The 112,902-nt window shown below is 62.9% G+C and carries 104 protein-coding genes and 4 tRNA genes (1 of these 108 only partly in view); 53 read left to right on the forward strand and 55 right to left on the reverse strand.

The features are described from left to right. The coding region (locus tag AC1DXU_RS21665; protein ID WP_477366070.1) for a B12-binding domain-containing protein at window positions 1-321 on the reverse strand (321 nt) is incomplete at its 3' end. 266 nt (window positions 322-587) lie between these two features. Here AC1DXU_RS21665 and AC1DXU_RS21670 point away from each other — a divergent pair. From AC1DXU_RS21670 to AC1DXU_RS21700, 7 genes are all read left to right on the forward strand, one after another. Continuing rightward, on the forward strand, window positions 588-2,162 hold the full coding sequence (locus tag AC1DXU_RS21670) for a trimethylamine methyltransferase family protein (protein ID WP_477247778.1): 1,575 nt from the start codon (window positions 588-590) through the stop codon (window positions 2,160-2,162). 96 nt (window positions 2,163-2,258) lie between these two features. Beyond that, window positions 2,259-2,930, forward strand: coding sequence for a hypothetical protein (locus AC1DXU_RS21675; protein ID WP_477372274.1), 672 nt, complete (start codon window positions 2,259-2,261; stop codon window positions 2,928-2,930). Between the two features lie 106 nt (window positions 2,931-3,036). Next, entirely contained in the window at window positions 3,037-3,774 is a 738-nt protein-coding gene (locus AC1DXU_RS21680) for a dienelactone hydrolase family protein (RefSeq protein WP_477372276.1), read from the forward strand. Window positions 3,775-3,870: 96 nt separating this feature from the next. Then, window positions 3,871-5,049 (forward strand): BaiN/RdsA family NAD(P)/FAD-dependent oxidoreductase, encoded by a 1,179-nt coding sequence (locus AC1DXU_RS21685; RefSeq protein ID WP_477372278.1) that lies wholly within the window; start codon window positions 3,871-3,873, stop codon window positions 5,047-5,049. Window positions 5,050-5,264: 215 nt separating this feature from the next. Continuing rightward, window positions 5,265-5,825 (forward strand): RNA polymerase sigma factor, encoded by a 561-nt coding sequence (locus tag AC1DXU_RS21690; protein ID WP_477372279.1) that lies wholly within the window; start codon window positions 5,265-5,267, stop codon window positions 5,823-5,825. 2 nt (window positions 5,826-5,827) lie between these two features. Next, window positions 5,828-7,972 carry a vWA domain-containing protein gene (locus AC1DXU_RS21695; RefSeq protein WP_477372281.1) on the forward strand — a complete coding sequence of 715 codons (2,145 nt, stop codon included), beginning with the start codon at window positions 5,828-5,830 and terminating at the stop codon, window positions 7,970-7,972. Between the two features lie 257 nt (window positions 7,973-8,229). Beyond that, window positions 8,230-8,508 carry a hypothetical protein gene (locus AC1DXU_RS21700; RefSeq protein WP_477372283.1) on the forward strand — a complete coding sequence of 93 codons (279 nt, stop codon included), beginning with the start codon at window positions 8,230-8,232 and terminating at the stop codon, window positions 8,506-8,508. 8 nt (window positions 8,509-8,516) lie between these two features. Here AC1DXU_RS21700 and bmt read toward each other — a convergent pair whose 3' ends face one another. Then, window positions 8,517-9,533, reverse strand: coding sequence for a betaine--homocysteine S-methyltransferase (bmt, locus tag AC1DXU_RS21705; RefSeq protein ID WP_477372285.1), 1,017 nt, complete (start codon window positions 9,531-9,533; stop codon window positions 8,517-8,519). Window positions 9,534-9,622: 89 nt separating this feature from the next. Next, window positions 9,623-10,465 carry a helix-turn-helix domain-containing protein gene (locus AC1DXU_RS21710; RefSeq protein WP_477247795.1) on the reverse strand — a complete coding sequence of 281 codons (843 nt, stop codon included), beginning with the start codon at window positions 10,463-10,465 and terminating at the stop codon, window positions 9,623-9,625. Window positions 10,466-10,694: 229 nt separating this feature from the next. On the opposite strand from AC1DXU_RS21710, the gene AC1DXU_RS21715 reads away from it, so the two are divergent. Further along, entirely contained in the window at window positions 10,695-11,705 is a 1,011-nt protein-coding gene (locus AC1DXU_RS21715) for a fatty acid desaturase (protein ID WP_477372287.1), read from the forward strand. 81 nt (window positions 11,706-11,786) lie between these two features. Beyond that, window positions 11,787-12,614, forward strand: a complete 828-nt coding sequence (locus AC1DXU_RS21720) for a phosphate/phosphite/phosphonate ABC transporter substrate-binding protein (RefSeq protein ID WP_477372289.1) — start codon at window positions 11,787-11,789, stop codon at window positions 12,612-12,614. Here AC1DXU_RS21720 and AC1DXU_RS21725 read toward each other — a convergent pair. The 4 genes from AC1DXU_RS21725 to AC1DXU_RS21740 form a co-directional block, all read right to left on the reverse strand. Next, window positions 12,579-13,934 carry a M24 family metallopeptidase gene (locus tag AC1DXU_RS21725; RefSeq protein WP_477372896.1) on the reverse strand — a complete coding sequence of 452 codons (1,356 nt, stop codon included), beginning with the start codon at window positions 13,932-13,934 and terminating at the stop codon, window positions 12,579-12,581. The genes AC1DXU_RS21720 and AC1DXU_RS21725 overlap by 36 nt on opposite strands. A gap of 5 nt (window positions 13,935-13,939) precedes the next feature. Further along, the gene (locus tag AC1DXU_RS21730; RefSeq protein WP_477372291.1) at window positions 13,940-16,510 is read right to left on the reverse strand and encodes a GcvT family protein; all 2,571 of its coding nucleotides are present in this window, start codon (window positions 16,508-16,510) and stop codon (window positions 13,940-13,942) included. An 88-nt stretch (window positions 16,511-16,598) separates the two neighbouring features. Beyond that, window positions 16,599-18,176, reverse strand: coding sequence for a trimethylamine methyltransferase family protein (locus AC1DXU_RS21735; protein WP_477372293.1), 1,578 nt, complete (start codon window positions 18,174-18,176; stop codon window positions 16,599-16,601). Between the two features lie 197 nt (window positions 18,177-18,373). Next, window positions 18,374-19,426 (reverse strand): hypothetical protein, encoded by a 1,053-nt coding sequence (locus AC1DXU_RS21740; protein WP_477372295.1) that lies wholly within the window; start codon window positions 19,424-19,426, stop codon window positions 18,374-18,376. A gap of 172 nt (window positions 19,427-19,598) precedes the next feature. On the opposite strand from AC1DXU_RS21740, the gene AC1DXU_RS21745 reads away from it, so the two are divergent. The 7 genes from AC1DXU_RS21745 (at window position 19,599) to AC1DXU_RS21775 (ending at window position 27,140) form a co-directional block, all read left to right on the forward strand. Next, the gene (locus tag AC1DXU_RS21745; RefSeq protein WP_477372297.1) at window positions 19,599-20,288 is read left to right on the forward strand and encodes a helix-turn-helix domain-containing protein; all 690 of its coding nucleotides are present in this window, start codon (window positions 19,599-19,601) and stop codon (window positions 20,286-20,288) included. 155 nt (window positions 20,289-20,443) lie between these two features. Next, entirely contained in the window at window positions 20,444-21,619 is a 1,176-nt protein-coding gene (locus AC1DXU_RS21750; RefSeq protein WP_477372299.1) for an MFS transporter, read from the forward strand. Window positions 21,620-21,714: 95 nt separating this feature from the next. Further along, entirely contained in the window at window positions 21,715-22,875 is a 1,161-nt protein-coding gene (locus AC1DXU_RS21755; protein WP_477372301.1) for an MFS transporter, read from the forward strand. A 97-nt stretch (window positions 22,876-22,972) separates the two neighbouring features. Next, entirely contained in the window at window positions 22,973-25,042 is a 2,070-nt protein-coding gene (locus tag AC1DXU_RS21760) for a prolyl oligopeptidase family serine peptidase (protein ID WP_477372303.1), read from the forward strand. A gap of 32 nt (window positions 25,043-25,074) precedes the next feature. Next, the gene (locus AC1DXU_RS21765; protein WP_477313758.1) at window positions 25,075-25,200 is read left to right on the forward strand and encodes a capsid protein; all 126 of its coding nucleotides are present in this window, start codon (window positions 25,075-25,077) and stop codon (window positions 25,198-25,200) included. A 51-nt stretch (window positions 25,201-25,251) separates the two neighbouring features. Continuing rightward, complete coding sequence (locus tag AC1DXU_RS21770; protein WP_477372305.1) at window positions 25,252-26,631, forward strand: aspartate aminotransferase family protein; 1,380 nt, start codon at window positions 25,252-25,254, stop codon at window positions 26,629-26,631. Between the two features lie 143 nt (window positions 26,632-26,774). After that, the gene (locus AC1DXU_RS21775; protein ID WP_477372307.1) at window positions 26,775-27,140 is read left to right on the forward strand and encodes a hypothetical protein; all 366 of its coding nucleotides are present in this window, start codon (window positions 26,775-26,777) and stop codon (window positions 27,138-27,140) included. 284 nt (window positions 27,141-27,424) lie between these two features. On the opposite strand, the gene mmsB is transcribed toward AC1DXU_RS21775, so the two are convergent. Beyond that, complete coding sequence (gene mmsB, locus AC1DXU_RS21780) at window positions 27,425-28,309, reverse strand: 3-hydroxyisobutyrate dehydrogenase (RefSeq protein ID WP_477372309.1); 885 nt, start codon at window positions 28,307-28,309, stop codon at window positions 27,425-27,427. Between the two features lie 24 nt (window positions 28,310-28,333). Continuing rightward, a complete protein-coding gene (locus tag AC1DXU_RS21785) occupies window positions 28,334-29,500 on the reverse strand; it encodes an isobutyryl-CoA dehydrogenase (RefSeq protein ID WP_477372311.1) in 1,167 nt (388 codons plus the stop codon). Window positions 29,501-29,651: 151 nt separating this feature from the next. Between AC1DXU_RS21785 and AC1DXU_RS21790 the strand changes: the two genes are divergently transcribed. Both AC1DXU_RS21790 and AC1DXU_RS21795 read left to right on the forward strand, forming a co-directional pair. After that, window positions 29,652-30,266: a dimethylsulfonioproprionate lyase family protein gene (locus AC1DXU_RS21790; protein ID WP_477372313.1), complete on the forward strand. Its 615-nt coding sequence runs from the start codon at window positions 29,652-29,654 to the stop codon at window positions 30,264-30,266. Next, complete coding sequence (locus AC1DXU_RS21795; protein WP_477372315.1) at window positions 30,266-31,741, forward strand: cobyric acid synthase; 1,476 nt, start codon at window positions 30,266-30,268, stop codon at window positions 31,739-31,741. The genes AC1DXU_RS21790 and AC1DXU_RS21795 overlap by 1 nt, the downstream gene beginning before the upstream one ends. On the opposite strand, the gene AC1DXU_RS21800 is transcribed toward AC1DXU_RS21795, so the two are convergent. From AC1DXU_RS21800 to AC1DXU_RS21815, 4 genes are all read right to left on the reverse strand, one after another. Further along, window positions 31,738-32,160 (reverse strand): VOC family protein, encoded by a 423-nt coding sequence (locus AC1DXU_RS21800; protein ID WP_477372317.1) that lies wholly within the window; start codon window positions 32,158-32,160, stop codon window positions 31,738-31,740. The genes AC1DXU_RS21795 and AC1DXU_RS21800 overlap by 4 nt on opposite strands. 92 nt (window positions 32,161-32,252) lie before the next feature. Further along, window positions 32,253-33,086 carry a helix-turn-helix domain-containing protein gene (locus AC1DXU_RS21805; RefSeq protein ID WP_477372318.1) on the reverse strand — a complete coding sequence of 278 codons (834 nt, stop codon included), beginning with the start codon at window positions 33,084-33,086 and terminating at the stop codon, window positions 32,253-32,255. Window positions 33,087-33,177: 91 nt separating this feature from the next. After that, window positions 33,178-33,348 carry a hypothetical protein gene (locus AC1DXU_RS21810; protein ID WP_477313776.1) on the reverse strand — a complete coding sequence of 57 codons (171 nt, stop codon included), beginning with the start codon at window positions 33,346-33,348 and terminating at the stop codon, window positions 33,178-33,180. Window positions 33,349-33,401: 53 nt separating this feature from the next. Beyond that, window positions 33,402-34,187: a TSUP family transporter gene (locus AC1DXU_RS21815; RefSeq protein ID WP_477372320.1), complete on the reverse strand. Its 786-nt coding sequence runs from the start codon at window positions 34,185-34,187 to the stop codon at window positions 33,402-33,404. A gap of 111 nt (window positions 34,188-34,298) precedes the next feature. Between AC1DXU_RS21815 and AC1DXU_RS21820 the strand changes: the two genes are divergently transcribed. Further along, window positions 34,299-34,730, forward strand: a complete 432-nt coding sequence (locus AC1DXU_RS21820) for a TerB family tellurite resistance protein (RefSeq protein WP_477247833.1) — start codon at window positions 34,299-34,301, stop codon at window positions 34,728-34,730. Between the two features lie 115 nt (window positions 34,731-34,845). On the opposite strand, the gene AC1DXU_RS21825 is transcribed toward AC1DXU_RS21820, so the two are convergent. The 5 genes from AC1DXU_RS21825 to AC1DXU_RS21845 form a co-directional block, all read right to left on the reverse strand. Then, window positions 34,846-36,468, reverse strand: coding sequence for an ABC transporter ATP-binding protein (locus AC1DXU_RS21825; RefSeq protein WP_477372322.1), 1,623 nt, complete (start codon window positions 36,466-36,468; stop codon window positions 34,846-34,848). Continuing rightward, a complete protein-coding gene (locus AC1DXU_RS21830; RefSeq protein WP_477372324.1) occupies window positions 36,465-37,334 on the reverse strand; it encodes an ABC transporter permease in 870 nt (289 codons plus the stop codon). The genes AC1DXU_RS21825 and AC1DXU_RS21830 overlap by 4 nt, the downstream gene beginning before the upstream one ends. Continuing rightward, entirely contained in the window at window positions 37,331-38,278 is a 948-nt protein-coding gene (locus AC1DXU_RS21835; protein WP_477372326.1) for an ABC transporter permease, read from the reverse strand. Before AC1DXU_RS21835 ends, AC1DXU_RS21830 begins: the two co-directional genes overlap by 4 nt. A gap of 79 nt (window positions 38,279-38,357) precedes the next feature. Beyond that, entirely contained in the window at window positions 38,358-39,836 is a 1,479-nt protein-coding gene (locus AC1DXU_RS21840) for an ABC transporter substrate-binding protein (RefSeq protein ID WP_477372328.1), read from the reverse strand. 126 nt (window positions 39,837-39,962) lie between these two features. Further along, window positions 39,963-41,252: an acetylornithine deacetylase/succinyl-diaminopimelate desuccinylase family protein gene (locus AC1DXU_RS21845; protein ID WP_477372330.1), complete on the reverse strand. Its 1,290-nt coding sequence runs from the start codon at window positions 41,250-41,252 to the stop codon at window positions 39,963-39,965. Between the two features lie 219 nt (window positions 41,253-41,471). Here AC1DXU_RS21845 and AC1DXU_RS21850 point away from each other — a divergent pair, with 219 nt between their 5' ends. Further along, window positions 41,472-41,903 (forward strand): L,D-transpeptidase, encoded by a 432-nt coding sequence (locus tag AC1DXU_RS21850; RefSeq protein ID WP_477372332.1) that lies wholly within the window; start codon window positions 41,472-41,474, stop codon window positions 41,901-41,903. A gap of 230 nt (window positions 41,904-42,133) precedes the next feature. Continuing rightward, the gene (locus tag AC1DXU_RS21855; RefSeq protein WP_477372334.1) at window positions 42,134-42,982 is read left to right on the forward strand and encodes a hypothetical protein; all 849 of its coding nucleotides are present in this window, start codon (window positions 42,134-42,136) and stop codon (window positions 42,980-42,982) included. 112 nt (window positions 42,983-43,094) lie between these two features. Here the strand turns inward: AC1DXU_RS21855 and AC1DXU_RS21860 are convergent, their stop codons facing one another. The 10 genes from AC1DXU_RS21860 to AC1DXU_RS21905 all read right to left on the reverse strand — a co-directional run bounded on the left by AC1DXU_RS21860 (window position 43,095) and on the right by AC1DXU_RS21905 (window position 53,672). Beyond that, window positions 43,095-44,087 carry a lipid A biosynthesis lauroyl acyltransferase gene (locus AC1DXU_RS21860; protein ID WP_477372336.1) on the reverse strand — a complete coding sequence of 331 codons (993 nt, stop codon included), beginning with the start codon at window positions 44,085-44,087 and terminating at the stop codon, window positions 43,095-43,097. Window positions 44,088-44,089: 2 nt separating this feature from the next. Then, window positions 44,090-45,118 (reverse strand): zinc-binding dehydrogenase, encoded by a 1,029-nt coding sequence (locus AC1DXU_RS21865; RefSeq protein WP_477372338.1) that lies wholly within the window; start codon window positions 45,116-45,118, stop codon window positions 44,090-44,092. Window positions 45,119-45,154: 36 nt separating this feature from the next. Further along, entirely contained in the window at window positions 45,155-46,426 is a 1,272-nt protein-coding gene (locus AC1DXU_RS21870) for a beta-ketoacyl-ACP synthase (RefSeq protein WP_477372340.1), read from the reverse strand. Between the two features lie 14 nt (window positions 46,427-46,440). Beyond that, window positions 46,441-47,631, reverse strand: coding sequence for a beta-ketoacyl-ACP synthase (locus tag AC1DXU_RS21875; RefSeq protein WP_477372342.1), 1,191 nt, complete (start codon window positions 47,629-47,631; stop codon window positions 46,441-46,443). 58 nt (window positions 47,632-47,689) lie between these two features. Beyond that, entirely contained in the window at window positions 47,690-47,971 is a 282-nt protein-coding gene (locus AC1DXU_RS21880; RefSeq protein WP_006335407.1) for an acyl carrier protein, read from the reverse strand. 177 nt (window positions 47,972-48,148) lie between these two features. Then, window positions 48,149-49,288, reverse strand: a complete 1,140-nt coding sequence (locus AC1DXU_RS21885) for a slipin family protein (RefSeq protein ID WP_477372344.1) — start codon at window positions 49,286-49,288, stop codon at window positions 48,149-48,151. Window positions 49,289-49,648: 360 nt separating this feature from the next. Continuing rightward, window positions 49,649-49,717: transfer RNA gene (locus AC1DXU_RS21890), tRNA-Asn, on the reverse strand. 2 nt (window positions 49,718-49,719) lie between these two features. Continuing rightward, a tRNA-OTHER gene (locus tag AC1DXU_RS21895) sits at window positions 49,720-49,795 on the reverse strand. A gap of 218 nt (window positions 49,796-50,013) precedes the next feature. Continuing rightward, complete coding sequence (locus AC1DXU_RS21900) at window positions 50,014-50,562, reverse strand: histidine phosphatase family protein (protein WP_477372346.1); 549 nt, start codon at window positions 50,560-50,562, stop codon at window positions 50,014-50,016. A 95-nt stretch (window positions 50,563-50,657) separates the two neighbouring features. Next, window positions 50,658-53,672, reverse strand: coding sequence for a caspase family protein (locus AC1DXU_RS21905; RefSeq protein WP_477372348.1), 3,015 nt, complete (start codon window positions 53,670-53,672; stop codon window positions 50,658-50,660). Between the two features lie 145 nt (window positions 53,673-53,817). Between AC1DXU_RS21905 and AC1DXU_RS21910 the strand changes: the two genes are divergently transcribed. From AC1DXU_RS21910 to AC1DXU_RS21920, 3 genes are all read left to right on the forward strand, one after another. Then, entirely contained in the window at window positions 53,818-54,768 is a 951-nt protein-coding gene (locus tag AC1DXU_RS21910) for an AEC family transporter (protein ID WP_477372350.1), read from the forward strand. Between the two features lie 152 nt (window positions 54,769-54,920). Next, complete coding sequence (locus tag AC1DXU_RS21915; RefSeq protein WP_477313811.1) at window positions 54,921-56,378, forward strand: NAD-dependent succinate-semialdehyde dehydrogenase; 1,458 nt, start codon at window positions 54,921-54,923, stop codon at window positions 56,376-56,378. Window positions 56,379-56,471: 93 nt separating this feature from the next. Then, on the forward strand, window positions 56,472-57,497 hold the full coding sequence (locus tag AC1DXU_RS21920; RefSeq protein ID WP_477372898.1) for an aldose epimerase family protein: 1,026 nt from the start codon (window positions 56,472-56,474) through the stop codon (window positions 57,495-57,497). A 140-nt stretch (window positions 57,498-57,637) separates the two neighbouring features. On the opposite strand, the gene AC1DXU_RS21925 is transcribed toward AC1DXU_RS21920, so the two are convergent. Then, window positions 57,638-58,558: a sugar kinase gene (locus AC1DXU_RS21925; protein ID WP_477372352.1), complete on the reverse strand. Its 921-nt coding sequence runs from the start codon at window positions 58,556-58,558 to the stop codon at window positions 57,638-57,640. A gap of 154 nt (window positions 58,559-58,712) precedes the next feature. Here AC1DXU_RS21925 and AC1DXU_RS21930 point away from each other — a divergent pair, with 154 nt between their 5' ends. Then, window positions 58,713-59,162: a FixH family protein gene (locus tag AC1DXU_RS21930; RefSeq protein ID WP_477276797.1), complete on the forward strand. Its 450-nt coding sequence runs from the start codon at window positions 58,713-58,715 to the stop codon at window positions 59,160-59,162. Between the two features lie 7 nt (window positions 59,163-59,169). Then, window positions 59,170-60,369 (forward strand): cytochrome-c peroxidase, encoded by a 1,200-nt coding sequence (locus tag AC1DXU_RS21935; protein WP_477372354.1) that lies wholly within the window; start codon window positions 59,170-59,172, stop codon window positions 60,367-60,369. Between the two features lies 1 nt (window position 60,370). Here the strand turns inward: AC1DXU_RS21935 and AC1DXU_RS21940 are convergent, their stop codons facing one another. Continuing rightward, window positions 60,371-60,823, reverse strand: coding sequence for an Lrp/AsnC family transcriptional regulator (locus tag AC1DXU_RS21940; protein ID WP_107650411.1), 453 nt, complete (start codon window positions 60,821-60,823; stop codon window positions 60,371-60,373). A 162-nt stretch (window positions 60,824-60,985) separates the two neighbouring features. On the opposite strand from AC1DXU_RS21940, the gene putA reads away from it, so the two are divergent. Then, window positions 60,986-64,597 carry a bifunctional proline dehydrogenase/L-glutamate gamma-semialdehyde dehydrogenase PutA gene (gene putA / locus AC1DXU_RS21945; protein ID WP_477372356.1) on the forward strand — a complete coding sequence of 1,204 codons (3,612 nt, stop codon included), beginning with the start codon at window positions 60,986-60,988 and terminating at the stop codon, window positions 64,595-64,597. A gap of 62 nt (window positions 64,598-64,659) precedes the next feature. Here the strand turns inward: putA and AC1DXU_RS21950 are convergent, their stop codons facing one another. The 6 genes from AC1DXU_RS21950 to AC1DXU_RS21975 all read right to left on the reverse strand — a co-directional run bounded on the left by AC1DXU_RS21950 (window position 64,660) and on the right by AC1DXU_RS21975 (window position 70,417). After that, window positions 64,660-65,031 (reverse strand): bleomycin resistance protein, encoded by a 372-nt coding sequence (locus AC1DXU_RS21950; protein ID WP_477372358.1) that lies wholly within the window; start codon window positions 65,029-65,031, stop codon window positions 64,660-64,662. A 1-nt stretch (window position 65,032) separates the two neighbouring features. Next, window positions 65,033-65,347, reverse strand: coding sequence for a heme-degrading protein HmuQ (gene hmuQ, locus AC1DXU_RS21955; RefSeq protein ID WP_477372360.1), 315 nt, complete (start codon window positions 65,345-65,347; stop codon window positions 65,033-65,035). 68 nt (window positions 65,348-65,415) lie between these two features. Beyond that, on the reverse strand, window positions 65,416-66,558 hold the full coding sequence (locus AC1DXU_RS21960) for an energy transducer TonB family protein (RefSeq protein ID WP_477372362.1): 1,143 nt from the start codon (window positions 66,556-66,558) through the stop codon (window positions 65,416-65,418). Beyond that, complete coding sequence (tolA, locus tag AC1DXU_RS21965) at window positions 66,522-67,862, reverse strand: cell envelope integrity protein TolA (RefSeq protein ID WP_477313827.1); 1,341 nt, start codon at window positions 67,860-67,862, stop codon at window positions 66,522-66,524. The genes AC1DXU_RS21960 and tolA overlap by 37 nt, the downstream gene beginning before the upstream one ends. 12 nt (window positions 67,863-67,874) lie before the next feature. After that, window positions 67,875-68,306: a hypothetical protein gene (locus tag AC1DXU_RS21970; protein ID WP_477372364.1), complete on the reverse strand. Its 432-nt coding sequence runs from the start codon at window positions 68,304-68,306 to the stop codon at window positions 67,875-67,877. Between the two features lie 5 nt (window positions 68,307-68,311). Beyond that, complete coding sequence (locus AC1DXU_RS21975; RefSeq protein ID WP_477372366.1) at window positions 68,312-70,417, reverse strand: TonB-dependent receptor domain-containing protein; 2,106 nt, start codon at window positions 70,415-70,417, stop codon at window positions 68,312-68,314. A gap of 221 nt (window positions 70,418-70,638) precedes the next feature. Between AC1DXU_RS21975 and hemP the strand changes: the two genes are divergently transcribed. From hemP to AC1DXU_RS22000, 5 genes are read left to right on the forward strand one after another with little or no spacing between them, the layout of a single operon-like run. Then, complete coding sequence (gene hemP, locus AC1DXU_RS21980) at window positions 70,639-70,845, forward strand: hemin uptake protein HemP (RefSeq protein WP_477372368.1); 207 nt, start codon at window positions 70,639-70,641, stop codon at window positions 70,843-70,845. 29 nt (window positions 70,846-70,874) lie between these two features. Continuing rightward, window positions 70,875-71,936 (forward strand): hemin-degrading factor, encoded by a 1,062-nt coding sequence (locus AC1DXU_RS21985; protein ID WP_477372370.1) that lies wholly within the window; start codon window positions 70,875-70,877, stop codon window positions 71,934-71,936. A gap of 11 nt (window positions 71,937-71,947) precedes the next feature. Further along, window positions 71,948-72,835, forward strand: a complete 888-nt coding sequence (locus tag AC1DXU_RS21990) for a heme/hemin ABC transporter substrate-binding protein (RefSeq protein ID WP_477372372.1) — start codon at window positions 71,948-71,950, stop codon at window positions 72,833-72,835. Window positions 72,836-72,845: 10 nt separating this feature from the next. After that, window positions 72,846-73,946: a FecCD family ABC transporter permease gene (locus AC1DXU_RS21995; RefSeq protein ID WP_477372374.1), complete on the forward strand. Its 1,101-nt coding sequence runs from the start codon at window positions 72,846-72,848 to the stop codon at window positions 73,944-73,946. Window positions 73,947-73,971: 25 nt separating this feature from the next. After that, window positions 73,972-74,760: a heme ABC transporter ATP-binding protein gene (locus AC1DXU_RS22000; RefSeq protein WP_477372376.1), complete on the forward strand. Its 789-nt coding sequence runs from the start codon at window positions 73,972-73,974 to the stop codon at window positions 74,758-74,760. A 9-nt stretch (window positions 74,761-74,769) separates the two neighbouring features. Here the strand turns inward: AC1DXU_RS22000 and rirA are convergent, their stop codons facing one another. Next, window positions 74,770-75,231 carry an iron-responsive transcriptional regulator RirA gene (gene rirA, locus AC1DXU_RS22005; protein WP_477372378.1) on the reverse strand — a complete coding sequence of 154 codons (462 nt, stop codon included), beginning with the start codon at window positions 75,229-75,231 and terminating at the stop codon, window positions 74,770-74,772. A gap of 203 nt (window positions 75,232-75,434) precedes the next feature. Between rirA and AC1DXU_RS22010 the strand changes: the two genes are divergently transcribed. The 3 genes from AC1DXU_RS22010 (at window position 75,435) to AC1DXU_RS22020 (ending at window position 77,948) form a co-directional block, all read left to right on the forward strand. Then, window positions 75,435-76,730, forward strand: coding sequence for a DUF445 domain-containing protein (locus AC1DXU_RS22010; protein ID WP_477372380.1), 1,296 nt, complete (start codon window positions 75,435-75,437; stop codon window positions 76,728-76,730). A 127-nt stretch (window positions 76,731-76,857) separates the two neighbouring features. Next, window positions 76,858-77,286, forward strand: a complete 429-nt coding sequence (locus AC1DXU_RS22015; RefSeq protein WP_477372382.1) for a phasin family protein — start codon at window positions 76,858-76,860, stop codon at window positions 77,284-77,286. Between the two features lie 170 nt (window positions 77,287-77,456). After that, window positions 77,457-77,948: a MaoC family dehydratase gene (locus AC1DXU_RS22020; protein WP_477372384.1), complete on the forward strand. Its 492-nt coding sequence runs from the start codon at window positions 77,457-77,459 to the stop codon at window positions 77,946-77,948. A 5-nt stretch (window positions 77,949-77,953) separates the two neighbouring features. Here the strand turns inward: AC1DXU_RS22020 and AC1DXU_RS22025 are convergent, their stop codons facing one another. After that, a complete protein-coding gene (locus tag AC1DXU_RS22025) occupies window positions 77,954-79,411 on the reverse strand; it encodes an MFS transporter (protein ID WP_477372386.1) in 1,458 nt (485 codons plus the stop codon). A 138-nt stretch (window positions 79,412-79,549) separates the two neighbouring features. On the opposite strand from AC1DXU_RS22025, the gene AC1DXU_RS22030 reads away from it, so the two are divergent. Then, window positions 79,550-80,443, forward strand: coding sequence for a LysR family transcriptional regulator (locus tag AC1DXU_RS22030; protein WP_477372388.1), 894 nt, complete (start codon window positions 79,550-79,552; stop codon window positions 80,441-80,443). Window positions 80,444-80,452: 9 nt separating this feature from the next. Here AC1DXU_RS22030 and AC1DXU_RS22035 read toward each other — a convergent pair whose 3' ends face one another. The 3 genes from AC1DXU_RS22035 to AC1DXU_RS22045 are packed head-to-tail and all read right to left on the reverse strand — an operon-like array spanning window position 80,453 to window position 82,877. Then, window positions 80,453-81,493 (reverse strand): zinc-dependent alcohol dehydrogenase family protein, encoded by a 1,041-nt coding sequence (locus tag AC1DXU_RS22035; protein WP_477372390.1) that lies wholly within the window; start codon window positions 81,491-81,493, stop codon window positions 80,453-80,455. Between the two features lie 31 nt (window positions 81,494-81,524). Beyond that, window positions 81,525-82,175, reverse strand: a complete 651-nt coding sequence (gene maiA, locus AC1DXU_RS22040; protein WP_477372392.1) for a maleylacetoacetate isomerase — start codon at window positions 82,173-82,175, stop codon at window positions 81,525-81,527. Window positions 82,176-82,178: 3 nt separating this feature from the next. Continuing rightward, window positions 82,179-82,877, reverse strand: a complete 699-nt coding sequence (locus tag AC1DXU_RS22045; RefSeq protein WP_477372394.1) for a fumarylacetoacetate hydrolase family protein — start codon at window positions 82,875-82,877, stop codon at window positions 82,179-82,181. 182 nt (window positions 82,878-83,059) lie between these two features. Here AC1DXU_RS22045 and AC1DXU_RS22050 point away from each other — a divergent pair, with 182 nt between their 5' ends. Then, a complete protein-coding gene (locus tag AC1DXU_RS22050) occupies window positions 83,060-83,743 on the forward strand; it encodes a response regulator (protein WP_477313861.1) in 684 nt (227 codons plus the stop codon). 186 nt (window positions 83,744-83,929) lie between these two features. Here AC1DXU_RS22050 and AC1DXU_RS22055 read toward each other — a convergent pair whose 3' ends face one another. Together AC1DXU_RS22055 and AC1DXU_RS22060 are read right to left on the reverse strand one after the other, a co-directional pair. After that, window positions 83,930-85,270 carry an ATP-binding response regulator gene (locus AC1DXU_RS22055; RefSeq protein ID WP_477372396.1) on the reverse strand — a complete coding sequence of 447 codons (1,341 nt, stop codon included), beginning with the start codon at window positions 85,268-85,270 and terminating at the stop codon, window positions 83,930-83,932. Window positions 85,271-85,274: 4 nt separating this feature from the next. Next, window positions 85,275-86,411 carry an FIST N-terminal domain-containing protein gene (locus AC1DXU_RS22060; protein WP_477372900.1) on the reverse strand — a complete coding sequence of 379 codons (1,137 nt, stop codon included), beginning with the start codon at window positions 86,409-86,411 and terminating at the stop codon, window positions 85,275-85,277. A gap of 311 nt (window positions 86,412-86,722) precedes the next feature. Between AC1DXU_RS22060 and AC1DXU_RS22065 the strand changes: the two genes are divergently transcribed. The 3 genes from AC1DXU_RS22065 (at window position 86,723) to AC1DXU_RS22075 (ending at window position 90,506) form a co-directional block, all read left to right on the forward strand. Beyond that, a complete protein-coding gene (locus tag AC1DXU_RS22065; protein WP_477372398.1) occupies window positions 86,723-87,223 on the forward strand; it encodes a (2Fe-2S)-binding protein in 501 nt (166 codons plus the stop codon). Between the two features lie 121 nt (window positions 87,224-87,344). Beyond that, the gene (locus AC1DXU_RS22070; protein ID WP_477372400.1) at window positions 87,345-89,696 is read left to right on the forward strand and encodes a xanthine dehydrogenase family protein molybdopterin-binding subunit; all 2,352 of its coding nucleotides are present in this window, start codon (window positions 87,345-87,347) and stop codon (window positions 89,694-89,696) included. Window positions 89,697-89,708: 12 nt separating this feature from the next. Next, entirely contained in the window at window positions 89,709-90,506 is a 798-nt protein-coding gene (locus AC1DXU_RS22075) for an FAD binding domain-containing protein (RefSeq protein WP_477372402.1), read from the forward strand. A gap of 68 nt (window positions 90,507-90,574) precedes the next feature. On the opposite strand, the gene AC1DXU_RS22080 is transcribed toward AC1DXU_RS22075, so the two are convergent. The 3 genes from AC1DXU_RS22080 to AC1DXU_RS22090 all read right to left on the reverse strand — a co-directional run bounded on the left by AC1DXU_RS22080 (window position 90,575) and on the right by AC1DXU_RS22090 (window position 92,398). Continuing rightward, complete coding sequence (locus tag AC1DXU_RS22080) at window positions 90,575-91,060, reverse strand: SRPBCC family protein (RefSeq protein WP_477372404.1); 486 nt, start codon at window positions 91,058-91,060, stop codon at window positions 90,575-90,577. 76 nt (window positions 91,061-91,136) lie between these two features. Then, window positions 91,137-91,637 carry a GNAT family N-acetyltransferase gene (locus AC1DXU_RS22085; protein WP_477372406.1) on the reverse strand — a complete coding sequence of 167 codons (501 nt, stop codon included), beginning with the start codon at window positions 91,635-91,637 and terminating at the stop codon, window positions 91,137-91,139. Further along, a complete protein-coding gene (locus tag AC1DXU_RS22090; RefSeq protein ID WP_477372408.1) occupies window positions 91,634-92,398 on the reverse strand; it encodes a copper homeostasis protein CutC in 765 nt (254 codons plus the stop codon). Before AC1DXU_RS22090 ends, AC1DXU_RS22085 begins: the two co-directional genes overlap by 4 nt. 268 nt (window positions 92,399-92,666) lie before the next feature. On the opposite strand from AC1DXU_RS22090, the gene AC1DXU_RS22095 reads away from it, so the two are divergent. Then, entirely contained in the window at window positions 92,667-93,350 is a 684-nt protein-coding gene (locus tag AC1DXU_RS22095; protein WP_477372410.1) for a YjbE family putative metal transport protein, read from the forward strand. 8 nt (window positions 93,351-93,358) lie between these two features. On the opposite strand, the gene AC1DXU_RS22100 is transcribed toward AC1DXU_RS22095, so the two are convergent. The 6 genes from AC1DXU_RS22100 to AC1DXU_RS22125 all read right to left on the reverse strand — a co-directional run bounded on the left by AC1DXU_RS22100 (window position 93,359) and on the right by AC1DXU_RS22125 (window position 98,663). Continuing rightward, complete coding sequence (locus tag AC1DXU_RS22100) at window positions 93,359-94,150, reverse strand: alkaline phosphatase family protein (protein ID WP_477372412.1); 792 nt, start codon at window positions 94,148-94,150, stop codon at window positions 93,359-93,361. Between the two features lie 82 nt (window positions 94,151-94,232). Then, window positions 94,233-94,664 (reverse strand): cupin domain-containing protein, encoded by a 432-nt coding sequence (locus AC1DXU_RS22105; RefSeq protein WP_477372902.1) that lies wholly within the window; start codon window positions 94,662-94,664, stop codon window positions 94,233-94,235. 65 nt (window positions 94,665-94,729) lie between these two features. Beyond that, window positions 94,730-95,104 carry a hypothetical protein gene (locus tag AC1DXU_RS22110; protein WP_477372414.1) on the reverse strand — a complete coding sequence of 125 codons (375 nt, stop codon included), beginning with the start codon at window positions 95,102-95,104 and terminating at the stop codon, window positions 94,730-94,732. A 916-nt stretch (window positions 95,105-96,020) separates the two neighbouring features. After that, window positions 96,021-96,767 carry a hypothetical protein gene (locus tag AC1DXU_RS22115; RefSeq protein ID WP_477372416.1) on the reverse strand — a complete coding sequence of 249 codons (747 nt, stop codon included), beginning with the start codon at window positions 96,765-96,767 and terminating at the stop codon, window positions 96,021-96,023. Continuing rightward, on the reverse strand, window positions 96,767-98,080 hold the full coding sequence (locus AC1DXU_RS22120; RefSeq protein WP_477372418.1) for a polysaccharide biosynthesis/export family protein: 1,314 nt from the start codon (window positions 98,078-98,080) through the stop codon (window positions 96,767-96,769). The genes AC1DXU_RS22115 and AC1DXU_RS22120 overlap by 1 nt, the downstream gene beginning before the upstream one ends. Window positions 98,081-98,519: 439 nt before the next feature. Continuing rightward, entirely contained in the window at window positions 98,520-98,663 is a 144-nt protein-coding gene (locus AC1DXU_RS22125; RefSeq protein WP_477313891.1) for a hypothetical protein, read from the reverse strand. Between the two features lie 711 nt (window positions 98,664-99,374). Here AC1DXU_RS22125 and AC1DXU_RS22130 point away from each other — a divergent pair. Further along, entirely contained in the window at window positions 99,375-99,845 is a 471-nt protein-coding gene (locus tag AC1DXU_RS22130) for an ATP-dependent DNA ligase (RefSeq protein ID WP_477372420.1), read from the forward strand. A gap of 1,298 nt (window positions 99,846-101,143) precedes the next feature. On the opposite strand, the gene AC1DXU_RS22135 is transcribed toward AC1DXU_RS22130, so the two are convergent. Beyond that, complete coding sequence (locus tag AC1DXU_RS22135; protein ID WP_477372422.1) at window positions 101,144-101,335, reverse strand: hypothetical protein; 192 nt, start codon at window positions 101,333-101,335, stop codon at window positions 101,144-101,146. A 113-nt stretch (window positions 101,336-101,448) separates the two neighbouring features. On the opposite strand from AC1DXU_RS22135, the gene AC1DXU_RS22140 reads away from it, so the two are divergent. Together AC1DXU_RS22140 and AC1DXU_RS22145 are read left to right on the forward strand one after the other, a co-directional pair. After that, window positions 101,449-101,979: a hypothetical protein gene (locus tag AC1DXU_RS22140; protein WP_477372423.1), complete on the forward strand. Its 531-nt coding sequence runs from the start codon at window positions 101,449-101,451 to the stop codon at window positions 101,977-101,979. Window positions 101,980-102,130: 151 nt separating this feature from the next. After that, a complete protein-coding gene (locus AC1DXU_RS22145) occupies window positions 102,131-102,397 on the forward strand; it encodes a hypothetical protein (protein WP_477372425.1) in 267 nt (88 codons plus the stop codon). A 170-nt stretch (window positions 102,398-102,567) separates the two neighbouring features. Here the strand turns inward: AC1DXU_RS22145 and AC1DXU_RS22150 are convergent. Next, window positions 102,568-102,642 (reverse strand) — tRNA-Asn (locus AC1DXU_RS22150). Window positions 102,643-102,862: 220 nt separating this feature from the next. Between AC1DXU_RS22150 and AC1DXU_RS22155 the strand changes: the two genes are divergently transcribed. Beyond that, window positions 102,863-103,123 (forward strand): hypothetical protein, encoded by a 261-nt coding sequence (locus tag AC1DXU_RS22155; protein WP_477372427.1) that lies wholly within the window; start codon window positions 102,863-102,865, stop codon window positions 103,121-103,123. 4 nt (window positions 103,124-103,127) lie between these two features. Here AC1DXU_RS22155 and AC1DXU_RS22160 read toward each other — a convergent pair whose 3' ends face one another. Continuing rightward, entirely contained in the window at window positions 103,128-103,334 is a 207-nt protein-coding gene (locus tag AC1DXU_RS22160; RefSeq protein WP_477372429.1) for a hypothetical protein, read from the reverse strand. 225 nt (window positions 103,335-103,559) lie between these two features. Between AC1DXU_RS22160 and AC1DXU_RS22165 the strand changes: the two genes are divergently transcribed. From AC1DXU_RS22165 to AC1DXU_RS22200, 8 genes are all read left to right on the forward strand, one after another. After that, a tRNA-Cys gene (locus tag AC1DXU_RS22165) sits at window positions 103,560-103,633 on the forward strand. Between the two features lie 108 nt (window positions 103,634-103,741). Beyond that, on the forward strand, window positions 103,742-104,416 hold the full coding sequence (locus tag AC1DXU_RS22170) for a protein-L-isoaspartate O-methyltransferase family protein (protein WP_477372430.1): 675 nt from the start codon (window positions 103,742-103,744) through the stop codon (window positions 104,414-104,416). Window positions 104,417-104,605: 189 nt separating this feature from the next. Then, window positions 104,606-105,991, forward strand: a complete 1,386-nt coding sequence (locus AC1DXU_RS22175) for a TolC family outer membrane protein (RefSeq protein ID WP_477372432.1) — start codon at window positions 104,606-104,608, stop codon at window positions 105,989-105,991. Between the two features lie 210 nt (window positions 105,992-106,201). Further along, window positions 106,202-107,137 (forward strand): PopZ family protein, encoded by a 936-nt coding sequence (locus tag AC1DXU_RS22180; protein WP_477372434.1) that lies wholly within the window; start codon window positions 106,202-106,204, stop codon window positions 107,135-107,137. A gap of 215 nt (window positions 107,138-107,352) precedes the next feature. Beyond that, window positions 107,353-107,649, forward strand: coding sequence for a hypothetical protein (locus AC1DXU_RS22185; RefSeq protein ID WP_477372436.1), 297 nt, complete (start codon window positions 107,353-107,355; stop codon window positions 107,647-107,649). Between the two features lie 115 nt (window positions 107,650-107,764). Further along, window positions 107,765-110,548 (forward strand): valine--tRNA ligase, encoded by a 2,784-nt coding sequence (locus tag AC1DXU_RS22190; RefSeq protein WP_477372438.1) that lies wholly within the window; start codon window positions 107,765-107,767, stop codon window positions 110,546-110,548. Window positions 110,549-110,906: 358 nt separating this feature from the next. After that, window positions 110,907-112,160: an OmpP1/FadL family transporter gene (locus AC1DXU_RS22195; protein ID WP_477372440.1), complete on the forward strand. Its 1,254-nt coding sequence runs from the start codon at window positions 110,907-110,909 to the stop codon at window positions 112,158-112,160. A 381-nt stretch (window positions 112,161-112,541) separates the two neighbouring features. Next, window positions 112,542-112,902 carry the beginning of an outer membrane protein transport protein gene (locus tag AC1DXU_RS22200; RefSeq protein ID WP_477372442.1) on the forward strand. The gene runs 881 nt beyond the window's last position, so 361 of the gene's 1,242 nt are visible here — the first part of the coding sequence; its start codon is at window positions 112,542-112,544; the stop codon falls past the right edge of the window.

Raw genomic sequence — 112,902 nt, forward strand, 5'->3', positions numbered from 1 at the left:
GCCGATCACCATCTTGCCCTGCTTGGGTGCGCCGGTGGCGGCGAGCAGCGGCCGCAGGATGAACATGCCGGCCTTCATCGCGTTGGCGGACAAAAGCACTTCGGGAACGAACAGGATGCCGTCTCGAAAATCCTCGCCGACGATGCGCATGCCTTCGACCAGCGCCTCGGTCAGCACCTTGTAAGGCACCCAGCCGCGCTCGAGCAGGATGTTGGTGCCTTCCTCGATCTCTTCCTTCAACCCGTCATACAGGTCGTCGTGCATCTGCTGCACCAACTCGTCGTCGGAAAGCTCGGAAAGGATGATCTCGTCGTCGGCCATTTTTTTGATTCAGCTCCCTGCCACGCGGATGCAATGCGAGGCCTCAAATATCATTTCAATACCTAACCCGCTACGGGCATCGATCCATAGCTGATTTGCGACTTCCCGCAAAAGGAAAGCGACTGGAAATCTATTGGTTTTCTTGTCGATTTTGCGACAGGCGTTGGCGCTGGCGGGCCGTTTCGAATAGGGTGCATGGCTACGATCCGGCCAGATGCCGCAAGACGCGGCCGCAACGGTTTTCAAGGTTTCAGGGAAGAACGATCATGAGTGAGAACGCGCCAGTCGATCAGGAAGCGTCAAACGCACGGCGCGGACGCGCTGCCAGCGGCGGCGCTGCTGCAAGGCGCGCGGCGCGTTCGGGCGGCGGCCCCGGCACCCAGCTCACCTACATCAAGCGCAAGATCAACGTCTATGAGGTGCTGAACGAGGAAGGCCTGGCGCTGATCGAGAAGAACACCGACACGGTGCTCGAAGAGATCGGCATCATCTTTCGCGACGACGCCGAGGCGCTGCAGCTGTGGAAAGAGGCCGGCGCCGACGTCAAGGGCGAGCGCGTGCACTTTCCCAAGGGCCTTTGCCGTTCGCTGCTGAAGACCGCGCCGCCCATCTACACCCAGCATGCGCGCAACGCCGAGCGCTCGGTGCAGATCGGCGGCAACGCCACGGTCTTCGCGCCGGTCTACGGCCCGCCCTTCGTGCGCGACCTCGACGGCGTCAGGCGTTACGCAACGATCGAGGATTTCCGCAATTTCGTGAAGCTCGCCTATATGGCACCGTCGATCCACCATTCGGGCGGCACGGTGTGCGAGCCGGTCGACGTGCCGGTCAACAAACGCCACCTCGACATGATCTACAGCCACATCAAATATTCGGACAAGCCGTTCATGGGCTCGGTGACCGCGCCGGAGCGCGCCGAAGACACCGTCGCCATGGCCAAGATCGTGTTCGGCGATGATTTTGTCGAAAACAACACCGTGCTGACCAGCCTGATCAACGCCAACTCGCCGATGGTGTTCGACGAAACCATGCTCGGCGCGCTGAAAGTCTATTCGCGCCACAACCAGGCCTGCATCGTCACCCCGTTCATCCTTGCCGGCGCGATGAGCCCGGTGACGGTCGCCGGCACGCTGACGCAGGTTCTGGCCGAAGTGCTGGCCGGTGCATCGTTCACGCAATTGATCCGGCCGGGCGCTCCGGTGCTGTTCGGCACGTTTGCCTCGTCGATCTCGATGCAGTCGGGCGCGCCGACCTTCGGCACCCCGGAACCGTCGCTGGTCTCCTATGGCGCGGCGCAGCTTGCGCGGCGGCTCGGCCTGCCGTTCCGCACCGGCGGCTCGCTCTGCGCCTCGAAGATCCCGGATGCGCAGGCGGCCTATGAAAGCGCCAACACGCTGAACTCGACCATCCTTGCGGGCACCAACTTCGTCCTGCATTCGGCCGGCTGGCTCGAAGGCGGGCTCGCCTCCTGCTACGAAAAGTTCATGATGGACATCGACCAGCTCGGCATGACGCAAAAGTTTTCCGAAGGCGTCGACCTGTCGGAAAACGGCCAGGCGATGGATGCCATCCGCCAGGTCGGTCCGGGCAGCCACTATCTCGGCTGCGACCACACCCAGGCCAATTTCCAGACCGCCTTCTACCGCTCCAACATCGCCGACAACAATTCCTATGAGCAGTGGCTGGCCGAGGGCGAGAAGACCGCGCCGCAGCGCGCCAATGAACTCGCCCGCCGCTGGCTGGAGACCTACGAGGCGCCTTATCTCGATCCGGGCATCGATGACGGGCTGAAGGACTACATCGCGACCAAGAAGGCGTCGATGGCTGACGCCTTCACTTGAAAGGAGCCCGAGTCAGGCGGGGCTAAAGTCGCCAACATCATCCACAAGGAAGTCTGGCGGAGCGCCTTCTCCGACCCGGACAAGAAGGGATGATCGTTGCGCGCCGTTGAGGAAATAGCGACGGCGCTTTCCGCCCACGGCCTTATCCTTCGCGGTGGCTTCAATTTCGCTGCGGGCGAAACGCCGCCAACCGGCCTCTCCGGCGCTCCGAGCAAATCCGTGCTGCTGGTGGGGCAGGCGGGTGCCGAGCCGTGGCCGCATTTCCTGCGCTGGCGGGAGAACCAACCACAGGCCAATCCGCTCGACACGTGGTCACGCGAAGTGATCGGGGCGGTAGCGCAGGATTTTGGCGCACGCACGGTCTCGCCGTCCGACAGGCCGTATCTGCCGTTCCAGCAATGGGCGATGCGGGCGGAGGGGCTGAAGCCGTCGCCGCTCGGCATTCTCATGCATCCGCAATACGGGCTCTGGCATGCCTATCGCGGCGCCCTGCTATTCGAGGACGAGATAGCACTTCCAGAACCTCGCGAGGTGATTCACCTTTGCGACGCATGTGTCGAAAAACCTTGCCTGAAATCCTGTCCGGTCGACGCCTATTCCGCGAATGGTTTTGCCTATGAGCCCTGCCGGGCGCATGTGCGGGGAGCGAATGGCGAACCGTGCCGCAGCGGTGGCTGCCTCGACCGCAATGCTTGTCCGTATGGCACGGCCTATCGCTATCCCCCTGGGGTCCAGGCCTTTCATATGGCGAGCTTTGCCGGCCTGTAGCTCGCCACCTCAACGCCGCACGAAATCTTGAACGCAAGGCTCAGGGAATGGCTTGCCCTGAGAACGCCCGCGGATATGTATCGCGCGACAGTCAACGGAGCGGGCAATGGCGAAGCAGGACATTGAGATCAAGACCAGCGACGGCGTAGCCAAAGCCGGGCTCTTCCGCTCGGGCGCCGCTTCCTCATCCAAGGCCGGCATCATTCTCTACATGGATGCCTTCGGTCCGCGACCGGCACTCGACCGGATGGCGGAGAGGCTTGCAGGCGAGGGCTATGCGGTGCTGGTGCCGGACCTCTTCTACCGCAATGCGCCCTATGGGCCGTTCGAGGCCAGGACCGCTTTTGTGGTGGAAGAGACCAAGGCCGCGCTGATGGCGTTGGTCCACGGCACGACGCAGGACATGACCATCCGTGACAGCGCGTCCTTCCTCGATGCGCTCAGTGCGCAAGGCGTCACCGGGCCGGTCGGCACTGTCGGCTATTGCATGGGCGGCGCCCGGGCATTGAATGCGGCTGCAACCTATCCCGACAGGATAAAGGCCGCCGCCAGCTTCCACGGCGGCAATCTGGCCGGCGACAATGCCGACAGCCCGCACCGCAAGGCGGCCTCGATCAAGGCGCGGGTCTATGTCGGCGTTGCCGGCGTCGACCGCAGCTTTCCGCCGGAGCAGTCGGCGCGACTGGCCGAGGCGCTGCGCGTGGCGGAAGTCGACCACGCCATCGAGAACTATGCCGGCATGGCGCATGGCTGGTGCGTGTCGGACCACAGCGTCTTCAACGCGACCGGCGCCGAGCGCCACTGGAAGCGATTGACGACGCTGTTTGCCGAGACGCTTGGCTGACTGTTGGTCTTGCCCGTTGGTTGCCTGACGCGGTAGAGGCAGAACCATTGGCGCGGCCGCCAGAATAGCGCCGGTCGAGCGGGAACGATTGGCCTGATGCAATCCTATGATGTGGTGGTGATCGGCGCGGGTGCCGCCGGAATGATATGCGCCATCGAGGCCGGCAAGCGCGGCCGTTCGGTTTTGGTGCTCGATCACGCGGCAAAGCCAGGCGAAAAAATCCGCATCTCGGGCGGTGGCCGGTGCAATTTCACCAACATCCACACGAGCCCGAAGAACTTCCTCTCGGGCAATCCGCATTTCTGCATCTCGGCGCTGAGCCGCTACACACAGCGCGACTTCATCGCGCTCGTCGAACGCCACGGCATCGCCTATCACGAGAAGACGCTGGGACAGCTGTTCTGCGATGGCTCAGCACGCCTGATCATCGATATGCTGGTCGAGGAAATGCAGGACCGCGGTGTCGAACTGGTGCTGTCGACCGAGGTCCGGGGTGTCGACAAAACCGGTGAGGGTTTTGTCCTGGCGCTCTCCACCGGCACGGTTGCCTGCCGGTCGCTGGTCGTGGCTTGCGGCGGCAAGTCGATCCCCAAAATGGGTGCGTCGGGCTTTGGCTACGAGCTGGCCACGCGGTTCGGCGTGGCCGTGGTCGAAACCCGCCCGGCTTTGGTGCCGCTTACCTTCGACGCGAGGACGCTCGAGCGGCTCGCGCCCTTGGCCGGCAATGCCGTCGATGCCGAAGTCGCTTGCGGCAAGACGCGGTTTTCGGAGGCGATGCTGTTCACGCATCGTGGCCTGAGTGGACCTTCCATCCTGCAGATATCGTCCTACTGGCGCGAGGGCGACGAGATCCGCATCGCCATGCTGCCCGGTGCGGATGTGGCCGAACTGCTTCGCGCGGCACGGCGCGTCAACGGCAGACAAGCGGTGCAGACGGCGCTGGCAAACCATCTGCCGAAGCGTCTTGCACAAGCGGTCGCCGAGCGCACCGGGATCGACGGCAATCTCGCCGATTTGACGGACCTGCAGATGAAAACCGTCGACGCCGCCGTCAACGACTGGCGCATCAAGCCCGCCGGCTCCGAGGGCTATCGCACCGCCGAAGTGACGCTTGGCGGGGTTGATACGAACGCGCTTGATCAGAAGACGATGCAGACGAAATCGGTGCCCGGCCTGTTTTTCATCGGCGAAGTGGTCGATGTCACCGGCTGGCTGGGCGGCTATAATTTCCAGTGGGCGTGGTCGTCGGGCTGGGTCGCGGGCCAGGTGTGTTGAGATTCAGGTGAGGCCGGCCTGCAAACGCCGGCTTTCTGCGCTTCCGGTGCTCACGTACTGAAGTACGCTCCGCTCCGGTTCTCGGAGCCCATAGCTCTCGGCTCGGCCTGACCTGAATCTCGACACACCTGGTGTGCGCTGAATTCGTGGCTTCCGAAAAAAATCTTTCCATAACCCCAAGGATTGGCCATTAGCCTTCGTCCAACAGGCAAATGATGGCGATGATGCTGGATGAAAGCGAAGCCTCCGACGCCGATCTGATCGGGCGGGCGAAGGGCGGAGACAGGGGTGCCTTCGGCAAATTGCTGGAAAGGCACTACAACTTTGTCTATCGCGCCGCCTATCGCTGGTGCGGAAAGAAGGCCGACGCCGAGGATATCGCCCAGGAAGTCTGCGTCCGGCTTGGCCGGGCGATCCGCGACTATCATGGCAGCGGCGCCTTCACGACCTGGCTCTACACCATGACGCTGAACGCGGCGCGCGACATGATGCGCAAGACCACGCGCGAAAACGTCAAGACCGAAGCCTACGGCGCCTACAGCATGATATCGGGCGAGGCCTCGGCCGAGCCCGAAGACCCGGCAGAGGCTCTGTGGGCGGCGGTGCGAAAGCTGCCCGACAAGCAGCGCGACGCGGTGCTGCTGGTCTATGGCGAAGGCTTGAGCCATGCGGCCGCCGCCGAGGCGATGGCAATCTCGGAGACGACGGTTTCCTGGCACATCCACGAAGCGAAGAAACGGCTGAAAGTGCTCATGCGCGCAGCCGGGGAAGTGTGACCATGGTCGACGACAACGAACTCAACAGGCTGCGCGACGCAGCAGTGCCGGCGCCGGACAGCGATGCAAAGGCCCGCGCCTTCACGGCCGCCATGCGCGCTTACGACATGGATGAAAAAACTTCACCTGCCACCCAAGGATCGGCTGCCGGGCTTCGTCTCACAGAGCGAGCACAAAAGCTCTGGAGCGAGATCATGCAAAAGAAACTTTACGCCACGCCGGCCATTGCCGGGCTCGTCGCCCTGCCGATCGCCGGATACGCCACCTTCCATATGCTGCAGGAGCAGCCTTCCAAATTCGCCGGGGACGAGAAGATCACCGAAACGCTGGCCGACAAACCCGCGACTAATGGGCCGGCGACCAACGGGCTGGCGACGGTCAAGCAGGAGCCTGTTGCCGAAGGCGACAAGCAGAAGAAGGCCGACGCCGACTTTGAAAGCCGTGACGTCAGCGTGGCCCTCGAGAAACCAGCCTCGCCGTCGAAATCCGAGTCGACCGTCGCCAGCGGCCAGGCGCAGGACGCATTGTCGCGTGGTGTCGTGTCCGAGCCGGCGCCTGCGCCCAGCGGCGAGTTCGCGCTGGATGGTGGTGCGAGCCAGCCCATGGCCGACAATACGGCGCGGATTGGCCGCGTGCAGGGCACAACAGCCGAATCCAAGCTGATGGCGCCGCAGCAGCCGTCGACCGCGCCGGCCGATCAGTTGTTGCCGCAAGAGGAAAACCACGACCGCGTCGAGGATTTCAAGACCAATCCGGTGCATGCAGCACTCGAAGATCCGGTCTCGACCTTCTCGATCGACGTCGACACCGTTTCCTATTCCTTCGTGCGCAGCTCGCTGAAGCAGGGCTACCTGCCGCAGGCCGACACGGTGCGCGTCGAGGAGATGGTGAATTACTTCCCCTATGACTGGAAGGGGCCGGACTCGGCATCGACGCCGTTCAACTCGACCGTCAGCGTCATGCCGACGCCGTGGAACACGCACACCAAGCTGATGCACGTCGCCATCAAGGGCTTTGACGTCAAGCCGGTCGAGCAGCCCAAGGCCAATCTGGTGTTCCTGATCGACGTCTCGGGCTCGATGGACGAGCCGGACAAGCTGCCGCTGCTCAAGTCGGCGTTCCGGCTGCTGGTTAGCAAGCTCAAGGCGGACGACACCATCTCGATCGTCACCTATGCGGGTGAGGCCGGCACCGTGCTGATGCCGACCAAGGTCACCGAGAAGGACAAGATCCTCAACGCCATCGACAATCTGTCGCCTGGCGGCTCGACGGCCGGCGAGGCGGGCATCAAGGAAGCCTACAAGCTTGCCCAGCAGTCCTTCGTCAAGGACGGCGTCAACCGTGTGATGCTGGCCACAGACGGCGACTTCAATGTCGGCCAGACTGATGATGACGACCTGAAGCGGTTGATCGAGAGCGAGCGCAAGACGGGTGTGTTCCTGTCGGTGTTCGGTTTCGGCCGCGGCAATCTGAACGACCAGATGATGCAGACCATCGCCCAGAACGGCAACGGCACCGCCGCCTATATCGACACGCTCGCCGAGGCCGAGAAGGTGCTGGTCGAGGATGCGTCGTCGACGCTGTTCACCATCGCCAAGGACGTGAAGATCCAGGTCGAGTTCAACCCGAACAAGGTCTCCGAATACCGCCTGATCGGCTATGAGACCCGGGCGCTCAACCGCGAGGATTTCAACAATGACCGCGTCGATGCCGGCGATATCGGCTCCGGCCATTCGGTCACCGCGGTCTACGAGATCACGCCCAAGGGCAGTGGTGGCGAGCAGATCGACCCGCTGCGCTATGGCCAGGCGACGGTGAACAATGGCGGCGTCGCCAATGCGGGCGAATATGCTTTCGTCAAGATCCGCTACAAGCTGCCGAACGAAGACATCTCGAAGCTGATCACCACGCCGGTGACCTCGGCCAACGAGGTGTCGTCCTTCGACGAAGCCAGCACTGACCAGCGTTTCTCCGTCGCTGTCGCCGCCTTCGGCCAGAAGCTGCGCGACGAGGATGCGACCGCGAAGTTCGGTTACGACAAGATCATGGAGATTGCCACTGCCGCCCGAGGAGCCGACCCGTTTGGGTACAGGTCAGAGTTCCTTTCGCTCGTGCGCCTTGCCTCGGCGCTCGGCGGCAACCGGTAGTGGCGATGACGGCCGGTTTCTTTCAGATGGGATCGTTCTGACACGGGAAACCGGCCTATGGGCGGGTGAGGCAGGCCGGCAAGGGTTCTTCCCTTGCCGGCCTTTTTTTGGCGCTGCGCGCCCGCATGATCCCGGGGAAAATCGGTTTCGATCTCGGCTGATGCGCTGAATCGTTAAATTGCGCGAGATTTCCGCCATGTGATCGCAATTTCCTCTTGCTAGGTAACAAGTCACGTTTGGGCTTGAGGGGGCCGCAATTGCTGATCAGGAACATCGCGACGACACTGCCATCGGCAAGGGATGTACAAGCGCCCGCGCCGACAGCGTCGCCCGAATCCCGGCGTATCATGGATGACGTCAATGCAGCCCGCCAGACCGCGATGTCGGCGCTGCACAACGACCGCTTCCGCGTCATGCTTGAGCAGATCACCGATCCCGGCACATCGGGTGCGTTGGTGACGATGGGCGGCGATGCCGACAGCGCCGCCACCGATTTCAACACGGCGCTGTCCCGTTACGCTGAAAACAGCGAATAGCCGAAGTGTCAGCCCCGGCTGCGACGCCGCTCGCGGCGGGCTTCGCTGGTCTCGGCAGTGTTTTCCGTCGCCACCTTGTTGCGCATCGGGCCGATGCGCTCGACGATCGCTGCAACAGTTGGCCGCTCCGCCTTGGTGTGTGCGTCGAGCGCCTTGCGCATCGCGGCAAGGTGCTGGAACGAGGTGCCGCAGCAGCCGCCGACGATCTTTGCGCCGGCATCGACCGCCAGCCTGACATAGTCGGCCATCAGCTCCGGCGTGCCGGAATAGTGGATCTCGGTGCCGCGAAATTCCGGAATGCCGCAATTGCCCTTGACGATTACCGTCGCCTCCGGCTTGGCCTCGGTCATGTCGAGCAGCGAGGCCAGGATGTCGGAGGCGCCGACGCCGCAATTGGCGCCGACACCAAGTGGGCGTTGCGAAAGCCCATCGACGACGCCGTGGATATCTTTTGGCAACAGCCCCATCATGGTGCGGCCGGCAGTGTCGAAGGAACCGGTATAGGTGTAGGGCAGGCCGACGCGGATGGCGGCTTCGGCGGCAGCGCGGATTTCGTCCGGCGCCGACATGGTTTCGATCCAGGCGACTTCGGCGCCGCCTTCCTTCAGGCCTTCGATCTGTTCGGCAAAGGCATCGACCGCCTCGTCATAGGTCATGGCGCCGAGCGGCACCAGCAATTCGCCGGTCGGGCCGACCGAGCCGGCGACGATGACTTTTCTGCCGGCCTTGTCGGCAACGGCGCGGGCGATCTCGGCGGCGCGCTTGTTCAGTGCATGAACGCGGTCCTGCGCATGGTGCAGCTTCAGCCGGTGGCGGGTGCCGCCGAAGGAATTGGTCAGGATGATGTCGGCGCCGGCATCGACGAAATTCTGGTGCAGGCTGGTGATGGTGTCGGGCGCGGTCTCGTTCAGCAATTCGGGCGCTTCGCCGGCCTCGAGGCCCATGGCGAACAGATTGGTGCCGGTGGCGCCATCGGCCAGCAGAATGCCCTTTTCGGCAAGCAGCGCGTCAATCGGGTTGGTCATGATGGAAAACGCCTTCCGGACATCTCTATTGAGATAAGGATATAAAGAACTCTTTATGTCTAGTCAATGTCGACGGGCGCAACCGATGGTCAAAATCGCATTTCGGCCAGCTTGTGCGCGAAGCCGGCGGCTTCATGCGCATTGATGTCGGCGGCGCGGATCAGATTGTCGAAATGGCGAGTCAGCGTCTGGATCGGCTGGGTCGCGTTGAGCACCAGATACATATCGCCGACATAGATCGCGGCGCGATAGGGCCCGAAAATGGTGTAGGGGATCGAATAGCGCATCCGCCCGTCGTAGAGAAACAGACGGAAGGTGGGATAGAGGTCGTCGAGCAGCGTCGCCATGTGCAGAAGCTGCTGGTGGCGGTCGGCCTCCGGGAAACGATCCCACACACCCAGACCGCGCGCAAAAATCTCCAGCGTGTGGCGCGGCATGCAGACTTCCATGTCGGTTTCCGGCCGCCGGTTGTAGTCGATGCGGTATTGCGTTTCGCCGGCCTGCGCCTCACGGCTCTTGTTGGTGATGCCGGCTTCGTACTCGACCAGCGCCTCGGTGCGCAAAAGGTCAGGAATGCCGGCCGGCACGTAGCGGATTTTGGTGCCGGCGGCCTCCGAATGCCATCTGGCCAGCAAGGTGCGGTCGAAGCCGCCGGTGGCTTCCTCGATCTCCAGGCTCTCGCGGATTTCGCCGGTGACGCCTTCGTCCTGGCTGAGGCCGAGCAGCCAGTCGAGCGACACCTTGAACTCGGCGGCGATGTTGAGCAGCGTTTCGGCGCGGGGCAGGCGGGTGGAAGCGCCCGATAGCAACTGCGACAACGCCGAGCGGTCGATGCCGACCGCGGCCGCGAAGGCCGACTGGTTCAGGTCGGACCTTGTCAGGAGCATCTTCAGGCGCTCGCGAAAGATCGTCGACAGGTCACGCTTGTCCATGAGCTTTGCCTCAGCTGTTGGAGGAAAAATTTGCGCCGAAGCTGCCGGGACCGCGCCTCAGGCGTAAATGAATCCCTAAGCTTGTTTACAATAGATAACATATGCGGCTTAAAATGCGCAATCGCAACAGTTTGTGCGCTTTGTCGCGTTGCAGCAACCCAAGGCTCCTGACACAATGCTGTCAGGAATCAAAAATGGTTCCGGCGACTGAAAGGCAGTGGTCGATCGCATGGCAAGCATGGGTAAGAGACGAAGCGGCGCACCGGCCATCGAATGGCCGACCGTGGTTCTCGCTTTCTTCTGTTACGGACTATGGCTGGTCACCGGCTTTTTGATCTGGCCTTCGTATCCGCTTTTGGCACTTGCCATTCTGGCCTTCACGGCCGCACTGCAATCCTCAATCATGCACGAAGTGCTGCACGGTCATCCGACCCGCAACGCGCAGCTCAACGAAGCTTTCGTGTTCCTGCCGATCGGCTTGGTCTGGCCGTTCCGCCGCTTCAAGACCATCCATCTGCGCCACCACGCCGACGAACGGCTGACCGATCCGCTGGATGATCCCGAGAGCTACTACCAGGCGCTCTGGCAGCATGACGATTTGCCGCCGCTGATGAAATTCCTGCTCAAGATCAACAACACCATGGCCGGCCGCTTTGTGCTTGGCCCGTGGCTGTCCTGTGTCGGCTTCTTCATCGACGACGCCAAGCTGATGGCTGCCGGCGACAAGGCGATCCGCAAGGCCTGGCTGCTGCACGCCATCGGCCTCGCCATCGTGCTGCCAATCGTGCAGTTCGGATTCGGCATTCCGCTGTGGCTTTACATCCTGGTGCCGGTCTGGCTCGGCCAGTCGCTGATCTCGATCCGCACTTTTGCCGAGCATCAGTGGTCGGAACATCCGGAGGGACGCACGGTGATCGTCGAGCGCTCGCCACTGTCCTTCCTGTTCCTCAACAACAATCTGCATTTCGTCCACCACAAGAGCCCGACGGTGGCCTGGTACCGGCTGCCAAAGCTGTTTCGCGACCGCCGCGACGAATGGCTGCGGATGAACAATGGCTATGCCTATCCGAACTATTTCGCGCTGATCAAGGCTTACGCCTTCAAGGCGAAGGAGCCGATCGTGCATCCGGTGCTGCGGCGCCAAGCCGAGCCGGGCAGGGCGTTCAAGCCGCGCGTCAGGGCGCGCAGCATCAGCGGGCTTGGCAGTGCGCCGGTTCCCGCCGAGCCGCCCAAGGAATAATTTCAAGCGTCCGGGATCGGTGTCGGCGAATTCTGATTGGACGCCGCGTCCTTTCCTAAGACATGATGATTGAGTGTCGGCATGAGTGAATTGGTTGCAGCGTTGCCTATGTATGACTGGCCCGAAGTGCGCGGCGAGGTCGACGCGCAATGGGCACGCTTGCGCGAGGCCTTCCGGCAAAAAGGTGTCGACGCGCCGCAGACCATCGCGCGCCGCAATGGCGATCTGCCGCCGGTGCCGGGCGGTATCAGGGATGCTGCCGGTGCATTGGTCGCGCCAGATCCCGCGACCCTGCCGCCGGACGAACTCGACTATCACAAACTTTGGCTGCATCCGGCGCTGTTGTTCGCGCAGACCTGCTGGGGGCCGATGGAGCTTGGACTGTCCAGGCATGTGCAGGTCGTCGGCCAGCCAAGCTACGACGCTTACGAGGGTGGGCAAGGCGAGCTTTATTCGAGCGCGCTGATGATGCGGACAGGCGAGGGGCCGGAGGCTCGATCGCCCGCCGATGGCAGCCCCTTCCTCCCGCTTGATCTGATCCGCGGCAAGCGCTTCACCTTCAACAGCCGCGATTCGATGTCAGGCTTCATCGGGCTAACGCGCGACCTGGAGACGCTGGGCGAAAGCCTCGATGTCTTTTCGTCGCGCAGCGAAAGCGGCGGCCACCGCGGCTCGATCGTCGCCGTCGCCGAGGGCAGGGCCGATGTCGCGGCCATCGACTGCGAGAGCTGGGCGCTGGCGCAGCGTTTCGAACCGGCCGCGCAAAAGGTGATGGTCGTTGGCTGGACGGCGCGGCGCAAGGGCCTGCCGTTCATTACAGCCGCAAGGACGCTGGAAAAGACGGTCCGGGCAATGCGCGAAGCGCTTGCCGGATTAGCCGAGCAGCCTCGCATCCAGCGGGTAGGTTGAGAGCTGCTCGTTGCCGGTTTCAGTGATCAGGATCTGCTCCTCGATCTTGACGCCCTCGCGCCCGCCGAGCCTGCCGATATAGCTTTCCACACACAGCACCATGCCCGGCTCCAGCACGCCATCGGGCGTGTCTGACGTCCAGTCGCTGGCATGCGGCAGCGTCGGATATTCGTCGGCCAGTCCGACGCCGTGATAGAGCACGCCGTAGCGCGTCGGGAAGCAATCTCCAGGCGGCACCGCCGAGCGTTCGACGAGGTCGCGGAAGGATACTCCGGGCTGCATCAGTTCGGTGTTGTGGGCGATCTGGTCGGCAGCAATGCGGAACAGGTCGCGCTGCTCGTTCGACGGGTTCTTGTCGCCGCAAAGCCATGTGCGCGACAGGTCGGCACAGAAGCCGTAGGGGCCGATCAGGTCGGTGTCGAAAGCGACAAGATCGCCGGCTTCAATCTTGCGCGACGAGCATTCCTGAAACCAGGGATTGGTGCGCGGGCCTGACGACAAGAGCCGGGTCTCGATCCACTCGCCGCCGCGGGCGATGTTGCCACGATGCAGTTCGGCCCAAAGTTCATTCTCGGAAATCCCCGGCTTCAGCGCCTGCTCCATCTCGCCCATCGCCGCCTCGCAGGCGACGATCGCCCGGCGCATGGCAAGGATTTCGTGTGGAGATTTGATCAGCCGCGCGTTCTCCATCACCGCTTCGCCATTGCCGATGGAAACACCAAGACGGGCGAGTTCCTCGACGCCTTCCGGATTGAGATGGTCTACCGCAACGCGGCTGTTGCCGCCGCCATGTTCCCTCACCAGGTCGGCGATGCCGGCGGCCCAGCGCCGTACCTTCTGTTCGGTCAACTCGCCGCCGTAGAGATACATCCACGACACCGCCGGTCGCACTTCGTCGACAACGCCGGAATGATCGGACAGGTGCTCGCAGGAGAAATAGTCGAACAGCACCACCGGACCTTCGGCGGCGACGAAACAATGCCGCGTCGGATTGTGCGCCACCCACAGCTGCATGTTGGTGGAATCGGTGGCGTAGCGGATGTTGACGGGATCGTAGAGCAGGGCGCCGGCGTAGCCGCGCCGCTTCAGCTCAGCGCGGATGCGCTCCAGTCGGTACTTTCGCATCGCCGGCAGATCGGGAGCGGTAATGCCTGCCGCCGACCATTCCGCTTCAGCCTGGGCACCGTAGCCAAGCACATGCTGGTTGAGCGAGGCCGCCTTCTGGCGAGAGTCCTCGCGCAACGCCTCGATCGAGCCTGATACAAACGGCATGATCTTGCGATGGCGGCCGAAGCTCCCCTTTGGCGCCTCGCTGTGCATGACGCTCAAGTCCGCATCTTGTCGCCGCTCGGATCGAAGGGCGGCTCGACGTTGATGCGGGCCGGCCGCCGGTGGCCGAGGATTTCGATCTCGAACAGGCCGGCGGTCTCGTTCTCGGCAAGCGCTGCCGGCACATAGCCTTGTGCCATCGATTTTTGCACATAGTGCGCGTAGCCGCCCGAGGTCACCCAGCCGACCACGCGCCAGTCGCCGTCGACGATACCGCGCACGGCGGATGCGCCTTGTGCAGCCTTGGAGCCGCGTATTTCCTTGCCTGACGTGTCGAAGCGTGGCGCGCCGTAGCCATGCGGCTTTTCCACCGTGCCATAATCCTTGCTGACCTTGGCCCAGATCGGCTCGTCGCCCATCACATCGGCATCGGCGGCATCGACGATGAAGGAGACACGGCGCAGTTTTGGCCCTTCCGCCTGTTCCTTGGCGGCAGCTTCGCGGCCGATGAAGTCGTTCTTCTCGAGCTTGATGAAGCGGTCCATCGCGCCTTCGAACGGCCCGTAGATCGGCCGCAACTCGCGGAACCAGGTCGGGAAGTTCTTTTCCAGGCGCATCGACAGCAGAGCGCGCATGCCGAAATCGACGAGGCCAAACTCTTCGCCGGCGTCCTTGATCTCCTTGTAGACGAGGCGTTGATAGGCCGGCGCCATCCAGATCTCGTAGCCGAGGTCACCGGTGTAGGTGATGCGGTTGACCAGGCAAGGCGCGCCGCCGACCGCCATCTCGCGGAAATCCATGAAGCGGAAGGCCTTGGTCGAGATGTCGACATCGACCAGCTTCTGCAGCAGGTCGCGCGATTTCGGACCGGCGATCGACAGGCCGACCAGCGTCTGGTCGAAGCGGTGAATGCGTACCGACCCATCCCTGGGCAAATGCTTCTCGAACCAGCGCATATGGTACTTTTGCGCCGCCGACGAGCCCCAGATCATGAAGCGGTCTTCACCGGCCTTGGCGATGGTGAAGTCGCCGATCAGCCGGCCGAATTCGTTCAGCATCGGCGTCAGCACGATGCGGCCGGTCTTGGGCATGCGGTTGGTCATCAGACGGTTGAGGAAGTCCTCCGATCCCGGGCCTGACACCTCGTATTTGGCGAAGTTGGCGATTTCGGTGACGCCGACCTTTTCGCGGGTGGCGCGCACTTCCTCGCCGATCGGCCCAAAGTCGTTGGAGCGGTGGAAGGAGACGACGTCCTTAGGTTCCTTGCCCTTCGGTGCGAACCAGAGTGGGGTCTCGAGACCCCAGGAGTCGCCCATGACGGCGTTGTTGGCCAGCATCGTGTCATAGAGCGGCGTCGTCTGCGCGGGCCGAGCGGCGGGCAGTTCCTCGTTGGGGAAGCGGATGGAGAAACGCCGCGAATAATTTTCGCGCACCTTGGCGTTGGTGTAGCGCAGGCCGGCCCATTCGCCGAAGCGAGCCACATCCATGCCCCAGACGTCGAAGCCGGGATCGCCATTGACCATCCAGTTGGACAGCGCCAGACCGACGCCGCCGCCCTGGCTGAACCCGGCCATCACGGCGCAGGCGCACCAGAAATTGGTCAGGCCCTGCACCGGGCCGACCAGCGGGTTGCCGTCAAGCGCGAAGGTGAAGGGGCCGTTGATGATCTGCTTGATGCCGGCCTTTTCGATGCCGGGGAAATGCTTGAAGCCGATCTCCAGCGACGGCGCGATGCGGTCGATATCGGGCTGCAGCAGTTCATGCCCGAAATCCCACGGCGTGTTGACCGGCGACCACGGCTTGCAGGCCTTCTCGTAGGTGCCGAGCAGGATGCCGTTGCGCTCCTGGCGGGTGTAGATCTCGCCCTTGAAATCGAGCACACCGATCATCTCGCGGCCGGTCGACCTGTTGAATTCCTCGACCTCCGGCATCGGTTCGGTCAAAAGATACATGTGCTCCATGGCCAGGACTGGCAGCTCGACGCCGACCATGCGACCGATCTCGCGCGCCCACAGGCCGCCGCAGTTGACGACGTGCTCGGCCTTGACCGTGCCTTGCTCGGTGACGACGTTCCAGGTGCCGTCAACCTCCTGCGTCAGCTCGACGACGCGGTTGCGCAGCACGATCTCGGCGCCCAGCTTTTTCGCCGCTTTGGAGTAGGCGATCGTCGTGCCGGACGGATCGAGATGGCCCTCGACCGGATCCCACATGGCGCCGACGAAATTCGTCTCGTCCATCAGCGGGAACATCGCCTTGGCTTCCGACGGCGTGATCAGTTCGGTGTCCATGCCGAGATAGCGGCCCTTGGCGTGGGCAAGGCGCAGGAAGTCCATGCGCTCCGGCGTATCGGCCATCATCACGCCGCCGGTCAGATGCAGCGAGCAGGACTGGCCGGAAAGCTCCTCGATCTCCTTGTAGAGCTGCACCGTATAGGCCTGCAACTTGGCGACGTTGGGGTCGCCGTTCAGCGTGTGGAAGCCACCGGCCGCATGCCAGGACGAGCCGGAGGTCAGCTCCGAGCGCTCGATCAGCATGATGTCGGTCCAGCCGGCCTTGGCCAGGTGATAGAGCACCGAGCAGCCAACGACACCGCCGCCGATGACAACCGCTTTTGCATGAGATTTCATGAAGATAAGTCCGTTTTTGCGTAGATTGATTCAGATGGTTGGTCGGCGGCGAGCAGCGCCGGAGTCAAAATCCATCGCTGCGTGTCGGTCAAAAATCGGTCGGCGCGCCGCCTTCGGAGCGGCGCTTGGCGACGAAGGCGTTGAGTTCTTCGCGGATGGCCGGGTCCATGTAGGGCTCTTCGTAGGACGCCAGCCGCTCCTTCCAGACGCGGTTGGCCTTTTCGAGCGCTGTGGGTGAGCCTGCTTCCGCCCAGGTCTCGAAATTGCGCCAGTCGGAAATGATCGGCGAATAGAAGGCGGTCTTGTAGCGGTCCTGCGTGTGCTGGGTACCGAAGAAATGGCCGCCGGGGCCGACGGACTGGATGGCGTCGAAGCCGAGCGCCTCTTCGGAAAGGTCGAGCGGGGTCAGGAATTCCGCCACCATCTGCAGGAGGTCGATGTCGACGATGGTCTTTTCGTAGGAGCAGCGCAGGCCGCCTTCGAGCCAGCCGGCCGCATGCATCATCAGATTGCCGCCGCCCTGGATGGCGCCCCACAGCGAGAACACGCTTTCATAGGCGGCCTGCGCGTCGACCGTGTTGGCGGCGCAGGTGTTGGAGGTGCGGTAAGGGATGTTGTAGCGGCGGGCAAGCTGGCCGCCGACGAGCTGCGCCTTCATGTATTCCGGCGTGCCGAAGGCCGGTGAACCGGACTTCATGTCGACATTGGAGGTAAAGCCGCCATAGCCGACGGGCGCGCCCTTGCGCACCATCTGGGCAAAGGCAATGCCGGACAGCGCCTCGGCATTCTGCTGCACCAGCGCGCCGGCAATGGTGACCGGCGCCATGGCGCCCGACAGGGTGAACGGCGTCACCACGACGACCTGACCCTTGCTCGACATCTGGATGATGCCTTCCATCATCGGCACGTCGAGCTTGAGCGGCGAATTGGTGTTGATGATGGTGAAGACGGACGGCTCTTCGAGCATCTGCTCGTGGCTGATGCCGCGCGCGATCCTGGCGATCTCGATACCGTCGACATTGCGCTCCTTGCCGAGTGAATAGATGTGGAACACCTTGTCGGTGAGCACGCTGAGATCGCGAATACATTCGAGGTGGCGGACCGACGGATGGATATCGGTCGGCTCGACCGGATAGCCGCCCGTGCAGTTCAGGATGTTGTGCATCTGCGCAAGCTTGAGGAAGTTGCGGTAGTCCTGCTGGTTGCCGGGCCGGCGGCCGCGATCGATGTCGGAGCAGTTGGGCGCCGACGCCATCATCGAAATGATCAGATTGTTGCCGCCGAAGCGTACATTGTGCGCCGGATTGCGGGCATGGATGGTGAATTCGGACGGGCAGTTCGAGACAAGGTCGAGGATCATGTCGCTGTCGAAGCGCACCCGCTCGCTGCCGTCGCGGACGTCGGCGCCGTGCGCCTTCATGATGCGGCGGGCCTCGTCATGCAGGACGTCGACGCCGATTTCCCTGAGCACGCGCAGAGAGGCGAGGTGGATCGATTCCAGTTCGTCGTCCGAGACCAGCCTGGTCGGCGTCAGCGGGTTTCTCAGCTGCCGGAACGCCGGCTGCTCGAAGGCGGCCGAGCCGCCGGCGCGCTTGCCCGCACGGCCACCGCGACGGGCGCGGTCGGTTGCCAAGGGCGGTTCGGCTGGATGCAGGGCAGCGGTCATGATGGTCCTCGTACAATGCGGGTAGCGGGCGGCATAATGGACCGGCTGACTTCAGGCCATTGCGGAGGCGGCGACCACTAGGGCGAGGGAAGCGACATGCCGGAACGGCAGGTTGCAACAGTCTCAATCGACTGGATGACCGATTTTGCGATCTTGAGGGCGAGGATCGTTTTTCAGGTCAAACCGGGCGGGGTGCCTCATGACTCGCGATGGAAGACGAAATAACTGCGGTATAGGTAGTCCATAGATTGAGCTGCCATTTCCCGTGCGGCCTGCGGCGACTTGCTGAAAGTAGTGCGATAGTAGGACGCCAGCGCCGCAACTGCTTTCGGGTATTGCCTACGGATGGCGCGGTATGTGCGGCGATATTTCGGGCCGCGCATTGCCCATTTTTCGAGGCCGTCATCAACCTCGGCGCGTGAGTTGTAGGGCTCGCGTTTTAGCGCCCATGGCCGCATGGCGGCATTGGCCCAAGCTTGTTCCACATCATATGCAATCCGAGCGGTGGGCTGAAGTGTGCCTTCATTTCTTCCTGGCCCGAGCGCCTCGGCAAGCAAGCTTGCAAAGCGTTGCGTCGGTTTCGGCAACAGTCGGACCGCAGGGGGCACATCAGGCATGAAGGCGACGTGGCAACGGGCGGACATGCCGGCCTCGTCCAGTATGTATACGTCCCAGTTCCTTTGCTCATTTTGATCTATGGCCCAAATCTGGCCCGACGCCGAATTCTGCAGCAGCTGCAGCGGCCGCCATACTTCGCCGATTACAGGTTTCAATCCGAGCCTTCTTAGCTGCTCAGGATCCACCAGGTACGTTTCGACGGGAAGCGACGGATCGGCCAGATAATAACTGTACCAGTCGCCACGCCAGCCAACCTGGCTCTCGGCTACAATCAGTCGCTTGCCCCGCTGCGGCGAAATTTGCCAGTACACGTTGCGCAGCGTGTTGGGATTGCCCGGATAAGTCATTTTGCCGAACACGTTGGGATCGGCACTTTGGGCGTCGCCTGCCTCGATATGCTCTTCGCTGACGCTGAGCACCAATCGCGACATTGCAGCGGCCGCGATGGGCAACGGCGCCCGCATACTGAACGTGTCGGACTTGAATTGCGCCGAGGCCATCGCCAAGGCCTCGACACACTCCGAGCGCCGTGTGTCGCCGCTCATGATCGGCCACGCGAACGCTGTGCCGGTCATCAGGAATATGCAAGCGCCGGTCATGGCCAATTGCCTGCAGAAGGTGAAAATAGTCATCGCATCCCCCGCTCGTATCCGTTGTGAACAATGCGTTTGACGGCCTCCCGGGGTTAGCGTTTTGTTTGGCCTTGATTGGCATTGGCGGTCGCGTGATGTATGGCTTTGTGCGGATTTGTCCGGTGCCAAGATGAGGCCAGATATCGAACCGTCCAAGAACCAGAACATAACGATGGCGCAGCGCATCCGAGAGGAATTGGCCCGCCGTCGCATGTCGCGTCAGATGCTGGCCGACACCGCCAAAATCAGCATTTCAACCCTGGAAAAGGTCCTCAACGGCAGCCGTCCGTTCACAACCGCGAGTATTGTTCGGCTGGAGGCCGCCTTAGGCGTCTCGTTGCGCGATCCGGCCTTCAAGCCTTCTGCCGGGGTTCATCTCGGCGGATATGCCAAGGCTGGCGTTGCCTGGCTGGAAGGAGATTATTTGACGCTGCGGCCTTCGTTTGAGGTCGCAGGCGCGATCTATGCGTATCGCATGCAAATATACTGGGACGACAGTCAGGGCTGCCTGGCGTTTCGCGAAACGGATCGGCTGGACGCCCCATTTTCGCAAAAGGGCGTTGTCTCGATGCCTAACAAATCGGGGCAGATCTATCTCTACACCAATGATCAGGGGCAGATGCGCCTTGTCATTCTGGGTCGTCCTCAAATCAGTGGCGAAATCTACGGATTGATAGCGACATTGGCCGTGGGCGCAGGCAGCAATCTTACTCCTGTTGCGGCGGCAATCGCACTGCTGCCCTGGTCGAACACTGCCGACCCGAAACTCGGCCGTATCCAACGGGAAAATGCCGAATATTCGGACTACCAGAGGCATCTCACCATGATCGTCCAAGGCGGCAACGCAAGACTGTTGACGTAGCGATCGCGATGCCGGCCCAGGCAAAGCGCCTGCCGAACGCGGCGGGCATCCCGTACAATTGGATTTCTGCCCTGGACCTTCCTTTTCCGGCATTCAACCGGTAGCTGGGGCACGCCGCCTCGATGCGCGGCAATTATCCGGGTGATGGGAGCAGCATGGCCACGACCGGCTCGAGCGATGGCGAAGCGGCAACGCAATGGGGAGCGCTTGCCGGCGTTACCGCGGCGCTGGCCATGTTCGGCGCGGCGCAAGGGTTGAGCTCGCCGCTGTTCACGCTCTTGATGCAGAAGCAAGGCATGTCGCCGGCGCTGATCGGGCTGTCGGCGGCCATGATGCCGCTCGGGCTGATCCTTTCGGCGTCGTTCGTGCCGGCCGCCGTGCGGCTGGTCGGCGCCCGCACACTGGCCGTCGGCTGCTCGCTGATCGGGGCGCTGTGCTTTCTTGCGATCGGCTATTTGCAGGACTGGGTGGCCTGGTTCGTCATCCGCTTTATCGTCGGCGTCGTCATCAACCCGCTCTACATCCTTGGCGAAGTGTGGGCATTGTCGCTGGCGCCGCCGTCGCGCCGCGGCAGGGTGATGGGGGCGTTCAACACCATGCTCGGCGCTGGCTATGCGGCCGGGCCCCTGGTGCTGACCGTGGTCGGCACAGCGGGCTGGGTTCCGTTCCTTGTTGGTATCGGCGGCTTTGCGCTGTGCGCGGCGATCCTGCGCAGCGTTTCGTCGAGCCTTGCCGGCTTCGAGGATGACGGCCAGTCTTCCGGCGGCTTTTTCAGTTTCGCCAGGCTGGCGCCGGCGCTGCTGTTTGCCGTGCTGGTTTCAGCGGCGGTCCAGCAGGGCACATATGCTCTGATGCCGGTCTTCGGCGCTGCCTATGGCTTGCCTGAAAGGGTGCTGGCAGCGCTGGTGATGGCACTGTCGCTGGGCAACATCTTCCTGCAAATTCCGCTCGGCCTGCTGGCCGAGCGTTTCGGCGGCCGGGCGATGATCATCTTTTGCGCATTGGCGACGGCAGTTTGCGCGGCTCTGCTGCCGCTGTTGATCACGACGCCGGCGATCTGGCTCGTGCTTCTGGTCATGGGTGCAGTCGGCTATGGCGTCTACACGATGGCGCTGGTCGAACTCGGTACCCGGTTCAAGGGAACGGCGCTGGTTGCCGGCAATGCGGCCTTCGCGCTGATGTGGGGCGCCGGCGGTATCGTCGGCCCGCCTGGCGCCGGCACTCTGATGCAGGCGATCGGCCCCTTGGGCTTGCCCGTGGTGATCGGCGGCCTCGACATTCTGCTGGTGACATTTGCGCTTTACCGGTCGTCCGTGCGCCAGGCCTCCTGACATCCGTTGGCCAGAGCAAGCGGTTTTCGGCAAGCAGGGGACCTACCGCGCTGGAACCGAACGTTAATCCTGAGTCACGATAGTAGGTACGGATCATGGCTCTGGCGGAATCGAACAGCGACGAAACCATGCAATGGGCGGCGATCACCGGCGTGATCGCGACCGTGTCGGTGTTCGCCATCGCGCAAGGGCTGAGCTTTCCGCTGTTGAGCTTCATCCTGCAGCGCCAGGGTGTTTCGCCAGCGATGATCGGTCTTTCGGCGGCGATGACGCCCGTCGGCTTCATCCTGTCGTCGCCGTCGATCCCGGCACTGGCGCGCCGGTTCGGGGCAGGGCGCACCGTGCTCACCTGTGCCGCGCTCTCGGCAATCGTGCTGGCGCTGATCGGCTGGACGCAAAATTTCTATCTGTGGTTTCCACTGCGCTTCCTGATCGGCGTGGTGACCAATCCGCTCTATGTGCTGAGCGAGATCTGGATGATCGCGCTGGCGCCGCCGGCGCGCCGCGGTCGCGTGATGGGGATCTATTCGACGGTTATTTCAGCGGGGTTCGCTGCCGGCCCGCTTTGCCTGCTTGCCGTCGGCACCGAAGGGTGGCCGCCATTTCTGGTGGGCATGGCCGCCTTCGTCTTTTGCGGCTTCTGCCTGGCCCTCGTGTTGCGGCGACTGCCGAAGGTCGACGAGGCCGGGCACCGGGTTTCGGTGATGGGCTTCGTGCCGAAGGCCTGGCTGCTGGTATCCGCGGTCGTCGTGGCCGCCGGTTTCGAACAGGGCGTGCTGGCGCTGCTGCCGGTCTATGGAGCGCACTACGGCATCGCCGAGGCCCGCATGTCGGCGCTGCTGTCGGCGATGATCGCCGGCAACATCGCGATGCAGGTGCCGCTTGGCCTGCTGGCCGAGAAATTATCCGCGCGCCTGGTACGCCTCATTTGCGTGTCGCTGACGATGCTCGGATGCGCGCTGTTGCCGCTGCTGATCGAGACGCCGCTGATCTGGACGGGCGTCTTCATCTGGGGCGCAGTTTCCTACGGCATCTACACGATGTCGATCATCGAGCTTGGCGAGCGCTTCACCGGTTCGACGCTGGTCGCCGGCAACGCTGCCTTCTCGCTGATGTGGGGCGTCGGCGGCATGGCTGTTCCGCCGCTGGCGGGCAGCGCCATGGACATTCTTGGCGCAGGCGGGTTGCCGATCACGCTTGGCGCCATCTGTCTGGCGCTGGCGGTTGCCACGGTTCTGCGTCGGCGGATGGTTTGAGGCAAACCCACCTGACGACCTGACATCACCGTCTTGAATAAGGCCGCCTGCGACGCGATGTAGGCAGGGCCGCCAGACAATAGCTTGGAGACCACGCGTGACCCAATCGACGACAAGACGCCAGACCGAAGCCACCGCCGAGGACAATTTCCTTTGGTTGGAGGATCGGACCAGCAAGGAATCGCTCGACTGGGTGCACCGTCAGAACGAGTTGACGGTCGCCGAATTGCAGGGCGATCCGTCCTACCAGGCATTGTTTGAAACCGCGCTCGATCTGATGACGGCCGAGGACAACATCGCGGTCGGGGCTGCGCTCAACGGCCATGTCTACAATTTCTGGCAAGACAAGACCAATGTGCTGGGCCTGTGGCGGCGCACGAGCGTCGCTTCCTACAAGACCGAGAAGCCGGACTGGGAAACGATCATCGACTTCGACCAACTGGCGGCAAAGGATGGTGTGAAATGGGTGTTCAGCGGCGCCAGCCGGCTTTACCCCGATTTCAGCCGCTGCCTGCTCTCGATGTCCCCCGACGGTGGTGACGCCAGCGAGATGCGCGAATTCGACATTGCGACCAAGTCGTTTGTCGAGGGTGGCTTTCGGGCTCCTGCCTCGAAGTCGGGATTCGGCTGGCTGGACAAGGACACGGTCATCGTTTCGGCTGCGTTCGAAGAGGCCGACAAGACGGAATCAGGCTATCCGCGTGTGATCAAGCTTTGGACGCGCGGCACTCCGCTCGAAGACGCGGCGCCGATTTTCGAGGCGCAGAAAGATGATCTCGCCGTTGGCGCCGCTCTCGAGTTCGATGGCGACAGACGCTATCTGATCCTCGGCAGGACGCTCAACTTCTTCGCCTCGCACCTTTTCCTGCGTCTTCCCTCAGGCGAAAACAGGCGCGTCCCGCTGCCGGACGACACGACCGATACCGCGATCTTCGTGGATCAGCTGGTCTTCGGCGTACGCAGCCCATGGACGGCGCCAGACGGCACGCTGTGCCGGCCTGACGGCCTCTATTCGCTGGATCTGGTGCGGTGGGTCGAAACCGGTGCGCTGGGCCCGGTGGAAACCTTGTTCGAGCCGGCGCATCGCGTCTCGATCGCCGGCATCACCCGCACACAGGATCGGCTGTTCATCAATCTGATGGACAATGTGCGCGGCAAGGTCGTCGTTTGCGAGCGCACCGCCGATGGCTGGTCGCTGAAGCCCGTGGCGCTGCCTGAAAACGGCAATGTCGGCATCAGCCATGCCGAGCATTTCGGCGCCAGCGTCTCCTTCTCCTTCACCGATTTCCTGACGCCGAGTTCGATCATCTGGTCCGATGACAATGGGGTGACGCTGACGACGGTGAAGGCACAGCCGGCGCGGTTCGATGCATCGCCTCTCATCTCCGAACAGTTCGAGGCGCGCTCGAAGGATGGCACCGCGATTCCGTATTTCGTCGTCAGGCGGCGCGACCAGGACGGTCCGATGCCGACGCTGCTTTATGGCTATGGCGGTTTCGAAGTGCCGCTACTGCCCGGCTATGCCGGCGTGCGCGGCAGGCTGTGGCTGGAGAAGGGCAATGCCTATGTGCAGGCCAACATTCGCGGCGGCGGCGAGTTTGGCCCGAACTGGCACCAGGCGGCGCTGAAGGCCAACCGGCAGAACGCCTTCGACGATTTCGCCGCCGTGGCGCAGGATCTGGTCAAGCGCGGCATCGCCACGCCGGCCACGCTCGGCATCCAGGGCGGCTCGAATGGCGGTCTGCTGACCGGTGTTTCGCTGACGCAGCACCCCGAGCTGTTCGGCGCCGTCATCATCGAGGTGCCGTTGCTCGACATGCTGCGCTACACCGAACTGCCACCCGGCGCCTCCTGGATGGCCGAGTATGGCGATCCGTCGAAACCGGAAGAGGCGGCGTGGCTTGCCGCCTATTCGCCCTATCAGCATGTCTCGGCCGATGCCGCCTATCCGCCGGTGCTGCTGACCACGTCGACCGCCGACGATCGCGTTCATCCCGGCCATGCCCGCAAGATGGCGGCTCGCCTGCAGGCCGCCGGTCATGGCGAGACGCTGTTCTTCGAAGAAACCGAGGGCGGCCATGGCGGGCGCGGCGATCGCCGGCCGCAAGCGGCGCAGGCGGCGATGAAATATGTCTTCCTGCAGCGGGCGCTGGGCGGTACGACTTGAACTGAAGGCCTCAGACAGCCTAAGGTGCCTTCATGGCTCCGGCAGTGACATTGGTTTGCACATTTGGGGTGGCGGTGACGCCGTCGCCGCGCACGCTGCGCGCCGAGCTTCTGCGGCTGTGCGCCCGCATCGGCTATTCGCCTCCTGCCTGCCTCTGAAGAATCCGCCCCGGCAATTGCCGGATTGGTTCAAAGAGGAAGGTCAAATCCATGACTTATCAGAATTACTCGCTGAAGCAGCTTCAGCAGATAGACGCCGCGCATCATCTGCATCCGTTCACCGACCACAAGGAATTGCGCGAGGCCGGCTCGCGCATCATCACCCACGCCAACGGGCCGTTCATCTACGATGCCGACGGCACGGAGATCCTCGACGGCATGGCCGGGCTGTGGTGCGTCAATGTCGGCTACGGCCGCGATGAATTGGCCGACGCGGCCTACGCCCAGATGAAGGAGCTGCCTTACTACAACTCCTTCTTCAAATGCTCGACGCCGACGCCGGTCCTGTTGTCAAAGAAGCTGGCGGAGCTGGCGCCCAAGGGCGTCAACCAGGTGTTCTACGGCTCGTCCGGCTCGGAGGCCAACGACACGGCGCTGCGGCTCGTGCGCCACTACTGGGCGCTGGAAGGCAAGCCGGAGAAGAACCGCATCATCTCGCGCAAGATGGGCTATCACGGCTCGACTATCGCCGGCACCTCGCTCGGCGGCATGGATTTGATGCACAAGCAGCTCGGCGGCGCGGTGCCCAACATCGTCCACGTGATGATGCCTTATGCCTACGAACTGGCTCTGCCTGGCGAAAGCGACCATGATTTCGGCCTGCGCGCGGCAAAGGCCGTCGAGGACGCCATCCTCGAAGCCGGCGCCGACAAGGTTGCCGCCTTCATCGGCGAGCCGGTGATGGGGGCAGGCGGCGTCAAGATACCGCCGATGAGCTACTGGCCGGAAGTGCAGCGCATCTGCCGCAAATACGATGTTCTCTTGATGCTCGACGAGGTCATCACAGGCTATGGCCGAACCGGCGAGTGGTTTGCCGCCCAGACCTTCAGCATCGAGCCCGACACCATCACCACGGCCAAGGCGCTGACCTCCGGTTACCAGCCGCTGTCGGCGCTGCTGGTCGGCGACCGTATCGCGGCGACGCTGGTCGAGAAGGGCGGCGAGTTCTATCACGGCTATACCTATGCCGGGCATCCCGTGGCCTGCGCGGTGGCGCTGAAGAACATCGAGATCATAGAGCGCGAGGGCCTGGTCGACCGGGTCAAGAACGACACCGGTCCGTATTTCGCGCAGGCGCTGCAGGAGCGGATTGCCGACCACGAACTGGTCGGCGAGGTGCGTTCGATCGGGCTGATGGGCGCGATCGAGATCGTCAAGGATAAGGCGACCAAGGAGCGCTTCCTGCCCTCCGGGAGTGCTGCGGTGACCGTTCGTGACCACGCCATCACCCAGGGCCTGATGCTGCGCGCCACCGGCGACACGATGATCCTGTCGCCGCCGCTGATCTGGACGCGCGAGACGATCGACATGGCTTGCGATCGCATCGCCAAGGCGCTCGACCTGGCGCTGGCGGATCTGCGCAAGCGATAACCAAACAACAGCCGGGCGTGCCGCGATCGGCACGCCCGGCCTCGAATGCGCCTTTCGTTGTGCCATCGGGGAACGAATAGCCCTCGTCGCGCGTAGTGTTCCGGGACCGGCCACACCGGCTGCATTTTTGGGCGATCATTTTCATGACAAAATCCACCAAGAGCCAACGGGCGCTGGAAGCGGTCGCGATCGGCAACGACCTGATGCTGGCGCCCCTGGTGGCGATGATGCGCTTGCCGCTGATGGCCGCGGACGCCCAAAACGGGCGAAGCTGGAGCCCCGAGACCGCACGCGCGGTGAGCGAAAAGACCACGGCGATGGCTGAAGGCGCGTTTGCCGCGCAAATGGCGTTGTTCCAATCGACGGCCCGCTTCTGGCCGGAGGTTTTTTCCGGCCGCATGCCATCGCTGTTCAGTGGTGTCGCAGCGGAACGCTCGATCAGCGCGGCGCTGAAGCCGGCCAGCCGTGCCGTCAAAGCCAATTTTCGCCGGCTGTCGACAAAGTCCTGATCTGCACAAGGCAGCGATTGGTTCGGAAACGCAAAAACCGCGCTCCATCGGGAACGCGGCTTTGCCAGATACGCATGGCGCTTCGCTAACAAAACACTTGCGAAACTTACGGGCTCCGGTACGCGAGACCTGATCCGGAGCGCCGGGCGGATGCGATGTGTCCGCCTCGAAATCCGTTTTATAGGGACATCGTTACCGTCAGGTTATTGAGAGCTTAAGCAAATCTGAATTTGCGATTTTTCTTGCTGAAAAAAAATCGACAAAATCGCTGAAAAATTCGAAACTTACGCCGGGTTACCGCGCAGAAAATTTATGATCCCGGAAAAATCGGTGCCGGCATGCCCCTGGGCATTGAACAATGCGTAGAGCTGCGTGGCTTCGGCGCCCAGCGGCGTCACCGCACCGGCGCCTTGTGCTGCTTCCTGCGACAGCTTCAGATCCTTCAACATGAGTGCCGCGGCAAAGCCGGGCTTGTAGTCACGATTGGCGGGTGACGCCGGGACGGGGCCGGGCACGGGGCAGTAGGTGGTCAGCGACCAGCATTGGCCCGAGGATGTCGAGGCAACGTCGAACAGCGCTTGATGCGACAGACCGAGCTTTTCCGCCAGGACGAAGGCTTCGGCGACGCCGATCATCGAAATGCCGAGCATCATGTTGTTGCAGATCTTCGCGGCCTGTCCGGCGCCGTCATCGCCGCAATGGACGATGCGGCCGGCCATCGGCTTCAGGATCGGCTCGGCTTTGGCGAAAGCATCCCTGGTGCCGCCGGCCATGAAGGTCAGCGTGCCGGCGGCAGCGCCGCCGGTGCCGCCGGAAACCGGCGCATCGATCGACTGCAGGCCGTGTTTGTTGGCGATGGCGTGGGCTTTTCGCGCCGACTCGACGTCGATGGTCGAGGAATCGATGAACAGTGCGCCTTTGTTCGCCTTGGGCGCGATGTCCTCATACACAGACAACACATGCTTGCCGGCCGGCAGCATGGTGATGACGACGTCGGCGTCCTTCACTGCGGCAAGCGCGTTGGCCATGATGACGACGCCATGGTCGCGAGCGACGGTCAAATTCTCCGGCATCAGGTCGAAGCCATGCACGGTGTGCCCCGCCTTTACCAGATTGGCGGCCATCGGATTGCCCATGTTCCCTAGGCCGACGAAGGCGATGGTTGTCATTGCATTCTCCCGATTTTGGTAGCGTCAGCGGCCGATGAGGGCGCGTGCAACGATGACGCGCATGATCTCGTTGGTGCCTTCGAGGATCTGATGGACGCGCAGGTCGCGCACCAGTTTCTCGACGCCGTAGTCGTGCAAATAGCCGTAGCCGCCATGCAGTTGCAGCGCGTCATTGGCGATGTTGAAGCCGATGTCGGTGACGAAGCGCTTGGCCATGGCCGACCATTTGCCGGCGTCCGGCGCCTTGCGGTCGAGTTTCGAAGCGGCGGCGTAGAGGAAAATGCGCGCTGCCTGCAACTCCGTTTCCATATCGGCAAGCTTGAACTGTAGCGCCTGGAACTGGTTGATCTTGGAGCCGAAGGCCTTGCGCTCGGCGGTGTAGGACAGCGCCTTGTCGACCGCCGACTGTGCGCCGCCCAGCGAACAGGCCGCGATGTTTAGCCGACCGCCGTCGAGCCCGGCCATGGCGATGCCGAAGCCGGCTCCCTCAGCCGAAAGCAGGTTTTCCGCCGGCACCTTGCAGTCCTCGAAAATGACCTGACGGGTCGACTGCATGTGCCAGCCCATCTTGTGCTCGTTGGCGCCGAAGGACAGGCCGGGGGCGTCCTTTGGCACGACAAAGGTGGAAATGCCTTTCGGCCCATCGGCGCCGGTGCGCGCCATGACGACGTAGAGATCGCTGTCTCCCGCGCCGGAGATGAACTGCTTGGCGCCGTTCAACACATAATCAGCGCCGCTTTTCACCGCGCGCGTCTTCAGGGCCGCCGCGTCGGATCCGGAACCGGGCTCGGTCAGGCAATAGCTGGCCAGCCATTCCATCGAGGTCAACTTCGGCAGGAAGCGCTGGCGCTGCTCGTCGCTGCCGAAGCGGTCGATCATCGACGCCGCCATGTTGTGGATCGAGATGAAGGAGGAAAACGCCGGGTCGGCGCGCGACAGCGCCTCGAAGATCAAAACGGCATCGAGCCTGCCCAGCCCGGAGCCGCCGACATCGTCCCTGACATAGATGCCGCCAAGGCCGAGCGGGCCTGTCTCGCGGATCACATCGGCGGGAAAGTGCTTGTTGCGATCCCATTCGAGCGCATTGGGGGCGACACGATCGGCGGCGAAGGCCTCGGCCATTGCCTGGATGGCGCGCTGGTCCTCGTTGAGTTCGAACTGGCTGGTGCTCGCATCGACAGCGGCGTCCATGGCGTGCTCCCTGTGTTTCCCCAGATGGGGGTTGGCTTGCTGGCCTGTTGTTTTTGGCTTTGCGCGCACACCAATCTAGACCAATGATGCCGCCGTGCAACCCGGTCCACCTGCGGAGCGGCTGTGCGCGAATGGGTGTCCGGATCAAAGCATGGCGACAAATTTCGATGAACTGCTCGAAGGCTTTCACAGCTTTCTCGCGACGTTTGACGACGGGCTGGTGCGCGATGCCGTGGCCAGGATCGGCTGGGATATGCTGCCGCGACCGCTCGAACCGCACCCGCTCGCCTGCCTGCGCCATCTCGATCGCGCCGCTGAGCTGGCGCCGGGGAGCGCCAGGCCGCTGGTCCGGCTGCTGGCGGAGCGCCGGGACGATCTGCGCTGGGGACAGACCTATGCCGAGGCGGATTTCGGCAAGGCCTTCATCGACAATTACGGCTGGCTGGAGGTGTTCGGCACGCGCGGCCATTTCGTCAATGACGAGGTCGCGGCCGGCCTGCTGATCCTTGGACCTGATATCGTCTATCCCGACCATCACCACATCGCCGAGGAAATCTACATCCCGCTGACCGGCGGCACCGAGTGGCGCATGGGCGAGAGCGGGTTTCGCGTTCGCCAGGCGGGCGAGGTGATCCACCATGCGTCTGATGTGAACCATGCCATGCGGACCGGCAAGGAGCCGCTGCTGGCGCTCTACATCTGGCGCGGCGGGCCGCTGGCGGCGAAATCGACGATCACCGGAACCGTTGCGCAGGGCAAGGACTGATGGCCAAGGCAATCATGCTGCAAGGCACCGGCTCCGATGTCGGCAAGACGGTGCTGGTCGCAGGCCTTTGCCGGGCAGCGAAGAAGCGTGGGCTGAAGGTGCGGCCGTTCAAGCCGCAGAACATGTCGAACAACGCCGCTGTGGCCGACATTCCGGGCGACAACAAAGCTGGCGGCGGTGAGATCGGCCGGGCGCAGTGGCTGCAGGCGATTGCTTGCGGTGTGGCGCCAACCGTCCATATGAACCCGGTGCTGCTGAAGCCGCAGACCGATGTCGGTGCGCAGGTGGTGGTGCAAGGCAAGGTGTTCGGCGAGGCGAGGGCGCGCGACTATCAGGCGTTGAAGGGCCGGCTGATGGATGCCGTGCTGGACTCCTGGGCGAAGGTCGGCGAGGGCGCCGACCTCGTCATCGTCGAGGGCGCGGGGTCGCCGGCCGAGATCAATCTCAGGAGCCGCGACATCGCCAATATGGGCTTTGCGACGCGCGCCAACGTGCCGGTGATCCTGGTCGGCGACATCGACCGCGGCGGCGTCATCGCCTCGGTCGCCGGCACGCATCTGATCCTGCCGGAGGAGGACCGGCGCATGATCGTCGGCTACCTCATCAACAAGTTCCGCGGCGATGTTTCGCTGTTCGATGATGGCATCAAGGCGATCGAAAAATTCACCGGCTGGCGCTGCTTTGGTGTCGTGCCATGGCTGAAGGCGGCGGCACGGCTGCCTTCAGAGGATTCGGTTGTGCTCGAACGGCTGGTGTCGGGCGAGAAGCGGGCGCTAAAGGTGGCGGTGCCGATGCTTGGCCGCATCGCCAATTTCGACGATCTCGATCCGTTGAAGGCCGAACCGCAGGTGGAAGTCGTGTTTGTGCCGCCTGGCCAACGCCTGCCGGAAGATGCTGGGCTGGTGGTCATTCCCGGCTCGAAGTCGACCATCGGCGATCTCCTGAAATTCCGCGAGAATGGCTGGGACCGCGATCTGCTCGCCCACAGGAAACGCGGTGGCCATGTCGTCGGCATTTGCGGTGGGTTCCAGATGCTGGGGAAGATCGTGCGCGATCCCGACGGCATCGAGGGCAGTGTCACCGAGGCCGAGGGGCTTGGCCTGCTCGACGTCGAAACGGTGATGGAGCCGGAAAAGACGGTGCGCAACGTCCGCGCCCATTCGGTGCCGTTCGACCTGCCGCTTCAGGGCTATGAGATCCATCTCGGCCGCACCACCGGTGCGGACATGGCTCGGCCGTCAGCCGTCATCAACGGCGTCGACGACGGCGCCATTTCCGCCGACGGCAAGGTGGCTGGCACCTATCTGCACGGCCTGTTCTCAGCCGATGCCTTTCGCGCCCGGTTCCTGGAAAACCTCGGCGTCAAAGGCGGCGGCATCGACTACCGCGCCGAGGTCGAACGGGCGCTGGACGAGGTCGCAGCCGAGCTGGAAACCCATCTCGACTGCGACGCCATCTTTGGGCTGGCTCGTTAGCTGGCGGGTTCGCCTGCCTTTGGCCAATAGGTGCCGAGCGACCAGACATTGCCTTCCGGGTCGCGGCAGATGAATTCGCGGCTGCCATAGTCGCGCTCGACCAGCTCTTCGAGGATTTCGGCGCCGGCCTTTTTGGCGGTGAGATAGGTGGCGTCGGCATCGGCGACGGCGACGTAGATGGCTCTGCCGCCACCGGAGCCGGGTGCGCCGACCATCAGACCAAATTTGTCGTCGCGCGCAGTGCCCAGCATGATCATCGACGAGCCGAAGCTTAGTTCGGCATGATGCACGACATCGCCCTGGCCGAAGCGGGAATGGACACTGAAGCCGAAGGCCTCGCACAGCCAATCGATCATTTTGGCGGCATTCCTGTAGCGCAGCGTCGGGTAGAGCCGGGGCGGTTCAGAGGTTGTGGGCATGACAATCTCCTTCGGTTGGGTTGGTCGATACCCCCAATCTGGGCGAAGGCTGTTCTGGCGTCTTGAAGAAATGTTACCTCTGCACGGCGCGACTATGCCTGGACGGCAAGCGTCGTTGGCGTCTGGCCGGCGAGGTCGCGGAACTCGCGCACCAGATGCGCCTGGTCGGCATAGCCGCAGTCGGCGGCGATGTCGGCCCAATCGTTCTCGCCCTGTCTCGACAGGCCAAGCGCGCGATTGAAGCGGACGATGCGCGACAGCGTCTTGGGTCCGACGCCGATCGCGTTGGAGAATTTTCCGGCCAGATGCTTGCGGCTCCAGCCCAATCTATCGGCAAGCGATGCAATGCGAATGCGGCCGCCCGAAGCGGTGATCCTGTCATAAGCCCAGGCGATTTCGGCTTGCGTTTCGCGGGCCTTGGTCAAGCGTGTGGCGACGAAGGTCTCGGCGATGGCAAAGCGCGTGCTCCAGTCCCGCGCATTGCCCAGCTGTTCGCGCAGCGCGATCCCTTCAAGGCCGAGCACATCGTCGAGGCCAACCATGGTTTCCGTCAATTCGCTCATCGGCTGGCCGAAGAACCGGCGGGCGCCAAGCGGGGTGAAGTTGATCTGGACGCAGCAGGCGCCGCCGAAGGATTCGATCACCACCGGCCCGGCATAGAGGCCGGCAGCGAAACTGGCGAAGCGGTCATTGTCGCCGGGGTTCTTGCCGAGCCCGATGGAAAAAGGTTCGGCGAAGCTGATGACCAGCGGCACGGTTAGCGATGCGTATTCGACGTTGCGGAAATGGCCAGGCGCCGTTTCGCGATAGCCGCATATGTCGGTTACCGCACCCTTGAGCCGATCGCCGGGTACGCGCCGCACCATCTCGAACCGGCCGCCAACCGGTCGGTCCTGGTCCTGGTGACGCTCCATCTCGACCGGCATTGGGCCTTCCTCTGGGACGAACCTAGCAGACCATGCGCCAGAATCAAAAGCGCCCGGCTTGTGGCCGGGCGCTCCGAGTTGCCTGAGATGTTTAGGCGCCGCGCATCATGCAGCCGGCGGCAAGCACGATGTAGGCGATGAGAACAATCCACACTGATGCGAGGGGAATGAACGCAAGAACGCCAAGCGCGGCGAGAATGCCGATGATGGCGATGACAAGGGAAATAATAAAAATCATTTGCGTCGGTGCACTGAGATTCATGTGTGGTCCTCCTCAACATGATTCGTACGCTCACATTCTATCAGGGCGCGTGACTATAGACCAATCAGCTGGCGCAACGGGTTCGCGGGGTCCGCCAGCAGCTTTGTCGCCAACGCCAGGCACACGATCACCAGCAGCGGCTTGATCAGCCTGGCACCGATGCGGATGGCAAGGCTGGCGCCGACCCGGGCGCCAAGGAATTGGGCGACGCCCATCATCAGGCCGATCTTCCAGTAGACGACGCCGACAGAAGCGAAAACGATGAAGCCGCCGATGTTGGAGGCGAAATTGAGCAGCTTGGTATGAGCCGTTGCCTTCAGCACGCCATAGCCGGCCAGGGTGACGAAGGCCAGCATGTAGAAGGAGCCCGCGCCCGGTCCAAACAGGCCGTCATAAAAGCCGACCACAGGCGCGACAGTCAGCCCAAACAGGAACGGCGACAGGCGCTCTGCGCGGTCGACGTCGTCCATGTTGGGCTTGAGGGCGAAATAGAGCGCAATGGCGATCAGCAGCAGCGGCAGGAGCGCCCGCAGAAGGTCGCCTGGTACGATGGTCGCCAGCAAGGCACCGGCAGCACTGCCGGCAAGCGCCAGCAGCGCCGAGGGAAGCTGCCGGCGCAGGTCGACATGGCCCTTCGAGGCGTAGTGGATGGTCGCCGAGCCGGAGCCGAACATGCCCTGCAGCTTGTTGGTTCCCAGTGCAGCGACCGGCGAAAAGCCGGCGAGAAGCAGTGCTGGAATGGTGATCAGGCCGCCACCGCCGGCGATCGAATCGACGAAGCCGGCGGCAAAGCCGGCGAAGGCGAGCATGGCGACGGTCTGGGTGGCGAGATCGAACATCGGATTTCGGGAAGCGTTCGGGCGGGAAAACGATGCAGCGGGTTCGACCACGACCACCCGGTTTGCGCAAGGCCGATTCCGCGCTACGAATGAACGATTCGAAAGGGGATGATGGCAATGGCATTGCTCGACCAGATACGTTCGATCTTCGAGGGCGACCCCGGCGTGCGCAAGGTTGCGGACGATCCGGTGCTGTCGGCGGAGCTCTTGATGCTGTTTCGCATGATCCTGGCCGACGGTTCGGTCTCGGAGAGCGAAATGGTTGCCTTCCGGCGCATCTGCAAGGAAGCCTTCGGCATTCCGGAAGCCAGCATCGACAATGTCATCGAGTATCTCAACGAGTTCGGCTACGAGACCAATGGCTCGCAAGCCATCGCGCAATTCCGCGACCTCGACATCGAAAGGCGCAAGCTGCTCGCTCGCCATATGGCCGAGATCGCCAAGGCCGATTCACACCTTGCCGAGAGCGAGGTGCGCCTTTTGCGCCGCACGCTCGACCTGCTCGACATCAGCCCGGTCGATGTGGTCAAGCCGGAAGAGTAGGCCTTTCTGAACGCCCGGCTGCCCGGCCGGGTCCCCGCTGCTCCGCAGCGTCCCGGCGTTCGCTGGCCTTTCATCGTGCCACCGGCACGATGAATTCGCTTCGCGAACCGGCTGCTCACCCCTGTTCCTGCATCCGCCTTGCGATCGCCCTGTGCAAATCCGGAGCAGCAGTGACCAGCGCCCTGGCCGCCTCGGATTGCGGGTGGTCGAGCACCTCATTCGTCCTGCCGCGCTCGACGATCTTGCCTTCATGCATCACCAGCACCTCGTCGGTGATGGCGCGGGCGACGGTCAAATCATGGGTGATGAACAGATAGGCGATGCCGAGTTTCTGGTTGAGCTCGGCGAACAGGTCAAGAATCTGGGCGCGGATCGAGACGTCGAGCGCCGAGACCGGCTCGTCGGCGACGACCAGTTTCGGCCTGGTGATGATGGCGCGGGCAATCGACAGCCGCTGGCGTTGGCCGCCTGAAAATTCATGCGGATATTTGTCCATGTCGCGTGGGCTGAGGCCGACCTCATGCAACGCATGCGCCACCATTTCGCGCCGCTCGCCGGGGGCCGGTTTCGTCTCCAGCACATGCAGCGGTTCGGCCACCAGTTTCTCGACCTTCTGGCGCGGATCGAAAGAGCCATAGGGGTCCTGGAACACCACTTGCATGTCGCGCCGTACCGGCTTGAGTTCGGCTTCGTCCTTGCCGGTGATGGTTTCGCCGCGAAACCGGATCGTTCCCGCTGTCGATCGGTCCAGCGCCAGGATCATGCGGGCAAGCGTGGACTTGCCGCAACCGGAGCGTCCCACCAGCGCCACCGACTGACCCGGTCCCATCGAGAAGGAGACGTCGTCGACGGCGCGGATCGGAACCGCGTGCTTGAACAGCGAGGTGCGTCGTCCTGGATAATCGCGGGTCACGCTTTCGACCTGAAGCAGGGGTTTGCGCTCCCCGGCATCGTGCGTTCTGGGGCGCGCCGGCACGTGCATCGACGCCTGTGCCAGTTGGCGCGTGTAGGGATGCAGTTGGCCGGAGAGCGTGCGCGCGGTGTCGCCGGCCTCGATCACCTCGCCATGGCGCAGAATGGTGATGCGGTCCGCCATCTCGGTCACCACCGCGAGGTCGTGCGAGATCAGCAGCAGACCCATGCGGTTCTCAGTGACGAGATCGCGCAAGAGGTCGAGGATCTGCGCCTGCAGCACCACGTCGAGTGCCGTGGTCGGCTCGTCGGCAATCAGCAGCTTGGGCTTCAGCGCGCAGGCGATGGCGATGACGACGCGCTGGCGCTGGCCGCCGGACAGCTCGTGCGGATAGCGCGACAGCGGAAATTTCGCCGAGGGCAGGCCGACCCGGTCGAGCATTTTTCGCGCCCGCTCCTCGGCATTGGCACGGCTGGCCCTGGTGTGCCAGCGTATGCCTTCGGCGACCTGCTCGCCAATGGTCTTGACCGGGTTCAGCGCCGTCATCGGCTCCTGGAACACCATGCCGATATCGTCGCCGCGCAGGGCGCACATCTGGTCTTCGCTCGCCGCCAGAATGTCGATGCCGTCGAAGCTGACGCGCCCGGTGGCGCGTGCCGCAAAGGGCAGCAGTCGCATCACTGTCAGCGCCGTCATCGACTTGCCCGAGCCGGATTCGCCGACCAGTCCCATCACCTCGCCGGGCGCGACCGACAGCTCGATGCCCTTCAGGATCGGCGTGTCGCCGATGGTCAGCGACAGGTTCTCGATGTCGAGCAGGCTCATCGCTGCCGCCGCGATTTCGGGTCGAGAATGTCGGCGATGCCGTCGCCGAGCAGGTTCAGGCCAAGCACGGTGATGACGATCGCCATGCCGGGAAAGATCGCCATCCAAGGCGCCACCACCATGCGGGTCTGCGCGTCGAACAGCATGCGGCCCCAGCTCGGCATTGGCGGCTGGGCGCCAAGGCCGACATAGGACAGGCCGGCTTCCGCCAGGATGCCGAGCGCAAACTGGATGGTGCCTTGCACCAGGAGCAGCGTGGCGATGTTGGGCAGCACATGCTCGATGGTGATCAGGCTCGTGCTCTTGCCGGCGGCACGCGCCGCCAGGATGAATTCGCGCGGCCAGATCGCCAGCGCACCGGCGCGCGCGACGCGGGCAAACACCGGAATGTTGAAGATGCCGATGGCGATGATGGCGTTGACGGCGCCCGGGCCGAAAATGGCGGTGATCATGATTGCCGAAAGCAGTGCGGGGAAGGCGAAGACGAGGTCATTCAGCCGCATCACCGATTCGTCGATGAGGCCGCCGCGCGCCGCGGCAAAGGCGCCGAGCGGGACGCCGACGCCCATGCCGATGCCGACCGCGACCAGCGCCACGGCGATCGAATTGCGAGCGCCGACCATGATCATCGACAGGATGTCGCGGCCGAAATGGTCGGTGCCGAACCAGTGCGTTAGCGATGGCGCCTGCGTCTTGTCCGATATGACCAGTTTGGTGACATCGTCAGGTGTCCAGACATAGGAGAGCAACGCCACTGCAGCCACCAGCACGGTGATGATGAAGCCGACGAGGAACGAGCGGTTCCTGAATGCCTTGGCCAGAATGCTGGCAAAATTCTCTTCGGGAATGTCGAAGCGCAGAGTCATTGCCGGCTTCTCAGGCGCGGATCGATGACCGCATAGGAGAGATCGACGACAAGGTTGACGGCGATGACGGCGGCGACCAGCAGCATGACGACGCTTTCGACCACGATCAGATCGCGCTGGGTAATTGCCTGGAACACCAGCCGGCCAAGGCCGGGCAGGTAAAAGACATTCTCGATGATGATGGTGCCGGCAAGCAGGAAGGCGAATTGCAGGCCAAGAATGGTCAGCACCGGGATCATGGCGTTGCGCAGCGCGTGCCGCCAAAGCACATCGCGGTAGGGCAGGCCCTTGGCGCGGGCGGTGCGGATGTAATCCTCGTTCAGCACCTCGATCAGCGCCGAGCGGGTGACGCGCGCCAGGATCGCCGCTTGCGGCAAGGCAAGCGCCACCGCCGGCAGCAGCAGCGATTTCAGCGCCGGCCACACGCCGGCGCTCCAGCCGGGAAAGCCGCCGGCCGGCACCAGCCGCAACCAGACGGCAAAGAGGTAGATCAGCATCAGCGCGAACCAGAAGTTCGGCACTGCGACGCCGAGCTGGGCCGCACCCATCGCGATCGTGTCGCCGGCCTGTCCACGGCGGCTGGCGGAAAACAGCCCGACCGGTATGGCAATCGCCGTGGAGAGAGCGAGCGCGATCAGCGCCAGCGGCAGCGAGACGACAAGCCGTTCACGGACAAGATCGATGACCGGCACCGAATAGGTGTAGGAGCGGCCGAAATCGAGGCTGAGCAGGCCCCCGGTCCAGTGCAAATAGCGCCAGGCAAGCGGCGCGTTGAGGCCCATCTGGTTGCGCAGCAATTCGACCTGGTCTGCGCTGGCGTTGAGGCCCAGCATCAGCCGCGCCGGATCTCCGGGGAGAATCTCCAGCACAGCGAAGACCACCATCGAGGCCAGCACCAATGTGAGCACGGCGATGATGAGACGGTTCATGAGGTAGGCGGTCATCGGCACAGCCTGCCGGAAAAACATCTGCCCCGGAAGCGGTTTCCGTTTCCGGGGCAGCGTGTTTCTCGCGACAACGAGATCAATCCGACCACTTCACCTTGGTCAGGTCGTTGGCCTGGATCGGGGCGTTCTCCCACAGACCTTGCAGCTTGGCATCCCAGACGCCTACTTTCGGCAGTTCATAGAGGAAGCCGACCACGGCGTCGTCAGCCAGGATCTTCTGCGCTTGCCCTAGCAGCTCCTTGCGCTTGGCCTCGTCGGAGGTGAGATTGAGGCTGGCGATGATCTTGTCGAAGGCCGGATTGTCGTAGTTGAAATAATAGTCCTTGCGCGAATAGATATCGATGTCGTTGGGCTCGGTGTGGGAGACGATGGTCAGGTCATAGTCCTTCTTGGTGAACACCTGATCCAGCCACTGCGCCCATTCGACCGGAATGATCTCCAGGTCGATGCCGACGTCACGAAGCTGCGAGGCGATGATCTCGCCGCCGAGCCTGGCATAGGAGGGCGGCGGCAGTTTCAGCGTCGCCTTGAAGCCATTTTCCAGGCCCGCCTCCTTCAACAGTTCCTTGGCTTTCGCGACATCGTGCGGATAGCGGCCGGTGAGGTCGACATAGTCCTTGCTGGCGGGCGACATATGCGAGCCGATCGGTACGCCGAGGCCGGCCGAGGCGCCATCGATGATCGCCTTGCGATCAAGCGCGTAGGAGATCGCCTGCCTCACCTGCAGTTTGTCGAAGGGCGGCTTCTTGTTGTTGATGGAGAGGATGGTTTCACCCTCGGTGGCACCGATCACCACCTTGAAGCGGGGATCGTCCTTGACCTGCGCGACACTGTCGGGATCGAAGAACGGGAAGGCCTGGATGTCGCCGGAAAGCAACGCCGGCACGGCAGCGGCGGCGTCAGGCACGATACGGAACTCGGCCTTGTCTAGAGAAACAGGCGCGCCCCAGTAGTTGTCGGATTTCACCAGCGTGATCGACGAGCCTTTGGCCCAGCTCTGGAATTTGAACGGGCCGGTGCCAACCGGCTTTTCCTTGTTGGTGTCGGCTGTCTCCGGCGCGACAATGACCGCGTCACCCCAGCCCATATTGTAGAGGAAGGAGCCTTGCGGGTTCTTCAGCGTGACTTTCACTGTCGCCGGGTCGACGACGTCGACCTTGTCTATTGCCGCGAACAGGCCCTTTTGCGCGTTGACAGAATTGTCGGCGCGGGCGCGGTCGAGCGAGAATTTCACATCGTCGGCGTTGAAGTCGGTGCCGTCATGGAATTTCACGCCGGTGTGCAGCTTGAACGTGTAGGTTTTGCCGTCATCGGAAATGGTCCAGCTCTCGGCGAGATCCGGCAGCACCTCGCCATTCGGGCCGATGCGGGTCAGGCCCTCGAACACATTGGCGTAGAGCACTTCGTCGATCGCTGCCGCGGCACCGGCGGTCGGGTCGAGATGCGGTGGTTCGAGCGGAATGCCGATGACCAGGTCGGTCCGCGCGGCCATCGCCGAGGTTCCGGAGGCCAGCGCCAGCGCCGCGGCGGCGAGAATGGTTTTCCACAATTTCATCGTGCAACTCCCAATGTGCTCAAAACCCCGGGGATAGAAGCGTGATTTTCAGCCATAGTAAATCGCGTTTCATGCTGCGCGAGCCTGTCGGGGGGAATGTTTTTCTCAAACTGCCGGCCTGGCCAATCAAAGCGTGCCGCCGGGGCCGGCGCCCCTGAGCAGCACGTTCAGCCCGATCGCCATCACCTTCGCCGATTCCACCATGTCCGATATCCCGACCCATTCGTCGGGCCGATGGGCGAGGTCGAGAATGCCCGGACCATAGGCGATGCAGTCGTAGATGTGGCCGATGCGGGCAATGTGCTTCTGGTCGTAGGTGCCAGGCGAAATGACATAGTCGGGTTCGCGGTCGAAGATCGCCATGATGCCTTGCGCTACCGCCTTGACCACCGGCGCGTCGCGCTCGGTCATCAGCGGCAGCACTTCCATCAGGTCGCGGATCTCGTAGTTGAATTTCTTGCGCTCGCGCTTCAGCCGCTCGAGGATATCGGTCACCTCGCTTTTGACGGTGCCCAGATCCTCTTCCAGGAGGAAGCGGCGATCGATCGTCAGCCGGCAGGAATCGGGCACGTTAGGCGAGGGCAGGCCGGGCCGGAAATCCTCGGTCTGGCCACCGTGGATCGAATTGATGTTCATGGTCGAGCGTTTTGCCCCCTCGGGCACGACCGGCATGCGCGTCACCTTGCGGTCGAGGGCGGGAAACAGCTCTTCCTCGAATGCCTGCAGCACGGCGCCCATGTGGCGCACGGCGTTGTCGCCGAGGAAGGGCATCGAGCCATGCGCGATCTCACCCTTGGTCTCGATCTCCGCCCACCAGACGCCGCGATGGCCAAGGCAGATGCGGTCCTTGTTCAAGGGCTCGGGGATGATGACATGGTCGACCCTGGGTTTTGAGAAATAGCCGAGCCCGGCCAGATGGGCGACGCCGCCGAAGCCGCCGGACTCCTCGTCGACCGTACCCGATATTTCGATGGCGCCGGGAAAGTCTGGAAAGACGTCCATGAAGGCTTCGGCGGCAATGATCGAGGCGGCCAGGCCGCCCTTCATGTCGCAGGCGCCGCGGCCATAGACCTTGCCGTCCCTGACGATGCCGGCGAAGGGATCGAGCGTCCAGCCGTCGCCGGCTTCGACGACGTCGATGTGCGAGTTGAAATGGACGCAGGCGCCGGGCGAGCGGCCGTCGAAGCGGGCGACGACATTGACGCGCGGATAGCGGTCGCTGTCGCCGGGCGTTCCTTCGGCGCGGATGAATTCGATTTCGAAGCCGCGCTTCTTCAGTCGTGCGCCGACATATTCGGCGCAGGGACGATAGGCCTCGCCGGGTGGGTTGATGGTCGGAAAGCGGATCAGCTCGGCAGTCAGCGCAACCAGATCATCGACCCGATCGTCGACTGCTTTGAAAAGTCGTTCGTTCATCCGGCGATTTGAGCAGGCAAAGGGGTGGTTTTGCAAGCCTGCCACCCCGCCCGATGGTGCGTGTCGTTGCAGCAACTATGGCGGGAAAATCGTTCAAATTCGCTGCTTTAGATTGGCGAATTTGTCAATGAGTGTGTGTTACTTCATTCACCTGTCTTTAAAAAACTGAAATACGGCGTGAAGCTGGGCAGGCAAGGGGCATCAAAGGGGTTTGATCGCATGAAGAAGTCAATTCTATTTGCAGCAGCGATGCTGGCAACCGCGCTGTTTGGGGCGCCGGCCGCAAGCAACGCGGCCATGTTGGAAGCGAGTATCGACGTGTCGTCGCAGACGATGACTGTCAGATATGGCCTGTCGGTTTACCGGTGGACCGTCTCCACGGCTCGTCCTGGCTATTTCACGCCGCGCGGCACCTACCGGCCGCAACGCACGGCGCGGATGTGGTATTCGAAAAAGTACCATATGTCGCCGATGCCTTATTCGGTGTTCTTCCACGGCGGCTACGCCATCCACGGCACGGGTGCTGTCAGACAGCTTGGGCGCCCCGCATCGCATGGCTGCGTACGTCTGCACACTGCCAATGCGGCAACCTTCTATTCGATGGTGCGCGAAGTCGGCTTTGGCAACACTCGGATCGTCGTCACCAACTAACTCTGCGTTGACGAAGAGACAGTCGATCCTGGCGGACGGCAGTGTTCCACGTCCGTCTGGCTGGCATGTGGTTGCTTGCGTGTTTTCAAACAACTTTGGCGCCAAATGTTGCAGGAATATCGCATTGGCCAACTAACTCGGCCCGTCTGCCGGGTTTGACGCTACTTATGCTTGCATCAGTGGACATTGATGGTAGATGCCGAATAGGTAAAAGACGAGGGGGTTCTGTGATGTACCGACTTCTTCTTGGCGCGGCGCTTGCTGCAACAGCCACATCGGCCTTCGCCGCCGATGCCGTCGCTCCGATCGTCATGGATCCCGCTATCACCCAGCCGCATATTTCCGGCTACGTCGAGGCCTATCTCGGTGGGATTTATCTGTCGGCCGAAGGTGGGCACGAAACGGCAACGACCGCCGGCGGCGTGGGCCGCGTCAATTTCCCGATCGATTCGCGCTGGAACATCCAGACTGACGCGTTCGTCGATTCGCTTTGGGTCGAGGACAACAACATCTACGGCTACGGCGGTGCTGTTCACGGCTACTGGCGCGATCCGAGCACCTATGCGCTTGGCGGCTTTGCGTCGGTCACCGGCTATGGCGGCGACTTTGGCGGCCCGAACCTCTACAGCTTCGCGGTCGGACCCGAGGCCCAGCTATACATGGGCAATGTCACCCTCTATGGCCAGGTTAACTACGGTCAGCTTCGGGCCTCAGGCGAATCCGGGCATTTCGACAATTGGGGTGGCCGGGGCGTAGTGCGCTATTTCGCCCAGGACAATCTTCGCTTTGACGGCGAACTCGGTTTTTCCCGGCTCTCGGGATTTGGCGCCAATCTCGACACCGTTTCGGGCGCGCTGCAGGCCATGTACCGGTTTTCCGGCACGCCCATCTCGCTGTTCGGGCGTTATCAGTTGGACCACATCTCCGCAGGCGGCGGTATGGGCGGCGGAAGCATAAACGTTCACAAATATGTAGTTGGCCTGCGGGCAAGTTTCGGTTCGGACACGCTGCTCGACGAAGATCGCAACGGCGCCACGATGGATACGTACCGACCGAACATTATCGTCCCATTGTTCTAGCAGCCTGTTCCATCCCGATGGAATCGGGATGGGGCTCTATCTTCTTGTTTGAGCATGATCTTTTCCGAAGTGACGGGTTCGGTTTTCGCTCCGCCAACCTTTGGTTCGGGATCTAGCTGGCAGCTTCTTTTGCCTGCCCGCGCCGGCTGCGCCGGCGGCCGCTGATCTCCCAGCGCTTGTGGAACCACATCCATTGGCCGGGATCCTCGCGCACCCAGCGTTCGACCACATCGGCGAGAAGCTGGGTGGTGGCCGGAACATCGACGCTGCCAGCCTCGGTGCGCGGCAAGGTCAATTTGTCCTCGATCTCGAGCCGGAAGCGGTTGCCCGGCAGCCGCACGCAGCGCGCCGGATAAACGTCGCAGTCGTAGTGGCGGGCCAGCATGCCGAGCACCGGATTGCTCTGGCAGGTACGGCCGAAAAAGGTCGTCTCCAGCCCGCTCGAGAATTTCTGGTCGACCAGCACGCCGATATTGCCGCCATTTTCCAGAATGGCGGCAAGCGCGAATGAGGCGCCGGTCGAAGACGGCAACAAGGCGCCCATCGTCGAGCGACGCGTCGAGTGGATGTAGTCGGCGAGATAGGGATTGTTGGGCGGGCGAAACAGCGCGGTGATCTTCATGCCAAAAGTGGCGGCGGCCACCGGCAGCAGCTCGAAATTGCCGAGATGGCCGGTGAACAGGATGTGCGGCTTTTGCTCGCCGGCGATCTCGACGAAATGATCGGCGCCGCGAACCTCGACCCGGCCGGGACTGGTTGCATTCGGGTCATAGTCGAAAAGCGCGTCGAGGAAGATGTACTCGGCGGCGAGGCGGGCCATGTTGCCCCACATGTCGAGCGCGATGGCTTCGATCTCGGCGTCGCTCTTTTCCGGATAGGCGAGGCGCAGATTGTTGACCGCCACCCGGTGACGTCCGACCCGCGGTCCGATGCGGCGGGCGACGCGGTCGGCGAAATTGAGCGCCTTGTCGGCCGGCAGCAGGCGTAGCAGCGAGATGATCGTCATGGCCAGGCGCGCGACCAGCCAATGCTCCATCTGGCGAAGCCGCCGGCCATAGCGAAACATGAAGTCCCGGCGGGCTTTCCTGAGCACTTTGCCGACCATTCTCAGTCGACGCGCAGGATGATCTTGCCGAACACGTCACGGCCTTCCATGCGCTTCAGAGCCGCGTCGATATCGCCGAAGCCGACTTCGGTGTCGATCACCGGCGCGACGAGACCTGCCGCCATCTTCTGCATGGCGTTGGCCATGTTCTCCATGCGGCAGCCGAAGGAGCCAAGCAGCTTCAGCTGCTGTTGGAACAGCTGCATCAGGTTGATCTGCGTCGACACGCCGGAGGTCGAGCCGCAGGTGACCAGGCGTCCGCCGCGCTTCAGGCACAGCATCGAGGCGGCAAAGGTGTCCGCGCCGACATGCTCGAACACGACGTCGACGCCCTTCTTCTTGGTCAGCTTGCGCACGACGCCTTCGAAGCGGTCGTCGCGGTAGTTGATGACATGGTCGGCACCGAGCGCCTTGGCCTTGTCGATCTTGTCGTTCGAGCCGACGGTGGTGATCACCGTACAGCCCATCTTCTTCGCCAGCTGGATGGCGGCCGAGCCGATGCCGGAGCCGCCGGCATGGACGAGAATGGCCTCACCGGGCTGCAGCCGGGCGTTGTCGAACAGCATGTGCTCGACGGTGCCGAAGGTGACCGGCGCGACGGCCGCGCCAACGTCGGTCACGCCGGGCGGGGCGGGGACCAGCAGGCGCGCCGGCAGGTTGATCTTCTCTTGCGCAAAGCCGTCGAGATGGAAGCCGTGAACGCCGGAGACATGCTCGCAGAGATTGTCGCGGCCTTCCCGGCAGGCGCGGCAAAGGCCGCAGGTGCGGGCGCCATAGATCGACACCAATTGCCCCGGCAGGAGATTGGAGACGCCGGGGCCGACGGCTTCGACCTCGCCGGAGGCTTCCGCGCCGACGACCAGTGGCAGCTTGCGCTTGGCGAAAGCCATGCCGCGCCAGCCCCAGACATCGATGTGATTGAGCGCCACCGCCTTGATGCGCAGCGTGACTTCGCCAAGCGAAGGCGGCGGGGGAGGCGGCAGGTCCACCGTCTCAAGACGGCGATCCTCGATAAGTTGCAATGCGCGCATTGAGCCTGTCGGTTCTGATTGGCGGAAAGAGGTCGCTTAGACCGGTTCCCGCGCCATGACAAGGCAAGTGTTCTGGCCGCCGAAGCCGAAGGAGTTGGACAGGACGGTGCCAACCTCGGCGTTGCGCTTCTTGTTGGGCACCACGTCGAGCACGATCGCGGGATCGGGATTGTCGTAGTTGATGGTCGGCGGGATGACGCTTTCGCGCATGGTCATCAGCGAAAACGCCGCCTCGACAGCGCCGGCCGCCGACAGTGTGTGGCCGATCATCGACTTGTTCGACGAGACCGGCATAGAGCCGATCCGGTCGCCGAACACCGTCGACAGCGACAGATGCTCCATCTTGTCGTTTTCAGGCGTCGACGTGCCATGGGCGTTGACGTAGTCGATCTCGTCTTTGCTCAAGCCTGCGTCAGCAAGGGCGGCACGGACCGCGGCGATCGCCGGCGAACCGTCGGGCTTGGAGCGGGTGCGGTGAAAATCGTCGGCCTTTTCGCCGCAGCCGCGCAGGATGCCGAGGATGGTCGCGCCCCGAGCAAGAGCCGCTTCCAGCGATTCCAGCACCAGCGCACCCGAACCCTCGGCCAGCACGAAGCCGTCACGGTCCTTGGAGAACGGCTTGGATGCCTTCTCCGGGATGTCGTTGTGGGTCGAAAGCGCCGACAGCAGCGAGAAGCGGATCAGCGCCTCGGCGGTCGCCGAGCCATCGGCGCCGATCGCCAGCGCCCGGTCGCATTCGCCGCGGCGGATCGCCTCGACGCCGAGCTGGATGGCGGTGGCGCCCGACGCGCACGCGGTCGACAGCGTGATCGGCAGGCCGCGCGTGCCGAAGCTGTCGGCAAGCCGGTCGGCGATCGACCCGAACTGGGTGGTTTCGAAAATATCGAGTTCCTTCAGTCCGCGCGCCACCCGCAGCAGCCTTTCGGCGCCGGCGTTTTGGCTGTCGGAATTGTAGAGCGAGAAGCGCTCGCTCCAGTCGAGTTCGACCGGCGGCGAGGCGAGGAAAAGCGGTCCGCCGAAATCGCCGGAATCAAGACCCGATTCCGCGACCGCTTCGCGCGCTGCCGTCTCTGCCAATTCGTAGGTCAGGAGGCTGGCTCCCTTGGAACTGGACGGCAGAAAGTCGACCATGCCCGAGATACGCGTGTTCAGATGATCGACCGGGAAGCGGGTGATCGGGTGGATGCCGGACTTGCCCGAGGTCAGTGCTGCCCAATTGTCGGTCTTGCCGACGCCGAGCGAGGTCACCACGCCGATGCCGGTGACGGCGACGATCGGCCTGCCCATGTGGTCGTTCAGATTGGCCATTTTTTCTTGAACCCTTAGTCGGCAGCGTTGACCAGCGCCAAGCCCTCGAATTGGTGATAGCCGATCGCCGTTGCAAGCACGGTCTTCGGAACGCCTTTGAATGGCTTCTCGGCAGCAGCATCAAAAGCGGGGTAGGCGGCCTTGCGGTCGACGGCCAGCGCCGCCAGCGCAACGGCGAAGGGGAACTGCGCTTCCTTCATATGGCCGGTCAAAGTCGAGAAGCCGCGGGCTGATATCGCCGGATTGGCATCGAGCGCCGATTTCTCGGCCGCGGTCGCGGCATGCGCGCCTGAAGCGCCGGAGATGGCGAGCAATTCACCGTTCGGCAAGGCAGCCTGCTTGATGAGCGCGGCGATGCTGGCGTCGAGTTCGCCCTGCCGGCGCTTGGCGCGCCCGGATACGACCGGGCCGAGTTCGGCATAGATTTTTCGCCCGCGGTTGGTCGCGTGTTCACGCTGTTCCAAAACCAGGAAGGCGCCGCCGGATCCGGTCACCACGCCGCCGCCCTCGGCACCTTGCCTTTGCCAGACAGGCTTCCAGGCGCCACGGTGCAGATAGCCGGCCAGTTCATAGCCAAGCAGCATGTCGGAATGCTCGGTCTGGAAGGCGCCGCCGACCAGTATATGCGTCGACTGGCCGGAGCGGATGCGCGCGGCAGCCGTCTCGACAGCGGCGACGCCTGCCCCTTCCTCACCCATGAAGGTGCGCGAGGAACCGGTCACCTTGTGAACGATCGAGATGTTGCCGGCGAGCAGGTTGGAAAGCTGGGCCAGAAACAGCGTCGGGCGCAATTCCGTGGTCAGCTTCTCGTTGAGCAGCACGTCGCGGTCGTTGCGGCTTTCCGAAGCGGCGAGAATGGCTGCGTCGACCGCCTCGTCGCGCTCGCCGCCGCCGGCGGCCACCACCATTTCCATGGTCGCGCAGAGCTCGTCATTGCCCTTGATGCCGGCATCGTCCAGCGCCAGGCCGGCGGCATAGGTGCCGAGCCGCTGCCATGTCTCCATCTGCCGCTGATCGCCACGCTTGACGATCTGCAGGTTCCAGTCGATCTCCGGCAAGGGATGGACGGTGTAGGGCAAGAAGCGCGCGGCTTCGAGCACGGGGGTCAGGCCCGGCTGAGCGAGCTTCTGCCAGTGCGCATCCGGACCCTCTCCTAGCGAGGAGACAAGGCCAATGCCAGTGATGACGACGTCGTGGGGGCTCATGGGCGGCTGTTGTGGGTCAGGCTGCAAGGCGCGTCAAGGCCGCGCGACTTGGGCCACATCAGGCGTTCTTGGCCGCAACCAGCGCGTCGATCTTGGCGCACAGGTTCTTCATGACGAAATAGTCGTCGGTCGAGGCCTTGCCGTCATTGACCTCTTGCGTCCACTTTTCCAGCGGCACCTTGATGCCGAATTCCTTGTCGATGGCAAAGACGATGTCGAGGAAGTCGAGGCTGTCGATGCCGAGATCGTCGATGGTGTGGCTTTCAGGTGTGATGGTGTCGATATCGATCTCGCTGGTGTCGGCAATGATCTTGGCGACTTTGTCGAACGTGGTGGACAAGGGCTTTTCCTTCGGTTGCGGGCGGAATCTGTCCGCATGTGTTTGGGCGCTGTCTAATCGGTTTTTCCCGGCAGGAAAAGGCCTGATACGCCGGGCACAGATGGGATGGCGCTTTCGCGAACGCAAGAAGGGCCGCCGGTTTGCCTGGCGGCCCTTCCGATTTGACGTTGGGTCAGCTCAGTCGCGGAGCTTGACCAGATCGTTCAGCAGCCCGCCCGTTCCGTTGTGAACGGTCAGACGCTCGACCTTGCCGGCGATGGTCTCCAGAGCCTCGAGCTCCTTCAACCGCAGCATCACCGGGTTCTCGGCCATCACCCTGGCCGTGTTGAGCAGGGAACGCGTGGCGTTCGTCTCCTCGCGACGGCGGATGATGTTGGCCTCGGCCTGCTTTTCGGCCGAAACCACCTGGTTGAGGATCTCGCGCATCTCGCCCGGCAGGATGACATCCTTGAGGGCGATATCGCTGACCTCGATCCCGATCTCGGCCATGTCGGCACGGACCTTGCCGGCAGCCTCCTCGTCGATCGTCACCTTCTTTTCGAGGATCTGATCGAGCGTGAGCGCCCCAAGAGCCTTGCGGAAGGCATACTGGAGGGCGCGGTAGAGGGCTTCAGCGAAGTCCTTCACAGCGCTCACCGCCTTGACCGGGTCGACGACACGGTATTCGGCGGCGATGTTGACACGGATCGTGACGCGATCCTTGGTCAGCACTTCCTGTCCGGCGACATCGAGCGACTGGCGCTTGAGGTCGACGACCTTGATCTGCACCATGCGTCCGACATTCCAGAAGCCATGCACACCCGCGGCAAGCGTCCGCACAAGGGCGCCGTCGACGAAGAGCAGTCCGGCCTGACCGTCGACGACCGGATGGACGGACATCAATTCCGTCTTCCGGCTCTGGCCGAGCCGGCGCATGACCGAGGGATCGATCGCCAGATCGGCAGCGGTGTCGATCACCGTCACCTTCCACGGGCCGGCATCGGTCCACAGCACGAGCTTGCGATCGGGCGCCAGAACGGCATGGAGATTGCCGTCACGCTCGATGATCGCGACATCCGTGCGCCCGGTGCGAACGACGGTGAAATGACGCGCGGCCACATCCGGGAGCTTGTCGAACAACGCCTTCTCGTATGCCGAAACGAATTCCGGGTTCTTCAGATCGTGCCGGGATACCTCAAGGCTCTGGCGCCGGTTGGCGAGCCAATGCTCACCCGGCAACAGCACAGCCTTGATCTCCCCCTTGTGGAGGGTGATGGCACGTTCGTTTTCCTTTACGAGGACGCGCTCGCGTCCAAGAACCTTATCGAGAGTGGTCATTGTCATTACTCCTGTCGGGCATGGCCCCTTCCGAGGCGTCAATTCATGCGTCGATCATCCTTTCGTTTCTCGTTTCACGTCGTCATTCCGGGCACGAATGATCCGGGGACCGGTGGCATCAATCCGTGGCGGGCCTTCGGGAGCGGATCGCGAGGCAGGGAAGCGAGCGCCGGAAGCCGAAGCCTCCCTTGCCGGCGACACTGCGCCTTGATCGTCACCGCGGCCTGGCCGCGAGCCGATGGCGTCGGACTTTTCGATACGGCCTCGGCCCGTGGGCTTCGGCCGTCCGTCAGGTTCTTCGCATTCCGGTCCCCGGACCGTTTTTCAGATAACACCGTGGCAGGGTGCTGGCTTATCAGGCCAATGGAGAAGGAATCGAACCTTCGACAATCAGATTAACCGTCTGATGCTCTACCCAACTGAGCTATCCGTGGTGCAGACAGCAGGATTCGAACCTGCGACCTCCGGATCCAAATCCGGCGCTCTCCCAGACTGAGCTACATCCGCGATCCCAATCCCCAAAACGGCGCCGTATACAGGGCGGCAAAGCCGCCTGCACGGGCGGAGACGAAAGCTCCAACCGTTGTGCTCGCTTCGGTTTTCGTGACCGGGAGCGCGCCTATAGCCCCTGCGACGGGTTGTCGCAAGCGGCATTGTCGTGGCGAATTTGCGGCTTCTTCCGATGGTTGTATTTCGGCAACACCCGTCTGCGGGGGTCCGCGCCGTCAGAAGGTGACCCGGCCGAGCACGCGCAGGCCATCGCCCTTAGGCTCGACCACCACCGCTTCGCCTTCGCGCGGCGAGACGCCGGTCAGCGCCACGATGTTTTCGAGATGGGTGACCATGACCAGGTTGTCGGAGCCGGAATAGCCGCGGATCTCCGCCATGATAGCGGCGATCTGGGCGGCTTTTTCCGTCGCATCGGTCTTCAGGAGATCCAGCGGCGCGAAGGGTTCCGGCTCGGCTTCGAAGGCGATGCGAGCGGTGTCGAGGCAGCGGCAATAGCGGCTGGACAGCACGCGCTCGATGGGCGCGGCGCGGGCGGCAAACAGTGCGCCGATCTTGCCCGCCTGCTGCTGGCCGCGGGCCGAGAGGTTGATCTGGGTGGCGCATTTGGTGATGTCGAAATTAGCCGGATCGGTGGTGCCGGTGACCATTGCGTGGCGAAGCAGCACGACATGTCCACCATCAGCCAACTGCGCCCAGCCGGAATCCGTTGCATGGGCCACGGCGGGAACGACAAGCAGAAACAGTGCCAGGGCAAGTCGAAGCATCAGTTATCTTTCTCCCGGTCGCCGGCAGGCGAGTCCGGTGACAGGCATATAGGGAGGGCAAAGCCAGCTGAAAGACAAGCGCGGCAGCGTAGGGCCTATTTCTTCGCCATCTGCTTCTTCACCAGCTCGATCTTCTGGTCGGTCAGCGCGATGGGGGGCGTGTAGCCGGCTTCAGTAAAGCCTAGCTTGGCGTTCTCGAAGAATTCGATCGCCTTCTGGTATTCAGCGTTGCCGCCGCCGTAGCTGCCGCGATTCCAATGGATGTCGCCAAGATTGTTCTGCTGGAAGGCCCATTGCATCGGCAGGCTCTCACGGGTGAAGACTTTGAGCGTAGCCGAAAAGGCGGCTTCGGCATCGTTCAAATATTTGTCGGTGCGTTCGAGATTGCCGAGATTGAGCAGACTCATGCCGATGCCGTTCTGCGCGTTCGCCCAATCGACGGGCGCCGTCTCGAAAGTCAGCACCTCCAGTGCTGCCCGTCGCGCGGTGATCGAATCGACCAGGGTCTTGGGATCGGCATTGCTCATGCTCAGCCAGTGTAGCGCCGAGCCGAGGCCGGCCTCAGCCAGCGCCCATTGGCGCGGCGTCGTCTCGCGCTTGTACTCGCGCAACGCGTCGCGATAGGCCTCGATCGCATCCTTGTAGTGCTCGGGCTTGTCGGACAGCCCGCCGAGCAGTTGCAGCGTGTTGCCGAGATTGTAGTGCGTCATCGCCCAGTCGAGCGGGAAGTCCTTCTTGGTGTAGACCCGCCGCGCCGCCCGGAAAGCAGAAGCCGACTGCTCGAGCTTGGCCGGATCGCCGCTGCGCTGGCCAAGTGTCTGGTAGGTCGAGCCGAGATTGTTCTGGGTCGAGGCCCAATCCATCGGAAAACGCTGACGGGTGAAGATCGTCAGCGCATCGCCATAGGCTGCCGCAGCTTCCTCCAGATTGCTGGTACCGAGATCGAAACGGGCAGCACTGTTCAGCGCATTGCCGAGATTGAGCCGACTGGTCGCCCAGGAGACCGGGAAGGTCTCGCGGGTCCGAATCTCGAGCGCGGCGCGAAAGGCGTCGGCCGCCTCGGTGATTTTCGCCTTGTCGTTGCGCAACGTGCCCAGCGAAACCAGCGTGTTGCCGAGATTGTTCTGCACCATGGCCCACTGCACAGGCGCCTTTTGCCTCGTATATTCTTCGAGCGACAGCCGATAGGCGGCCTCGGCCTCGGTCATATGCTCGCCACCTGGCTCGCGCTCCGAGAGCGCGTAAAGCGCCAGGCCGAGATTCATCTGCGAAGCGGCCCAGTCCAGCGGGACTTTTTCACGCGGGCGCTTCTCCAGCGTCGCACGCATCGCGGCAACCGCTTCGTTCAGGCGCTTCGGGTCGCTCTCGCGCTCGCCGATCTTCAACAGCACATTGCCCAGATTGTTCTGGGCCGCGGCCCAGTTGAGGTCGTCCTTGTCACGCTCGAACACGGCCAGCGAGGCACGGAAGATCTCTGCCGCCTCTTCCAGCCTAGCGGTGTCGGTCTCGCGCTCGCCGATGGTCTGCAGCACCACCGCCATGTTGTTGCGAGTAATCGCCCAGTCGCGATTCTGTTCGCCATTGGGAATGAAGTTGAGGATGACATGGTAGGCGTCGATGGCGCGCTGCAGAGCGTCCTTGTCGCCGGTGGCATCGCCGTGCGCATTCAGCGCCTCGGCCTCCTGGTTCTTGTAGTTCCAGCGCAGTTTGTCGTCCCATTTCTCGACCAGTGAAAACGCCTTGCCGTAGTCGTTGGCGGCGGATTGGTAGTCGAACACCAGCGCTGACGCATCGGCTCGCCTGGCATAGATCGCGGCATCGGCAATGCGCTTGCGCTTGATCAGTTCCTCTGCCTGGTCGACCGCGCCGCTGCCCTGCTCGACCCGGCCAACCGCCTCGTCGAGGAATTTGCGGGCCGTGACGATGGCGCCCTGGCTGGTGGCCTTGTCGGCGGAGGCGACCAGCTGCTTGATCTCCGGATCGTCGGTGCGCAAGGCGTCGCTTTCGGAGATCATCTTCTTCAGCCGACCGGCCTGTGCATCGAGCACTTTCTGCAGGTCCGTCGGATCCTCCGGGATTTTCTCGGTACCGAGCGCCTTGAGCACGCCGTAGAGCGCGTCGAGCGGTACGCCTTCCTGAAACGAGGCCAGTTCGACTTGCGCGCGCCTGGGATCGGGCAGGTCGGAAATGGTCAGCAGCAATTGCCGCCGCTCGCCGGTGATCAGCCCGTCGTCGCCGGTCGGTTCCGGCGGTGCTATGCCGAAATAGAGCAGCCGGCGCAGGCTCTCATTGACCCATGGCCGCTGCTTGGCCTTGGTGTCGAGATAGACTTCTTCCGTCACCATGCGCATGACCGAGCCGAATTCGGTGCCTTTCATCGCAGCGAGGTGGCGCAGCAGTGCTGCCGCATAGGGGCTGTTTTCGCCGACGGCGCCATCGAGCGCCGGGCGTCCCGGCTCGGCGGCAAAACCGACCACTGTGCCGAGGTTTTCCGTTGCCGCCGGCGCATCGCCGAGCGCCTTGGCGCCACGCACCGGCTCCAGCCCGCCGGCGCCAATCGGCGACGCCGAGGCCGTCGGCGCCCGGCGCACGACAGCATCCGGCGGAAACGGGTTGGTGCGGCAGGCGTCGAGCAGCATAATCGTCACCGGCACGGTCTTCTTCAATTCGTCCATGACGGCGGAAATCGGCACCAGCGCCTCATCGGCATCCTTCAGCGACGACACGTCGGCGTCGACCGGCACCAGGTAATTCTCGCCGCCGGCCTCGATGCCGTGGCCGGAATAGTAGATGAAGGCGACATCGGCGCCTTCGGCGTCCTCGACGAAACGTTCGAGGTCGCGCTTCAGCTTGGCTGCATCGCGATCGCTGACACTGCGGGCGTCGAAGCCGAGATCGGTCAGCATCTTGGCCATGTCGCGGGCGTCGTTGGCCGGATTGGCAAGGGCGGTGATGTGCTCGTATTTCGACTGGCCGATGATCAGCGCCACGCCCTTGAGGCTCGCCGTGTCCGCAACCGCAAGCGCCGTCGCGGCAAGGCAAAACAGGGCGGCGACGAAAGCCGTCAGCCACGCCTGTCTGAAATGACGCTGTTTCGGCGTCGCGACCATTCGCTTTGTGTCCGCCCCGATGTTCCCAAGCCTGTATAGCGCTGCCACCCGACCATGATCAAATTCAGGCGCCGCCCGGAATGGGGATCGATTTGCGAAGGGCAGGGCGATTGCGCTGCCATCCGGGCTCGCCTATCCCTGAAAAATGTCGCCGCTCACCGAAACCGTTCTTTTCGTCTTCAGCCTCGTCGCGCTCGGCTATCTCACCGGGCTCACCGGCTATCTGAAACCGGCGAGCGGGGACGGCATCTCTGAATTCGCCATCAACGTGGCGATGCCGCTGCTGCTTTTTCGGACGATGGTGAATTCCGATTTCCACGGCGTGGCGCCCTGGTCGCTGTGGGGCGCTTACTTCACGGCAGTGGCAATCACATGGGCCGCCGGCCATCTGGTGACGACACGGGTCTTCGGGCGGGACGCACGCACCGGCATCGTCGGTGGCGTGTCGTCGTCCTTCTCGAACGTGGTGTTGCTGGGCATTCCCTTCGTTCTCGGCGTATTCGGATCCAGCGGATTCGAAGTGCTGTCGCTGCTCGTTTCCGTGCATCTGCCGACCATGATGATGGCTTCGATCATCATGTTCGAGATATTTGGCCGCGGTGGCAGCGAGCCCGTGCACCCGCTGCGCATCATCCAGAGCTTTCTGAAAAGACTGTTCTCCAACCCCCTGATCATCGGCATCCTCGCCGGGCTGGCATGGCGCCTCACCGGCGCGCCGCTGCCGAACCTTGCCACGCGGCTGGTCGATGCGCTGGCTAACACGGCCGGGCCGGTGGCGTTGTTTGCGATGGGGCTCAGCCTGCGCCGTTTCGGCATTACCGGCAACATCCGGCCGGCGCTGGCGCTGTCGGTGCTGAAACTGTTCGTGATGCCGGCGCTGGTGCTCGGCCTGGTCTGGCTGCTTGGCCTGCCGCCCTTGACGGCCAAGGTGGCGGTCGTGGTGGCGGCGCTGCCATCCGGCGTCAATTCCTATCTGATCGCCGTGCAGTTCAACACCGGCCAGGCGCTGGCGTCGAACCAGATGACCATCGCCACCGCGAGCGCGGTTGTTACAACCGCCTTCTGGTTGACGGTGGTGGTTCATGTCTTCGGGTAGTTTGGCGCTGGCCCAACCCCTATATGCCATATTGCGATTGCTTGCCGGGCTTGCCCTAGGTAAAGAGCAGTGGCTCCAGCGTGCGGGATAGCGCACGCTTACCGAATTTCTCGAGAAACCGGCCCGTCAGAGCGCCGAACGGAGGCTAGACCATGCTTCAGAAAACCAGCCATTTCATGCGGCAGGCAAATCTCATCAACGGCGAATGGGTGCAGGCCGACAGCGGCCAGACTGTCGACGTCAACAATCCGGCCACCGGCCTCAAGATCGGCACCGTGCCGAAATCGGGCAAGGCCGAGACCCACCGCGCCATCGAGGCCGCCGCCACCGCCTTCAAGACATGGCGCAAGACCACCGCGCTCGAGCGGTCGAAGCTGCTGCGCAAGCTGCATGACGCGATGATGGACAATCAGGACGTGCTGGCCGAACTGCTGACCATCGAGCAGGGCAAGTCGCTGTTCGAATCCAAGGGCGAGATCGGCTCGGCCGCGGCCTATATTCTGTGGTTCGCCGAAGAGGGCCGCCGCACCTATGGCGACGTCGTGCCGTCGCCGTGGGCTGACCGCCGCATCCTGGTGACCAAGGAGCCGGTCGGCGTCATCGCCGCCATCACGCCGTGGAATTTCCCATCCTCGATGCTGGCCCGCAAGCTCGGCCCGGCGCTGGCCGCTGGCTGCACCGCCGTCGTCAAGCCGGCCTCGCAGACGCCTTATTCCGGTCTCGCCTGGGGCGCGCTGGCCGAGGAAGTCGGCTTCCCCAAGGGTGTCATCAACATTCTGACGGGTTCCGCCAGCGAGATCGGCGACGAGATCTGCGCCAACCCGCTGGTCAGCAAGATCACCTTCACGGGATCGACCGAGATCGGCAAGATGCTGATCCAGAAGTCTTCTGTCACCGTCAAGAAAGTGTCGATGGAACTCGGCGGCAACGCGCCGTTCCTCGTTTTCGACGATGCCGACATCGAGCGTGCCGTCGCCGGCGCCATCACGGCCAAGTATCGCAATTCCGGCCAGACCTGCGTGTGCACCAACCGCTTCCTGGTGCAGGCCGGTGTCTACGACAAGTTTGTCGAGAAGCTGGTCGCTGCCAGCAATGCGCTGAAGGTTGGCTCGGGCCTGGAAGAGGGCGTGCAGCAGGGGCCGCTGATCGACGAGAAGGCCGTCGAGAAGGTCGAGGAATTCATCGCCGACGCCACGTCCAAGGGCGGCAAGGTCGTTGCCGGCGGCAAGCGCCACGCGCTTGGCGGCTCGTTCTTCCAGCCGACCGTCATCGCCAATGCGAAGCCTGACATGCGCTTCATGAAGGAAGAGATTTTTGGCCCGATCGCCCCGGTGTTCAAGTTCGAGACCGAGGAAGAGGCCATCGCGCTCGCCAATGACACAGAGTTCGGCCTTGCCGCCTATTTCTATACCGGCGATCTCGGCCGCGCCTTCCGGGTCATGGAAGGCCTGAAATACGGCATGGTCGGCGTCAATGAAGGCCTCATCACCACGCCGGAAGCGCCGTTCGGCGGCGTCAAGGAATCGGGCCTCGGCAAGGAAGGCGGACATCAGGGCATCGAGGATTATCTCGACACCAAATATGTCTGCATCGGTGGCCTCGGCCTCTAGGAAACATTGAGGACAGGGCAGGCCATGTGCCTGCCCTTGCCAGACGACATTCAGCCGGCCTAAGTCCATGGACCAACCAACCGACGTATGGGCATAGCGATGAAGGACGGCGAGGTTTTCGGCACGACGCAGGCGGGCGAGGATGTCCGCCGCTTCACCATCAAGGGCGGCGGTCTCACCGCCAACATCATCGGGCTGGGCGCTATCCTGCAGGATCTGCGCCTGGCCGGGCACGACGCGCCGCTGGTGCTCGGCTATGACCGTTTTGCACCCTATGAGACGGACAGGGCCTTCTTCGGTGCGGTCGTCGGACGCTATGCCAACCGTATCGGGGGTGGCCGCTTCACCATCGCCGGCAAGCGTTATGATACGGAGCGCAATTTTCTCGACAAGCATACGCTGCATGGCGGCTCGCAAGGCTATTTCCACCGGCCGTGGACGGTGTCTCTGCATGGCAAGGATTTCGTCACGCTGACGCTGCACGATCCCGACGGCACGATGGGCTTTCCCGGCGCGCTCGACGTGACCTGCACCTACCGGCTGAAAATCCCCGGCACGCTCAGCATGGAACTGACCGCGACCTGCGAGGAACCGACGCCGTGCAATCTTGCGCAGCATTCCTATTTCAACCTCGATGACGGTGGTGCCGGCGATATACTCGACCACCGGCTGATGCTGAATGCCGGCGCCTATACGCCGGTCGACAGCGAACTGATTCCGACCGGCGCGGTGAAGCCGGTCGACGGCACTCCCTTCGATTTCCGTCAGGCGCGGCCGCTGCGCATGGAGACGGAGGGCGAACAGCTTGCCTACGATCAGAACTTCTGCCTTGCCTCGACGCGGGGGCCGCTCAAGCAGGCATCCTGGGCGCAAGGGGCGAATTTCGGTGTCGAGATGGAGGTCTGGACCACGGAACCCGGCATCCAGCTCTATATCGGCCAGCACGTGGCGCCGTCCTCACCAGGATTGGGCGGACGTCGCTACAAGGCTTTTTCAGGCTTCTGCCTGGAATCGCAAGTGTGGCCGGATGCACCCAACCGGCCGTATTTTCCGCAAGCCACGCTGTGGCCGGGCCAGATATATCATCATGTGACGGAGTACCGATTCCGTCTGCCTTGAGGTCTGCTGATATTCAGGTGAGGCCGGCCTGCAAATGGCCGCTTCCTGCGCTTCCGGTGCTCACGTACTTAAGTACGCTCCGCTCCGGTTCTCGGTATCAGCCATTTTCGACTTGGCCTGACCTGGAATCTCAACAAACCTTAGCTCTCGAAAGCCACTCGAAGTGTTTCGAACGGAGCCAGCGCGCCGCGCACCTGCACGACGGCGGCGGCAACGCGATGCGCGCGCTGTACCGCCTCGGCCGGGGCATGGCCGGCAAGCCGTGCGGCGAGATAGCCGCCATTGAAGGAATCGCCGGCGCCGGTGGTGTCGACAGGGGTGGCGACATGGACCGCCGGAACAGGCCGCAAATTCCCGTTTTCGGCGATCAGTGCCGGTAGCTCACCGTTCTTGACGACGACCTCGCCGACCTGCTTTCCAAGCCGTTCCGCAGTCATTTGCGGCGTTGTGTCACCGAACAGCATCTGCTCGTCGGGAAAGGTCGGCAGCGCGATGTCGGTGACGGCGAGCGCTTCGAGGATCGCGGCTTGCGCATCCTCGCGGCATTGCCACAGGCGCGGCCGGTAATTGGGATCGAAGGCGACAAGCGAGCCGGCTGCGCGGGCATTCGCCACAGCCGCCAGCAAGGTCTTGCGCGCGGCGGCGTCCAGAATTGCCAAAGTGATTCCGCTGAAATAGACAAGCGCCTGATTTTGAAGGCTTTTCGCCAGAGCGGCTGGGTCCGAGGCAAGTCGCCGCGCGGCTGCATCGGCACGCCAGTAGGTGAAAGCGCGTTCGGCACCGGTCAGCGTGATGGCATAGAGGCCGGGCCGCGCGCCGGGTATGATTGGGCTGGCGCCGATGCCGATGCCGTTCTCAACGAAGAAGGAAATCTGGCCCTGCGAGAACGGATCGTCGCCGAAGGCCGAAACATAGGTCGCGGGCCTGTCGCCGCTCAGCGCATGCAGCGCCCACAGCGTGTTGAAGGTGTCGCCGGCAAAGCCCATGCGCCAATTCGGCCCGCTCTGGCCCGAAAGCTCTAGCATGCACTCACCGATCGAAGCGACGCCGTTTGCTGCCATATGTCTTTCTCCGGATAATCTCGGTGCTGTAGCTTTTTGCGACCGGCAGCGCCATGGTTGGCGGCAGCGGATTTTTGCGCCAGAAGCGTTTTCCCACAGAAGCGGCGGGACGCGAATTGCACCCCGAGACGTTATGTCTAGAAGAGGAACCGGTTTGGCATCACTATGGCGTTATCTTCTCGCGGGTCTTGGTCTTGCTGCCTTGCTGGCAGGCATTCTCGCTATCGTCTATCTGACAGCGCCGCGGTCGGCGCAGTTTGCCGGTCTCGACATATCCCGCTCGAAAACCACCGCGAGCGGCTTGTTCGTGGCGAGCTTCCAGCCCGAACGGGGTGTCGTGCGGCAAGGCGAGCTGCAATCCTGGCTGCTGACGCTGAAGACGGTCAAGGGCGCGCCGGTGGAAGGGGCGGCGATCACGGTTTCAGGCGGCATGCCGCAGCACAGTCACGGCCTGCCGACCAGCCCGCAAGCCACCGACTACCTTGGCGACGGGCGCTATCGGATCGACGGCTTGAAATTCACCATGAGCGGATGGTGGCAATTGCGCTTTGCCATCTCGGCGGCGGCCGGTTCCGACACGGTCGTCTTCAACGTAGTGCTGTGAGTTTTAGATGAGCCGCTTTTCGCGTTGTCTTGCGCTGGTGGTGGTGACGATGCTTGCCGGCTGCGGCAAGCCGCAGTTTTCCGATGCCGAGAAGAAAACCATCGCCTCGCTGGCGCTGAACACGCTGCCGCCGCTGAAGACAGACACCACCAACCGCTTTGCCGATGTGCCCGCCGCCGCGGCGCTCGGATCGACGCTGTTCTTCGACGCCGGGATGAGCCGCGACGGCACGGTCTCCTGCTCGACCTGCCACAAGATCGACCGCCAGTTCCAGGACGACCTGCCGCAAGCCGTCGGTGTCGGCCGCACCAACCGGCGTTCGATGCCGCTGGCCGGCGTCGCTCGTGATCCGTGGTTCTTCTGGGACGGGCGGCGCGACAGTCTCTGGGCGCAGGCGCTGACGCCGCTGGAAAATCCGCTCGAACATGCCGGCAACCGCGCTGCCTATGTGCACTACATCAAGAAGCGGTTTGGTGAGCGCTACGAGCGCATTTTTGGACCGTTGCCCGATCTCTCGACCGTGCCGGCCAATGCCAGCCCGCTCGGCACCGATGCCGAGAAGGCCGCCTGGAAAGCCATGCCCGCAGCCCAGGCCGAGGACGTCAATCGCGCCTTTTCCAATATCGGCAAGGCGATCGCTGCTTTCGAGCGCTCGATCGAGCCGCCGCAGACGCGCTTCGACCGCTTTGCCATTGATCTGGGGGCAGGCGCCAAGCCGCTAGGCGATGATGCCTTTTCGGCTGAGGAAATCCTCGGGCTGAAACTGTTCATCGGCAAGGCCAATTGCGTGACCTGCCACAATGGCCCGCGCTTCACCGACAACAGCTTCCACAACACCGGTGTGCCACCGGTTGCGGATTTGCCCGTGGATCGTGGCCGCATCGATGCCGTAGCGCAGGTCGAGGCTGACCCGTTCAACTGTCTTGGCGCCTTTCGCGACGGTGACGACAGCGCCTGCGGAGAACTGCGCTTCATGATCAAGTCAGGGCCGGAACTGTTCCGTGCCTACAAGACGCCGTCGTTGCGCGGCGCCGCCACCCGCCCGCCCTATATGCATGCCGGGCAGTTCTCCTCGCTCGACGAGGTGGTGGCCCACTATGCCAAGGCGGCGCCAAGCGTTGAAGGCACGTCCGAAGTTCACCCGCTGCAGCTTTCGGACCGCGAGCGAGCGGCGCTGGTGGCGTTCTTGAAGACGCTGGCGGAGTGAATTACCGGTCCTTGACCGTCTCCATCGCCACGAAGGTCGAGGTCTGGGCGACGTGGGGCAAAGCGGAAATGCGCTCGCCGAGCACGCGGCGATAGGCGGCGATGTCGGTGGTGCGGACTTTCAGCAGATAATCGAAGCTCGACGCCATCATGTGGCATTGTTCGATCTCCGGCACGGCCTGTACGGCGCGGTTGAAGGCGTCGAGCGCGGCCGAGCGCGTGTCGGACAATTTCACCTGGACGAAGGCGACATGGCCTTCGCCCATACGCTCGCGGTCGATGATCGCCTGATAGCCCCTGATATAGCCGTCCTTCTCCAGCCGCTTCACCCGTGCCTGCACCGGCGTTTTCGACAGGCCGACCTTGGCGGCGAGTTCCGACATGGAAAGCCGCCCGTCGCGCGCCAGCGCCGACAGGATGTTCCGGTCGATGCGGTCCAATTGGTCTTCGGTCATCGAAATCGCGGTCCATCTGGCTAAAATCAGACGCTATGATAGATCGATTGACCTATCTTGTCGATTTCTTTGGACCGATTGAAATCACGCTTTGTGCTAGTTTGCGCCATTCGGTCCGGTGACCGCCGGCCCGCTCCCTAACGCTCGCTCCACAGGACCGCCATGCCCGCGCTCGATGCCATCCGCCAGCAGATCCGTGCCAACTATTTGCCCGATGAAGACCAGGCGGTGAAGCGGCTGGCCAAGGCGACGCAGCTGTCGACAGAGGACCGCGACGCGATCTCGACCCGCGCCGCCGATCTGGTGCGGGCGGTCCGCGGCTCGTCCGATCCGCGGCTGATGGAAGTATTTCTCTCCGCTTATGGCCTGTCGACCAAGGAAGGCGTGGCGCTGATGTGCCTCGCCGAAGCGCTGCTGCGCGTGCCCGACACCGAGACCATGGACGACCTCATCGCCGACAAGATCGCGCCGCACGACTGGTCGGCGCATTCAGGTGGCTCAAGCTCGATTTTCGTCAACGCCTCGACCTGGGCGCTGATGCTGACCGGCCGCGTCCTCGACGAAGGCGAGGGCGGCATCGAAGGCACGCTGCGTTCGATGGTGCGCCGACTTGGCGAACCGGTCATCCGCAAGGCGGTGGCTGCGGCGATGCGCGAAATGGGTGAGCAGTTCGTGCTCGGCCGCACCATCACCGAGGCCGTCAAGCGCGGCCGGCCAATGACGCAGAAGGGCTATCTCTATTCTTTCGACATGCTGGGCGAGGCAGCCCGCACCGAGGCCGACGCGCTGCGCTATCTCAAGGCCTATGCCGACGCCATCTCCTCGCTCGATGCCGGCGCCAATGGCCCCGACATCCGCCAGAACCACGGCATCTCGGTCAAGCTTTCGGCGCTGCATCCGCGCTATGAAGTGGCGCAGAAGGAAAAGATGCTGCCGGTCATGGCCGAGCGGCTTCTGTCGTTGGCGCTGGCGGCGCGCCATTCGCGCATGGGCCTCAACATCGATGCTGAGGAGGCCGACCGGCTCGATCTCTCGCTCGACGTCATCGAAAAAGTGCTGGCCGAGCCGGAGCTCGCCGGCTGGAACGGCTTTGGCGTGGTGGTGCAAGCGTATGGGCCCCGCGCGGCCTTCACCATCGACTGGCTCTACGCGCTGGCCAAGAAATACGACCGCAACATCATGGTGCGGCTGGTCAAGGGCGCCTACTGGGACACCGAGATCAAGCGGGCGCAGGCGCTCGGGCTTGGCGGCTATCCCGTCTTCACCCGCAAGGCCAACACCGACGTTTCCTACATGGCCTGCGCGAAAAAGCTGCTGGGCATGACCGACCGCATCTATCCGCAATTCGCCACCCATAACGCCCACACTGTCGCTGCCATCCTGTCGATGGCTGACAATCGCGATGCCTTCGAATTCCAGCGCCTGCACGGCATGGGCGAGGCGCTGCATGAGACGGTGCGCCAGGCCGAGGGCACGCGCTGCCGCATCTATGCGCCGGTCGGCGCGCATTCCGACCTTTTGGCCTATCTGGTTCGGCGGCTGCTGGAGAACGGCGCCAACTCCTCCTTCGTGCATCAGTTGACCGACGAGGAGGTCGAGCCGGAGGACATCGCCCGCGATCCGCTCGAAACTGTCGAGAACCAGGGCCCGGCCGCCAATCCGGCTATCGCTCGCCCCTCGGCGATTTTCGGCGCCGGCCGCAGCAACTCGAAAGGCTTTGACATCACCGACACGGTGACGCTGGCCGCGATCGAGAAGGCCAAGGCAGGCTTTGCCGGGTCGGATCGCTGGCACGCCAAGTCGATCACCCGCGCCGCCGGCTACGGCAAGCAGCGCCCGATCGTCAATCCGGCCAAGCCTGACGAGGTTGTCGGCACGGTCACTGAGGCTGCGGCCAAGCAGGTCGCGACCGCCGTGCGTTTCGCCGTGGAGGCACAGCCGGCCTGGGCCAAGCGTCCCGTCACAGAGCGCGCCGCCATCCTCAACCGCGCCGCAGACCTCTATGAGGCCAATGCCGTCGAGTTCTTTGCGCTCGCCACCCGCGAGGCCGGCAAATCGCTGGCCGACGGCGTAGCCGAAGTGCGCGAAGCCGTCGACTTCCTGCGCTATTACGCCACCGAGGCGGCCAGCAATGAAGCGGGCACCGAAGCGCGCGGGGCGATCGTCTGCATCTCGCCATGGAATTTTCCGCTCGCCATCTTCACCGGCCAGATCGCCGCGGCACTGGTCACCGGCAATTCGGTGATCGCCAAGCCGGCCGAGCAGACGCCGCTGATCGCCTTCCGCGCCGTCGAGCTGCTGCGCGAGGCCGGCGTGCCTGAGGACGTTATTCAGCTTCTGCCTGGCGACGGCCCCTCGGTCGGTGGCCCGCTGACCGCCGATCCCCGCATTGCCGGCGTCTGCTTCACCGGCTCGACCGAGGTCGCCAAGCTGATCGAGAAGCAATTGGCCGAAACCGCCGCCCCCGACGCCATGCTGATCGCCGAGACCGGTGGCCTAAACGCCATGATCGTCGATTCCACTGCACTGCCCGAACAGGCGGTGCGTGACATCCTTGCGTCGGCCTTCCAGAGCGCCGGCCAGCGCTGCTCGGCGCTGCGCGTGCTTTACGTGCAAAAGGACGTCGAGAAGAAGATGCTGGAGATGCTGAAGGGCGCCATGGAAGCGCTCAGCATCGGCGATCCCTGGCAGATTTCCACCGATGTCGGTCCGGTCATCGACGACGAGGCGCAAGCTTCGATCCGCGACTACTGCACGAAGATGGGGCTGCAGGGCCGGCTGATCGCCAAGCTCGAAGCGCCGAAGAGCGGCCGCTTCGTCGCGCCGCATGTCTTCCGGGTCAAAGGCATCGAGGAAATGGAGCGCGAGGTGTTCGGGCCGGTGCTGCATGTCGCCAGTTTCGACGCCGACAAGATCGACGCGGTCATCGCCGAGATCAACCGCAAGGGCTATGGCCTGACCTTTGGCCTGCACACCCGCATCGAAGGCCGCGTCCAGCATTTCGTCGACGGCATCCATGCCGGCAACATCTATGTCAACCGCAACCAGATCGGCGCCGTCGTCGGTTCGCAGCCTTTCGGCGGCGAGGGGCTTTCCGGCACCGGGCCGAAGGCCGGAGGCCCGCACTATCTCCGCCGCTTCCGCAAGGGGCCGGAGGCCGGCACCCATCTTGCCGAAGGCCACAAGGTGACGGCGACCGAGCTTGCCGACAATCTGCCCGACCCGACGCTTGGCGGCTGGTCGACGCGTCCTGATCGCATTGCCATCCTGCGCAAACATCTGCGCGGCAAGGGCGCGGCAGCCATCGGCGCTGCCGCTAGCATCGATTTCGGCCAGGTCGATCTGCCGGGACCGACCGGCGAAGCCAACACGCTGTCGCTGTCGCCGCGCGGCCGCGTGCTCTGCCTCGGTCCTGACGGCGATACGCTCCTTGCCCAGACGATCCAGGCGCTCGCCGCCGGCAATGCCGTGCTGGCCGTCGCGCCGGGTGCGCCGGCGGCACTCTCGGCACTGACCGGCAAGGGCCTGCCGCTGGCGGCCATCGATGGCCGGCCCGATCCGGTCGAGGCGCGCTCGCTGCGGGTCGACGTCGTCGCCTTCTCGGGCACGCCCGAGGCGGCGCGCATCGTGCGCAAGGTGATTGCCGATCGGTCAGGACCGATCGTGCCGCTGGTCAGCGAGGTGCTCAACCCGGCGGCCTATGCGCATGAACGCGCCGTCTGCGTCGACACCACGGCTGCGGGCGGCAATGCCAGCCTGCTGGCTGCAGCGTAAGGCGGTCAGATTTTTTCAGCCGGCGGGGAACTCCCGCCGCCTGAACTTGCAAGGGCGGTGTCTCACAGCTCTTCGGGCGCACAGCCGAATTTCAGCAGATTGCCGTGCGGGTCGCGGATGTAGAATTCCTTCATGTTCCACGGGCGAACAGTGAAGGGGCTCAGCCGCTCGACGCCGCGCGCCGAAAATTCGGCATGCAGGGCGGGAACCTCGCCGCCTCGGATGTAGCAGGAGGACACTTCCGGCAGCTTGAGATCGCTGCTCTCCCAGAAATGGATCTCCATCTCGTTGCGCCGCATGATGAGATAGTCGTCCATCTCCGGCCCGACGACGCTGAAGCCGAGCTGGTCGCGATAGAAGTCGCGCGTCACCTGGATATTGGGCGAGGGCAGGACGGGAATGCTGCGTGCCGGGTCGACTGAAAGCGCCGCCATGTCACGCGCCTTCGACGACCGAGAACCCCTCGAACTGGGGATGGCCGAGATAGTGCACTTTGCTGGAACCGGCGTTGCGGTGCGCGGCACGAAAATTCTCGGATTTGGTCCAGGCGACGAAATCCTCATGGCTCGCCCACACCGTGTGCGACGCAAACAGCGTATAGCCCTCTGCCTCGTTGACCGGGCCGCGCAGCAGATGGAATTCCTTGAAGCCCGCCATTTCCGAAAGTGTGGAATCGCGTCCCTTCCAGACGTCCTCGAAGGCGGCCTCCGAGCCGTTCTGGACCTTGAAGCGGTTCATCGCGATGTACATTGGCTGTCCTTTCGGGATTGCGAATTGTGATGGTTGATCGATTGGCCGAAACGATGAGACGGAGGCTATCAAAACGGACCGATCCGCGCTTTGAATACCCAACTTGACCTGCCGGTCTCGGGTGGGATGGGAGGGAACGGTGCCTGCCGGCGCACCATCGTCAAAGCGAATTGATCGAGCTCCGCAGACCCCGAGCTTTCGGCAAGCTGTATGTCGCTGATACTGCCGTCAGCCATGACGACGAAAACGACCCTGGCGTTGTTGCGGGCCTTGGCTTGTACCGCTTTGGAAACACGACGGTTGGCGCGGGCAAGCTTCTTCTGAATTTCACCGCTGTAGCGGGATTCTATTGCATTGCCCGGGGCTCCCTGCTTCTTGCCCGTGCTGGAAGTTACCGCGTTTCGCTCCTCGCCATCCGCCGCGCCGCTCGCCTCGTTGGTTTCGCCCGCGCCGCCAGAACCTGCTGTCGCGCTTGGCCTTGCAGTCGGGATCGGCGGTTGTTCGATATCGGCAGGAGGCGCCTCGGCGCTTTCGATCGGAGCAGCCGGCTCTGCCGGCGTCTCAGCCTTCGGGGCCACGCTCTGTTCGTCAGGGCGTGGGGTGTCGGTCGTCAGCGTGTCCGGCGCGGGGATGGGTTGCTTGACAGCTTGCGGCAGGGGCGCAGGGGGCTGCGCGGCCATTTCCCTGGCGGGCTGGTCGGCAGGCGGCTTGGGCTTCACCTGAGGCTTGGCCGGCTGCGGGTCGGGCACCACGGTAACGTCCATCACGCCCGCTTGGCCATCCAGGGCGCTGCCGACGACGTCAGCGCCTGATTGATCGGCGCCTTCCGATTGGATTGCATCCCTGGAATCGAATGTGCCGGCAGGGGTGATGAGAAAAGCCGCCGCCACCGCGGCATGGAGCAGGCAGGAGGCGATGATCGCCACCATCCATTTGCGGCTTACTGCTGACGGTCGCGCGGGTGCAAGCGGCTCGACTGGCGTGATCGCCAGTTCGCTGCCGGCATCGGGGAGGGGGCTGGTTTCCTGCATGTCTCGCGGCGAGACCTGCCGCGAGTGGCGTCGACTTGTCAAATCAAGATCGGTTGCCGGCGGCAACCCGCCAACCACCAAAGGCCACGCCACGGTGTTTCGCGCGAATATGGGATGCAGTCCCGACGCGAACACCATCCGGATCAGCGTGCGATGCCGAGCGGCAAGCTGAATGCCCAACTCGATCGGCCGGCATCCGCCGGGATGGGTGGGAAGGGGGCCGCGCGGCGTATGACCGCGAGCGCCGCCGCGTCGAGTTCGGGCGAGCCGGAACTGCGTGCGATGCGGATGCCGCCGACCCCGCCGTTGGCATCGATGGTGAAGCTCACTTGAACATCGTTGCGCGCCTTCGCCCGCGCGGAACTCGAAATGCCGCGCAGTGCGCGCCGCAGTTTGGCGACCACTTTTCCCGGATAGTTGGACACGGACGCATTGCCAATTCCAGTTTTTCCGCCCTGGCTTTTGCTTGTTGTCGTGCCGTCGGTCTGGCCCTCGGCGACGCCACGCCTGGCATCGGCTTCATTCTGGCCGCCGGAGCCGGACCTGGCCTGTTTGGCTGGCACCTTTTCCGCCTTCTTCGGCGCCTCAGCCTTCTGCGCCTTTTTGATCGGCTCTTTTGCAGGCTCGGCTTTCCTGGTTTTCGCAGGCTGGGGCTTCGCCGGTTGCGGCTTTTTCTCCGCCGGCGCCGGTTTCGGCTCCGCTTCGGGCGTGACTCTTTCGAGGGTTTCGACCGACGCCGTTTTTTCGCCAGCGGTCGCCTCGACGGTCGTGGTCGACTGCTCTGCAGGCTTCTGGACTGAATTGTCGACCGCCTGATCGACCGTCAGAATCTCGAGCACGGGATTGACGGCCGTGGCCTTGGCCGTCGCCGGCACGTCCGGGACAGGGTCGACGCGGTCGGGCGCTGAATTGGGCCGATCCGGCGTTTCCCTCACGGGCTCCACCGTCGCCGTAGCCGCCGCCTCTGCTTCTGTGGTTTCAACCGGCTGGGCCGTTTCCGTCATTGCCACCGGTTGTGCCTCCACGGTCTCCACTGGCTTGGGAGCAAGCATGGTGACTAGCGTCACCTCAGTCGCTTCCGGCGGGGCATCCCTCATCTCGCCGGCTGCCGACTGATCCTCGGGCGCGTTGCCGAGCAGCATGATACCGGACTGGTCGGCGCCTTCAATCAGGATTGGCTCATCGTCGGTGGCAAGGAAGGCCATTGCCGCCGCCGCATGAAGCACCAGCGAGACAATCACAGCGGCCTTCCATTTGCGCCTTGGCTGCCGGGTCCGCGGGCCGCCCAGCGGTTCGGACGGTATGGTGGTCAGGTCACCGCTGGCGTCCGCGATGTAGTTCGTCTCCAGCATGTCGCTGAGCGAAGACTGCAGCGAGCCGAGCGGAATGGTAAAATCGGGATCGTCCGGCTCCAGCGGCAAAACAAATGGCCCGGCCAGCGGCCAGGCCACGGTGTGTTGCGAGAATGCCGGTTCGAACCCCAATGCCGCCCCCTGTCATAGGCCAAAGGCGATGCCAGTCTTCGTCGCGGTCTTCAGACCGCGCAGGCATGTGGCTGCCTCGACTCCGGCGCCCACGCATTCCGTCGCACTGTTGATCAGCACCCGGCCGAGTTTGGCGCAGTCGGTGCCGGCGAGATCGAAACGCGTCACCTTGGTCTTGCCGGCGGGCAGATCCTTGAAATCGAGGACGGTCAGCCGATCCACCACGCCGGCGTCGTTGAACAGCGCGATCTCGAACGCCGCCTTGGAAAGGTCGGCGCCGAGATTGTTGGCAATCACGAATGTCAGCCGGCAGCCCTTGTCGGAGGGCTGCGCGCCGTTGAGCGAGAGCCCCTGGCCCGGCGCCTCCGCTTGCGCTGGGCCGGCCACAGTGGCGAAAACCGTCGCTGCGGTCAGGAAGGACGTCATAGCCGCCGTAATGTTCATCGTTCTCACCAGTCCAGTTGCTTCGCCAATGTCAGTTTGAAGGTCCGGCCCTTGGCATAGTCGAGCGCGATGGCGTCGCGGTAATAGGCGTTGAAGATGTTGTTGATGCCGAACTGCGCCTGCCAGCCCTCGAACCGACCCGACTGCGGCTTCCACGATGCGAAGAGGTCCACGGTGGTCCAGGCGTCCGCCGGGACGACGATGGCGCTCGGTGTCGCCGAGGAAGACGCCGTGCCCTGAATGCTGTTGGGCGCCTCGAGGGCGTGGGTCACCCTACCGCCGAACTCCAAATCGCGATCCGGCATGCGCGCGCCCAGTGAAAATACGATTTTGTGCGCCGGAATGGTCGAGAGCGGCTTGCCGTAATTCAGGCCGGGCGTCAGGTTCTCACCCTTCACGCCGGTGTAGGCAAGGTTGGCGAAGACGTAGTCGGAATCGTAGGCGCCCTCGATCTCGACACCGTAGATGCGCGCCTTGCCGACATTGTAGAAGTAGCGGGAAGCGCCGGTCGCCGTCAGCTGGATCAGATCGTCCAGGTCGTTGTAGAAGCCGGTCGTCTTCAGGCTCAGCGCGTCGCCTTCCCTAAGAAGGTCGTTGCCGGAAGTGGTGAACCCGACTTCGTAATTGTTGGATTTCTCCTTTTTCAGGTCGACACTGACGCCCTTCGACCAGGTGTACAGCTCGTCAAGCGTCGGCAGCCGTTCGGTGTGGGCGATTGACCCGAACACGCCCAAATTGTCGTTGAGCTCGTAGAGCGCCGCGATCTTCGGCGACCAGGCCTGATCGTTGACGTCGACCGCATGGCCAAGCGATGCGGCGGCTTCGCCGGGCTGGCGCCAGACGAAATCGCCGCGCATACCGGCGATCAGCGTCAGCTTTTCGTTCCAGACATATTCGTTCTGCACGAACGCGCCGAGCTTGTTGTCGGTGCCTTCCGGGTGCGTGTTGATGGCATCGCCGGTGCCGGTGAAGAGCTGGCTGACCCCGATGCGGTCCTGGTGGCTGGCCTGCACGCCATAGGTCAGGAAGTTCTGATAGGCTTCGCCGCCGAATTCGGACGTGTTCTGCAGATTGGCTTGCCAGGTGCGATAGCCGTAATCCGCATCGATGATGTTCGAACCGGCCAGCGTGCCATTGCGCTGTTCCACCGCCGTGTCGGAATAGGAGATGTTGGCTTTGATATCCAGCCACGGATTGTCGCTGACCGGATTCTCGTAGCTGAGGATCGCCGTGCTGTCGACGACATGGCGATCGACCGTGCCAAACGCCGTCTGCGTGCCGGTCTGGGCGTAGGCCTGGTTGTCGGCATCGCTGTCCCAGCGCTGGTAGGAGAGGCGCACGGCCTGCTCGTTGTGGTCGCCGAAGTGCGCCGTTCCCTTCATCAGGCCCGACCAGGCGTTGAAATCCGAACCGAGAAGCTTGGAGCCATTGCCCAGCGTGAACTCGTCGGCGGTGCGATAATTGCCGGTCGCGAGGAACTCGACATTGTCGTTGAGGCGGCGGGCATAGATGGCCGAGCCCAAGAGCCCGTTGCCGTTGGTCTCATAGGAGCTCTTCAGCCGCAGTGCGTTGTTCTTGCCGTCCTTGAGGAAGTCGGAAGCGTCCTTGGTGACGAAATTGATGACACCGCCGAGCGCGCCCGAGCCATAAAGCGTCGAGGAGGCGGGGCCGCGCAGCACTTCGACCTTCTTGTAGAGTTCGGGATCCGAGAAGAACGAGCCCATCCGGTACTGCTCGTAGAATTTCTGCGCGCCATCGACATTGACGATGATGCGGGAGCCGTCGGCCGAGTTCTCGGTGGAGCCGATGCCGCGAATGTTGAAGGCTTCGCCAAAGACGCGTTCGCTGCCGACCATGGTGACGCCCGGCACCGACTTGAACAGCCCGCCGGTCGTTTCGGCCTGTTCGCGATTGATGTCGTCCTGATTGAGAACCGTCACCGCCTGCGGGGTGTTGATGGCGATCTTTTCAGCGCCGGCGCCCAGCACGAGCCGTTGCAGCAGGGTCACGCGCCCCTTTTTCTCGGCTTCGTTGGTCTTGGCTTCCTGGGCCTTTGCACCATGCATCCCAACCAATACCGCCACCGCCGCTCCGCTCAGCAGAGCAGCCATATTCCTTGCCACCGGCCCCATAACCCCAACTCCAAATTCCAGGTTCGATGCTGGCTGGCGTGGCGCTCGCTGGCATTTTTCATTCGATCCGGCGTCTTAAATGTTGACTCATTTAGTCCGGTATTGCACTGACTAGTAAACATGATTATTCGAGTCAAGAAATGAATCGGCATTTTTGCAACGCCTAGCCAGATGCCCGACACAGAAAGGGATCGAACCAGATGAACACGCACAATCCCAATGACTTCCGCTACCGCGTCCGCCGTTCCGAAGACGCTTCGGCTCGCTTCGATCGGGTGCCATTGGCGGTGAGGACCTTGTCCTCGAACACGCTGTTCCAGGGCGAGGACGAGATCGGCATCGAACACCACGGCGCGCTCTACCGGCTCAAGATCACCCGCCAGGGCAAGCTCATCCTCAACAAGTAGGCTTTCAGGAACAGCAGGGGCTAAGAACCATGGACCAGCGCGTGAAACCATCGCCGCATGAAATCCGGCGGGCGCGGACCGACAATCCAAAGACGCGCGAGCGTGATCTTGCCGCCCAACTCGGCATTTCGGAAGCCGAGCTTGTTGCGGCGCATTGCGGCGAGGGCGTCGTTCGCATCGAGCCGCGCGTCAACGATCTTCTGACCGACCTCGATGCCGTCGGCGAGGTGATGGCACTGACCCGCAACGAAAGCGCGGTGCACGAGAAGATAGGCGTCTACGACAAGGTCGTCACCGGCGACCACAACGCCATGGTGCTCGGCGAAAACATCGACCTGCGCATCTTCCCCAAAATCTGGGCGCACGGTTTTGCCGTGGAAAAGCGCGACGACGGCGAGATCCGCCGCAGCCTGCAATTCTTCGATGCGGCGGGCGAGGCGGTGCACAAGGTGCATCTGCGGCCCGCGTCAAACCTCTATGCCTACCAGAAACTGGTCGCCGGGCTCGAATCGTCGAACCAGGAGCCGACGGTGGCGGTTTCAGGCGTTGGCACCGAGGTCGAGACCGAGCTGTCGGACAGCCCCGCAAGCATCGACGATCTGCGCGATCGCTGGAGCCGGCTGACCGATGTGCACCAGTTCTTCGGCATGCTGAAGACACTGAAACTCAGCCGCCGCCAGGCGGTGCGCATGGTGGGCCAGGACTATGCCTGGCTGGTCGACAATGACGCCGTCGGCGCCATGTTCCATCATGCCGCCGCGGGCGCCATGCCGATCATGTGCTTTGTCGGCAACCACGGCTGCATCCAGATCCATTCCGGCCCGGTCAAGTCGATCAAGCCGATGGGGCCGTGGATCAACGTGCTCGACGAGACCTTCCATCTGCATCTGCGGACCGACCATATTCATGAGGTCTGGGCCGTGCGCAAACCGACCAAGGACGGCCATGTCACCTCGCTCGAGGTCTATGGCGCCGACGGCAAAATGATCATCCAGTTCTTCGGCAAGCGCCATGAGGGCGAAGGCGAGCGCGACGACTGGCGGTTCCTGGCGGAAAACCTGCCGCGCATTCCAAGCCCGACCGCAGCCTGAGGACAACGGCAATGATTTCGTTTTTCAGATTGATGGTGGGGCCGGCGCTCGGTCTTGCCCTGGCTGCCAGCGTGCTTCCGGCCGGCGCCGCCGAAGGCGAGGCTGTGTTTTCCGACCCGTCGAGGATCGCCGCCATTGGCGGGTCGATCACCGAGATCGTTTATGCGCTGGGCGAGCAGGGGCGTCTGATTGCCCGCGATTCGACCAGCCGCTATCCGGACGCGGCGCTGAAGCTGCCCGATGTCGGCTACATGCGCCAGCTGTCGCCGGAAGGCGTGCTCTCGGTCAACCCGTCGGGAATACTGGCGCTGCAAGGCAGCGGCCCCAAGGAAGCCCTCGACGTGCTGAAAAAAGCGAGCGTCACCTTTATCGAGGTGCCCGACCGTTTCGACAATGAAGGCATCCTCGACAAGATCCGCGTCGTCGGCAAGGCGCTCGGCGCCGATGCCAAGGCCGAAGTGCTGGCGGCGGAGGTCGATGCCAAAATGAAGGCGGCGGAGAAGCAGACCGCCTCGATCAAGCAGCGCAAGCGCGTGCTGTTCGTCCTGTCGATACAGGGCGGCAAGATCCTGGCGTCCGGCAGCGAGACCGCCGCCGACGGCATCATCAAGCTGGCCGGCGGCATCAATGCGATCGAAGGTTTTAGCGGCTACAAGCAACTCTCCGACGAGGCGCTCGTCACCGCCAGACCGGACGTCATCCTGATGATGAACAATGCCGGGCCGGCGACAACGGACGACCAGTTGTTCGCCATCGCGTCGGTCTCCTCGACGCCGGCGGGCGCCGGCCGCAAATTTATCCGCATGGATGGCGGCTATCTCCTCGGCTTCGGGCCGCGCACGGCCGACGCCATCCACGACCTCGCCGTCTCGCTGTATGGCGGGCAGGTTACGGACTGAGCAGGCAATCATGACCAATCAATCGATCGCCGGCCCGGCGGGCACGATGGCGAGCGCATCCGACGGCGACCGTTCGGTCCGCGCCCGCATCGTCATCCTGCTTTTGTGCATTGGACTTGCCGTCGCCGTGCTTTTGTCGCTGACCTCGGGCGCATCGGATGCGTCGGCCGTCGGCGTCGTTCGCGACTGGCTGCTGGGCGCGGTGCCTGATGATGCGCTCGGCGCGCGCGACCGGCTGATTGTCTATGACATCCGCCTGCCGCGCGTCATTCTGGGTATGCTGATCGGTGCATCGCTCGCCGTCTCCGGCGCGGTCATGCAAGGGCTGTTCCGCAACCCTCTGGCCGACCCCGGCCTGATCGGCGTTTCCGCCGGATCGAGCCTCGGCGCGGTGGCTGTCATCGTGCTTGGCGGCACGGCGCTGGCGCCCTTCGTTGCGGCATTGGGCACACTGGCCTTGCCGCTGGCGGCGTTCTGCGGCGGGCTGGCGACGACGCTGGTGCTCACCCAGGTCGCGACACGGCAAGGCCGCACTTCGGTCGCCACCATGCTGCTCGCCGGCATTGCGTTGGCGGCGCTCGCCATGGCGCTGACCGGCATCCTGATCTTCATGGCCGACGACCGGCAGTTGCGTGACCTGACGTTCTGGCAGCTCGGCTCGCTGGCCGGGTCGACGTGGCAAAAGATCGACTCGGTCGGGCCGGTCATGGTGCTGGCGCTGGCGGCAATGCCGTTTCTGGCGCGCGGCCTCAACGCATTGGCGCTTGGCGAAGCCACCGCCGGCCATCTCGGCATTCCGGTGCAGCGGCTGAAATACACGGCCATCGTCGGCGTCTCGGCGGCGGTCGGCGCGTCTGTCGCCGTCAGCGGCGGCATCGGCTTTGTCGGCATCGTCGTGCCGCATCTGTTGCGCCTGGCCATCGGCCCGGACAACCGCTATTTGCTGCCGGCCTCGGCGCTGCTCGGCGCCTCGCTGCTGCTTTTGGCCGATGCCGTCGCCCGCACCATCGTGGCTCCCGCCGAACTGCCGATCGGCATCGTCACCGCGATCGCAGGCGCGCCCTTTTTCCTCTGGATACTGCTGCGCAAGCGCGGCGTCATTGATTTGTGAGAAACTTGGGACCTGTGAGGCCGTCATGATCGAAGCACGCGATGTCTCGGTGGCGATCGGCGGCAAGCGCATTGTCGCCAATGTCGATTTCGAAACGCGGCCTGGCGAAATCGCCGCCATCGTCGGCCCCAACGGCTCGGGCAAGACGACTTTTCTCAGGGCGCTGTCCGGCGACTTAGCCTATTCGGGCCACGTCGCCGTCAACGGCCGCGATCTGTCGGCGATGAAGCCGGTCGAGGCGGCGACATTGCGTGCCGTTCTGCCGCAAGCAACGACGCTGTCCTTTCCGTTCACGGTGCGTGAGATCGTCAGGCTCGGCCTCATCGGCGGGCGTTCCGGCGCGCTGCCTGGCGAAAACGAGCGCCTGCCCGAGCGGGCGCTGGCTCGCGTCGATCTCGACGGCTTTGCCGGCCGTTTCTACCAGGAGCTTTCCGGCGGCGAGCAGCAGCGTGTGCAGCTTGCCCGGGTGCTTTGCCAGGTCTGGGCGCCGGTGCTCGACGGCAAGCCGCGCTATCTGTTCCTCGACGAGCCGGTCTCCAGCCTCGATATCAAGCACCAGCTGATCATCATGAACATCGCCCGCGATTTTGCCAAAAGGGGCGGTGGCGTGGTCGCCATCCTGCACGATCTCAATCTGACGGCCATGTATGCCGACCGGATCTTCGTCATGCATCGCGGCAGGCTGGCCGCCACCGGCTCACCGCAAGACGTGCTCAGCGATGAGCTGATCGAAAGGGTTTTCGATTGCCGGCTGAAAGTCGGGGTATTGCCGGCCGTAAACATGCCATTTGTATTGCCGCAGTCTGCCGCGTAGCCAAAGGAATCAGGCGGCCGGTGCCCGGCGCTCCAGCATGTCGATGCCGAGCAGATGGCGCACATTCGGGCGCGCCGCCACCATATCGGCGATCGTGTAGCGCGACAGCACGGCGAAGAAGGCATTGAGCGCTTCGCGCAGCGCCGAATTCAACGCGCAGCTGTCGATCAGCGGGCATTCGGCGGCGTCGTTCTCGAAGCATTCGGCCATGGCGAAGCTCTCTTCCGTCACCCGCACCACGTCGAACAGGCTGATCTGCTCGGCGGCGCGGCCAAGCCTGACGCCGCCATTCCTGCCGCGTACCGTCTCCACCATGCCGTGTTCGACCAGCGGCTGCAGGATCTTGAACAGAAAGAGCTCTGACACCGAATAGGCCGCCGCGATCTCCGGGATGCGGCTCAACCGGTCGGTGTTGGCAGCACAATACATCAGGATGCGCATGGCATAGTTGGTCTGGCGGGTCAGCCGCATTTTATCCTCACGAAGCAGTGGCTTGAGCCCAATATGGCCTATAGCTTGGAACAATTCCAGACTGGCACCGCATAATAGATGAATACACCCGTCAACTTTATGTGCGCCATCGCGCAGACCGTGAACCGGCTTTTTCGGCCGCGGGCATTCCGGCAAGCGCGATACTAGATAAGGTCGAGAGATCGACCAGGAAACGCCCATCCATGTCACGACCCGTCCAGGCTTTCGCGCGCATCCAGTCAGACGCGGATGCGTATACCAAGCTGTCAGAGCTCAGGCGCACCAAGTTCGTCGCCACCACCGCGCTGGTGCTTTGCGTCCTCATCTTTGCCGTGGCCAAGTCGTTCGAGGGCCGCCACCCCTGGTTGGGGTTTGTCGCCGCCTTCGCCGAGGCGGCGACAATCGGCGGGCTGGCCGACTGGTATGCGGTGGTGGCGCTGTTCAAGCGGCCGCTTGGCCTGCCGATCCCGCACACCGCTATCATCCCGGAGAACCAGAGCCGCATTGCCGACAATCTCGGCCGTTTCATCGAAGTCAATTTCCTGGCGCCGGAACCGGTGCGCGAAAAGCTGGCCGAGGTCGACTTTTCGGCGCTTGTCGCTGACTGGCTGTCGGACCATGAGCGCGCCGCCGGATTGTCGCATTTCGTCGGCCGGCTGGTGCCGCAGACGCTGGCGGCCGTCGAGCAATCCGGCCTGCGCGGCTTCGTCACCAGCCGGATGCTGGAACAGATCGAAAAGGTGCCGCTGGCGCCGCTCGCCGCCGAACTGCTGTCGGCCCTGACCGACGACCGCCGCCACCAACGACTGTTTGACGAGTTCACCAAGGTGATCGGCCGGTTCCTGAGCGACGAGCAGGCGCTGGCGACGATGCGCGAAAAGATCCGCGAGGAACTGCCGTCGTTGTTCAACCTGTTTCGAGCCGACGCCTATCTGTTGAAGAAGATCGTCGCGTCCGCCGGTTCGCTGCTCGACGAAGTCAGGGCAGATCCCGATCACCCGATGCGCGCCGAATTCGACCATTTTGCCCGGGCCTTCATCGAGAAGCTTAGGACATCCAAGCAATATGCCAAGCGCGCAGAGAAGCTGAAGCGCGATTTCCTCGCCCGGCCGGAGCTCAAGGCGCTGGCCGGCGACATGTGGGAGAGCCTGCGCCTGTTCATCGAGCAGGACGCCAAGGCGCCAAATTCGATGATCCGCAGCCACCTCGCCAACATGTTCGTCGAAGTCGGCCGCCATCTTGCCAGCGATCCGCAGATCAGGGCCGATATGAACCAGGGCTTTATCGTCGCGCTGTCGTCCTTCGTCGAGAGCCAGAAGAGCGGCGTGTCGAAGTTCATCGCCGACCAGGTCAAGCGCTGGGACCTTGCCCAGCTGACGAGGCTGATCGAAATGAACATCGGCAGGGACCTGCAATATATCCGCTTCAACGGCATGGTCATCGGCGGTCTTGCCGGCGTCGTGCTCTATGTTGCCGAGCGGTTGTTTCTCACCAACTAGCCTACAGCGCTCCCAGGCCTCTTTCGCGACAGCTGATTCTACTGCGCGTGCGAATGGACACGCGGCGCGCGAGTGCTATTCTGCCCTGCGGGTGTCCACATCTGCGGCAACAGGGGAGAAGACGACCATGGCAAAGCAACCTGAGACCGACTCCTTCATGGACATGTTCAGCCGGTTCGGCCGCGATCTGAAAGTGCCGAATGTCGATGTCGAGGCGATCCTCAGCCATCATCGCAAGAACCTCGAAGCGCTTGAAAAATCAGCCAAAGCGGGTGCCGCCGGGGCGTCCTCGCTGTTGTCCAGGCAGCGCGAGATGCTGCAGGACACGCTGCGCGAAATCACCGACATGGCGCAGAGCTACAGGGCGCCCGGCAATCCGCAGGAGTTCATGACCAACCAGGCGGCATTCGCCCGGAAATCCTTCGAGGCAGCGTTGAAGAATGCCAGCGAGGTGGCTGAACTGGTCAAGAATTCCGGCACCGAATCCGTCGAAATCCTGCGCAACCGGATCAAGGAAGCGATGGAGGAAATCCGCTCCGGCTACGAGAAGAAGTGATTTCTGCAGCTTGCACCGTCTTCCCTTGATACTGGCTGACCGCTTCCAGGCGCGGCCGCAAGCCAAAGCGCCATCCAGCCCGAAACGGCGGAACGGATTTGCGTTGGACGAATTGACAGAGGCTGTCGGTTCGTGGTCCGGAGGCAGGCGAAGCGATTGGGAAAGCAGGAATGACGGAAATACGGCCTAAAACGCCGCCGACCTTTGAACAGCTGCGGACAATGGCCGGGCAGGAGCTTGGCGTGTCGGAGTGGACGACGGTCGATCAGCACCGCATCGACCAGTTCGCCGAATGCACGGGCGACCATCAATGGATCCATGTCGATCCGGAGCGGGCGAAGCGGCAAAGCCCGTTCCGCACCACGATCGCGCATGGCTATCTGACACTTTCGATCATCGGCGCGCTGGCACTCGGCATGGGCATCGTGCCCGAAAACACCCAGGCTGCCTTCAACTACGGCTTCGACAAGGTGCGTTTCCTGTCGCCGGTCAGGGTCGGCAAGCGCATCAGGCTGCGCACCACACTGCTTTCGGTGGAAGACAGGGGCCCCGGCCAGTATCTGATGAAGGCCGCAAACACCGTCGAGATCGAAGGCGAGCCGAAGCCGGCGCTGACCGCCGAAACACTGGTTATGCTTTACGAGCGCCGCAAGCGGGCCTGACGAATTTACGAACGCGACGCCGCAGACGCGCGGCTGGCAGTGCGGGCTGAGAGCACCGCAAGGGTCAGCGCAATCAGAGCCAGCGCCGTGGCCGTCTCGAAGGTGACCTCCATTCCGCTTGCGGCAGCCGCGGACGTCAGCAACTCCTGGCCTGTGCCTTGCCTCCCTCCCGCCGATGCGAGGGCGAATACAGCGCCCATCACCGATGCGCCGGTGATGAGGCCGAGATTGCGCGACAGATTGAGCAGGCCGGAAACGACGCCCCGTTGGTCCGCGCAGACACCGGCCATGACTGCTGCATTGTTGGCGGTCTGGAACAAAGCGTAGCCAACACAGGTGACAGCGACCGGCATGACATAGCTGGCCATGCCGAGTTCCGTCCGGGCCAACGACAGGAGGAAGGTGCCTGCGGTGAGACTGAACAGGCCGGCAATCATCATCCGATGGGCGCCGAAACGATCGACCAGCCGTCCTGCCAGCAGCGCCGACAAAGACGAGACAAGCGGGCCGGTCGAAAGCACCAGTCCGACCCTTGCGGCGTCGAGCCCAAGCCCGCGCGACAAATAGAACGGGGCAACCACCAGCGTCGCCATCATCACGGTGGCGACGACGAGGTTCATGGCAAGGCTTGCATTCAATGCATGGTCGCGGAATTTCGCAGGCTGGATCAAAGGGTTCTCGACCTTTATCTGCGCAACGACGAACAGAGCGACGCCAGCGCCGGCCGCGACCAGCAGGCCGATGTTGAGAGCGCCAAAACTGCCGCGGCCAAGCGTCATGGCCAGTGCATAGGCGGCCAGCGTCAGAGCAAGCAAGACCGTGCCGATCGCGTCGAAACCGCTCTGGCTAGCGCCCACAGCCTTGTTTGCAGCCGGCAGAGCGCGCCAGGCCAGAGCATAGGCCAGCAGGCCGAGCGGCACATTGACGAGGAAGATCGCGCGCCAGCCGAGGCCGGCGATCAGCAAGCCGCCAAGCGAGGGGCCAAGCGTGGTGCCGATGGCCGACATGGCGCCGAGCAGGCCCATGGCGCTGCCGGTCCTTTCCCTGGCGACGGTTTCCGCGACAAAAGCCAATGTCAGGGCCATCATCATGGCTGCACCGAGCCCCTGTGCGGCCCGCGCGGCGATCAACAGCCACAGAGTTGGCGCAAGGCCGCACAGCACCGATGCCGATGTGAACAAAGCGATGCCGCCAAGCAGCAGCGGCCGGCGGCCAAAAATGTCGGCGAGCCGCCCGGCGCTGACGATCAAGGTGGTGATGGCGAGCAGATAGGCTAGGACCACCCACTGGACAGACTGGAACGAGGCACCGAACGCCTGCATCAGGGAGGGAAGCCCGACACTAGCGATGCTGGTGCCGAGCGACGACAGCAATGTGCAAAGCGCCAGGCTTGCCAGCGCCCATCCCGCCGACTGGATTTTTCCAGGCGCACATACGCGCCGATTTTGCTCAGTGACTGCCATGTGAATTCCTTCCGTCAGCTCCAGAACCAGAGCCTTCAGAGATCTAATCTCCTAGGTGATGTGGCGGAACGCGCAGCATTTGCATCTTATCCATGCACGAAACGCCACATCATGCCCGATCTGTGCTAGGGTCGGCTGATGTCATCACCCGATCTCAACCTGCTTGTCGCCCTTGATGTCCTGCTGACCGAAGGCAGCGTGGCGCGCGCCGCCGAGCGCTTGCGGCTCAGCCCCTCGGCGATGAGCCGGACGCTGGCGCGGTTGCGCGAAACAACGGGCGATCCGCTGCTGGTGCGCGCCGGTCGCGGCCTAGTGCCGACGCCGCGCGCGCTGGAATTGCGCCAGCAGGCGGGCCATGTCGTTCAGGATGCGGAAGCGCTGCTGCGCCCGGTCAAGCTGCTTGACCTCTCACGTCTGGACCGGACTTTCACGCTGCGCACCAATGAAAGCTTCGTCGAGGAGTTTGGCCCACGCCTTGTTGCCCGCATCGAAGCGGACGCACCTCATGTCCGGCTGCGTTTCGCCCCCAAGTCCGACAAGGACGTCACATCGCTGCGCGAAGCGGCGGTCGATCTGGAGATCGGGGTTGCCGGCGAGACCGGACCGGAGGTGCGTATCCAAGCGCTGTTTCGCGACCGCTTCGTCGGCGCCGTACGAACAGGCCATCCGCTGAGTGAAGGCATTGTGACAGCGGAGCGCTATGCCGCCGGCCGCCACATCAATGTTTCGCGGCGCGGCCGCGAAAGGGGGCCGATCGATGAGGCCTTGAGCCGGCTCGGACTGCAGCGGACAGTCGTGTGCATGGTTTCCAGCTTCTCGGCCACGCTCGCCATGGCGCGCGCATCCGACCTGATCGCCAGCGTCCCCGAGCGGCACACGGAAGGGGCACGCGCGGGAATGTACAGCTTTGCGCTGCCTGTGATGACGCCGGAGGTCACCATTTCCATGCTCTGGCATCCGCGCCTCGATGCCGATCCGGCGCAACGCTGGCTGCGCGACTGCGTGCGGGAGATCTGTGCATCTTCCCGCTGAAGGGTGGCGCTAGAACTTCGTCACCACGCCGATGCCGATGCCCTCGAAACCGCCCATCGCCATCAAGGCGGCGGGCGCTTCGTCGAGGCTGATCTTCTTGCCGACCAGCAATTCCGGCTTCAGCTTGCCAGAGCGGATCATCTCCATCATCGCGGGATAGCGGTAGGCCTGCATGCCGTGGCTGCCGAGGATTTCGAGCTCGAAGGCGATCACCTTGTCCATCGGCACCTGCGGGCGGGCGTGTTCGCCCAGCATAAGGCCGACCTGCACATGGCGGCCGCGCCGGCGCAAATTGGCGATCGAGTTGAACGAGGTGGAGGGGTGGCCGAGCGCATCCATCGACATATGCGCGCCGCCATTGGTGATCTGCTTGACCGCCTTGACCACATTCGGCGTCGTTGCCGCATTGATCGTCGCCACCGCGCCGATCTTCCTGGCGAAATCCAGTTTTTCGTCGGTGAGGTCGATGGCGATGACATTGGCGCCCATGGCGCTGGCGATCATGATGGCCGACAGGCCGACGCCGCCGCAGCCATGCACGGCCACCCATTCACCGGGTTTCACCCGGCCCTGGTCGACAATGGCGCGAAACGAGGTTACGAAGCGGCAGCCAAGGCTGGCGGCGGTCGCGAATTCCATCTCGTCGGGCAAGCGCACCAGATTGGTGTCGGCATGGTCGATGGCGACATATTCGGCGAACGAGCCCCAGCTGTTGAAACCGGGCTGCGACTGGTGTTCGCAGACCTGATGGTTGCCCGAAGTGCATTCGAAGCAGCGGCCGCAGCCGACCGCGAACGGCACGGTGACGCGCTCGCCGGCCTTCCAGCGGGTGACCCGCTTGCCGACCGCAACCACGACGCCCGCCAGTTCATGGCCCGGCACATGCGGCAGGTGTACGTCCGGGTCATGGCCCATCCAGCCATGCCAATCGCTGCGGCAAAGCCCGGTCGCCTCGACCTTGATGACGACACCTTCCGGCGCCGGCTTCGGATCGGCAACGGTCTGGATCGTCGGCGCCTCGCCGAACTTTTCGAAGACGACGGCTTTCATTGGCAATTCCTCATGCTTTTATCCCAATCGCCTATTCGGCATCGATCTGGTTTTCCGGCGCTGCCTTTTGGAACGCCGGCAGCGCCATGCAGGCGGCGTGGATGCGGGCAATCACCGGGTAGGGCGTCATGTCGACGCCGAAGCGGGCATTGTTGGTAACCTGCGCGACCAGGCAGATGTCGGCCAGCCCCGGCGTATCGCCATGGCAGAATGTCTTGGTCTGCGGCGATGAAGCCAGAATCTTTTCAAGCGGCTGGAAACCTTCGTTCACCCAGTGCCGGAACCAGTTGACGACATCCTGGTCGCCGGCGCCGAACAGGTTGCGCAGCGAGGTGAGCACACGCAGATTGTTCACCGGATGGATGTCGCAGGCGATCATCTGCGCCAGCATTCTCGCGCGGGCTCGCCCAGGCGCATCCGCAGGCAGCAATGGCGGTTCGGGCACGGTCTCGTCCAGATATTCGATGATCGCCAGCGACTGCGTCAAAAGCGTGCCGTCGCCCAGGATCAAGGCCGGCACCAGACCTTGCGGATTGACCGAGAGATAGGCGGGCTCCAGGTGCTCGCCATGACGCAGATGATGCGGCACGTAGTCATAGGTCAGGCCCTTCATCGCCAGCGCGATCCGCACGCGGTAGGAGGTGGAGGAGCGGTAGTAGTTGTGGAGGATGAGGTCGCTCATCGGTCAGGATCCAGGCTGGCCAATGGTCAGTTCGATTTCGCCGATGCCATCGACGCCGCCGGTGATCGTCTGCCCCGGTCCGACCGCGCCGACGCCGGCAGGGGTGCCGGTAAAGATCAGGTCGCCGGGCTTGAGTTCCACCGCCTCGCTGCAGATCGAGACAATGTCTGATATCGGCCAGATCTGCTCGGCGAGGTCGCCGTCCTGTCTCACCTTGCGGTCGACGGCAAGCCAGATGCGGCCCTTTTCAGGATGCCCGGACTTCGATGCTGGAACCAGCGGACCGCAAGGCGCGGACCGGTCGAAGGCTTTCGACCAGTCCCATGGCCGCGCCGCCTTCTTGGCCTCATCTTGCAGGTCGCGGCGCGTGAGGTCGACGCCGACTGCATAACCCCAGACATGGTCCAGCGCCCGGTCGCGCGCAATGCGGAAGCCGGCCTTGCCGATTGCCACGACCAGTTCGATCTCATGGTGCAGGTTTTCAGTCAGCGGCGGGTAGGGGATCGTGGTGCCGGAATCGACCACCGCGTCGCCCGGCTTGGTGAAGAAGAAGGGCGGGTCGCGCTCGTCATTGCCGAGTTCGCGGGCATGCGCCGCATAGTTGCGGCCGACACAGAAGATGCGGCGCACGGCAAAACGCTCGGCCGAACCGGCGACGGCCACTGAAGGTGTTGCGGGCAAGGGAAGGACGTAGGCTGTCATGCACTGTCTCTGCTCGGAGTTTGCGCCGGCACATTCGACCGATTTGGACGGCCGGGCAAGGCATGGTGGTTCAGAAAGCGGGACCATCGCCGGTTGGCAAAAGTTGGCGATAGACTATTTGCCAATAAGCTGACCATGGTCGCGGGTCTATTGTCGGCCAGGGAGAAAGCAAAACGAACGCCATGACCGCAGTCCACGATCGCGCCCGGTTTCTGATCATCGACGACCATCCGCTGTTTCGCGAGGCGCTGCACAGCGCCGTGCAGATGGCCTATCCCGAAGTCGACACGGTGGAGGCGCGCTCGATCACCGAGGCGCTCGACCTTCTGGCTGACGCCAAGCCGTTCGATCTGGCGCTGCTCGACCTCAGCATGCCTGACGTGCATGGCTTCGACGGCCTGCTGCAATTGAGAACCCGCTATCCGCGGCTGCCGGTGGTCATCGTTTCGGGCCACGAAGAGCCGAAAATCATTTCCGAGGCGCTGTCCTACGGTGCGGCCGGCTTCATCCCGAAATCGGCGCGCAAGAGCGATCTCGCGGCCGCCATCCGCTCGGTGATGGAGGGCGCCATCTATGTGCCGGAAACCTATGAGGGCCAGCCGCCGGACGCCGACAGCACCGACCGCGCCGACATGGTGCAGCGCCTGGCCAAGCTGACGCCGCAGCAACTGAGGGTGCTGCAGATGCTGCGCCAGGGCCTGCTCAACAAGCAGATCGCCTATGAGCTGCAGGTCGGCGAGACGACGGTCAAGGCGCATGTCTCGGAGATATTGCGCAAACTCAACGTGTATAGCCGCACGCAAGCGGTGATCGAGGTGTCGAAACTGGACAATGCGGAGTTGTTTCGGGATCAGGCTGGGTTTTGAGCCTTTACCCTCCCCCTTGTGGGGAGGATCGATCCGCGCAGCGGAGCGGGGTGGGGGAGCTTGGCGCCGCACCCACCCCGGCGCTCCGCGCCGACCCTCCCCATCAAGGGGAGGGTATGGAGCTAAGCCAGCAAATGCGCCAGCAACGCCCGCAGTTGCGCCGGCTTCAGCGGCTTGCGCATCAGTTCAAGCCAGCAAATGCGCCAGCAACGCCCGCAGTTGCGCCGGCTTCAGCGGCTTGCGCATCAGCTCGATGCCGGCCGCGCGGGCGGCTTTGGCGACGGCTTCGGAACTGTCGGCGGTGACGATCAGCGCCGGCACGGCGCGGCCGAGATAGTCGCGGACCTCGGCGATGGTGATCGTGCCGAGGTCGCCGCCGTCGAGATGCTGGTCGGCGATGATGATGTCGGGCACCCAGTCGGTGTCGCCAAGCAGGCCGAGCGCATCGTCGGTCGAGGTGGCGGCGCGCACCAGGCATTGCCAGCGCTCGAGCAGAAACGTCATGGCCTGCAGCACGTCGGCGTCGTTCTCGATCAGCAGCACCTTGGTGCCGAACAGGCCGTAGCCGCGCGGCCGCTCCATGTCGGCGGCGCTGGCGATGGCGTCGGCCGTCGCCCCTATGCCGACCGGAACGTCGATGTGGAAAATCGTGCCGCGTCCGACTTTTGACGAAAACGTCACGGGATGGCCGAGCGCGGCAGCCATGCGCCGAACAATGGCCAGGCCCAGCCCCAGCCCGCCGCCGGCAAACCCGGCATCGGCCGGCATGGTGCCGCGCTGGAACTCCTCGAACACCGTCTCGCGCTGGTCGTCAGGGATGCCGCAGCCGGTGTCGGCGACGTCGATGCGGATGATGTCGCCGCGATGCCTGGTGCCGATAAGGACGCCGCCGGAGCGGGTATAGTGCAGCGCGTTGGAAAGGATGTTCTGCAGGATGCGGCGCAGCAAGGTGCGGTCGGAACGCACGACGGTGCTGACCGGGCGGAACTTCAGCGTCAGCCCCTTCATTTTGGCAACCGGCAGGAAATCCGAACGCAGCGACGAAAACAGCGTCTCCAGATTGACGTCGCCAATGTCGGGCAGCACCACGCCGGCATCGAGCTTGGAAATGTCAAGCAGCGTGCGCAGCAAGTCCTCCATAGTCTCCAGCGACCGCTCGACCTGGCGGACCAGCTTCCTGCCTTCGTCGCTGGTCTGCACCTCGGCCAGCGCCGAGACGGACAAATGCGCTGCGTTCAGCGGCTGCAGCACGTCGTGGCTGGCCGCCGCCAGGAACCTGGTCTTGGAGAGGTTCGCCAGCTCGGCGTTTTCCTTGGCGGCGCTGAGGTCGATGTTGGACTGTTCGAGCCGGCGCAGGGTCGAATGCAGTTCGTCGGTGCGCGTGCGCACTCGATTCTCAAGCGAAATCGCGGTCTGAAACAGCGAGAAGGCGTTGCCCTGCTGGTCCATCGAGCGCTCGACCCGGCTGACCAGGGCCGCATTGATCTTCTTCAGCTTCTCCAGGTCGTTGATGTCCCTGAGCGGCATGGGCCTATTCCGCCGCCTGACGTTCGCCGAAGGCAATGCCGGTAAAGGTCTGGTTCAGATGCATCGACCGGTATTGTTCGCCATAGGTGCCGAAGCCGATGACATTGTTGACCCGGTAGAGCTCCGAAATGTCGCGAAATACCTGCCGGTTGCGGGCGTCGAGCCGGCGCAGCACGCAGTCGAAACCGAGGATCATGTCGATGCCGCCCAGCCGCTGCTCGACGTCCCTCAGCGCAGCGCGCGTCGATTCCACCATGTCTTTCGGCTGAGCGATGGACAGAACCACGCCATCGTCGATGGCGCAGAAGAATGACAGCGAACCGTCCGGGTGCATCTTCTGGATCGAGCGGCAGTAATATTCGCCGCCCACCTTCACCACCACCGGATGCGAGGCGAAACTCAGCGGCGTCAGCGTCTGCGGCATGATGCCGACCGAGGCGGCATATTCCTCGGCGGCATTGATGGCATTGAACTCGCGCACGATGCGGTGATCGGGGTCGGACGCCGTCACCACCAGTTTTTCGTCGGTGGGAATGAAATTGTCAGTCTTGAAGACGTGGAAAGGAATTTCCGTCGATATCAGCACGATGATGGCGCTGTCGGAAGCGACCTTGCCGTTCGAGATCAGCCGCGTCGTTTCGAACTTCAGATCATCGCCCGCCGATCCGCCGAGCAGCGGAATGTCGTCGAGCCCCCAATGGATGGCCGAGGTCACCGCTTCCTCGGCATAGGACAGGCCGTCGATAAAACAGAGCGCAAACGTGCTCTTGGCCGGTTCGTGCGCGACGCGGCCACGCAGCAGGCGCCGTAGCGCCCCGACTTCGCCGGTGATCCTGTCCATCCCCGACGAGGAGAGATTGTCGACCATGGTGCTGGCCACCGCAAACGCGGAGGAGGGGAGCAGCAAGGCAAGGATATGGCCTTCCTCCAGGCCTTGCGGGGTGATTTCGCCGGCGGTCGAGCAGCCGGCATAGGCAAGCGCCGGCGCGTGCGCCTTCAGCGCTTCCGACAAGGCCGTTGCATCGACGAGGCTCTGGGAGAAAAAGATGAGCGCGAAGCCGGCGTCGATGAGTAAAGCTTCGGCTGATATCGCCCGGGCAAAAGCATCTGCATCGGGCTCGTCCGTGGTGAGCGCCGACAGGCCGGATGCGTAGCTCCTGCGTGAACTGGCCAGCGGCTTCCTCCTGCGGTTCCCTCCGACGCTTTTTTGTGCGCATCGGGCGCGCGGGCGTCGAAAGGGATTGTTGTCTTCAAGCGAGACTTTGGCAATGGGCCAAGCCCATCCTGCGTGACCGAAAGTACAATATGCGGAATTTCGGACGAACTGCATGCTCGCAACCTCGGAATTCGTAGCATTTTTCCCGCGCGTTATGCGGTATGGCAATAGCGAAAGCCGGTGCGCCCAGGCAGCACCGGCGGCCAAACGACCAAGGTAGTACCCAGGGAGGTTTCATGTCTGAAATATCGTTGACGGTGAACGGGAAGCGGATCAGCGCCGCCGCTGAGGGCCGTACGCTTCTGGTGCATTTCCTGAGAGAGAATCTCGGCCTCACCGGCACCCATGTCGGCTGCGACACCTCGCAGTGCGGCGCTTGCGTCGTGCATGTCGACGGCAAGGCGGTGAAGTCCTGCTCGATGCTCGCCGTGCAAGCCTCCGGCTCGAGCATCGTCACCATCGAAGGGTTGGCCAACGGCGCCGACCTGCATCCGGTGCAGGCGGCGTTCAAGGAGCATCACGGCCTGCAATGCGGTTTCTGCACGCCAGGCATGATCATGACGGCGACCGATATGATCAATCGCCATCCAGAAGGCCTCGACGAGGCGACGGTACGCGCCGAGCTGGAAGGCAACATCTGCCGCTGCACTGGCTACCACAACATCGTGAAGGCGATCCTCGCGGCATCGAAGACGATGTCCAAGGTGTCGAAAGGCAAAGCGAAACAAGCTGCGTGAGGGATGAAGCGAGTAGCGAATAGTGAGTAGCGAGCAGTCGGCTTTCTCTGACCAAACTCCAACTCACCACCATTCACCTACTCGCCACTCACTACTCGCTATTCTGGGAGGAATTTCTGCGATGGGCATTGAAGGTATTGGCGCTCGGGTCGTGCGCAAGGAAGACAAAAGGTTCATCACCGGCGCCGGCCGTTATGTCGACGATATGGTGGTTCCCGGCATGAAGCATGCGGCCTTCGTGCGCAGTCCGCACGCGCATGCGCACATCAAGAAGATCGACGTCAAAAAGGCTCAAGGCATGCCCGGCGTGATCGGTGTCCTGACCGGCAAGGAGCTCAAGGCCGACGGCATCGGCAATCTCATTTGCGGTTGGATGATCCACTCCAAGGACGGCTCGCCGATGAAGATGGGCGCATGGTCGCCGCTGGCCTTCGACAAAGTCCGCTATGTCGGTGACGCGATCGTCATCGTGGTGGCGGAAACCAAAGGCCAGGCGCGCGACGCCGCCGAGGCTGTCGAGATCACCTACAAGGAATTGAAGGCGGTCGTCGATGCCTCCAAGGCGATGGACAAGGGCGCGCCGCAGATCCATCCGGAAGCCGACAACAATTTGATCTTCGACTGGGACATCGGCAATGCCGACGACACCGCGGCCGCCTTCAAGAAGGCCGCCCATGTCGTCAAGATGGACATCATCAACAACCGGCTGGTTCCCAACGCCATGGAGCCGCGCGCCGCGCTTGGCCACTACGACAAGGCTGAGGATCACTACACCTGCTGGACGACGTCGCAGAACCCGCATGTCGCGCGGCTGGTGATGAGCGCCTTCTACAATGTCGCACCGGAAAACAAGCTGCGCGTCATCGCACCCGATGTCGGTGGTGGATTTGGCTCGAAAATCTACATCTACCCCGAAGAGATCGTCTGCCTGTGGGCCTCGAAGAAGACCGGCGTGCCGGTCAAATGGGTGGCCGACCGCACCGAGAGTTTCCTCACCGATGCACATGGCCGCGACCATCACACCCACGCCGAAATGGCTTTCGACAAGGACCACAAGATCCTCGGCCTCAAGGTCGAAACGAAAGCCAATCTCGGCGCCTACATGTCACTCTTCTCGTCGGCGACGCCGACCTATCTCTATGCGACGCTGCTTTCGGGCCAGTACAACATCCCGGCGATCCACGCCAATGTGAAGGCGATCTACACCAACACAGCCCCTGTCGATGCCTATCGCGGGGCAGGGCGGCCGGAGGCGACCTTCGTCATGGAACGGCTGATGGAGACGGCGGCGCGGCAGTTCGGTGTTTCGCCGGCAGAACTGCGCCGCAAGAATTTCATCACTGCGTTCCCGCACCAGACGCCGGTCATCATGTGCTATGACGCAGGCGACTATGCCGCCTCGCTCGACGCGGCGATGAAGGCTTCCGACTATGCCGGCTTTGCCAAGCGCAAGGCCGCGGCGGCCAAGAAGGGGCTGCTGCGCGGCATCGGCATGAGCTGCTACATCGAGGCTTGCGGCATCGCGCCGTCGGCGGCGGTGGGTTCGCTCGGCGCCGGTGTCGGCCTGTGGGAATCAGCCGAAGTGCGCGTCAACGCCGTCGGCACGATCGAGGTGCTGACTGGCTCGCACAGCCATGGCCAAGGCCATGAGACGACCTTCGCGCAGCTGGTCAATGAGCGCTTCGGCGTGCCGCTCGACAGTGTCTCGATCGTCCATGGCGACACCGACAAGGTGCAGATGGGCATGGGCACCTATGGTTCGCGCTCGGGCGCCGTCGGCATGTCGGCCATCGTCAAGGCGCTCGACAAGGTCGAGGCCAAGGCCAAGAAGATCGCCGCCCATCTGCTCGAGGCCGACGAGGGCGACATCGTCATCGAGAACGGCGCGCTGAAGGTCGCGGGCACCGACAAGACCGTGCCGTGGTTCCAGATGGCGCTGGCAGCCTACACCGCTCACAATCTGCCGGGCGGCATGGAGCCCGGTTTGAAAGAGACGGCGTTCTACGATCCGTCGAACTTCACCTTCCCGGCCGGCTGCTACATCTGCGAGGTCGAGGTCGATCCGGAAACCGGCACGACCGAGATCATCCAGTTCGTTGCCGCCGATGATTTCGGCAACATCATCAATCCGATGATCGTCGAAGGCCAGGTGCATGGCGGCATCGCGCAAGGGGTTGGCCAGGCCTTGCTGGAAGGCGCCCACTACGACGCCAGCGGGCAACTGCTAACGGCGAGTTATATGGACTATACGATGCCTCGCGCGGGCGACCTGCCGTCGTTCAAGGTCTCGACCTCGAACACGCCATGCCCCGGCAATCCGCTCGGCATCAAGGGTTGCGGCGAGGCCGGCGCTATCGGTTCGCCACCGGCAGTGATCAACGCCATCACCGATGCCATCGGCACCAACGACCTTGCCATGCCGGCATCGCCGTCCACGGTCTGGGCTGCGATCCGCACGACGACGAAACACTGAGGAGGAACAAGCATGTATTCGGTCAACTACCACCGGGCCGCCTCGGTCTCTGAAGCCGCCAAGCTGGTCAAGACGGGCGACGCCAAGCTGTTGTCGGGCGGCATGACGCTGATCCCGGCGATGAAGACACGGCTTGCCGCCCCCTCCGATCTCGTCGACCTGTCGCGGATCAAGGAACTGCAAGGCGTCAAGGTGTCGGGCAAGACGGTCACTATCGGTGCCGCCACCACGCACTTCGATGTCGCCAACGACGAGAAGCTCAGGAAAGCTTGTCCGGCGCTCGCCCATATGGCGTCGCTGATCGGCGATCCGGCGGTGCGCCACAAGGGCACCATCGGCGGCTCGATCGCCAACAACGACCCGGCGGCCGACTATCCGGCAGCACTCTTGGCGCTGGGCGCCACCATCGTCACCAACAAGCGCGAGATATCAGCCGACAAATTCTTCAAGGGCCTGTTCGAGACGGCGCTGAAGGAGGGCGAGATCGTCACCGCGGTGAGCTTTACCGCGCCGGCGAAGGCGGCATACGAAAAGTTCCGCAATCCGGCGTCGCGCTACGCGATCGTCGGCGTGTTCGTGGCCAAGGGCAAGGATGGGGTCAGCGTTGCCGTCACCGGCGCCGGCGATGACGGCGTCTTCCGCTCGAAGGAGATCGAGGCAGCGCTGGCCAAGAATTTCGCGGCTTCGGCGCTGGAAGGCGTGAAGGTCTCGGCGAAGAATCTGATGACCGACATCCACGCCTCGGCCGACTATCGCGCCAATCTGATCGCGGTGATGGCCAGGCGTGCGGTGGCTGCCGCCACCGTCTGATTGCCTGCGATCCTGAGAATAGAAAGGGGCCTTCGCGGCCCCTTTTTCGTGGCGTCGCGCCCCCGGTGCTACACGGCCTTGCCTTTGCGCCAAGCCAGATAGCGGCGCAGGCCAGCTTCGCCGCGCGGTGTCGTCCAGCGGTGGTTCCAGGCAAAGGCAGGCCGCAGCAGCGGCGCCAGGAATTTCAGGATCGGCCTTTCAACCGTGACCTGCCAGGTCAGCTTGACATGGGTGCCAGCACCCGACGGCGACAGTTCCGCCCGCCACAGCCCGTCGAAGTCACCGATCGTCTTGACCCCCACAAGTTTGCCGGGATCCATTTCGACCGCCTCGACGATAAAATTCAATTCGTAGGGCAGGGCGCCGCGCGCTCGGGCCCTGGCTCTTGAGCCGACGACGCCCTTGCCCTTCTTGTCGAGGGGCGCGACCTCTTTGTAGACATCGCCCCACCAGAGCGGCAGCAATTCGGCGTCGGACAGCACGTCCCAAACCTCTTGCGGCGTTGCTTCGGGAATGTCCCAGTTCTCGTCGAAGCGGAAGACGTTGCTCGGCATGGCGTTTCGCCCTGGCTGGCGGAAAAGCTCATTTTAGCCATGGCTTCTTTGCGTGACCAGTGCTGTCGCCGCCGGTTCAGGCAGGGATCTGCCTGACATAGTAGCGAACCGCCTTCTTGCCGCCGTGGATCACCGCGTCGCCGACCTCGACAAAGCCGAGCGCGGCGTGAAACGCATCCGAGGCTGGGTTGGGCGGCTCGGCATTGACCTCGCACGTGACGATGATGTGGCCGGCACGCGACACGTGGTCGAACAGATCCTCATACAGCCGGCGGGCATGGCCGCGGCCGCGCGCCGCCCCGGCGACGACGACCCGGTCGACATAGACGAAGCGCTGGTAGCGCTCGCGGAACCAGAGGAAGTTCGGGCTGTCGTAGTTTGCATCCTGGTCGAAGGTCATGATGAAGGCTTCGAGCGCCCCGATGCGGCGGGCGTAAAACGCTTGACCGAGCAGAAAGGACAGCCGCTCGGGCTCGAGCCATGACAGTTCGGCCGCATGCTCGTTGTTGAGCGCGAGGATGGCAGGTTCGTCTTCTGCCGAGACGCGGCTGATGATCGGAGCGGGGGCGGCTGTCATGCCCTCACTGCCGCGATCGTCGCCGCCACCAGCGCCTGGTCGGTGACCGTGGTGCGGTATTCGCGGTCGAGGTCGGTGCCGCCCATGCCGACATCGGGGTTGCGGTAGACCATCGCGCTCGGCACGTCCGTGAGCGCGGCGAAATGCATCTCCGTCAGCCCGGTTCTTCCCAGCACTTCGGCGATGTTTTCGGGGTCAAGCGCGCCGCAGCCGAGGATGATGATGCGGTTGCTTGCCTGGCGGACCAGGTCCGCCAGCAGGGCCGCCCCTTCCAGCGCGGTGTCGCGCTGGCCGCTGGTCAGCACGCGGCCGACCTTGCAGCGGATCAGCGCTTCAAGCGCCTCGGCCGGGTCGCGCGTCATGTCGAAGGCGCGGTGGCAGGTGACGTTCAAAGGGCCGGCCGCCCGCACCAGTTCGCTCATGCGCTCTTCGTCGATGCTGCCGTCGGCGTTCAGGCAGCCGACGACGACGCCGGCCACGCCGAGATCTCTGAGTGCGCTGACATCGGCGAGCATCGAACGATATTCTGCCTCGCCATAGAGAAAATCGCCGCCGCGCGGCCGCACGATGACATGGAAGGGAATGGTCGCGCGCTCGAGTGCTGCGCGCACCGTGCCGAGGCTTGGCGTGATGCCGCCTTCGACGAGGCTGGCGCAGAGTTCGACGCGGTCGGCGCCGGCGGCTTGCGCGGCCAGCAGACCATCGATGCCTTCGACGCAGATTTCGATCAGCGGCAAGCACGCGTTGTTGTTGGGGGTCACAGGGGCCAATCCATTGCTGATTCCAGTCGCGCAAGCGGTAGCATCGGGCCGATAGCTGCGAAAGCCGATATTGGGGCTGAATATCTCCCCGCCCGACGAGCCTTGCCTTTGACAGTCCCTGTTTTTGACACTGGCGCCATCAGCACCAGATGGTAGGCAACGACGACGTCTTTTCGCCATTGTGGACTTTCAACGACTCGCTCAAGCTCAAGGGTCAATCGCTCGTCTGGTCAGTCCACCCGCAATGCCCTTCCACGGAGCTTGTTGAATGCCCTTCCAGATCGACGAGACGACGATCGCGGCGTATCTGGAAGTCATCACCATCAATCTCGTTCTGTCGGGCGACAATGTCGTGGTGATTGGCATGGCAGCCGCCGGCCTGGCGAGGGAACTGCGCCAGAAGGCGATCATCGCCGGCATTGCCGCGGCAGCAGTGATCCGCATCGTCTTTGCCGTGGTGGCGGTGGAACTGCTGGAAATCCCTGGGATCATGCTGGTCGGCGGCCTGCTGCTGTTCTGGGTGTGCTGGAACATGTTCGGCGAATTGCGCTCCGTCGGGGAGGCCGACGACGGCACCGGCACGGACGCCGATCCCGCCGCAGCGGTGGGGCGGGCGGCCAAGGCGTTGCGCACGGCAATCATCCAGATCATCGTCGCCGACGTTTCAATGTCGCTGGACAATGTGCTGGCCGTGGCGGGTGCGGCCAGCGACGACATGGATGCGCTGATCTTCGGCCTCATCCTGTCGGTGGTCCTGATGGCGGTTGCCTCGACGCTGGTGGCGGCGCTGCTTGCCAGATACCGCTGGATCGGCTGGCTCGGCCTGGCGGTCATTGTCTATGTCGCCGGCAGCATGGTGCTGGATGGCGTCAGGCAATTGGCAGCGGTCGACTACCACGCGCTCGTTTCGCGATTTGCGGACCGCCAAATTGCTGCGCAAACGCCCGCTTGACACCCGACCTAGCGCCGCCTCCAACCACTGCCGATCACCTTTCTGGCGGCGCTGGTGCCGAGCGGAGCTATGGCTTCAATGTATTCGATGGTTCGCAATACCGTATAGTGGTCGATCTTCTCGGAGTAGCGCCCCGGCTCAATTCCAGACCCGTATAGTACAGTGAATATGCGATTTCTGGTGCTGTAATCATCCTCATCGAACGTCACGATCAACAGGCTGTTGTTTACCCTTGACCAATTGGCGTAGCCACCAAGGTGGCTTCGCAGCCAGACATCCGCCTGGCTTATCGTGCCGTCATGCATATCATTTGTGAGATTGGGGATGACGAAACTGACCGACGGCAGTTTCGCGTAGTCGCGGGGAAAAGCGGCCAAAGGTTTGCCAAAACCCTTTGCGTCCACAAACGATTCCCAAGGATTGTGTTTTCGCGGGGATCCGGCTTCGACATAGCCGGCAAATGTCTTCCCGTGGGCATGAAGACGGGCGGCCAGGTTCGGCGCTGCGAAGCTATGCAAGCCATCGTCGTGGACGCCTTGTGTCGAGCCGCTAAAGAGCGCGAAATAATTGGGCTGGCTGGGATGGGTAACCCCATAGGAGTTGTCAAACAGGGCGCCTCCCTTTGCCAGCTTCTTCAAATAGGCGGCTTCCTTTGTCTGGAAAATTTGATCAAATGAATGGTTCTCCATGATCACGACAACGATGTGGTCGTATTTCGACGGCCTTTTCGATGATGCAACCGCCGTACCCGCTCCTCCCATCAGCGCGATGATGCCGGCCAGAAGGACAATGGCGGACAAGCGTTGAAGCGTCTTGCAGCCACTTTGCCTAGGCACGCAATTCCCCTTCCACGATTTCCCGCCTGCAGGGCGCTACCGAAAACTACTGGCGCAGCACCGTGTTCTTGGCGCCTGCTTCAACCTGATCAATCACCAGCAGTTTGACCGGGCCGGCGCCGATATTGGTGGCCTGATGCCACTGTCCGATCATTTCGACGATGAAATCGCCGGTCTGATAAATGTTGCTCTTGCCGCTTTCGATGCCCGTAACTTTCAGCGTGCCGGCCAGGACATAAGCATAGCGGGCAAACGGGTGTTTGTGGACCGGCAAGGTCGCACCGGGCGCGATCTCAAACGTGGAAACCAGGACCTGGACGTTTTTCTGCGGCAAGGTGATCGGCTGGCCGGAGGCCGTCTCCGTGCGTGACGCAAGCGGGGTCACCACCACAGGCGTGCCGCTGGCATCGAGCGCCCAGGCCGGGTTTGCAGATAGCGTGGCTGCGAACAGCAGCGTCAATGCCATGATCTTTCGCATCGTTCCTCCCAGATTCTGCTTCACCATCGCGTAGCCAGGATGTGCGCGCAAGCTGCGCCAAGGCGTCATCCGCCCGCGCCATCATCCATCATCGTATTGGTGAGCGCCTGATAGAGGCTGCTGCATGTTTGAGAGCGGGGGCAGTTTTTCACGATAAGGATTGGCATCGCAGTCAACGCAGCGGCGATCACGACTTGCAGCAAGAGAGGGACGGGCGCGAAGCGCTTGCCGAACAGGCCCCGGCAAAGGAAATAGAGACTTTGCGCCACGCATGCCCAGGCGAGAATGCGCAGCAGCTCGCTGGTTGCCTTCGCGTATGGCGTTATGTAGCCATCGGGAAAGCCCAGCATGCCAAGGTCCACAAGACACTGCAGCGCCAGCAGGCAAGACAGGCATGCCCACAGCAGGATGGCTGTGCGGATGACGAAAGGTTTCTGCATTTAGTGCTCACATCGCCGCGAATGGCGTCACGCTTCGATTGAACGAAAAGACTGACAACGCAAACCAAAGGCAGCCAAACAGATAGGTCACCAGCATTTCCTGCAAGATGCGCAGGCCGACGTTTTTGACCGTCGCTGGCCTTGCCGCCCGCCGCTTTGGCCACCGGAACCCGCATCGGCCGCCGCTCAAATCAGCCGAAGGAGTCCCATTTCGGGAAACAATGACTGGCATCCGTCTTGCGTGGACGTGCTTGCCGGTTAATCCCGGCCAGGCTCGTCGGGAGTAGAGGCGGTTGGGGTTCTCGCCCGGCGAGCTTGCCACGAACATTTCGGCGAGCACAGTCACACCAATCGATGAAGGACATCACCGGCAAGGACGCAGCTTTCATCCGATGGGACGGGACGGGGACGGCGCCCCCTACGCCTGGGAACCACCGATAGGCTTAATTGCGTGGTTGCTAATATGCCGGTAAAATTGGCGGTGCGGGAGGAACCCATAAGCCCACCGCAGTGGCCGGTGCGATGTTCGTCCCCCGAAGGCTGCAAGCCGCACCGGCCATTCCCCGACGGCTGACGGCTCGCTGCGGAGGTGCCGCGCCAGTCGTTTGCAATACCGTCCAGAGCCATCCTGATGTCGTTCCTGATGTCGTCTGGACTGTCGATGCCGCCGCTGAAAACAGTGATCAGGCGACAGGCCAGATGCTCGCGCGTGGGGTGAAGCCCCTCAATCCCGGCTGCTCGCAACAGTCGACTGGAATTCTGGTGAGTGTTGCCAACTGTGTGAAGAAGACGGCGACCAAGGCCAATTCGACGACCGAGTTCTTAAGAACAACGACCTTTGCCACCGGCGCCTCCAGGGATGGCGCGCCTGGACGAGATCACGCGTGCCGAGGATGCACACGCCAGATTCATGAACCTATTTCACCGCGACGACCTTGCCGGCCGCATCGAGGCGACATCCGACCCGCGCCTGGCGAACCTCGATGCCGCCTTGCCTCGCATAGTCTATGCGCACCTCAATCGGTGCGGTGAGGGCGCCGCGACGATGTCGGCGCAGGGGACCTGCGCTGACTACGTGCACACGCAAGGCACCAAGTGGCGTCGCAGCCGATATGATCGCCTGGCGGCAGACGCGAACCACGGCAGGCGGGGTGCCAGGTATCGCCGTCAACGGCACCTGAAGCCGTAGCATGGGATAACCTTTGGTGGCCCGGCCGAACATGTCGCGACCATTTTTGGAAGGCCAGAGGATGCGTGGCAGGGCGATTGTGTGTTGCGTGCCCTTGGTCGCGACCAGGGCGGCCGTCTTCTTGCCGGCACCGACACTGGCTGGCCCTGTTGTGGTACCTCCCAACGCAGTGCCCCCACTTGTCGTACCGCTCGGTGCTGCGAGGCCTGTCGAAACACCGCCGCTTACGCCGCCGAGGTTGGCGCTGGCTCCAACGTTGGCGCCGAGCGATCCCGTGCCCACCGACCCTCCAACGTTTGCTCCACCGATTCCGCCGACGCTCGCGCCAACGCCGACGGAGGCGCCGTTCGAGCCAACGCCCAGACCGGCGCTGACCCCGACGCCACCGACGTTGCCGCCAAGACCCACGTCAAGAGCAGAAGCGGGCCCGATCGCAACTGCGATCGTCAATGCGCAAGCCAGATACTTGCGCATCACCATAGTCCTTGTGCTGCGCGCAATGGCGCCCGCGTCGGGAGCAACGTGGCGGGAAGCGTAATCGTCGTCAGCGGAACAGGTTGCGATGACTTGCGGACCGCCACTTTGCGGATTTCTCGCCCCTCAGGTTCATGGGTTGATCGAGTCTCCTTCCTTGCCAGTGTACTGGTACCTGCGCGATCCATCGCGCGTGCTTTGGGAGCGGGATTGAGCTCGATGGTTTGAGCGCGGGGCGCATCGCGAGCTTTCAGGATGTCGATCTCGTTGCGCGCCGCAATGAGGTCGCGGGCCAGGCCAACGGCTGTTTCGCGCTGTTGCTCCAAAGCAGCGGAGAGACGGGCGACTTCTTCCTTTGCCGCGTCGCGATCCTGGCTGGCAGCAGTGAGATCGAGCGCGAGAGCATCTGCTCTCCCGCGTTCCAATACGAGCGCTTCGCCGGCCCGCTTTGCGGCGGCCTCGGCAGCCTGGCGGCGCTGAATGCCGTCGAGTTGTGCAGCGGCAGCCAGTTTTCCGCTTACCTCCAGAGCATCGAGAGACTGGTGCGCCGCGGCAAGATCGCGTTCGAAGCGCTCAACCTTCTGCCGCTCCTCGTCAAGCGCGCGCCTCGCTCCAGACAGCGAAGCCTCCACAGCCTGGTGGGCTCCGAGGGCGGCGACCTTTTCGCGGACGGCGAGAACGGCTTTGGCCTGCAAGCTTTCGACTTCGCGCTGCGCCATCGCCAGATCCCGCGCGAGCAGTTCGGCTCTTTGCTTCTGCTCTTCAAGGGCTCGTCCCTGAAGAGCCGTTGCGTCTACAACAGCACGCGCCCTCACGCCTGCGTCGGCGGTGCCGCGTCGCATCGTATCGAGTTCTTCGCGCGCTGCGCGAGAACCGTTGATTTCTGGTAGCGCCGCCAGCGGGCGCCCCTCGACTTTGGCTGGGGCCGAAGACGCTGCCGATTGCCTGCGCTGGACGGTCGTAACTGGACGCACGTCGAACCCACTTCTGGCCTGTAGGCGATCGGTAATCAGCGTTGCCAATTCACTCTCACGCAGACCTGCGGCCGGAATTTGCCCAATGGCCGGAAGATCCAGCGTCCCGGCTGTATCGATCGTAAAAGCACCGTTGAGCTCCGCACCCTCGGTTACGCCGCCGCGCAAGGCATCCCACCCCGAGACACTCACCTCGACAGTGTCTTGAGGGACGAGCTTGTCGTCAGTCTCCGATTGACCTCTTGCTGGAACACCAAATAACAGGATGAGGCAGAACGGAATGAGGCTTATCGTGGCGCCGCGTGACCTCTTGCTGTGGTCATGAAACAAGGCTGCCATGGTTGACAAGCGTCGGTGACCACCGGGGAATGCAGGGCTGTGGCAATCCGCCTTGTGCCTCTGGACACGATCCATGACTGGACCCCCCACGACTCAGTGGTCACGCGCGATCCTTGCTTCGATCGGAGGCACAAAGCGCGTGCACACCGCGTTGCCGGATTCCGCAACCACGGCGTGAGCCTAACAAAGTTGACCAGCAGTGGTGAGTACCAAATAGAGCGTAAGCAGGATCAGCAATTGAGTTATCGGTCGCTCAGTCTACAATCTACGATACCCATTTGCGGCTGTATCGACGATGGGTCGCTGGTGACCCACGTTGGTGCCACGAGGGTCGAGATCGTCTCGGCGGGAGATGAGTCCTGCCTTGCGCCTCCAGGCGCTTCGCCGGTGTAGGACTGCGGCCGACAGAAACGCGCGCTGGTAAGGCTGTGTGCAGAATTCAACGCTTGTAACCGGTCGGCAGATCGGCCATCGCCTCTCGGAAGCTGCGTTCCACCTGCGCGGTATACAAGCCTTTGTTGGCTAGCATGTCCCAGAGGAAAAAGCAGGCCACCAGGGCAATCACGATGAGTATTGGACGCATCGGAAACCTCCTCGGAGCGACCTCACCAGTGCGAGTTTACACGACGGGCCGGGCAGATAGGCTCCTACCTAAGCGGTAGCCTCAGGTCTTAGAGCGTAATGCAAAGGGCTGTTTCGGCCCCGTTCGGTTCCGGCAATGGCCCTGTGCCGATCCGCACTTTGGCAAACCCCGAAACAATCGCCGGGTCTGAGCGTTTTCAATCTGCCAGACCCCAATCTGGCTACTCCAGACCCTTCCCGCTGGCTTCGGCCGGCGGGCTTTTTTTGCTTTGGAACGTCGCTGGCAAAGCCTTGTTGAGCCAAAGGCGGCTGGGTCTCACTGGCATCTGCCGCAGACTGAGAGTCCCTCTTCGGTCGGCTCGTGCCTTGCAAACAGGGCGCGGGGCACTGGCAGGCTCCAACACAGTGGTAATGCGCTTCCCGAGTTGGGCTCGTGATCAACGGCGCAGTCCATCAAAGTTTAACCACTGGGAAAGCGTACTGGAAAGCACGTGCGGTAACAGTTGGTTCAACCATTGCTGGTATTATGAACGAGTGTGGGAGCGGCTCCGACAAGTGTGGGTGGGCCTAATTTGCCGGAGCCGCCTGCGCAGGTCGGGTTGGGGTTTGACCGCGCCGTCCTATTCTGGGACAGCGCGGTCAACGATTCGTTAAAATGTTCCGGAACTAATTAAGCGCATGCTAATTGACTCGCGGGTTTGCGAGCCAATGCATGCGTTTGAAGTTTGTCCCGCCGCTAATGCCTACCTTGGTGGAGAAGCCTCCCAAGGGCGAGGGATGGATTCACGAAGTCAAGTTCGACGGCTATCGCTCTCAAATCGTCAGGGACGCGGGCGGTGTGCGCATCTACACGCGCCGCGGCCTCGACTGGACCTCGAAATATCGCGACCTCGCCAGCGCGGCCGGCCAGTTCGAGGTGGAAAGCGCCATCATCGATGGCGAAATCATCGTGCTCAACGATGCTGGACTGTCTTCGGCGAGTTGCGCAAGATCGCCATGCCTCAAAAAACTCTCGCGAGAAGCCAAATTGGCGCGCGGTGACTACAACAAAGGACAAACAGACGGCTTTCGACATGGCCAAGGAGATCGGCGACAAGGTGCGGGTCGAGACGATCACATCGAAACCGAGGGAACCGCTAGGTTTTCCTTTGTTTCGCAAATTAACCTTGATCAAATGAGGTAGTGATCTCTCGCTGGCCATTACTTGCGTGGCTGCTAAAATAATGAAACGCTCCGCCCATGTTGGGAATGGGGCGATGGAAGAAAGCCCAGGTAGATTTAGTTGCATTCTTGAACCGACTGGCGGTTGGATGGTTTGGGATGACGTCACTGGCGAGCCCGCAAGCTTGGGCGGGAAAATACTTATGGGCTGCACACGGGAGCGCGCCGAGTCTGCTCGTGACGTGCTAGAGCGGATTTACAAAAACGGGCTGCACGCTCGACCGGCTGGCCACTCCCGCGCTTGACCTGCTCATCCCCCTTCCGCAGCCTCACCTCGGAGCGCCGCCGCCCCATGTTGATCCGCCACCGCGAGATGTGCGAGAGGCGCCAGTACCCAAATCAAAACGGCGATAAGAAATCCTAACCCTTTTATTGAACCTCTTGTGCCCCATGTAGCCGATGGTAACGCAGTTTTGCTTGCATCTTCGCCTTATGCTTCGGGCTCGCGAAACCTCGACCGCCGTTGTTGGCTTTAAGGTTCCCAGGATTCTTCCGGCATCTTTGCATAAAAGCGGGGTTAGGCCCTTTTCCTGCAGCTCTGATTCTAGTTCTGCAGATTCTAATTGCGGCCTGTTGATCTGGGGTGAGATTGGCAAATTGCTCTGGTGTCAACCCTATGTGGCCGGTGTTGGTTTTAGCGGCGTTGGCCGGAAGGCAGAGCACAGAGACTACTATCATCGCTACAAGAGACATCGAGATTTTCATAACGGCCTCCGTTCGAGACTGCGCGCGCCCCGGACCAACCTTCTACCACGCTTAAAGCCCGCTGCCTCACGGCGGCGGGTTCTTCTCTCCTTTAAGGCAAGTTGACATGAATAAATGATCCCGCCCATTTCAATGCGTCGTAGGCTGCCTTGATCTTGGGCGCGTAGGAAATGGCCGTACCTATGCCGCTTATGATCGACCTGAGACGGGTGCGATTGGGCTTGGGCTTCGCGATTTCTGCCTTACCCTCAGCAATCAACTCTTTGACCTCATCTTGGTCGAAAGGCATTGTTGTAGATTGTGGGGTGAGAGCGGTTACACGCTCGACCTGTCTTGGGCTTTCGACGTCCTGGAAGCCTCCAGAGATCCGCTACCGGCCGAGCCGAAGCAACTGCGCGACGCTCGTCGAAACAAGGCCATATGGCCAATCGATTCGGCTGAAATTGACCGGACTACGACAGTTCGTCGCCTTCGCAGTCATCCTCGCCGTCGTGGTCGGAGCACTGTGACGACGCCTCAGCCAAACGGTCACAGCCCATGAGACGCCAGCCTGGTTCAGCCCGCGCGACGTCCTTCATTGCTGGGGGGATAGATCTCCCGGTTTGCGGCATCGACCAGACATCGCATCTTGCGGCGGAGCGCGATGTTTTCGGCCAGCATCTCTTCTGTGCGCTGAAGTGCGAGTTCGGCGCAGTGTATGCGCTCCTCTGCATCTGCAATCGCATCAAAGTTCGGGTTCTGGATCACGGGACAACCTCGCTGCGCTGGTTTGAGCTACAGGCAGGTGAAACATCTCCCGGCTGTTTAGGTTCCGTCACAGTTGGCTACAGCCTGTCACACGTCGTCGCCGGGTGGTTGCCATGAGCGCATGCCGCGCTGTCGCGGGGACGGAATCACATGCCGAGCGTTTGTGTGCTTCCGGCGGGCCGAACAGCATCGGCGAGTATTTCCGCCGCGTCCTTGACCGTTTCAGCAGCATGGTCGGTTTGCTCCATGCGCTTCACAACCCGCTTGTGCAACATCTCCAGCCGGGCGGCATGGTACATTGCGCTTCGCTTTTGGCCTTGCCCATCGAGCGGTTCAAACAGCATGGTGACGGTACCTCAACAACGAGCCTTTGCAATTTCAAAGCTGAAAATTTCGGCCATGTCGCCGCATCCTTTCGGTTTGCGGTCCCTTCAAAAGTGGAATGGGCGCCCACCACTTTTGTTCCGGGGGCGCAATGTCGCGCATGTCAGATTGGCCAACTCAACAATCAATCTGCCATCGCGGTATGGTTCGAAGACGGCGAGGAAGACAGCGGCGACATGCGCGAAGGCGACGACGAGCGGGAGTTAGATCACGGCGACCATGACGGGATCAGCACCATCATGGGCGGGCAAGAGCTCTGAAATTTGTAACGGTTACAAATCTCGGCCCGCTGCCTTTGGAGGCGGGCTCCTTTTTACTGGCACTATTCGCCGTCGTTGCCGACAAAATGTGGTTGACGTAACGTTAACTGGGCGCAATCATATCGGATTGTGCAGGGATGAGGGCGTTTCAATGAAACTCGTTGTCTTTGGCGTAGCGATGGTATTGGCCGCCACCGGAGCAGCTGTTGCGAAAGAGAAGAAAAAGGTGGCCACCGCTCAGGCTGCAACATCGTGTTCTACAGCTCATATGAAGGCTGGCAGCAAGCAGGCCCCGAAACTGGATTGCAAATCGACAGGCACCGTAGTTGCGCGACCGTCAAATCGGGCCGCAAACTTCCTGGATCATTATCCGCGCTTAGGGTTTGACATCAACCCGTGGATTCCAACCGGCTATTGACGGCGGCTTCGGCTTCCGGGCCTTCTTTGTCCAGCGACGGTGCATCCCCCCTGGGGGCTCGGCTCTAACGGGTCGATCTTAGCGACGGAGATTCCCCGCAAGCAAACGCGCAGGGCGTACCTATGCCAATTTTTGGCTGATTCTGGCGTCGGCTAAGTCTATGGAATTGTTGGCTCCCCGGGCCGGATTCGAACCAGCGACCAACCGGTTAACAGCCGGTTGCTCTACCACTGAGCTACCGGGGAACAGAGCTCTCATGTGAGTGGCGCAGCCTATAGCTGCCCTTTTCGGCTTTGCAAAGCAGCATTTCGCATTTTTTCGCGGCTTTTTCGCGGGGCGGTTTCTCGCAATCGTCGACTGGTGCCCTCATATTAGCCGTCTTGGCAGGGGCGCGGAACCGAAAAGGCGATTGCCGCCTTTGCCCGCAGACGCCTTTATTCCTTGGGAAACGGATCAACTTTCGACATGACTGCAGCAGGCGACAACGAGGCACCGGCGCGGAAAATCACGGTGTTCGGCCGTGAGTTCACCATGCCGCGTTCGCGCGGCCTCAGGATCGCGATCGGCGTCGTTTTGGTCTTCTTCGGCATTCTCGGCTTCCTGCCGATCCTGGGTTTCTGGATGATCCCGCTCGGCCTGCTGGTGCTTTCCTACGAGTTCGCCCTGGTGCGCCGCCAGCGGCGCCGATTCGTCGTGTGGTGGGAGCGGCGGCGGCGGCCCAACTGAGAGTCTAGTGGCCCGAGCGCTTTTCCAGGCCTTCGCAAATGTCCTTGAGAACAGCCGCGACCGAAGCCAGGCGAGCGCGATCGTGCGGCGAAAGGCGGCTCGCGCCTTCGATGCTGAGGCGGTCGATGGCGTGGCGCGCAAGGTCCTCGCATCTCAGCAGCGACAATCTGCGCGATGCGGTCGTTTCCCGGTCTGCCTCGGCCCGACGCATGGGCGGCTCCCTTCTGTTTACCTAACGCAAGATTGCTTTACCTAACGCAAGATTGCTGTTTCGAGTTTCCGGCAACCGCAGACCATGCTTTGCATGTTTAACAATTGCCTAATGTGGCGGTCGCGGCCGGCGCGGCGACAATTCGAGACACGGAATGCGCCGTGGCCGCTTGACGGCATTTTCGCCGCAACCTATTGGAACCGGGTGGAACGCCGGGAGCAACGAGGCCTCGTGGCGGAGTGGTTACGCAGAGGACTGCAAATCCTTGCACCCCGGTTCGATTCCGGGCGAGGCCTCCAAATGCCCGAGCTCCCGCGCGTCAGCGCCGGGAGCTTGAAGTTCCGGTCGAAATGAACCGCGGTCTTGGCGCGGCAAGCGCATTGGTTTTTGGGCGGATTGGTTGGGACATGAACACTGATTTCTCCGAACGCCGCGTGAAGATGGTCGACGGCCAGGTGCGCACCACCGACGTGACCAACGCGCCGCTGCTGGACGCCATGCTTTCGGTGCCGCGCGAGGCTTTTGTCGGCGCCGGCCAACGCGATCTCGCCTATATCGACGAGGACATCCGCATTTCCGACGGTGCCGATGGTGGCGGCGCGCGCTACCTGATGGAGGCTTCGCCGCTCGCCAAGCTGCTGCAGCTAGCCGAAATCGACGCCAGTGATTCGGCGCTCGATGTCGGCTGCGGCACCGGCTATTCCACCGCTTTGCTGTCGCGGCTGGCAAGGTCCGTGGTCGGGCTGGAGAGCGACCCGGCGCTGGCGGAAGCCGCCAGAGCGGCGCTCTCGGAGCAGGGCTGCGACAACGCAACCGTGGTCACCGGGCCGCTGCCGCAAGGTCACGCCGCCAAGGCGCCCTACAATGTGATTCTCGTTGGCGGCAGCGTCGAGGACGTGCCGGCGGCGCTGCTCGACCAACTCGCGGAAGGCGGCCGTTTGGTCGCCGTCGAGGGGCAGGGCAATGCGGGCGTGGCCCGGCTGTTTTTCAAAAACGGGGGGGTTGTAACCGGAAGACGGGCATTTAATGCGGCAATTAAGCCACTACCTGGATTTGAACGTGTTCGCGCGTTCGAATTCTGAGTGATTTTGCCTTGCAGCAAAAACGCTGTCATGTTCGCTTGCATTTGAACAATCGTTGCTGATTTGCATCACCGGGTATTCCGGGGGCTATCGGCGGGGGAACGATAGATGATAAAAGCGCGGCGCCGGCTGATCGTAAGAGAGGCTGGCGTGGCGCAGTTCCCATGCAAAACGAATGAGGGAAATAACGTGCCGTCCTTTCGTAAGAGCCTTTTTACCGCCGTTCTCCTTTCCGCGACTGTGCTTTCGCCATTGGCTGTTTCCGCGGAAACCATCACCGGCGCGCTTTCAAAGGCCTACCAGTACAATTCACAGCTGAACTCCGCCCGCGCCGGCGTGCGCGTCACCGATGAAGGCGTGGCCATCGCCAAGTCGGGCTGGCGCCCGACAATCAATGGGTCGGCGTCAATCGACTACTCGAGCAGCCACCTCAATGGCACGAACACGAGCGTGCGGCTGACAACGGGCAATTTCGGCGTGCAAATCAATCAGACGCTGTTCGACGGGTTTCAGACCAAGAACAATGTTGCCGCCGCCGAAGCACGGGTCAGCGCCTCGGTCGAGAGCCTGCGCAACACCGAAGAGAACATCCTGTTCAATGCGGCGAGCGCCTACATGGACGTGATTCGCGACCGGCAGGTGGCCGTGCTGACCGAACAGAACCTGCAGTTCCTGACTGAGCAGGCGCGCGCGGCGCGCTCGCGTTTCGAGGTCGGCGAAGGGACGCGCACCGACGTCGCCCAGGCCGACGCCTCGCGCTCGGCCGCGGTGGCGCAGTTGAGCGCGGCCCGTGCGCAAGCACTGGCAAGTGCGGCGACCTACCACCAGATCGTCGGCGACGAGCCGGGTAAGCTCAAGGGGGCTTCACCCCTGGCGAAGCTGTTGCCGAGGAGCCTGGACGCGGCGATCGCTATTGCGGCGGCCGAGCACCCCGCAATCCTCTCCACCCAGCATCTGGTCGATGCGGCGGCGTTTTCGGTGAAATCGCAGGAAGGAGCGCTGCTGCCGCAGCTTTCCGCCTCGGCCGGCGTTTCGAGCGCCTATCGTAACTCCTTACCCGGCGTTGTGACGTCGGATGGTACAACCAATTCGGCCAATATCGGCGCGACGCTGACCATACCGATCTATTCGGGTGGCCGTACCGAGGCCTTGGTTCGCCAATCGAAGGAATCGCTTGGCCAGGCCCGGATCGAAGTTGATGTCAGCCGCGACCAGGTGCGTCAGGCCGTGACCTCGGCATGGACGCAATATACCGCCGCGCAAGAGAGCGTCGCGGCCAACCGGCAGGTCATCGCTGCCGCGCAGCTGGCGTTGAACGGCGTCATCGAAGAGCGCAATGTCGGCCAGCGCACCACGCTCGACGTGTTGAACGCCCAGAACGATGTCATCAGCGCCAAGATCAACCTTGCCACCTCCGAGCGCGATGTGGTGGTGGCGAGCTATGCCATCCTTTCGGCCATGGGCCGTCTGTCGATCGATCGTCTCGCTTTGCAGGTGACAAAATACAAGCCTGAAGAGCACTACAAGGCGGTCAAGGACAAGTGGACCGGCCTGCGCACGCCGGACGGCCGCTGACCCCAAGCCTGTTCAAATCCTGCTCAGATTCAAAGTGTTAGAGCGCTGCGTGTCGTGAAGACGCCGGCGCTCTAATCTGTTGAAATCCCACATCTCCCCAGATTGGGGATTCTCCGATGACGATCCGTCGGTTACGCTGTCGCCATGATTCGTGTCCGGCTTTTGCCGACAGGAAATCTGCAACGGGTCACAAAGGCGGCGGATGTGACGATGGCGACGGCAAGCAGCGCGCAGCGCGAACCTTCCATGGAAGAGATACTGGCTTCCATCAGGCGGATCATCGAAGACAGCGACACTGGCCGCAAGCAGCCGGGTGAAGCGGACGAATTGCGCCAGGATCTCGAGCCGGCGCCGCCGGCCGGGCCGGCATCGGATGTGGATGCATTCCGCAGCGAGCTGCATACCGAAACCGGCACCAGGAAACCGGTCACGCTGGCGGAGGTGCAGGCGCAACTGGCGGTAGGCGAGCCGGTGATCGCGCGCATGGAAACACCGATGCGCTTCGACCTCGCCCCGGTGAAGGCGCCGGTGATGCTTGCCCCCAACACTCCTGCTGCTGCCACCGTTGCCCCCACGACCCTGGCCGAGGTGAGCGCCAGGATCGCCGCCGAGTCCGCCCCGGCAGGCGCAGAGGCGCCCGTGACAGCAAGGGTTGCGGAGACGAGCGACAGCATCGTCACCGATTGGCGGCGCGAGATCGCCGCCGTGGGCGAGCAAAGACCCGCTGCGGTGGCCAGGCTGGACAAGGTCGAGACGCCGCCGATGCCCGATGTCGAACCGGAGGTCGAGTTTTTTGCGGAAGACCTGACAGCCGAGCCCGCCTTCGAGCCGACGCAGTCGCGCGCCGAGCCGACGCCTACACGCAGCGAGCCGACGCCTCCGCGCGGCGAGTTGGCGCCCCAGGCCGCCGGCGATGCACCGTCCGCCCGTGCGGCAATCCTTTCGGAACGCGCTGGCCGGCAGGTTGCCGCAGCCTTTGGCGAGCTTTCCGATGCGTTTGCCAGCCGCAGCAAGAAAACCTTCGACGAGATGGCCGAAGAAATGCTGCGGCCGATGCTGCAGGACTGGCTGGACAACAATCTGCCGACACTGGTCGAACGGCTGGTGCGCGAGGAAATCGAGCGCGTCGCGCGCGGCGCGCAATAATTTCGCGGATCAATGGGGGATGAAGAGCGCGGCCTGCGGGCGGCGCTTTTTTGCGTTGGGATTCAGCCGCTCTCCGCCGATGTGACGCAAGCCGTCGACATCGCTGGTGGTGAAGGTGCGGGCGCTGCGCCTTTTCCTAACCAATAGGGTACTGCTATCGTCGATCGATGGATCGCGAGCGGACCTACAGTTACAGGCTGAAAGCAGAGGTCCCCATGCTCACCGATGAGGAGCATGCGGACGTCGTACGTGATGCGCAGGACACGATAGACACAGTGATGGCCTATCGCGCCAAGACCGGGGCATCCCTCGAGGAGGCGCGAAAGGCACTGCCCGATCCCTCGGCGGACCGGTATTTCAACCTCACTGGCTTCAAACTGTGGACCGTGTATGACGTGTTCTATGTCCGCCGCTCAGCCTACGGTGCTGACTGCCCCGCCTGCCGAAAGCCGTATCGGACGCCGAGGGCGAAGTTTTGCGCCGAGTGTGGACACGGCCTTCCGTTGAAATGACCAGGGCCATGCCTATTTGCCTGTGATGAACCAGGACGGCCCTTGTGGTTGACTTGGCCAAAACCTTCCGATTTACACCGAACCCAACAAATCCCGACAGTGCGGACCATTTCCCATGCTCGAAAAAACCTACGACGCCAAAACCGTCGAGCCCAAGATCGCTAAAATCTGGGAAGAGGCCGATGCCTTTCGTGCCGGTGCCGGCGCCGAGGAGGGGGCGGAGGCCTTCACCATCGTCATCCCGCCGCCGAACGTCACCGGCTCGCTGCATATGGGGCACGCGCTCAACAACACGCTGCAGGACATATTGGTGCGCTTCGAGCGCATGCGCGGCAAGAACGTGCTGTGGCAGCCGGGCATGGACCATGCCGGCATCGCCACGCAGATGGTGGTCGAACGCCAGTTGATGGAAAAGCAGATCCATCGCCGCGACCTGACGCGCGAAGAGTTCATCGACAAGGTGTGGGAGTGGAAGGCCGAATCCGGCGGCGCCATCTTCAACCAGCTGAAGCGGCTCGGCGCCTCGGCCGACTGGAGCAGAGAACGCTTCACCATGGACGAGGGCCTGTCCAAGGCGGTGCTCGAAGTGTTCGTGACGCTCTACAAGGAAGGGCTGATCTACAAGGACAAGCGCCTTGTGAACTGGGACCCGAAGCTGCTGACGGCGATCTCCGACCTCGAGGTCGAGCAGCAGGAGGTCAACGGCAATCTCTGGCACTTCCGCTATCCGATTGAGGGCGAGACCTTCGACCCGGAAAACCCGAAGACGTTCATCACGGTGGCGACGACGCGGCCCGAGACGATGCTGGGCGACACGGCGGTCGCCGTGCATCCGGACGACGAGCGGTTCCGGCATCTGGTCGGCAAGAACATCGTGCTGCCGATCGTCGGCAGAAAAATCCCTGTCGTGGCGGACGAGTATTCCGATCCGGAAAAAGGTTCTGGCGCGGTCAAGATCACGCCGGCGCACGACTTCAATGATTTCGAGGTCGGCAAGCGCCACAAACTGCCGGCGATCAACATCCTGACCATCGAGGCGGCGGTGAGCCTCAAGGACAATGAAGACTTTCTCGCCGGCCTCGAGGTGACGCCGGAGCGTCAGGCGGTCTGGGATGAGCTCAACGGGCTCGACCGTTTCGTCGCGCGCAAGAAGGTCGTCGAGCTGATGGAAGCCGGCGGCTTCCTGGAAAAGGTCGAGCCGCATCGCCATGCCGTGCCGCATGGCGATCGCGGCGGCGTGCCGATCGAGCCGTTCCTCACCGAGCAGTGGTATGCGAACGCGGCGGAACTGGCCAAGCCGGCGATCGCCTCGGTGCGCGAGGGGCGTACCAACTTCGTGCCGAAGAACTGGGAAAAGACCTATTTCGACTGGATGGAGAACATCCAGCCCTGGTGCATCTCGCGCCAGCTGTGGTGGGGTCACCAGATCCCGGCCTGGTACGGGCCCGACGGGCGGGTCTTTGTCGAGAAGACCGAGGAAGAGGCGCTTGGTGCCGCCGTCGAATATTATCTCGCCCTGGAAGGGCCGTGGAAGGCCTGGGTCGAGGACAAGCTTGAGAACTTCAAGCCGGGCGAGATCCTTACCCGCGATGAGGATGTGCTCGACACCTGGTTTTCGTCGGCGCTGTGGCCGTTTTCGACGCTGGGCTGGCCGGACCAGACGCCGGAGCTGAAGACCTATTATCAGACCGATGTGCTGGTGACCGGCTTCGACATCATCTTCTTCTGGGTCGCCCGCATGATGATGATGGGCCTGCATTTCATGGACGAGGAGCCGTTCCACACCGTCTATGTCCACGCGCTGGTGCGCGACAAGAACGGGCAGAAGATGTCGAAGTCGAAAGGCAACGTCATCGATCCGCTCGATCTCATCGACGAATACGGCGCCGACGCGCTGCGCTTCACCTTGACGGTGATGGCGGCGCAAGGGCGTGACGTGAAGCTCGATCCGGCGCGCATCGCCGGCTATCGCAACTTTGGCACCAAGCTGTGGAACGCGACGCGCTTTGCCGAGATGAACGAAGTCGCACGCAACGACGATTTCTGGCTGAACGATGCCAAGCTGGCGGTCAACCGCTGGATCCTGACCGAGCTGACTCGGGCGGCGCGCGAGATCACTGACGGCATCACCTCCTACCGCTTCAACGAGGCGGCGGGTGCTGCCTACCGCTTCGTCTGGAACCTGTTCTGCGACTGGTACCTGGAACTGTTGAAGCCGGTGTTCATGGGCACGGACGAGGCCGCCAAGGCCGAGAGCCGCGCCTGCGTCGCCTTTGTGCTCGACGAGATCTACAAGCTCTTGCATCCGATGATGCCGTTCATGACCGAAGAACTGTGGGCGCAGACCGCGGGCGAAGGCAAGGAGCGTTCGTCGCTGCTGTGCCACGCCAGGTGGCCATCGCCTGATTTCGAGGACGCAGAAGCGGCCGCCGACATCAACTGGCTGGTCGACCTCGTCTCCGGCATTCGCTCGGTGCGCTCGGAAATGAATGTGCCGCCGGCGGCGATCGCGCCGCTGATGGTGATCGGCGCCAACAAGGTGACGCACGAGCGGCTCGAACGCCAGGCATCGGCGATCAAGCGGCTGGCGCGGGTCGGCGACATTTCGCTGGTCGACGCGGCACCCAAGGGCTCCGCCCAGATCGTGCTCAACGAAGCGACCATTTGCCTGCCGCTCGGCAGTCTAATCGATGTCGCGGCTGAGGCGGCGCGGCTGCAGAAGGAACTGGCCAAGGTGACCGAGGAAATCGCGCGCCTGCACAAGAAGCTGTCCAACGAGAAGTTCGTCGCCAGCGCGCCGGCCGAGATCGTGGATGCCGAGCGCGAGAAACTCGCCGAATACAGCGACGCTCAGGAGAAGCTTTCGGTGGCGCTGACCCGGGTGCGTGAGGCCGGTTGAGCAGTCGGATTCGTAAGGCTGAACCTGCCGACGACGGCGTGATTTTGCCTCAAAAACAGGCATTCCGTAGCGTTAATATTGACGTAAACGGAAAGTTTCGGCCCCATTGTTGCCATAATGTAACAATGGGGCCGAATACCTCCAAAAACGCTGTTTTTTGGCCCTCTCCTGCGCGATTTCCTGATTTTTTCTGCTGATTTTCAGCCTGATGGCCATTTTCGCGTACTGCCGCGCGAGCCAGCACTTTGTCGAGAATGCGTTCAGCAAAGGCGTACGTGTACGCCCATTGAATTCGTTATTGCACCGTTAACCCGAATTGGTTCTAGCTTGGTCCACTTGTATTTCGGGGAGGACAATCATGAACAATTTGCGACTGAAAGCGCTGCTGGGGGCGGGGTGCTTTTCGCTGGCTTTGATCGGGACTGCGCATGCCGGCGGTCTGGAGCGTGGCGGCTACAACATCGATCTTCTCTTCGATCCGGCGCCGGTCGCCGGGGAGTTTTCAGGCACCTATGTGATGCCGGAGCGGAAATTGAAGAACGCAGTCGACACGTCACCTGCTAATGGCAGTCCGGGAGGCGGTAACGGTAACAGCCTTCCAAATTCGGCTCACGATACGGAAAGCTATTTCGTTCCGCGGATCGGCGTCAAGGCGGCCATTGGCCAGCAGATCGATTGCATGGCGGACTACTCACAACCTTGGGGTGCACACACCAACCCCGGAGCTAACTGGGCGGGCGCCAACAGCAACATAGAAACCAAGATCAACAGCGATAACTACGCCGCCACCTGCTCCTACAAGATGGATGTTGGCAAAGGGCAGTTTCGCTTTCTCGGCGGTGTTTTTTACCAGGAAGTCGACGGGTTCAAGGAACGCATGGTCCAGTTCCCGCCATTTGCGCTTGGCACCGGTGTCGGTCGTATCGACCTGAAGGGCGATGGAGTCGGCTGGCGTATTGGCGCCGCCTATGAAATTCCGGAAATCGCGCTTCGCGCCAGCTTGGTTTACAACAGCGCTGTCAATCTCGGCGACGTGACCGGTAACGTGAATCTCACACAGGTCAATGGAGCCATAATTCCTGTCGTCGGCACCGCGTCGATGCCGGCGTCCGTTGAGTTCAAGATGCAGTCCGGCATCGCACCCGGTTGGCTTGCTTTCGGTTCGATAAAATGGGTCGATTGGAGCACGCTGCAAATCGTCAATTTCTGCCAGGTCGGAGCCCCAGGCCCCTGTACCTACGGAAACCTTGGCGGCGGCGTCGGTTTCGTAACATCCCTCGATTTGCTATATCGTGACGGCTGGACTGTATCCGGCGGTGTTGGCCACAAGTTCAATGACCAATGGAGCGGCGCGGCGACCCTTACTTGGGATCGCGGGACGAGCACGGGACTGGGAACGCAGAGCGACACATGGACGGTGTCGGCCGGTGCAGCTTACACGCCTAGCAAAAACGTCGAGATCCGTTTCGGTGGCGCGGTTGGCGTCCTGACCAGCGGTTCGTCGGGCGTGGTGCTTGACGCAAATGGCATTCCACACGGAACCGACGTTTCATACACGTTCGGCAACGACCTGATCACCGCTCTCTCGGCGTCGGTGAAGGTGAAGTGGTAACCAATTCGAATTGAAAGACAAAAGGCCGGGCAATGCCCGGCCTTTTTGTTTGCTTGGGCTTTACGGCGGTCTTGAAAGCAGGCATTTCCGTTGCGCTGATCTTGACGTAAACGGAAGTTTTCGCCCATTGTTGCCATAATGTAACAATGACGCCGATCGTCCTGCAAAAGCATCATTTTTGAGCCTTTTCAGACGATCTTTGTCGATTTTTGCCGATGGACTGCGCTCAGGCGGGCGTTTTTTGACCCGAGGGCGTCGGCCGTTGCCCTGTCGAAAAATGCACGGCCAACGTGTACATGTACGCCCCCGAAAATTCGTTGTTGCGCCATTTCGTCGAATTGGTTCTAGCTTGGTGAATCGGCATTTCGGGGGAAACAATCCATGCGCAATTTGCGACTGAAGGCACTGCTGGGCGCGGGGTGCTTTTCGTTGGCTTTGATCGGGACGGCGATGAACGCGGCGCATGCCGGCGGCATCGAGCGGGGTGGCTACGACATCGACCTGCTGTTCGATTCGGCTCCGTTCGCCGCAGACGCCGAAGCGACCTATGTGATGCCGCAGCGCAAACTCAAGAACGCGGTGGACCCCAGCGGAACCCTGACGGGTATGAGTACGGCCCACGACAGCGAGAGCTACTGGGTGCCGCGCATCGGCTTCAAGGCGCAGGTCGTTCAGGGCGTCGACTGCATGGTCGACTATTCGCAGCCCTGGGGTGCGCACACCGCGCCTGGTATTTGGAACG

This window comes from Mesorhizobium sp. P3_A10 (genome assembly GCF_056403175.1).

Excerpts from the sequence above, each read along its gene's own strand:
- AC1DXU_RS21785 (WP_477372311.1), bottom strand. The coding sequence starts at position 29,500 with ATGGACGCCGCTGTCGATGCGAGCACCAGCCAGTTCGAACTCAACGAG.
- AC1DXU_RS21690 (WP_477372279.1), top strand. The coding sequence starts at position 5,265 with ATGGCGATGATGCTGGATGAAAGCGAAGCCTCCGACGCCGATCTGATC.
- AC1DXU_RS21975 (WP_477372366.1), bottom strand. The coding sequence starts at position 70,417 with ATGGCTGCTCTGCTGAGCGGAGCGGCGGTGGCGGTATTGGTTGGGATG.
- AC1DXU_RS22010 (WP_477372380.1), top strand. The coding sequence starts at position 75,435 with ATGTCACGACCCGTCCAGGCTTTCGCGCGCATCCAGTCAGACGCGGAT.
- AC1DXU_RS22065 (WP_477372398.1), top strand. The coding sequence starts at position 86,723 with ATGTCTGAAATATCGTTGACGGTGAACGGGAAGCGGATCAGCGCCGCC.
- AC1DXU_RS22155 (WP_477372427.1), top strand. The coding sequence starts at position 102,863 with ATGACTGCAGCAGGCGACAACGAGGCACCGGCGCGGAAAATCACGGTG.
- AC1DXU_RS22170 (WP_477372430.1), top strand. The coding sequence starts at position 103,742 with ATGAACACTGATTTCTCCGAACGCCGCGTGAAGATGGTCGACGGCCAG.
- AC1DXU_RS21900 (WP_477372346.1), bottom strand. The coding sequence starts at position 50,562 with ATGCTTCGACTTGCCCTGGCACTGTTTCTGCTTGTCGTTCCCGCCGTG.
- AC1DXU_RS21775 (WP_477372307.1), top strand. The coding sequence starts at position 26,775 with ATGACAAAATCCACCAAGAGCCAACGGGCGCTGGAAGCGGTCGCGATC.
- mmsB (WP_477372309.1), bottom strand. The coding sequence starts at position 28,309 with ATGACAACCATCGCCTTCGTCGGCCTAGGGAACATGGGCAATCCGATG.
- AC1DXU_RS22030 (WP_477372388.1), top strand. The coding sequence starts at position 79,550 with ATGTCATCACCCGATCTCAACCTGCTTGTCGCCCTTGATGTCCTGCTG.
- AC1DXU_RS21950 (WP_477372358.1), bottom strand. The coding sequence starts at position 65,031 with ATGGCGGCGCTTTCAGTCGACCCGGCACGCAGCATTCCCGTCCTGCCC.
- hmuQ (WP_477372360.1), bottom strand. The coding sequence starts at position 65,347 with ATGTACATCGCGATGAACCGCTTCAAGGTCCAGAACGGCTCGGAGGCC.
- AC1DXU_RS21845 (WP_477372330.1), bottom strand. The coding sequence starts at position 41,252 with ATGAACGAACGACTTTTCAAAGCAGTCGACGATCGGGTCGATGATCTG.
- AC1DXU_RS21840 (WP_477372328.1), bottom strand. The coding sequence starts at position 39,836 with ATGAAATTGTGGAAAACCATTCTCGCCGCCGCGGCGCTGGCGCTGGCC.
- AC1DXU_RS22020 (WP_477372384.1), top strand. The coding sequence starts at position 77,457 with ATGACGGAAATACGGCCTAAAACGCCGCCGACCTTTGAACAGCTGCGG.
- AC1DXU_RS21715 (WP_477372287.1), top strand. The coding sequence starts at position 10,695 with ATGGCAAGCATGGGTAAGAGACGAAGCGGCGCACCGGCCATCGAATGG.
- AC1DXU_RS21805 (WP_477372318.1), bottom strand. The coding sequence starts at position 33,086 with ATGCCGGTCGAGATGGAGCGTCACCAGGACCAGGACCGACCGGTTGGC.
- AC1DXU_RS21790 (WP_477372313.1), top strand. The coding sequence starts at position 29,652 with ATGGCGACAAATTTCGATGAACTGCTCGAAGGCTTTCACAGCTTTCTC.
- AC1DXU_RS22105 (WP_477372902.1), bottom strand. The coding sequence starts at position 94,664 with ATGCGAAAGATCATGGCATTGACGCTGCTGTTCGCAGCCACGCTATCT.
- AC1DXU_RS21860 (WP_477372336.1), bottom strand. The coding sequence starts at position 44,087 with ATGGTCGGCAAAGTGCTCAGGAAAGCCCGCCGGGACTTCATGTTTCGC.
- AC1DXU_RS22180 (WP_477372434.1), top strand. The coding sequence starts at position 106,202 with ATGGCGACGGCAAGCAGCGCGCAGCGCGAACCTTCCATGGAAGAGATA.
- AC1DXU_RS22115 (WP_477372416.1), bottom strand. The coding sequence starts at position 96,767 with ATGCGCAAGTATCTGGCTTGCGCATTGACGATCGCAGTTGCGATCGGG.
- AC1DXU_RS21820 (WP_477247833.1), top strand. The coding sequence starts at position 34,299 with ATGGCAATGGCATTGCTCGACCAGATACGTTCGATCTTCGAGGGCGAC.
- AC1DXU_RS21905 (WP_477372348.1), bottom strand. The coding sequence starts at position 53,672 with ATGGTCGCGACGCCGAAACAGCGTCATTTCAGACAGGCGTGGCTGACG.
- AC1DXU_RS21810 (WP_477313776.1), bottom strand. The coding sequence starts at position 33,348 with ATGAATCTCAGTGCACCGACGCAAATGATTTTTATTATTTCCCTTGTC.
- AC1DXU_RS21745 (WP_477372297.1), top strand. The coding sequence starts at position 19,599 with ATGGCGCAGCGCATCCGAGAGGAATTGGCCCGCCGTCGCATGTCGCGT.
- AC1DXU_RS21685 (WP_477372278.1), top strand. The coding sequence starts at position 3,871 with ATGCAATCCTATGATGTGGTGGTGATCGGCGCGGGTGCCGCCGGAATG.
- putA (WP_477372356.1), top strand. The coding sequence starts at position 60,986 with ATGCCCGCGCTCGATGCCATCCGCCAGCAGATCCGTGCCAACTATTTG.
- bmt (WP_477372285.1), bottom strand. The coding sequence starts at position 9,533 with ATGACCAACCCGATTGACGCGCTGCTTGCCGAAAAGGGCATTCTGCTG.
- AC1DXU_RS21770 (WP_477372305.1), top strand. The coding sequence starts at position 25,252 with ATGACTTATCAGAATTACTCGCTGAAGCAGCTTCAGCAGATAGACGCC.
- AC1DXU_RS22050 (WP_477313861.1), top strand. The coding sequence starts at position 83,060 with ATGACCGCAGTCCACGATCGCGCCCGGTTTCTGATCATCGACGACCAT.
- AC1DXU_RS21875 (WP_477372342.1), bottom strand. The coding sequence starts at position 47,631 with ATGAGCCCCCACGACGTCGTCATCACTGGCATTGGCCTTGTCTCCTCG.
- AC1DXU_RS21695 (WP_477372281.1), top strand. The coding sequence starts at position 5,828 with ATGGTCGACGACAACGAACTCAACAGGCTGCGCGACGCAGCAGTGCCG.
- AC1DXU_RS22185 (WP_477372436.1), top strand. The coding sequence starts at position 107,353 with ATGCTCACCGATGAGGAGCATGCGGACGTCGTACGTGATGCGCAGGAC.
- AC1DXU_RS21910 (WP_477372350.1), top strand. The coding sequence starts at position 53,818 with ATGTCGCCGCTCACCGAAACCGTTCTTTTCGTCTTCAGCCTCGTCGCG.
- AC1DXU_RS21940 (WP_107650411.1), bottom strand. The coding sequence starts at position 60,823 with ATGACCGAAGACCAATTGGACCGCATCGACCGGAACATCCTGTCGGCG.
- AC1DXU_RS21830 (WP_477372324.1), bottom strand. The coding sequence starts at position 37,334 with ATGACTCTGCGCTTCGACATTCCCGAAGAGAATTTTGCCAGCATTCTG.
- AC1DXU_RS21815 (WP_477372320.1), bottom strand. The coding sequence starts at position 34,187 with ATGTTCGATCTCGCCACCCAGACCGTCGCCATGCTCGCCTTCGCCGGC.
- AC1DXU_RS21835 (WP_477372326.1), bottom strand. The coding sequence starts at position 38,278 with ATGACCGCCTACCTCATGAACCGTCTCATCATCGCCGTGCTCACATTG.
- AC1DXU_RS21750 (WP_477372299.1), top strand. The coding sequence starts at position 20,444 with ATGGCCACGACCGGCTCGAGCGATGGCGAAGCGGCAACGCAATGGGGA.
- AC1DXU_RS21855 (WP_477372334.1), top strand. The coding sequence starts at position 42,134 with ATGTACCGACTTCTTCTTGGCGCGGCGCTTGCTGCAACAGCCACATCG.
- AC1DXU_RS22025 (WP_477372386.1), bottom strand. The coding sequence starts at position 79,411 with ATGGCAGTCACTGAGCAAAATCGGCGCGTATGTGCGCCTGGAAAAATC.
- AC1DXU_RS21800 (WP_477372317.1), bottom strand. The coding sequence starts at position 32,160 with ATGCCCACAACCTCTGAACCGCCCCGGCTCTACCCGACGCTGCGCTAC.
- AC1DXU_RS21730 (WP_477372291.1), bottom strand. The coding sequence starts at position 16,510 with ATGAAATCTCATGCAAAAGCGGTTGTCATCGGCGGCGGTGTCGTTGGC.
- AC1DXU_RS21795 (WP_477372315.1), top strand. The coding sequence starts at position 30,266 with ATGGCCAAGGCAATCATGCTGCAAGGCACCGGCTCCGATGTCGGCAAG.
- AC1DXU_RS22035 (WP_477372390.1), bottom strand. The coding sequence starts at position 81,493 with ATGAAAGCCGTCGTCTTCGAAAAGTTCGGCGAGGCGCCGACGATCCAG.
- AC1DXU_RS21925 (WP_477372352.1), bottom strand. The coding sequence starts at position 58,558 with ATGGCAGCAAACGGCGTCGCTTCGATCGGTGAGTGCATGCTAGAGCTT.
- AC1DXU_RS21870 (WP_477372340.1), bottom strand. The coding sequence starts at position 46,426 with ATGGCCAATCTGAACGACCACATGGGCAGGCCGATCGTCGCCGTCACC.
- AC1DXU_RS21720 (WP_477372289.1), top strand. The coding sequence starts at position 11,787 with ATGAGTGAATTGGTTGCAGCGTTGCCTATGTATGACTGGCCCGAAGTG.
- AC1DXU_RS22055 (WP_477372396.1), bottom strand. The coding sequence starts at position 85,270 with ATGCCGCTCAGGGACATCAACGACCTGGAGAAGCTGAAGAAGATCAAT.
- AC1DXU_RS22190 (WP_477372438.1), top strand. The coding sequence starts at position 107,765 with ATGCTCGAAAAAACCTACGACGCCAAAACCGTCGAGCCCAAGATCGCT.
- AC1DXU_RS22045 (WP_477372394.1), bottom strand. The coding sequence starts at position 82,877 with ATGACAGCCTACGTCCTTCCCTTGCCCGCAACACCTTCAGTGGCCGTC.
- hemP (WP_477372368.1), top strand. The coding sequence starts at position 70,639 with ATGAACACGCACAATCCCAATGACTTCCGCTACCGCGTCCGCCGTTCC.
- AC1DXU_RS22145 (WP_477372425.1), top strand. The coding sequence starts at position 102,131 with ATGAAACTCGTTGTCTTTGGCGTAGCGATGGTATTGGCCGCCACCGGA.
- AC1DXU_RS22075 (WP_477372402.1), top strand. The coding sequence starts at position 89,709 with ATGTATTCGGTCAACTACCACCGGGCCGCCTCGGTCTCTGAAGCCGCC.
- AC1DXU_RS22085 (WP_477372406.1), bottom strand. The coding sequence starts at position 91,637 with ATGACAGCCGCCCCCGCTCCGATCATCAGCCGCGTCTCGGCAGAAGAC.
- AC1DXU_RS21670 (WP_477247778.1), top strand. The coding sequence starts at position 588 with ATGAGTGAGAACGCGCCAGTCGATCAGGAAGCGTCAAACGCACGGCGC.
- rirA (WP_477372378.1), bottom strand. The coding sequence starts at position 75,231 with ATGCGGCTGACCCGCCAGACCAACTATGCCATGCGCATCCTGATGTAT.
- AC1DXU_RS22070 (WP_477372400.1), top strand. The coding sequence starts at position 87,345 with ATGGGCATTGAAGGTATTGGCGCTCGGGTCGTGCGCAAGGAAGACAAA.
- AC1DXU_RS21885 (WP_477372344.1), bottom strand. The coding sequence starts at position 49,288 with ATGACCACTCTCGATAAGGTTCTTGGACGCGAGCGCGTCCTCGTAAAG.
- AC1DXU_RS21680 (WP_477372276.1), top strand. The coding sequence starts at position 3,037 with ATGGCGAAGCAGGACATTGAGATCAAGACCAGCGACGGCGTAGCCAAA.
- AC1DXU_RS22125 (WP_477313891.1), bottom strand. The coding sequence starts at position 98,663 with ATGCGTCCAATACTCATCGTGATTGCCCTGGTGGCCTGCTTTTTCCTC.
- AC1DXU_RS21970 (WP_477372364.1), bottom strand. The coding sequence starts at position 68,306 with ATGAACATTACGGCGGCTATGACGTCCTTCCTGACCGCAGCGACGGTT.
- AC1DXU_RS22080 (WP_477372404.1), bottom strand. The coding sequence starts at position 91,060 with ATGCCGAGCAACGTCTTCCGCTTCGACGAGAACTGGGACATTCCCGAA.
- maiA (WP_477372392.1), bottom strand. The coding sequence starts at position 82,175 with ATGAGCGACCTCATCCTCCACAACTACTACCGCTCCTCCACCTCCTAC.
- AC1DXU_RS22120 (WP_477372418.1), bottom strand. The coding sequence starts at position 98,080 with ATGGCAGCCTTGTTTCATGACCACAGCAAGAGGTCACGCGGCGCCACG.
- AC1DXU_RS22000 (WP_477372376.1), top strand. The coding sequence starts at position 73,972 with ATGATCGAAGCACGCGATGTCTCGGTGGCGATCGGCGGCAAGCGCATT.
- AC1DXU_RS21865 (WP_477372338.1), bottom strand. The coding sequence starts at position 45,118 with ATGCGCGCATTGCAACTTATCGAGGATCGCCGTCTTGAGACGGTGGAC.
- AC1DXU_RS21985 (WP_477372370.1), top strand. The coding sequence starts at position 70,875 with ATGGACCAGCGCGTGAAACCATCGCCGCATGAAATCCGGCGGGCGCGG.
- AC1DXU_RS21765 (WP_477313758.1), top strand. The coding sequence starts at position 25,075 with ATGGCTCCGGCAGTGACATTGGTTTGCACATTTGGGGTGGCGGTGACG.
- AC1DXU_RS21735 (WP_477372293.1), bottom strand. The coding sequence starts at position 18,176 with ATGACCGCTGCCCTGCATCCAGCCGAACCGCCCTTGGCAACCGACCGC.
- AC1DXU_RS21915 (WP_477313811.1), top strand. The coding sequence starts at position 54,921 with ATGCTTCAGAAAACCAGCCATTTCATGCGGCAGGCAAATCTCATCAAC.
- AC1DXU_RS21710 (WP_477247795.1), bottom strand. The coding sequence starts at position 10,465 with ATGGACAAGCGTGACCTGTCGACGATCTTTCGCGAGCGCCTGAAGATG.
- AC1DXU_RS22015 (WP_477372382.1), top strand. The coding sequence starts at position 76,858 with ATGGCAAAGCAACCTGAGACCGACTCCTTCATGGACATGTTCAGCCGG.
- AC1DXU_RS22110 (WP_477372414.1), bottom strand. The coding sequence starts at position 95,104 with ATGCAGAAACCTTTCGTCATCCGCACAGCCATCCTGCTGTGGGCATGC.
- AC1DXU_RS21725 (WP_477372896.1), bottom strand. The coding sequence starts at position 13,934 with ATGCACAGCGAGGCGCCAAAGGGGAGCTTCGGCCGCCATCGCAAGATC.
- AC1DXU_RS22160 (WP_477372429.1), bottom strand. The coding sequence starts at position 103,334 with ATGCGTCGGGCCGAGGCAGACCGGGAAACGACCGCATCGCGCAGATTG.
- AC1DXU_RS22140 (WP_477372423.1), top strand. The coding sequence starts at position 101,449 with ATGAGCGCATGCCGCGCTGTCGCGGGGACGGAATCACATGCCGAGCGT.
- AC1DXU_RS22095 (WP_477372410.1), top strand. The coding sequence starts at position 92,667 with ATGCCCTTCCAGATCGACGAGACGACGATCGCGGCGTATCTGGAAGTC.
- AC1DXU_RS21740 (WP_477372295.1), bottom strand. The coding sequence starts at position 19,426 with ATGACTATTTTCACCTTCTGCAGGCAATTGGCCATGACCGGCGCTTGC.
- AC1DXU_RS22195 (WP_477372440.1), top strand. The coding sequence starts at position 110,907 with ATGAACAATTTGCGACTGAAAGCGCTGCTGGGGGCGGGGTGCTTTTCG.
- AC1DXU_RS21850 (WP_477372332.1), top strand. The coding sequence starts at position 41,472 with ATGAAGAAGTCAATTCTATTTGCAGCAGCGATGCTGGCAACCGCGCTG.
- AC1DXU_RS21990 (WP_477372372.1), top strand. The coding sequence starts at position 71,948 with ATGATTTCGTTTTTCAGATTGATGGTGGGGCCGGCGCTCGGTCTTGCC.
- AC1DXU_RS21755 (WP_477372301.1), top strand. The coding sequence starts at position 21,715 with ATGGCTCTGGCGGAATCGAACAGCGACGAAACCATGCAATGGGCGGCG.
- AC1DXU_RS22130 (WP_477372420.1), top strand. The coding sequence starts at position 99,375 with ATGCGTTTGAAGTTTGTCCCGCCGCTAATGCCTACCTTGGTGGAGAAG.
- AC1DXU_RS21935 (WP_477372354.1), top strand. The coding sequence starts at position 59,170 with ATGAGCCGCTTTTCGCGTTGTCTTGCGCTGGTGGTGGTGACGATGCTT.
- AC1DXU_RS21825 (WP_477372322.1), bottom strand. The coding sequence starts at position 36,468 with ATGAGCCTGCTCGACATCGAGAACCTGTCGCTGACCATCGGCGACACG.
- AC1DXU_RS21995 (WP_477372374.1), top strand. The coding sequence starts at position 72,846 with ATGACCAATCAATCGATCGCCGGCCCGGCGGGCACGATGGCGAGCGCA.